Annotated in this window: 122 protein-coding genes and 1 tRNA gene (1 of these 123 only partly in view); 84 read left to right on the forward strand and 39 right to left on the reverse strand. The window is 33.3% G+C overall.

Annotation, left to right across the window (positions count from 1 at the left end):
- Positions 1-71 precede the first annotated feature (71 nt).
- The 3 genes from K7G76_RS02305 to K7G76_RS02315 are packed head-to-tail and all read left to right on the forward strand — an operon-like array spanning position 72 to position 8,074.
- Positions 72-5,207 (forward strand): T9SS type B sorting domain-containing protein, encoded by a 5,136-nt coding sequence (locus K7G76_RS02305; RefSeq protein WP_223032589.1) that lies wholly within the window; start codon positions 72-74, stop codon positions 5,205-5,207.
- Positions 5,208-5,230: 23 nt separating this feature from the next.
- The gene (locus K7G76_RS02310; protein WP_223032590.1) at positions 5,231-6,142 is read left to right on the forward strand and encodes a PorP/SprF family type IX secretion system membrane protein; all 912 of its coding nucleotides are present in this window, start codon (positions 5,231-5,233) and stop codon (positions 6,140-6,142) included.
- 18 nt (positions 6,143-6,160) lie between these two features.
- Entirely contained in the window at positions 6,161-8,074 is a 1,914-nt protein-coding gene (locus K7G76_RS02315; RefSeq protein ID WP_223032591.1) for an OmpA family protein, read from the forward strand.
- A gap of 54 nt (positions 8,075-8,128) precedes the next feature.
- Here K7G76_RS02315 and K7G76_RS02320 read toward each other — a convergent pair whose 3' ends face one another.
- The gene (locus K7G76_RS02320) at positions 8,129-9,673 is read right to left on the reverse strand and encodes an Rne/Rng family ribonuclease (protein ID WP_223032592.1); all 1,545 of its coding nucleotides are present in this window, start codon (positions 9,671-9,673) and stop codon (positions 8,129-8,131) included.
- A 299-nt stretch (positions 9,674-9,972) separates the two neighbouring features.
- On the reverse strand, positions 9,973-10,263 hold the full coding sequence (locus K7G76_RS02325; RefSeq protein WP_223032593.1) for an HU family DNA-binding protein: 291 nt from the start codon (positions 10,261-10,263) through the stop codon (positions 9,973-9,975).
- Between the two features lie 136 nt (positions 10,264-10,399).
- Between K7G76_RS02325 and mutY the strand changes: the two genes are divergently transcribed.
- From mutY to gldD, 4 genes are all read left to right on the forward strand, one after another.
- A complete protein-coding gene (gene mutY, locus K7G76_RS02330; RefSeq protein WP_223032594.1) occupies positions 10,400-11,422 on the forward strand; it encodes an A/G-specific adenine glycosylase in 1,023 nt (340 codons plus the stop codon).
- 91 nt (positions 11,423-11,513) lie between these two features.
- The gene (locus tag K7G76_RS02335) at positions 11,514-11,972 is read left to right on the forward strand and encodes a single-stranded DNA-binding protein (protein WP_223032595.1); all 459 of its coding nucleotides are present in this window, start codon (positions 11,514-11,516) and stop codon (positions 11,970-11,972) included.
- A 22-nt stretch (positions 11,973-11,994) separates the two neighbouring features.
- Positions 11,995-13,299 (forward strand): gliding motility-associated protein GldE, encoded by a 1,305-nt coding sequence (locus tag K7G76_RS02340; protein ID WP_223032596.1) that lies wholly within the window; start codon positions 11,995-11,997, stop codon positions 13,297-13,299.
- A gap of 1 nt (position 13,300) precedes the next feature.
- Complete coding sequence (gene gldD / locus K7G76_RS02345) at positions 13,301-13,882, forward strand: gliding motility lipoprotein GldD (RefSeq protein ID WP_223032597.1); 582 nt, start codon at positions 13,301-13,303, stop codon at positions 13,880-13,882.
- Between the two features lie 48 nt (positions 13,883-13,930).
- Here gldD and K7G76_RS02350 read toward each other — a convergent pair whose 3' ends face one another.
- Positions 13,931-14,449, reverse strand: coding sequence for a heavy-metal-associated domain-containing protein (locus K7G76_RS02350; protein WP_223032598.1), 519 nt, complete (start codon positions 14,447-14,449; stop codon positions 13,931-13,933).
- A gap of 91 nt (positions 14,450-14,540) precedes the next feature.
- Between K7G76_RS02350 and K7G76_RS02355 the strand changes: the two genes are divergently transcribed.
- The 4 genes from K7G76_RS02355 to rpmA all read left to right on the forward strand — a co-directional run bounded on the left by K7G76_RS02355 (position 14,541) and on the right by rpmA (position 16,884).
- A complete protein-coding gene (locus K7G76_RS02355; protein ID WP_223032599.1) occupies positions 14,541-15,419 on the forward strand; it encodes a DMT family transporter in 879 nt (292 codons plus the stop codon).
- Between the two features lie 111 nt (positions 15,420-15,530).
- Positions 15,531-15,974, forward strand: a complete 444-nt coding sequence (locus tag K7G76_RS02360; protein WP_223032600.1) for a DUF4199 family protein — start codon at positions 15,531-15,533, stop codon at positions 15,972-15,974.
- Between the two features lie 87 nt (positions 15,975-16,061).
- Positions 16,062-16,598, forward strand: a complete 537-nt coding sequence (rplU, locus tag K7G76_RS02365) for a 50S ribosomal protein L21 (protein ID WP_223032601.1) — start codon at positions 16,062-16,064, stop codon at positions 16,596-16,598.
- A 25-nt stretch (positions 16,599-16,623) separates the two neighbouring features.
- The gene (gene rpmA / locus K7G76_RS02370; protein WP_223032602.1) at positions 16,624-16,884 is read left to right on the forward strand and encodes a 50S ribosomal protein L27; all 261 of its coding nucleotides are present in this window, start codon (positions 16,624-16,626) and stop codon (positions 16,882-16,884) included.
- 55 nt (positions 16,885-16,939) lie between these two features.
- Here rpmA and K7G76_RS15355 read toward each other — a convergent pair whose 3' ends face one another.
- From K7G76_RS15355 to ahcY, 3 genes are all read right to left on the reverse strand, one after another.
- Positions 16,940-17,086 (reverse strand): DUF559 domain-containing protein, encoded by a 147-nt coding sequence (locus K7G76_RS15355; protein WP_255572901.1) that lies wholly within the window; start codon positions 17,084-17,086, stop codon positions 16,940-16,942.
- Entirely contained in the window at positions 17,053-17,412 is a 360-nt protein-coding gene (locus tag K7G76_RS02375; protein WP_255572902.1) for a very short patch repair endonuclease, read from the reverse strand. The genes K7G76_RS15355 and K7G76_RS02375 overlap by 34 nt, the downstream gene beginning before the upstream one ends.
- A gap of 201 nt (positions 17,413-17,613) precedes the next feature.
- On the reverse strand, positions 17,614-18,930 hold the full coding sequence (ahcY, locus tag K7G76_RS02380; RefSeq protein ID WP_223032603.1) for an adenosylhomocysteinase: 1,317 nt from the start codon (positions 18,928-18,930) through the stop codon (positions 17,614-17,616).
- A 68-nt stretch (positions 18,931-18,998) separates the two neighbouring features.
- On the opposite strand from ahcY, the gene K7G76_RS02385 reads away from it, so the two are divergent.
- From K7G76_RS02385 to K7G76_RS02430, 11 genes are all read left to right on the forward strand, one after another.
- Entirely contained in the window at positions 18,999-19,628 is a 630-nt protein-coding gene (locus K7G76_RS02385) for a 4'-phosphopantetheinyl transferase family protein (RefSeq protein WP_223032604.1), read from the forward strand.
- Complete coding sequence (locus K7G76_RS02390; protein ID WP_223032605.1) at positions 19,629-20,354, forward strand: phosphoglycerol geranylgeranyltransferase; 726 nt, start codon at positions 19,629-19,631, stop codon at positions 20,352-20,354.
- A gap of 69 nt (positions 20,355-20,423) precedes the next feature.
- Positions 20,424-20,684, forward strand: a complete 261-nt coding sequence (locus tag K7G76_RS02395) for a hypothetical protein (RefSeq protein WP_223032606.1) — start codon at positions 20,424-20,426, stop codon at positions 20,682-20,684.
- Entirely contained in the window at positions 20,668-21,300 is a 633-nt protein-coding gene (gene pnuC, locus K7G76_RS02400; RefSeq protein ID WP_223032607.1) for a nicotinamide riboside transporter PnuC, read from the forward strand. Before K7G76_RS02395 ends, pnuC begins: the two co-directional genes overlap by 17 nt.
- Complete coding sequence (locus tag K7G76_RS02405) at positions 21,261-21,830, forward strand: AAA family ATPase (RefSeq protein ID WP_223032608.1); 570 nt, start codon at positions 21,261-21,263, stop codon at positions 21,828-21,830. Before pnuC ends, K7G76_RS02405 begins: the two co-directional genes overlap by 40 nt.
- Complete coding sequence (locus K7G76_RS02410; protein ID WP_223032609.1) at positions 21,831-23,381, forward strand: DUF4301 family protein; 1,551 nt, start codon at positions 21,831-21,833, stop codon at positions 23,379-23,381.
- 1 nt (position 23,382) lies between these two features.
- The gene (gene arfB / locus K7G76_RS02415; RefSeq protein WP_223032610.1) at positions 23,383-23,790 is read left to right on the forward strand and encodes an alternative ribosome rescue aminoacyl-tRNA hydrolase ArfB; all 408 of its coding nucleotides are present in this window, start codon (positions 23,383-23,385) and stop codon (positions 23,788-23,790) included.
- A gap of 211 nt (positions 23,791-24,001) precedes the next feature.
- Entirely contained in the window at positions 24,002-26,215 is a 2,214-nt protein-coding gene (locus tag K7G76_RS02420; protein ID WP_223032611.1) for a TonB-dependent receptor, read from the forward strand.
- 445 nt (positions 26,216-26,660) lie between these two features.
- Positions 26,661-27,272: a hypothetical protein gene (locus K7G76_RS02425; RefSeq protein WP_223032612.1), complete on the forward strand. Its 612-nt coding sequence runs from the start codon at positions 26,661-26,663 to the stop codon at positions 27,270-27,272.
- Between the two features lie 6 nt (positions 27,273-27,278).
- Complete coding sequence (locus K7G76_RS15470; protein ID WP_369412170.1) at positions 27,279-27,563, forward strand: CPBP family glutamic-type intramembrane protease; 285 nt, start codon at positions 27,279-27,281, stop codon at positions 27,561-27,563.
- On the forward strand, positions 27,491-28,168 hold the full coding sequence (locus K7G76_RS02430) for a CPBP family intramembrane glutamic endopeptidase (RefSeq protein WP_223032613.1): 678 nt from the start codon (positions 27,491-27,493) through the stop codon (positions 28,166-28,168). The genes K7G76_RS15470 and K7G76_RS02430 overlap by 73 nt, the downstream gene beginning before the upstream one ends.
- Here K7G76_RS02430 and K7G76_RS02435 read toward each other — a convergent pair.
- On the reverse strand, positions 28,158-28,613 hold the full coding sequence (locus tag K7G76_RS02435; RefSeq protein WP_255572903.1) for a hypothetical protein: 456 nt from the start codon (positions 28,611-28,613) through the stop codon (positions 28,158-28,160). The genes K7G76_RS02430 and K7G76_RS02435 overlap by 11 nt on opposite strands.
- A 247-nt stretch (positions 28,614-28,860) precedes the next feature.
- Here K7G76_RS02435 and greA point away from each other — a divergent pair, with 247 nt between their 5' ends.
- Positions 28,861-29,334 (forward strand): transcription elongation factor GreA, encoded by a 474-nt coding sequence (greA, locus tag K7G76_RS02440; protein ID WP_223032615.1) that lies wholly within the window; start codon positions 28,861-28,863, stop codon positions 29,332-29,334.
- Positions 29,335-29,409: 75 nt separating this feature from the next.
- Positions 29,410-29,799, forward strand: a complete 390-nt coding sequence (locus K7G76_RS02445; RefSeq protein ID WP_223032616.1) for an HIT family protein — start codon at positions 29,410-29,412, stop codon at positions 29,797-29,799.
- On the opposite strand, the gene K7G76_RS02450 is transcribed toward K7G76_RS02445, so the two are convergent.
- Together K7G76_RS02450 and K7G76_RS02455 are read right to left on the reverse strand one after the other, a co-directional pair.
- Complete coding sequence (locus tag K7G76_RS02450) at positions 29,794-30,147, reverse strand: hypothetical protein (protein ID WP_223032617.1); 354 nt, start codon at positions 30,145-30,147, stop codon at positions 29,794-29,796. The two genes, K7G76_RS02445 and K7G76_RS02450, sit on opposite strands and share 6 nt — an antisense overlap.
- A 2-nt stretch (positions 30,148-30,149) precedes the next feature.
- Positions 30,150-31,364 (reverse strand): sensor histidine kinase, encoded by a 1,215-nt coding sequence (locus K7G76_RS02455; protein WP_223032618.1) that lies wholly within the window; start codon positions 31,362-31,364, stop codon positions 30,150-30,152.
- A 119-nt stretch (positions 31,365-31,483) separates the two neighbouring features.
- On the opposite strand from K7G76_RS02455, the gene K7G76_RS02460 reads away from it, so the two are divergent.
- The 5 genes from K7G76_RS02460 to ppk2 (K7G76_RS02480) all read left to right on the forward strand — a co-directional run bounded on the left by K7G76_RS02460 (position 31,484) and on the right by ppk2 (K7G76_RS02480) (position 35,435).
- Complete coding sequence (locus K7G76_RS02460; RefSeq protein WP_223032619.1) at positions 31,484-32,353, forward strand: flavin reductase family protein; 870 nt, start codon at positions 31,484-31,486, stop codon at positions 32,351-32,353.
- Positions 32,354-32,373: 20 nt separating this feature from the next.
- The gene (locus K7G76_RS02465) at positions 32,374-32,751 is read left to right on the forward strand and encodes a DUF3127 domain-containing protein (protein WP_223032620.1); all 378 of its coding nucleotides are present in this window, start codon (positions 32,374-32,376) and stop codon (positions 32,749-32,751) included.
- 321 nt (positions 32,752-33,072) lie between these two features.
- Positions 33,073-33,699 carry a leucyl/phenylalanyl-tRNA--protein transferase gene (aat, locus tag K7G76_RS02470; protein WP_223032621.1) on the forward strand — a complete coding sequence of 209 codons (627 nt, stop codon included), beginning with the start codon at positions 33,073-33,075 and terminating at the stop codon, positions 33,697-33,699.
- Positions 33,700-33,750: 51 nt separating this feature from the next.
- Complete coding sequence (ppk2, locus tag K7G76_RS02475; protein WP_407927951.1) at positions 33,751-34,605, forward strand: polyphosphate kinase 2; 855 nt, start codon at positions 33,751-33,753, stop codon at positions 34,603-34,605.
- A 5-nt stretch (positions 34,606-34,610) separates the two neighbouring features.
- Positions 34,611-35,435, forward strand: coding sequence for a polyphosphate kinase 2 (gene ppk2, locus K7G76_RS02480; protein WP_223032623.1), 825 nt, complete (start codon positions 34,611-34,613; stop codon positions 35,433-35,435).
- Here the strand turns inward: ppk2 (K7G76_RS02480) and K7G76_RS02485 are convergent.
- On the reverse strand, positions 35,432-35,995 hold the full coding sequence (locus K7G76_RS02485) for a DNA-3-methyladenine glycosylase I (RefSeq protein WP_223032624.1): 564 nt from the start codon (positions 35,993-35,995) through the stop codon (positions 35,432-35,434). The genes ppk2 (K7G76_RS02480) and K7G76_RS02485 overlap by 4 nt on opposite strands.
- 151 nt (positions 35,996-36,146) lie before the next feature.
- Between K7G76_RS02485 and K7G76_RS02490 the strand changes: the two genes are divergently transcribed.
- A complete protein-coding gene (locus K7G76_RS02490; RefSeq protein WP_223032625.1) occupies positions 36,147-36,767 on the forward strand; it encodes a thioredoxin family protein in 621 nt (206 codons plus the stop codon).
- Here the strand turns inward: K7G76_RS02490 and K7G76_RS02495 are convergent.
- The 6 genes from K7G76_RS02495 to K7G76_RS02520 are packed head-to-tail and all read right to left on the reverse strand — an operon-like array spanning position 36,764 to position 40,603.
- The gene (locus K7G76_RS02495) at positions 36,764-37,486 is read right to left on the reverse strand and encodes a hypothetical protein (protein WP_223032626.1); all 723 of its coding nucleotides are present in this window, start codon (positions 37,484-37,486) and stop codon (positions 36,764-36,766) included. The two genes, K7G76_RS02490 and K7G76_RS02495, sit on opposite strands and share 4 nt — an antisense overlap.
- Positions 37,487-37,543: 57 nt before the next feature.
- Entirely contained in the window at positions 37,544-38,239 is a 696-nt protein-coding gene (gene truB / locus K7G76_RS02500; protein ID WP_223032627.1) for a tRNA pseudouridine(55) synthase TruB, read from the reverse strand.
- Position 38,240: 1 nt separating this feature from the next.
- On the reverse strand, positions 38,241-39,035 hold the full coding sequence (locus tag K7G76_RS02505) for an undecaprenyl-diphosphate phosphatase (protein WP_223032628.1): 795 nt from the start codon (positions 39,033-39,035) through the stop codon (positions 38,241-38,243).
- A gap of 57 nt (positions 39,036-39,092) precedes the next feature.
- Complete coding sequence (locus K7G76_RS02510; RefSeq protein ID WP_223032629.1) at positions 39,093-39,347, reverse strand: DUF3098 domain-containing protein; 255 nt, start codon at positions 39,345-39,347, stop codon at positions 39,093-39,095.
- A gap of 2 nt (positions 39,348-39,349) precedes the next feature.
- On the reverse strand, positions 39,350-39,706 hold the full coding sequence (locus K7G76_RS02515; protein WP_223032630.1) for a hypothetical protein: 357 nt from the start codon (positions 39,704-39,706) through the stop codon (positions 39,350-39,352).
- Positions 39,707-39,724: 18 nt separating this feature from the next.
- Positions 39,725-40,603: a cell division protein FtsX gene (locus K7G76_RS02520; RefSeq protein WP_223032631.1), complete on the reverse strand. Its 879-nt coding sequence runs from the start codon at positions 40,601-40,603 to the stop codon at positions 39,725-39,727.
- 120 nt (positions 40,604-40,723) lie between these two features.
- On the opposite strand from K7G76_RS02520, the gene K7G76_RS02525 reads away from it, so the two are divergent.
- The 5 genes from K7G76_RS02525 to K7G76_RS02545 all read left to right on the forward strand — a co-directional run bounded on the left by K7G76_RS02525 (position 40,724) and on the right by K7G76_RS02545 (position 46,944).
- A complete protein-coding gene (locus K7G76_RS02525; RefSeq protein ID WP_223032632.1) occupies positions 40,724-41,593 on the forward strand; it encodes a UbiA family prenyltransferase in 870 nt (289 codons plus the stop codon).
- 145 nt (positions 41,594-41,738) lie between these two features.
- Complete coding sequence (locus tag K7G76_RS02530; protein ID WP_223032633.1) at positions 41,739-44,768, forward strand: leucine--tRNA ligase; 3,030 nt, start codon at positions 41,739-41,741, stop codon at positions 44,766-44,768.
- 78 nt (positions 44,769-44,846) lie between these two features.
- Positions 44,847-45,371, forward strand: coding sequence for a hypothetical protein (locus K7G76_RS02535; RefSeq protein WP_223032634.1), 525 nt, complete (start codon positions 44,847-44,849; stop codon positions 45,369-45,371).
- A gap of 79 nt (positions 45,372-45,450) precedes the next feature.
- Positions 45,451-46,146, forward strand: a complete 696-nt coding sequence (locus tag K7G76_RS02540; protein WP_223032635.1) for a zinc metallopeptidase — start codon at positions 45,451-45,453, stop codon at positions 46,144-46,146.
- Positions 46,147-46,239: 93 nt separating this feature from the next.
- Positions 46,240-46,944: a Bax inhibitor-1/YccA family protein gene (locus tag K7G76_RS02545; protein WP_223032636.1), complete on the forward strand. Its 705-nt coding sequence runs from the start codon at positions 46,240-46,242 to the stop codon at positions 46,942-46,944.
- 53 nt (positions 46,945-46,997) lie between these two features.
- Here K7G76_RS02545 and K7G76_RS02550 read toward each other — a convergent pair whose 3' ends face one another.
- Both K7G76_RS02550 and K7G76_RS02555 read right to left on the reverse strand, forming a co-directional pair.
- Positions 46,998-47,468 (reverse strand): Lrp/AsnC ligand binding domain-containing protein, encoded by a 471-nt coding sequence (locus tag K7G76_RS02550; RefSeq protein ID WP_223032637.1) that lies wholly within the window; start codon positions 47,466-47,468, stop codon positions 46,998-47,000.
- Entirely contained in the window at positions 47,469-48,833 is a 1,365-nt protein-coding gene (locus tag K7G76_RS02555; protein WP_223032638.1) for a saccharopine dehydrogenase family protein, read from the reverse strand.
- A gap of 79 nt (positions 48,834-48,912) precedes the next feature.
- Between K7G76_RS02555 and K7G76_RS02560 the strand changes: the two genes are divergently transcribed.
- The 3 genes from K7G76_RS02560 to K7G76_RS02570 all read left to right on the forward strand — a co-directional run bounded on the left by K7G76_RS02560 (position 48,913) and on the right by K7G76_RS02570 (position 52,037).
- Positions 48,913-49,314 carry a DUF423 domain-containing protein gene (locus tag K7G76_RS02560; protein WP_223032639.1) on the forward strand — a complete coding sequence of 134 codons (402 nt, stop codon included), beginning with the start codon at positions 48,913-48,915 and terminating at the stop codon, positions 49,312-49,314.
- A 53-nt stretch (positions 49,315-49,367) separates the two neighbouring features.
- On the forward strand, positions 49,368-50,981 hold the full coding sequence (pckA, locus tag K7G76_RS02565; protein WP_223032640.1) for a phosphoenolpyruvate carboxykinase (ATP): 1,614 nt from the start codon (positions 49,368-49,370) through the stop codon (positions 50,979-50,981).
- A gap of 102 nt (positions 50,982-51,083) precedes the next feature.
- Entirely contained in the window at positions 51,084-52,037 is a 954-nt protein-coding gene (locus K7G76_RS02570) for a T9SS type A sorting domain-containing protein (protein ID WP_223032641.1), read from the forward strand.
- Between the two features lie 91 nt (positions 52,038-52,128).
- Here K7G76_RS02570 and K7G76_RS02575 read toward each other — a convergent pair whose 3' ends face one another.
- Together K7G76_RS02575 and K7G76_RS02580 are read right to left on the reverse strand one after the other, a co-directional pair.
- Entirely contained in the window at positions 52,129-52,878 is a 750-nt protein-coding gene (locus tag K7G76_RS02575; RefSeq protein ID WP_223032642.1) for a uroporphyrinogen-III synthase, read from the reverse strand.
- 26 nt (positions 52,879-52,904) lie between these two features.
- A complete protein-coding gene (locus K7G76_RS02580) occupies positions 52,905-53,552 on the reverse strand; it encodes a DUF4271 domain-containing protein (RefSeq protein WP_223032643.1) in 648 nt (215 codons plus the stop codon).
- 106 nt (positions 53,553-53,658) lie between these two features.
- Here K7G76_RS02580 and K7G76_RS02585 point away from each other — a divergent pair, with 106 nt between their 5' ends.
- Genes K7G76_RS02585 through K7G76_RS02595 form a run of 3 tightly spaced genes read left to right on the forward strand, consistent with a single transcriptional unit; the run spans position 53,659 to position 56,172 of the window.
- Positions 53,659-54,384, forward strand: coding sequence for a polyprenol monophosphomannose synthase (locus tag K7G76_RS02585; protein WP_223032644.1), 726 nt, complete (start codon positions 53,659-53,661; stop codon positions 54,382-54,384).
- 1 nt (position 54,385) lies between these two features.
- Positions 54,386-55,726, forward strand: a complete 1,341-nt coding sequence (locus tag K7G76_RS02590; protein ID WP_223032645.1) for a dihydroorotase — start codon at positions 54,386-54,388, stop codon at positions 55,724-55,726.
- Positions 55,723-56,172, forward strand: coding sequence for a DUF4296 domain-containing protein (locus K7G76_RS02595; protein WP_223032646.1), 450 nt, complete (start codon positions 55,723-55,725; stop codon positions 56,170-56,172). Before K7G76_RS02590 ends, K7G76_RS02595 begins: the two co-directional genes overlap by 4 nt.
- Here K7G76_RS02595 and K7G76_RS02600 read toward each other — a convergent pair whose 3' ends face one another.
- Complete coding sequence (locus K7G76_RS02600; RefSeq protein WP_223032647.1) at positions 56,173-57,183, reverse strand: NAD-dependent epimerase/dehydratase family protein; 1,011 nt, start codon at positions 57,181-57,183, stop codon at positions 56,173-56,175.
- Positions 57,184-57,270: 87 nt separating this feature from the next.
- Between K7G76_RS02600 and tyrS the strand changes: the two genes are divergently transcribed.
- Positions 57,271-58,578 (forward strand): tyrosine--tRNA ligase, encoded by a 1,308-nt coding sequence (gene tyrS / locus K7G76_RS02605; protein ID WP_223032648.1) that lies wholly within the window; start codon positions 57,271-57,273, stop codon positions 58,576-58,578.
- A 105-nt stretch (positions 58,579-58,683) separates the two neighbouring features.
- On the opposite strand, the gene K7G76_RS02610 is transcribed toward tyrS, so the two are convergent.
- Together K7G76_RS02610 and K7G76_RS02615 are read right to left on the reverse strand one after the other, a co-directional pair.
- A complete protein-coding gene (locus tag K7G76_RS02610; protein ID WP_223032649.1) occupies positions 58,684-59,664 on the reverse strand; it encodes a LuxE/PaaK family acyltransferase in 981 nt (326 codons plus the stop codon).
- Between the two features lie 73 nt (positions 59,665-59,737).
- Positions 59,738-61,552, reverse strand: a complete 1,815-nt coding sequence (locus tag K7G76_RS02615; protein ID WP_223032650.1) for a T9SS type A sorting domain-containing protein — start codon at positions 61,550-61,552, stop codon at positions 59,738-59,740.
- 282 nt (positions 61,553-61,834) lie between these two features.
- On the opposite strand from K7G76_RS02615, the gene K7G76_RS02620 reads away from it, so the two are divergent.
- Positions 61,835-62,518 (forward strand): response regulator transcription factor, encoded by a 684-nt coding sequence (locus K7G76_RS02620; RefSeq protein WP_223032651.1) that lies wholly within the window; start codon positions 61,835-61,837, stop codon positions 62,516-62,518.
- Positions 62,518-63,555, forward strand: a complete 1,038-nt coding sequence (locus K7G76_RS02625) for a sensor histidine kinase (RefSeq protein ID WP_223032652.1) — start codon at positions 62,518-62,520, stop codon at positions 63,553-63,555. The genes K7G76_RS02620 and K7G76_RS02625 overlap by 1 nt, the downstream gene beginning before the upstream one ends.
- On the opposite strand, the gene K7G76_RS02630 is transcribed toward K7G76_RS02625, so the two are convergent.
- A complete protein-coding gene (locus tag K7G76_RS02630; protein ID WP_223032653.1) occupies positions 63,538-64,590 on the reverse strand; it encodes a glycosyltransferase in 1,053 nt (350 codons plus the stop codon). The genes K7G76_RS02625 and K7G76_RS02630 overlap by 18 nt on opposite strands.
- A 78-nt stretch (positions 64,591-64,668) precedes the next feature.
- Here K7G76_RS02630 and trmB point away from each other — a divergent pair, with 78 nt between their 5' ends.
- The 7 genes from trmB to K7G76_RS02665 all read left to right on the forward strand — a co-directional run bounded on the left by trmB (position 64,669) and on the right by K7G76_RS02665 (position 69,278).
- Positions 64,669-65,349: a tRNA (guanosine(46)-N7)-methyltransferase TrmB gene (trmB, locus tag K7G76_RS02635; protein ID WP_223032654.1), complete on the forward strand. Its 681-nt coding sequence runs from the start codon at positions 64,669-64,671 to the stop codon at positions 65,347-65,349.
- Positions 65,346-65,975, forward strand: coding sequence for a LysE family transporter (locus tag K7G76_RS02640; protein WP_223032655.1), 630 nt, complete (start codon positions 65,346-65,348; stop codon positions 65,973-65,975). Before trmB ends, K7G76_RS02640 begins: the two co-directional genes overlap by 4 nt.
- Positions 65,975-66,313, forward strand: a complete 339-nt coding sequence (locus K7G76_RS02645) for an MGMT family protein (protein ID WP_223032656.1) — start codon at positions 65,975-65,977, stop codon at positions 66,311-66,313. The genes K7G76_RS02640 and K7G76_RS02645 overlap by 1 nt, the downstream gene beginning before the upstream one ends.
- A 110-nt stretch (positions 66,314-66,423) precedes the next feature.
- Positions 66,424-67,557, forward strand: coding sequence for an Mrp/NBP35 family ATP-binding protein (locus K7G76_RS02650; protein WP_223032657.1), 1,134 nt, complete (start codon positions 66,424-66,426; stop codon positions 67,555-67,557).
- A 6-nt stretch (positions 67,558-67,563) separates the two neighbouring features.
- Complete coding sequence (locus K7G76_RS02655) at positions 67,564-67,806, forward strand: NifU family protein (protein ID WP_223032658.1); 243 nt, start codon at positions 67,564-67,566, stop codon at positions 67,804-67,806.
- A 76-nt stretch (positions 67,807-67,882) separates the two neighbouring features.
- The gene (locus K7G76_RS02660) at positions 67,883-68,944 is read left to right on the forward strand and encodes an NAD(P)/FAD-dependent oxidoreductase (RefSeq protein WP_223032659.1); all 1,062 of its coding nucleotides are present in this window, start codon (positions 67,883-67,885) and stop codon (positions 68,942-68,944) included.
- A 1-nt stretch (position 68,945) separates the two neighbouring features.
- Positions 68,946-69,278, forward strand: a complete 333-nt coding sequence (locus K7G76_RS02665; protein ID WP_223032660.1) for a 2Fe-2S iron-sulfur cluster-binding family protein — start codon at positions 68,946-68,948, stop codon at positions 69,276-69,278.
- A gap of 40 nt (positions 69,279-69,318) precedes the next feature.
- Here K7G76_RS02665 and K7G76_RS02670 read toward each other — a convergent pair whose 3' ends face one another.
- The 5 genes from K7G76_RS02670 to K7G76_RS02690 form a co-directional block, all read right to left on the reverse strand.
- Entirely contained in the window at positions 69,319-70,215 is an 897-nt protein-coding gene (locus K7G76_RS02670; protein WP_223032661.1) for a metallophosphoesterase family protein, read from the reverse strand.
- Positions 70,216-70,339: 124 nt separating this feature from the next.
- Positions 70,340-71,518: an acyl-CoA dehydrogenase family protein gene (locus tag K7G76_RS02675; protein ID WP_223032662.1), complete on the reverse strand. Its 1,179-nt coding sequence runs from the start codon at positions 71,516-71,518 to the stop codon at positions 70,340-70,342.
- Positions 71,519-71,557: 39 nt separating this feature from the next.
- Complete coding sequence (locus tag K7G76_RS02680) at positions 71,558-72,271, reverse strand: tRNA1(Val) (adenine(37)-N6)-methyltransferase (protein ID WP_223032663.1); 714 nt, start codon at positions 72,269-72,271, stop codon at positions 71,558-71,560.
- A 20-nt stretch (positions 72,272-72,291) separates the two neighbouring features.
- Positions 72,292-72,819, reverse strand: a complete 528-nt coding sequence (rimM, locus tag K7G76_RS02685) for a ribosome maturation factor RimM (protein ID WP_223032664.1) — start codon at positions 72,817-72,819, stop codon at positions 72,292-72,294.
- 62 nt (positions 72,820-72,881) lie between these two features.
- Positions 72,882-73,403 (reverse strand): 30S ribosomal protein S16, encoded by a 522-nt coding sequence (locus K7G76_RS02690; protein WP_223032665.1) that lies wholly within the window; start codon positions 73,401-73,403, stop codon positions 72,882-72,884.
- A 141-nt stretch (positions 73,404-73,544) separates the two neighbouring features.
- Between K7G76_RS02690 and K7G76_RS02695 the strand changes: the two genes are divergently transcribed.
- From K7G76_RS02695 to K7G76_RS02730, 8 genes are all read left to right on the forward strand, one after another.
- Entirely contained in the window at positions 73,545-74,231 is a 687-nt protein-coding gene (locus tag K7G76_RS02695) for a DUF6252 family protein (RefSeq protein WP_223032666.1), read from the forward strand.
- A 190-nt stretch (positions 74,232-74,421) separates the two neighbouring features.
- The gene (locus tag K7G76_RS02700) at positions 74,422-74,871 is read left to right on the forward strand and encodes a ferritin-like domain-containing protein (protein WP_223032667.1); all 450 of its coding nucleotides are present in this window, start codon (positions 74,422-74,424) and stop codon (positions 74,869-74,871) included.
- A 158-nt stretch (positions 74,872-75,029) separates the two neighbouring features.
- On the forward strand, positions 75,030-79,415 hold the full coding sequence (gene dnaE / locus K7G76_RS02705) for a DNA polymerase III subunit alpha (protein WP_223032668.1): 4,386 nt from the start codon (positions 75,030-75,032) through the stop codon (positions 79,413-79,415).
- Between the two features lie 133 nt (positions 79,416-79,548).
- Entirely contained in the window at positions 79,549-79,866 is a 318-nt protein-coding gene (gene trxA, locus K7G76_RS02710) for a thioredoxin (protein ID WP_103050957.1), read from the forward strand.
- A 66-nt stretch (positions 79,867-79,932) separates the two neighbouring features.
- Positions 79,933-80,862 carry a DUF58 domain-containing protein gene (locus tag K7G76_RS02715; protein WP_223032669.1) on the forward strand — a complete coding sequence of 310 codons (930 nt, stop codon included), beginning with the start codon at positions 79,933-79,935 and terminating at the stop codon, positions 80,860-80,862.
- A 76-nt stretch (positions 80,863-80,938) separates the two neighbouring features.
- Positions 80,939-81,012 (forward strand) — tRNA-Asp (locus K7G76_RS02720).
- A gap of 279 nt (positions 81,013-81,291) precedes the next feature.
- On the forward strand, positions 81,292-82,485 hold the full coding sequence (locus K7G76_RS02725) for a site-specific integrase (protein WP_223032670.1): 1,194 nt from the start codon (positions 81,292-81,294) through the stop codon (positions 82,483-82,485).
- A gap of 93 nt (positions 82,486-82,578) precedes the next feature.
- Positions 82,579-83,019, forward strand: coding sequence for a hypothetical protein (locus K7G76_RS02730; protein WP_223032671.1), 441 nt, complete (start codon positions 82,579-82,581; stop codon positions 83,017-83,019).
- A 3-nt stretch (positions 83,020-83,022) separates the two neighbouring features.
- On the opposite strand, the gene K7G76_RS02735 is transcribed toward K7G76_RS02730, so the two are convergent.
- Positions 83,023-83,301 carry a hypothetical protein gene (locus tag K7G76_RS02735; RefSeq protein ID WP_223032672.1) on the reverse strand — a complete coding sequence of 93 codons (279 nt, stop codon included), beginning with the start codon at positions 83,299-83,301 and terminating at the stop codon, positions 83,023-83,025.
- Positions 83,302-83,554: 253 nt separating this feature from the next.
- On the opposite strand from K7G76_RS02735, the gene K7G76_RS02740 reads away from it, so the two are divergent.
- The gene (locus tag K7G76_RS02740; protein WP_223032673.1) at positions 83,555-84,004 is read left to right on the forward strand and encodes a LexA family protein; all 450 of its coding nucleotides are present in this window, start codon (positions 83,555-83,557) and stop codon (positions 84,002-84,004) included.
- On the opposite strand, the gene K7G76_RS02745 is transcribed toward K7G76_RS02740, so the two are convergent.
- Positions 83,999-84,628 (reverse strand): hypothetical protein, encoded by a 630-nt coding sequence (locus tag K7G76_RS02745; protein WP_223032674.1) that lies wholly within the window; start codon positions 84,626-84,628, stop codon positions 83,999-84,001. The two genes, K7G76_RS02740 and K7G76_RS02745, sit on opposite strands and share 6 nt — an antisense overlap.
- 53 nt (positions 84,629-84,681) lie before the next feature.
- On the opposite strand from K7G76_RS02745, the gene K7G76_RS02750 reads away from it, so the two are divergent.
- Positions 84,682-85,941: a Y-family DNA polymerase gene (locus K7G76_RS02750; RefSeq protein WP_223032675.1), complete on the forward strand. Its 1,260-nt coding sequence runs from the start codon at positions 84,682-84,684 to the stop codon at positions 85,939-85,941.
- A gap of 31 nt (positions 85,942-85,972) precedes the next feature.
- Entirely contained in the window at positions 85,973-86,710 is a 738-nt protein-coding gene (locus K7G76_RS02755; protein ID WP_223032676.1) for an SOS response-associated peptidase, read from the forward strand.
- A 73-nt stretch (positions 86,711-86,783) separates the two neighbouring features.
- Here the strand turns inward: K7G76_RS02755 and K7G76_RS02760 are convergent, their stop codons facing one another.
- Positions 86,784-86,948 carry a hypothetical protein gene (locus K7G76_RS02760; RefSeq protein ID WP_223032677.1) on the reverse strand — a complete coding sequence of 55 codons (165 nt, stop codon included), beginning with the start codon at positions 86,946-86,948 and terminating at the stop codon, positions 86,784-86,786.
- A 185-nt stretch (positions 86,949-87,133) separates the two neighbouring features.
- Positions 87,134-87,394, reverse strand: a complete 261-nt coding sequence (locus K7G76_RS02765; RefSeq protein WP_223032678.1) for a helix-turn-helix domain-containing protein — start codon at positions 87,392-87,394, stop codon at positions 87,134-87,136.
- Positions 87,395-87,530: 136 nt separating this feature from the next.
- On the opposite strand from K7G76_RS02765, the gene K7G76_RS02770 reads away from it, so the two are divergent.
- From K7G76_RS02770 to K7G76_RS02810, 9 genes are all read left to right on the forward strand, one after another.
- The gene (locus K7G76_RS02770) at positions 87,531-88,523 is read left to right on the forward strand and encodes a hypothetical protein (RefSeq protein ID WP_223032679.1); all 993 of its coding nucleotides are present in this window, start codon (positions 87,531-87,533) and stop codon (positions 88,521-88,523) included.
- A gap of 14 nt (positions 88,524-88,537) precedes the next feature.
- Entirely contained in the window at positions 88,538-88,894 is a 357-nt protein-coding gene (locus K7G76_RS02775) for a hypothetical protein (protein WP_223032680.1), read from the forward strand.
- Positions 88,895-88,911: 17 nt separating this feature from the next.
- Positions 88,912-89,250: a hypothetical protein gene (locus K7G76_RS02780; protein ID WP_223032681.1), complete on the forward strand. Its 339-nt coding sequence runs from the start codon at positions 88,912-88,914 to the stop codon at positions 89,248-89,250.
- A 10-nt stretch (positions 89,251-89,260) separates the two neighbouring features.
- On the forward strand, positions 89,261-89,683 hold the full coding sequence (locus tag K7G76_RS02785; RefSeq protein ID WP_223032682.1) for a hypothetical protein: 423 nt from the start codon (positions 89,261-89,263) through the stop codon (positions 89,681-89,683).
- Positions 89,684-89,817: 134 nt separating this feature from the next.
- On the forward strand, positions 89,818-90,165 hold the full coding sequence (locus K7G76_RS02790) for a hypothetical protein (protein WP_223032683.1): 348 nt from the start codon (positions 89,818-89,820) through the stop codon (positions 90,163-90,165).
- 181 nt (positions 90,166-90,346) lie between these two features.
- Positions 90,347-91,159 carry an AAA family ATPase gene (locus K7G76_RS02795; RefSeq protein WP_407927957.1) on the forward strand — a complete coding sequence of 271 codons (813 nt, stop codon included), beginning with the start codon at positions 90,347-90,349 and terminating at the stop codon, positions 91,157-91,159.
- Positions 91,140-92,120, forward strand: coding sequence for a DUF3871 family protein (locus tag K7G76_RS02800; protein WP_223032685.1), 981 nt, complete (start codon positions 91,140-91,142; stop codon positions 92,118-92,120). Before K7G76_RS02795 ends, K7G76_RS02800 begins: the two co-directional genes overlap by 20 nt.
- Positions 92,092-92,382, forward strand: a complete 291-nt coding sequence (locus K7G76_RS02805; protein ID WP_255572904.1) for a hypothetical protein — start codon at positions 92,092-92,094, stop codon at positions 92,380-92,382. The genes K7G76_RS02800 and K7G76_RS02805 overlap by 29 nt, the downstream gene beginning before the upstream one ends.
- A gap of 422 nt (positions 92,383-92,804) precedes the next feature.
- Entirely contained in the window at positions 92,805-94,082 is a 1,278-nt protein-coding gene (locus tag K7G76_RS02810) for a hypothetical protein (RefSeq protein WP_223032686.1), read from the forward strand.
- A 144-nt stretch (positions 94,083-94,226) separates the two neighbouring features.
- Here K7G76_RS02810 and K7G76_RS02815 read toward each other — a convergent pair whose 3' ends face one another.
- Positions 94,227-95,270: an AAA family ATPase gene (locus K7G76_RS02815; RefSeq protein WP_223032687.1), complete on the reverse strand. Its 1,044-nt coding sequence runs from the start codon at positions 95,268-95,270 to the stop codon at positions 94,227-94,229.
- A 213-nt stretch (positions 95,271-95,483) separates the two neighbouring features.
- Entirely contained in the window at positions 95,484-96,809 is a 1,326-nt protein-coding gene (locus tag K7G76_RS02820) for a hypothetical protein (RefSeq protein ID WP_223032688.1), read from the reverse strand.
- A gap of 323 nt (positions 96,810-97,132) precedes the next feature.
- On the opposite strand from K7G76_RS02820, the gene K7G76_RS02825 reads away from it, so the two are divergent.
- From K7G76_RS02825 to K7G76_RS02840, 5 genes are all read left to right on the forward strand, one after another.
- Entirely contained in the window at positions 97,133-98,074 is a 942-nt protein-coding gene (locus K7G76_RS02825; RefSeq protein WP_223032689.1) for an ABC-three component system protein, read from the forward strand.
- A 27-nt stretch (positions 98,075-98,101) separates the two neighbouring features.
- The gene (locus K7G76_RS15475) at positions 98,102-98,323 is read left to right on the forward strand and encodes an ABC-three component system middle component 6 (protein ID WP_369412187.1); all 222 of its coding nucleotides are present in this window, start codon (positions 98,102-98,104) and stop codon (positions 98,321-98,323) included.
- Positions 98,310-100,121 (forward strand): DUF2326 domain-containing protein, encoded by a 1,812-nt coding sequence (locus tag K7G76_RS02830; protein ID WP_223032690.1) that lies wholly within the window; start codon positions 98,310-98,312, stop codon positions 100,119-100,121. Before K7G76_RS15475 ends, K7G76_RS02830 begins: the two co-directional genes overlap by 14 nt.
- 656 nt (positions 100,122-100,777) lie before the next feature.
- Positions 100,778-101,581, forward strand: a complete 804-nt coding sequence (locus K7G76_RS02835; protein WP_223032691.1) for a hypothetical protein — start codon at positions 100,778-100,780, stop codon at positions 101,579-101,581.
- A gap of 16 nt (positions 101,582-101,597) precedes the next feature.
- Complete coding sequence (locus K7G76_RS02840; RefSeq protein WP_223032692.1) at positions 101,598-105,392, forward strand: T9SS type B sorting domain-containing protein; 3,795 nt, start codon at positions 101,598-101,600, stop codon at positions 105,390-105,392.
- A 130-nt stretch (positions 105,393-105,522) separates the two neighbouring features.
- On the opposite strand, the gene K7G76_RS02845 is transcribed toward K7G76_RS02840, so the two are convergent.
- Positions 105,523-106,398: a helix-turn-helix domain-containing protein gene (locus K7G76_RS02845; RefSeq protein WP_223032693.1), complete on the reverse strand. Its 876-nt coding sequence runs from the start codon at positions 106,396-106,398 to the stop codon at positions 105,523-105,525.
- A 153-nt stretch (positions 106,399-106,551) separates the two neighbouring features.
- Between K7G76_RS02845 and K7G76_RS02850 the strand changes: the two genes are divergently transcribed.
- From K7G76_RS02850 to K7G76_RS02865, 4 genes are all read left to right on the forward strand, one after another.
- Positions 106,552-106,695, forward strand: coding sequence for a DUF5679 domain-containing protein (locus tag K7G76_RS02850; protein WP_223032694.1), 144 nt, complete (start codon positions 106,552-106,554; stop codon positions 106,693-106,695).
- Between the two features lie 424 nt (positions 106,696-107,119).
- Positions 107,120-107,305, forward strand: a complete 186-nt coding sequence (locus tag K7G76_RS02855) for a hypothetical protein (RefSeq protein WP_223032695.1) — start codon at positions 107,120-107,122, stop codon at positions 107,303-107,305.
- A gap of 120 nt (positions 107,306-107,425) precedes the next feature.
- Positions 107,426-109,450: a tetratricopeptide repeat-containing sensor histidine kinase gene (locus K7G76_RS02860; protein WP_223032696.1), complete on the forward strand. Its 2,025-nt coding sequence runs from the start codon at positions 107,426-107,428 to the stop codon at positions 109,448-109,450.
- Between the two features lie 20 nt (positions 109,451-109,470).
- Positions 109,471-110,145: a response regulator gene (locus tag K7G76_RS02865; protein ID WP_223032697.1), complete on the forward strand. Its 675-nt coding sequence runs from the start codon at positions 109,471-109,473 to the stop codon at positions 110,143-110,145.
- Between the two features lie 259 nt (positions 110,146-110,404).
- Here K7G76_RS02865 and K7G76_RS02870 read toward each other — a convergent pair whose 3' ends face one another.
- Entirely contained in the window at positions 110,405-110,914 is a 510-nt protein-coding gene (locus K7G76_RS02870; protein ID WP_223032698.1) for a DUF456 domain-containing protein, read from the reverse strand.
- A 143-nt stretch (positions 110,915-111,057) separates the two neighbouring features.
- Between K7G76_RS02870 and K7G76_RS02875 the strand changes: the two genes are divergently transcribed.
- From K7G76_RS02875 to K7G76_RS02890, 4 genes are all read left to right on the forward strand, one after another.
- Positions 111,058-111,423: a BlaI/MecI/CopY family transcriptional regulator gene (locus K7G76_RS02875; RefSeq protein ID WP_223032699.1), complete on the forward strand. Its 366-nt coding sequence runs from the start codon at positions 111,058-111,060 to the stop codon at positions 111,421-111,423.
- Complete coding sequence (locus K7G76_RS02880) at positions 111,420-112,844, forward strand: M56 family metallopeptidase (protein ID WP_223032700.1); 1,425 nt, start codon at positions 111,420-111,422, stop codon at positions 112,842-112,844. The genes K7G76_RS02875 and K7G76_RS02880 overlap by 4 nt, the downstream gene beginning before the upstream one ends.
- Positions 112,837-113,760: a tetratricopeptide repeat protein gene (locus K7G76_RS02885; RefSeq protein ID WP_255572905.1), complete on the forward strand. Its 924-nt coding sequence runs from the start codon at positions 112,837-112,839 to the stop codon at positions 113,758-113,760. The genes K7G76_RS02880 and K7G76_RS02885 overlap by 8 nt, the downstream gene beginning before the upstream one ends.
- Before the next feature lie 250 nt (positions 113,761-114,010).
- Complete coding sequence (locus K7G76_RS02890) at positions 114,011-114,487, forward strand: hypothetical protein (RefSeq protein WP_223032701.1); 477 nt, start codon at positions 114,011-114,013, stop codon at positions 114,485-114,487.
- Here the strand turns inward: K7G76_RS02890 and K7G76_RS02895 are convergent.
- Both K7G76_RS02895 and K7G76_RS02900 read right to left on the reverse strand, forming a co-directional pair.
- Positions 114,484-115,215: a Bax inhibitor-1/YccA family protein gene (locus tag K7G76_RS02895; protein WP_223032702.1), complete on the reverse strand. Its 732-nt coding sequence runs from the start codon at positions 115,213-115,215 to the stop codon at positions 114,484-114,486. The genes K7G76_RS02890 and K7G76_RS02895 overlap by 4 nt on opposite strands.
- Positions 115,216-115,343 carry the 3' portion of a hypothetical protein gene (locus tag K7G76_RS02900; protein WP_223032703.1) on the reverse strand. Its footprint extends 748 nt past the window's final position, so the window shows 128 of its 876 coding nt (coding positions 749-876); its start codon lies beyond the right edge, outside the window; it ends in the stop codon at positions 115,216-115,218.

The raw sequence follows: 115,343 nt of genomic DNA on the forward strand, positions 1-115,343 counted from the left end.
ACTCTTTCCCTTTAAGAGTGTGCTTTAAAGGACTTATTCACTTTAAACATTAACTAACTATAATATTAATAATGAAAAAAATTACACTTTCGCTTGTATTTGGGTTAATTTCACTCGTCGGATTTTCTCAAATAGGATTAGTAGAAAATTTTGATGCTAGTGTAACCTTACCAGCAGGCTGGTCTAGTGATCCTGGAGATTATGCTGTTTCATTTGTCCAGAATTGTGACGGATGGTCAGTTAGATCGAATTTTAATGATACCAACCTTACAGGTGCATTAACATCTCCAAATGTAGTTGGTCAGTCTAATGGAACTGATTTAACAATTGCATTTGACTATAAAATTGTAGATTGGTCTGCAGCAACAGACCCAACTCCTCCAGGATGGGGCGAGTTGTATGTTCAATATTCCACAAATGATGGTGGTTCATGGGACACAGTCTTAACAATTAACGATGTTAATCACGTAACATCTAATGAATGTGCTAATATTTCTGCAACTGTACCAGCTGCGAGTTTACCAGTGGGTTCAGATTTTAAACTACGTATTGATGCTGCGTGGGCAATAGGTACGTATTATGTTTATTTAGACAATATTGCTGCCACTCAAGTTGTTTCAGATCCACCCTCTTGTGTTAACTTAATTACACCTACAAATGGGAGTACTGGTGTTGGAATTAATACCAATTTAGAATGGTCTGCAGCAACTGGAATTCCTCAAGGCTATGTGTTATCTGTTGGAACAGTTCCTGGAGGTACTGATATAGTGGACAATTTAGACGTAGGTTTATCAACAACATTTAACTTCCCAACTGCTCTAGAATACAGTACAACATATTATGTTACTGTTTTGGCTTATAATGCTAACGGTCCGGCGGTTGGTTGTACTGAATTTTCGTTTACAACTGGAGCTGACCCTAATGCACCTGTAGATTGTGCTTCTGGTGTGCCAGTTAATATTGAATATTGTTATACAGATAACGATACCATGTCATGGAATTTCCAAAGTTCTGATGGCGGTCCATTAAACATCTTTTTTAATGCAGGTCAAATGGAAAGCTGTTGTGACGATATTATTATTTATGATGGGCCTGATAATACAGCTCCTGTTTTATTCAATGGAAACAATGGCGGCGATTTGACAGGTATATCTAGAAACACCACTGGTAGCACACTTTATGTTGAAATGGATACCGATGGTTCTGTAAACTGTCAAGGTCTTGGTTATGTGCCAATTAACTTTGATGTGTCTTGTATTGATTTAACAGCTATACCTAATTGTAATTCAGTGTTAACTACGCCTGCTAATGGCGATGTTGCTGTAGATATTAATACCGATATCACATGGAGTGCAGCGTCTGTAATTGTAACAGGTTATACCATATCAATAGGAACAACACCTGGAGGAACTGATATTTTGGATAATTTCGATAACGGAAATTCAACAACTTATGATCCAGGAACATTATTATACGAAACCACATACTATATAACTATAGTACCATATAACGATAATGGTTCAGCTATTAATTGTAATGAACAAAGTTTCACTACAGAAAATGATCCAAATCAAATTTTAGATTGTGATGCAGGTGATACGGTGAATACGGTTTATTGTTACAGTGCAAATGATACAATGACTTTTAATTTTGCAAGTAATAATGGAGACCCACTATTATTAGTTTTCAATGCCGGTTGGATTGAAGCAGGATGGGATGAACTTATTGTTACAGATTCTGATGGTACAATTTTATTTCAAGGTGATAATGGAGGCGATTTAACTGGTTTATCTTGGGTGTCTTCAGGAAGCACAATAGAAGTTTCAGTAGATTCAGATGGTTCTGTTAGTTGTGATTCTGGTAATCAAACACCATGGGACTTTACGGTTTCATGTTTTGACCCTACATCAGCACCAGATTGTAATGCATCCTTAACTAATCCAGTGAACGGTGCAACAGATGTTAACGAGAATGAAGATTTAATTTGGACAGCAGCATTTGGTCAAGTAGATGGTTATATTTTGAGTATTGGTACAACACCAGGTGGAACAGATGTTGTTGATAATTTAGATGTTGGTGATGTATTAACTTACGATCCTGGAACTTTAGCTTTTGAAACAACATATTATGTTACTATAGTGCCTTATAACGCTAACGGTAATGCAACAGGTTGTGTGGAAGAAAGTTTTACAACGCGACCAGACCCAAATCAAATTCTTGATTGTTCTATTAATGAGACTATAAATACCACTTATTGTTATGCAAGTAACGATACAATGGAGTTTAATTTTGCTAGTAATGACGGTTCACAATTAGTTGTGTTTTTCAATGCTGGTTGGATAGAAGCTGGATGGGATGAATTAATTATTACAGACTCTGATGGGACTATTATTTTCCAAGGTGATAATGGTGGTGATTTAGCAGGTCTATTCTTTATTTCTTCAGGTTCATCTATAACTGTTGGTGTTGATTCAGATGGATCTGTAAGTTGTGGTAGTACTGGACAAACAGAGTGGGATTTCGACGTACAATGTTTTGATGCCACAGCAGTACCGAATTGTAATGCAGTAATGACAACTCCTGCCGATGGAGGAATAGATATTGATATTAATACTGATATTACTTGGACAGCAGCCTCTATTTTGGTTGATGGATATACAATTTCCATTGGTACAACACCTGGAGGAACTGATATTGTGGATAATTTAGATGTAGGTAACGTTTTAACTTATGATCCAGGAGTACTTGATAACGCAACAAATTATTACGTAACTATCGTGCCTTATAATAGTAATGGTCCAGCGGTCAATTGTACTGAATATACATTTAAAACTATTTGTATCCCTCAAGTGGTATCATTTAACGCAGTAGGTGATTGTGAAACTGATCCTAATAATCCAGATTTTGTAATAGAAGTCAACATCACAGACTTAAGCGGATCGGCTTCCATAATTGTTTCTGATGATCAAGGCAGTCCAGATCAAACTGCAAGTACTACAGGTATCGTTACAATGGGACCATATACAGCAAATACAGTTGTAACAATTACGACTATTAAATCGGATGACGATACATGTGATGTAATAAGTAGTCCTATAACCTTTATTTGTCCACCACCACCAAACCCATGTTCTATCGTGTATGCTGGTGAAGATGCTGATGTAGATTGTTTAAACCCTGATACTGATTTAACAGCTAATTTCCATTTATTTGGTCAGGATACAAGTAATTATACTATTAACGGATTAGATACATGTCCTTTACCGCCAGTTGTTGGAGGTACTCCTACGAGTTTGGATATTGATGATAGATGGTCTGAGGTTATTGATATAGGATTTGATTTCTGCTTCTTTGGAGGTGTTTATAACCAAATTCTTGTAGGATCTAATGGCGTTTTAAGTTTTGAACTTGAAAACGCTGGAAACTTTAATGGTTGGAATATTGACCCGGGAGACACATTACCTAATAACGATAATCCTTCTTTAACCCAAGCTAATATTTTTGGTGTAGCTCATGATATTGATCCAGGGGTTTGTGGAGATATCAATTATTTGGTTATTGGTTCAGCACCTTACAGGATGTTTGTTGTGAATTATACAAGTGTTTGTCACTTTAGCTGTAACAGTATAGAGTCTAGTAGTCAAATAATTCTTTATGAATCATCAAATAACATTGACGTTAATGTTTTTGAAAAGCCAATTTGTCCAGGATGGAATGATGGTAATGCTGTTATAGGTGTCCAAAATATTGATGATACTGTTGCATTTACACCAGTAGGAAGAAATACTGGTGTTTGGGAAGTTACTCCAGATGCACCAGAATCTTACAGATTTGCACCTTCTGAAGGGACACCAAACTATACGTTTGAGTGGTTAGATGAAAATGGTGTTGTTGTTGGAAATACAGAAACAATTACAGTATCTCCTACAATGACAACAACATATACCGCATCTGTAACATATGAGTTATGTACGGGAGGTACATCTACAGTTGTAGATCAAGTAGTAGTTAATTATGACAATACGGGTGCTGAAGATCCTTCATTTACTTTAACACCAACATGTGATGGAGCAACTGCAACAATAACAGGAACAGTAGGAGGTACATTTGCCTTTAACCCAGACCCTGCAGATGGAGCCGTAATCGATCCTGATACAGGAACAATTACAAACGGAGTTCCAGAATCTACTTACTCTGTTGAATATACAACAGGAGGAGTCTGTTCAACATCAAGCATTGAAACGGTTACTGTTTTACCAGCTGATGATGCTTCATTCACAATGACACCAACATGTGATGGAGCAACCGCAACAATAACGGGAACAGTTGGAGGTACATTTGCATTAAATCCACCACCAGGCGATGGCGCATTAATAGACCCTGTTACTGGTACTATTACAGATGGTGTTTCTGGAACAACTTATACAGTTGAATACACAACATCTGGAGCTTGCCCTGAAACAAGTACACAAAATGTTACTGTATTACCTGCGGATGACGCTTCGTTTACTTTAACACCAACATGTGATGGTGCTACTGCAACAATAACAGGAACAACAGGTGGAACATTTGCCTTTAATCCATTACCAACTGATGGTGCGGTTATTGATCCAGTTACTGGTGAAATTTTTGGATCTGCAGATACGACATATACTGTGGAATATACAACATCAGGAGTATGTCCAGAAACAAGTACACAAACAGTTACTGCTTATTCAGTTGAAGACGCATCCTTTACAATTTTAACACCAATATGCGATGGTGTTGAGGTACAGATAACAGGTGATTTAGGAGGTACATTTGCTTTTAATCCAGAACCAAATGATGGCGCAATGATAGATCCTGATACAGGTGAAGTAACAGGTGGTTCTCAAGGTACAGAGTATACTATTGAATATACTACTTCAGGACCATGCCCAGAAGTATCGGTTCAAAGTTTTGAAACTTTGGCTTGTGTTATTCCGCAAGTAATTACTCCAAATGATGATGGTTACAATGATACATTCGATTTAAGTAGTTTTGATGTAGAAAGTTTAGTAATCTACAATAGAAACGGTACGGAAATATTTAAAAAGACCGATGGATATACAAATGAATTTTATGGTGTAGCAGATAACGGAGATGAACTTCCAGTAGGTACTTATTTCTATGTTATGAAATATCAAGACGGAAAAGTAAGAACCTCATGGGTATATATCAACAAGTAAACTAACACAACCAAAATTTTATAATGAAAAAACTATATATAATTTTAATATTCTTATTGTCCGCGTCATTTATGCGAGCGCAACAAGATCCGCAGTATACACAGTATATGTATAATATGAACGTTGTTAACCCAGCTTACGCAGGTTCTTTCGATGGTATAGCCATCGGAGCACTTTACAGAAGCCAATGGGTTGGACTGGATGGTGCACCAAATACGGGGACATTATCTATTAGTTCTCCAGTAGGTAAAAATGTTGGTTTAGGATTATCTTTTATTAGTGATGAAATAGGTCCTGTAAGAGAAACCAATGTATATGCAGATTTCTCATATACGCTCCAATTAGGAGGAGATCATCGTTTGGCTTTAGGTGTAAAGGCTGGAGCTACATTTTTAGATGTTGGTTTAGTTAATTTAGATGTTATAGATCCTAATGATCCATTTTTAGAAGAAAATATAGATACTGTAAATCCGAATGTTGGAGCAGGGGCTTATTTATATAAGCCGGACACCTATTATGTGTCTGTTTCTATGCCTAACATGTTAAATTCTGTTCACATTGATCAAAATGGCACAAAAATAGGTTCTGATACACAGCATTTATTTGTAGCGGCAGGTTATGTATTCCATTTATCAGACAATTTTGCCTTAAAGCCACATGGTATGATGAAAATGGCTTTTGATTCACCAGTGAGTTTTGATGTAAATGCTAACCTATTTATGTACAACATTGTTGAAATTGGAGCAGGATACAGATTGGATGATTCGTTTAGTGCAATGGTTAACTTTATGGTAGCACCTAACTTAAGAATAGGTTATGCTTATGATAGTATTACGTCAGATTTAGATGTTACAACATCAGCTTCTCACGAGATATTTATCAACTTCGACTTTGGTTTCTCGAAGAAAGTATCACGTTCACCTCGTTATTTCTAATCACTTAAGCTAAACATTATGAAAAACTTTAAAATATTTATCACAGTAATATTAATGAGTAGTTTAAGTATAACTGCTCAAAACAAAAAAACGGCGGCTGCAGACAAACATTTTGCGAAATTTGAGTTTGTTGATGCTATTGAGGATTACCAAAAGTTAGTAGAAAAGGGCGAAGCTGATGCCTATGTTTACAACCAATTAGCAGAAGCTAATTATAACATATTCAATACTGTTGAAGCTGAACGTTGGTATGCTAAAGCTTTAGAGTCCTCTCAAAGTCCAGAAATGATTTACAAGTATTCTCAAATGCTTAAGGCAAACGGTAAATATGCTGAATCCAATGAGCAAATGAGTCGCTTTGCTGAAATGAGACCTGGAGATGATAGAGCTGTTGCTTTTAAGGCAAATCCAGATTATTTACCAAAAATTTTAGAAAAAGGAAAGAAATTTAATATTCAAAATTTAGATATTAATTCCGAACAATCTGATTTTGGAGGTGTTTTAAATGGTAGTCAATTTTATTTCACATCGGCTAGAAATAAAGCAAGAAGAACATACGGTTGGAACGACCAACCTTTTTTAGATGTCTATGTGTCTAATCTCTTGACCGATGGTACATATCAAGAAGCTGATTTAGCTGAAGGCGATATCAATACAAAATATCATGAAGGCACTGTAACGTTCAGTCCAGACGGTAACACAGCTTATTTTTCAAGAGAGAGCTTTTTTGAAGGAGAATTTGAAAAAGATAGTATTTCAAATACCAAGTATAGTGTATTGCACATGTTTAGAGCCACTAAAGATGGCAATAGTTGGAGAAATGTTGAGGCATTACACGTAAATAGTCCAAACTATAACGTTAGTAACCCTGCTATAAGTTCAGATGGCAAGACCTTATATTTCCATTCTGATATGCCAGGAGGGTTTGGGTTGTTTGATATCTATAAAGCATCTGTTAACGCCGATGGAACTATTGGAGAACCTGTTAATTTAGGACAGAAAGTTAATACAGAAGGCAACGAGAAATTCCCATATGCAAGTAGTAATGGCGATATTTATTTTTCTTCTGACGGTCATTTAGGTTTAGGAATGCTAGATGTATTCTATACTAAAGAAATTGATGGCAAAATGGCACCGGTGCGTAATGCTGGAATACCGGTTAACAGTAATGCAGACGATTTTGCTTATTATATGAATGAAGAAACAGGCGAAGGCTATGTGTCTTCTAATCGTGAAGGCGGAAAAGGAAGTGATGATATTTACGCTTTAAAAAAATTGCAACCTATGTGTGATGTGTTAATTACAGCTACTGTTGTAGACGCAAACACAGGAGAGCCATTAAGCGGTGCTATGACAACACTTTATGATGATGCGGGAAACAAAGTAAATTCAAAACCAACTAATGCTGAAGGTGTTGCCGAGTATATGGTGGAATGCGAAAAAGATGTAAGAATTGAAGCTACCATGGATGAGTACGAAAGCGCACAAGCCATGGTAAGCGGAACTAGAGAAGAAGAGCAATCAGTTACAATTCAATTAGATCCTATTGAAGAATTAATTGTAGCCGATAGAGTGGAGTTGGAACCAATATATTTTGATTTTGACAAGTCTAATATTACATCTAAAGCTGCATTCGAATTAGATAAGTTAGTTCAAATTATGAATAAGTATCCAGATATGGTTATTAAAGCAACATCGCATACAGATAGCCGAGGATCAGATTCTTACAATGAAACATTGTCAGACAGACGTGCAAAAACAACTGTTCAATACGTGGTTTCAAAAGGAATAGATGCCAATAGAATATCTGGTATTGGAATGGGAGAAAAAGAACCAAAAGTAAATTGTGGTTCTAACTGTACAGAGGAAGAGCATCAATTAAACCGTCGTTCAGAGTTTATTATAACTAGCGGTGGTCCAGCTCAAGAATAAAAATTAAATAATAGCAATAAAAAAAGCCTTACTAAAAATAGTAAGGCTTTTTTGTTATTTAATTTGATTACCATCTTTATCAAAAAAGTGGTATTCTAAATATGTGTAAGCATCTCTCGGTAAAACCTTTACCCATTTCTTATGTTCAAAAAACCATTTTGAACGAATAGATGGAAAGCCTTTTGTTAAAAAGGCTGCTATAAAAGGATGTGTGTTTAATGTCAACTTTTTATAGTCTTTTTTTAATAATTGCTCAAGATCGTGAGTGATTTTGGGCACAATTCCTATTGGCGCCTCAACTTCTTGCCCATTAACAGCGTCAGGGTTTTCCTCACGTGTTTTAATGTTCATTTCTTGACGAACGCGTTGTCTAGTAATTTGTACCAAACCAAATTTACTTGGCGGTAAAATTTTGTGTTTAGCTCTATCATCCTTCATTTCATCACGAAGAAAATTATAAAGCTTTTTTCTGTTTTCAGCTTTGCCCATATCAATAAAGTCAATAACAATAATGCCACCCATATCGCGTAAACGCAATTGCCTAGCCACTTCTGCTGCTGAAATTAAATTGACTTCCAACGCGGTATCTTCTTGTGTCTTGGCCTTATTAGAACGGTTACCGCTATTGACATCTACCACATGTAGGGCTTCTGTATGCTCGATAACCAAATAAGCGCCTTTGGCCATAGAAACGGTTTTTCCAAAAGACGTTTTAATTTGTCTTTCAATACCAAATTTCTCGAAAATAGGCACGTTAGATTGATATAGCTTAACTATTGATTCTTTCTTTGGTGCAATTTCCTGCACATAATCTTTAATTTGAATATAAAGTTCTTCATCGTCAACATAAATACTTGTAAAAGTATCGTTGAATATGTCTCTTAAAATTGAAGACGCTTTATTTAATTCTCCTAGTACTTTACTAGGATGATGAGCTTTGTCTAGCTTTTTGCACATTGCTGTCCAACGACCAAGCAAGTTTTGCAAATCTTTGTCTAGTTCTGCTACTTTTTTGCCTTCTGCTACCGTACGAACAATAACACCAAATCCTTGAGGTGTAATACTCCTTACAAGGCGTTTTAAGCGATCTTTTTCTTCTTTATCTTCTATCTTTTGAGAAATAGAAATTCTATCGGAAAAAGGCACTAAAACAATATATCTACCAGCTATTGAAAGCTCGGAACTAATTCTAGGTCCTTTGGTTGATATAGGTTCTTTTACTATTTGTACTAAAGTAGACTGATTTGATTTTAAGACGTCAGTAATTTTTCCGTCTTTATCAATATCTTTTTCAAATGGGAAATTCTTTAAAGAATAATCTTTTAGTTTACCTGTGCTTACACGTTTTGTGAATTTTAAAAGGGAAGGGAGTTTAGGTCCGAGATCATGGTAATGTAAAAAACCATCTTTTTCGTAGCCTACATTAACAAATGCGGCATTTAAACCAGGAACAGCTTTTCTTATTTTGGCTATAAACACATCACCAACCGAAAAGTTATTACCACCTTCATCTTTATGTAATTCAACTAGTTTTCCATCTTTTAATAAGGCAAAATCAACATTTTCAGAACTCGAACGAATAATCAATTCTTTATCCATTTAGTTAATTTTTATCCATACAATTAAGTACAGATGGATTAATACTATATTTTCACAGGATTTTAAATCTGTGGAGCAACTCTTTCGAAAGGTAATACGATTAAGTAGCTCATTATCAAAGAACGTTTTGATTTTAAAACCAAAAAAGTAGTTAAACAACTACTTTTTTAGCTTATTTTTTCTTTTTGTGACGATTAGCGCGTCTTCTTTTTTTGCGCTTGTGTGTCGCTACCTTGTGTCTTTTTCTTTTTTTACCACTTGGCATAAATGTCTGCTTTTAAGGTTAATTATTTAATATTTTATTTAACGTCTACGTTTGTTTTTACACCTTCCACAAAAACTTTTGCTGGTTTAAACGCAGGTATATTGTGAGCAGGTATTTTAATAGTTGTATTTTTAGAAATATTTCTACCTGTTTTTTCTGCTCTTGTTTTTACAATAAAGCTTCCAAACCCTCTTAAGTAAACGTTGTCACCGCTTTCTAAAGAAGTTTTAACTTCATCCATAAATGTTTCTACAGTTGCTTGTACATCGCCTTTTTCAATTCCTAATTTTTCAGAAATTTTTGCTACTAAATCAGCCTTCGTCATTTTAAATATTTTATTACGTTACTATTAATCTTTTAAAGGGATGCAAATATAGGAATTTAAAATTCAATATTTCAAACCTAAATCATTAAAATTTAAGAATATAAACGATTAATTTTGCGATTAGTATATTCTATAAATGCATATTACAAAAACTTTAACATATTGGTATTCAATAAATAAGCGATTTTTGCCTTGGCGCAAAACTAAAAATCCATATTACATTTGGCTATCCGAAATAATTTTGCAGCAAACACAAGTTAAGCAAGGGTTACCTTATTATGAAGCTTTTGTGAGCCAATATCCAACCGTATTCGACTTAGCAAGTGCAACTGAAGAGCATGTTTTAAAGCTTTGGCAGGGATTAGGATATTATTCACGTGCCCGAAATCTTCACGCCACAGCAAAATATATTGTTAAGGAGTTAAATGGGAAATTTCCTGATAATTATAAGGATCTAATTAAATTAAAAGGGGTTGGAGACTATACCGCCAGCGCAATTGCCTCTATATGTTTTAATGAAGCAACTGCTGTTGTAGATGGAAATGTATATCGGGTTTTGGCACGCTATTATGGTATAAATACGGTTATAAACAGTACACAAGGTAAAAAGGAATTCAAGGCTGTAGCTCAAGAAATTTTGGATAAAAACAATCCAGCTGAATTTAATCAAGCCATAATGGAATTTGGGGCTATTCAATGTAAACCTAAAAGTCCAGATTGTACTATTTGTCCTTTAAATGAAACGTGCAATGCCTTTAAAAATGATAAAGTTGGCTTGTTGCCTAAAAAAAATAAGCAATCTAAACCCGTTAAGAAGTACTTTAACTATTTAGTTTATATTTCTACAAAAGGGGAAACAGTTTTGGAAAAGCGCAAAGAGAAAGGTATTTGGCAAAACCTATATCAGTTTCCGTTAATTGAGTCAAAACAACCGTTATCAATTGATGACCTCAAATCTCAACTTAATATAAATGAACGGCAAATTACCTTATATAATGATAAAAGTATTGTTCATAAGTTGTCCCATCAGCATTTGCATACCAAATTTTGGATAATAAAATCTGATATCTTGCCAGGGACAAGTATTCCTAAAGATACTATTCATGAATATGCCACTCCAATATTAATTAAAAATTTTACAGACGACTTTAATTTTTGATAGGAGATTTACCGCAGTCATATTTTTTTATTAAATTTAAGATTATGAAAAGCAAAAGCTTAATTTTGCTTTTCAAATTAAATAGAATATTATGTCAGGAACGTTAAATAAAGTTATGCTAATTGGGCATTTAGGCGACGAGGTTAAAATGCATTATTTTGAAGGTGGAGGATGTATTGGTCGTTTTCCTCTTGCAACAAATGAAACCTATACCAATAAGCAGACCAATGAACGTGTTACAAATACTGAATGGCACAATATTGTAGTTAGAAATAAAGCTGCAGAGATTTTTGAAAAATATGTTAGCAAAGGCGATAAGGTATATATAGAAGGTAGAATAAAAACTAGAAAGTGGCAAGATGATAGTGGTAATGACAGGTATTCTACAGAAATTCAATGTACAGAATTTACGTTCTTAACAACAAAGAATGAAAGTGGTATACAAAATCAGCAAAATAGTCAACAAACTAATAAACAAAATCAGGTTTCACAAGAGCCGATTACTCCTAAACCAGAGGTAGATTTGCCGGATGACGATTTGCCATTTTAAAGTATAATTTAAACCCTAATCTTTGGATCCAGAACCCATACGATTTCTTTCATTTATAACTGCAATTGATTTATCGGTTGTAATTGGTTTGGCACTCTTATTTTTACTGTTGCTCTGCTCTGCTTTAATTTCAGGGGCAGAGGTTGCATTGTTTTCCCTTACGCGAACCGACATTGACGATAGCGACGAGATGTTTAGCAATAAAATGGGCATCATCACTAAATTGCTAGAGCGTCCTAAAAAACTACTTGCAACTATATTAGTAGCTAATAATTTTATAAATATCGCTATTGTAATATTGTTTGCTTATTTGGGCGATTCTTTATTTGGAAGTATTCAATCAGAAATTTTACAATTTGTTTTAGAGGTTATTGTAATTACTTTTCTAATACTTTTATTTGGTGAAATTTTGCCTAAAATATATGCTAGTAGAAACCGTTTGAAGTTTTCTTTGTTTATGGCCTATCCTTTAAGGGTTTTAGACTTTTTATTTTCACCATTAAGTCTGCCGATGCGCAGTATTACATTAGCTATTCATAACAGGTTTGGAAAGCAAAAATCGAATATAAGTGTCGATCAGCTTTCACAAGCTCTCGAGTTAACAAGCGAAGCCGATACCACTAAAGAAGAACAAAAAATATTGCAGGGTATCGTGTCGTTTGGAAATACCGATACCAAGCAAGTTATGCGCCCTCGGATTGATATTTTTGCTTTAAATATAAGTGAGAAGTATTTAGATATAATCCCTGAAATTGTAGAAAATGGTTATTCCAGAATTCCAGTTTACGAAGAAAACATAGATTCCATAAAAGGTATTTTATATGTAAAGGATTTGTTGCCTTATATTGATAGAAAACAGTTTGACTGGACAACTTTATTGCGTGAACCATTTTTTGTTCCAGAAAACAAAAAACTTGATGATTTAATGGCGGAATTTCAGGAAAAGAAAGTGCATTTAGCGGTTGTTGTTGATGAGTACGGTGGAACCTCTGGATTAATTTCTTTAGAAGATATTATTGAAGAAATTGTAGGAGACATTAGTGATGAATTTGATGATGAAGATTTAATTTATTCTAAATTAGATAACAACAATTACGTTTTTGAAGGTAAAACAGCTTTGAAAGATTTTTATAAGATAACTAAATTAGAAGCCGAATCGCTTTTCGAAGAGCAAAAAGGCGAAGCCGAAACAATTGCTGGCTTTATTTTAGAGATTTCAAAAAGTTTTCCAAAGCAAGGCAGTAAAATAAATTTCGAAAACTACGTTTTTACAGTAGAAGCTTTAGATCAAAAACGTATAAAGCGAATAAAAGTTACACTACCTTAATATGAAGAAAATTTTAACTCTAACCCTAATTGTATTGTTGGTTTTGTCATGTGCTAATGAAACTTTGCCTAAACCGAGTGCATATTTAAGATTAGAGTATCCCGAAGCGCAATATAAAACCTTTGATACAGGATTTCCGTTTACCTTTGAAAAAAATGAATTGGCCAAAGAAATTAAGGCCAGAACCCTTTCAGTTGATTCTGGGAGTTATGGCATAGATCTCGTTTATCCTGATTTAAAAGGCACTATATATTTAACGTACAAGCCTGTAAATAATAATGAGCGATTAATTAGCCTGTTAAAAGATGCCCAAGGGTTTACACAGGAACATACTTTAAAGGCCGATGCTATTTCAGAGCAAGTTTTTGAAAGCAAAGAAAAAAAGGTTTACGGTATGTTTTATGAAGTAGGTGGCAACGCAGCTTCGCAATCACAATTTTATTTAACCGATAGTATCAATCATTTTTTAACAGGCTCTTTATACTTTTATGCCAAACCTAATTACGATTCTATTTTGCCTGCGGCGTATTATCTTCAAAAGGATATTAAGCATATCATGGAAACTGTAAAGTGGAAAGAATAAAAAAAAAGCCTAATGAATTTCATTAGGCTTTTTTAAATGTAGAATGTTTTATGCTTTGGCCTTGTCAGCACAACAAGCCATTTTGCAATCTTTTGCACAGGCTGTTTTTTCTGCTTCTGTTTTATTGGCACAACATGCTTTTTTACAGTCTTTTTCACAAGCCTTTTTTTCTCCATCAAAACTATCAACAGTTTTCATGTCTTTTACTGAATAAGCATCACCAGCTTTTTTCACTACGTCTTCTAGAGTTGTTGTATTAACTTTAGCTTCATCATACTCAACCATGGCAATTCGGGAGTCAAAATCTACCTTGGCAGATTTAACACCATCTAATTTGGCCATTTTCTTTTCAATGGTTTTTGCACAACCCATTGCACAAGTCATACCTTCAATGGTGAATTCTGCTTTAGCATATGTAGCATTTGGATCTAATTTATTAGCAGCATCAGTTGAAACTTCGGTAGTTTCATTTTCAACAGTTACAACTTCAGGAGTTGTTTCATTTTTGCATGCTAAAAAACTAACAGCTAGTAAAAAAACAACTATAATGTTTTTAAATGTCTTCATGTGTATTTCGTATTAAGTTCTTTACAAAATTACTAAATATTGATGTTTATTGCATTAAAAATCACAATTTTGTGGGCTAGATTAGTTTAGTATGAAAAGTATTAATATAAAGTGGGCATATTTATTGGCACTTTCGCTTATTTGGGGGACGTCATTTATTTTAATAAAGAAATCCCTTTTGGGCTTAACAGCTTTTCAACTAGGTGCATTACGGACCATTGTTACAGGTTTCTTTTTGTTAATTGCAGGTTATAGATCTTTAAAAACTATCAGCAAGAATCAATGGAAATGGGTAGCGCTTTCTGGTTTTTTAGGATCTTTTTTTCCTGCCTTTTTCTTTGCGATAGCCGAAACCGAAATAGATAGCGCAGTGGCTTCAATTTTAAATTCCTTGGTTCCATTAAATACTATTTTATTGGGTTTTGCTGTTTTTAAAATTGCCTCAACAAAACGACAGGTGCTTGGTGTAATAATTGGTTTTATTGGAACAGCAATTTTAATTTTAAAAGGTGCGGAGCTTAACCCGGATCAGAATTATCTTTTTGCGGGTTATGTTATAGCTTCAACAATAATGTATGCTGCAAATGTGAATATAATTAAACGTTATTTGCAAGAGGTAAAACCGCTAGCAATAGCTGCTGGAAACTATGCTGTAATAATTATTCCGGCATTTCTGGTTTTATTGTTTTCTAATTTCTTTAAGACTGAAACCTTTGAAAATCCTAACTTTAGTTCTGCCATTGTTTATGTAGTTATACTGTCCTTTTTTGGTACAGCACTCGCCAAAGTACTCTTTAATAAGTTAGTGCAAATATCAACTCCTGTTTTTGCATCTTCAGTCACCTATTTAATGCCTATTGTTGCTTTAATTTGGGGCGTTTTGGATGGTGAGGGATTTAGTTTTTTACAAGGTGTAGCTACAATTATTATACTAATAGGTGTGTTTTTATCACATAGAAGAAAGCAATAACTGAATTAAAAATTTCTTTATTAATTCATTGAAATTGAGCAATAAACGTCTGTAAATTATTATTTCTGCTAAATTTTCACGAAATTTAAAAGAAATAATAAACAAAGAATTATGAAAAAAGTTGGGCTTCCTGTCCGTTTCGGACTAATTATGAGTGGAATTTTAATAGCTTATTTTTTAGTTCTATCGCTATTTGGTAAGCATACAAATCCTGTATACAGTTTTCTTAATGCCGCTATTACTGGATTTGGTATTTATGAAACTATTCGCTACTACAAATTAGAATTGGGTAACGATTTTACCTATTCTAAAGGTATTACAGCTGGACTGGTTTCAGGATGTATTGCAACTGTAGTTTTTTCAGTTTTTTTCTTGTTTTATATTACCGAGGTTAATGATTCTTTTATTGTCAAATTATTTGAAACAGCCAATGTTGGTTATGAATTGAGTGTAGGCTTGGTAACATTTACTGTGGGTGTCATGGGTATTGCGACCACCTTAATTTCGTCTTTTACTGTTATGCAATACTTTAAAAAAAGTTGGAATGTTTCTTAATTTCAACAAAACGTTTGTAGTTTAATTATTTAGCAGTATATTTGCACTCATTTTTTGAACAAATTAATTTAATAAAAACGTTACGCTATGTACGCAATTGTAGAGATAGCAGGGCATCAATTTAAAGTTGAAAAAGACCAAAAAGTTTTTGTTAACCGTTTAGCAACAGAAGAAGGTAAGAAAGTTTCTTTCGATAATGTTCTTTTAATTGGCGATGGTGACAATGTAACTGTAGGCGCCCCAGCTATAGGCGGAGCTCAAGTAGGAGCAAAAGTCTTAAAGCACCTTAAAGGTGATAAAGTGATAGTTTTCAAAAAGAAAAGACGTAAAGGTTACCGTGTTAAAAATGGTCACAGACAAGCCTTAACTGAAATTCAAATTGAAAGTATTGTTGCTTCGGGAGCAAAACCTGTTAAAGAAGAAAAAGCAACTCCTAAAAAAGAAGCTAAAGCTGAACCAAAAGCAGCAGCTCCTAAAGCTGAAGCAAAACCAGCAAAGAAAGAAGAATCAACTCAAGATTTAAGTAGCTTAACTGTTGCTGAATTAAGAGAGATGGCTAAAGCAAAAGAAATTACAGGATATTCTTCAATGAAGAAAGCCGAGTTAATAGCTGCTTTAAGTTAATTTAACCCTATAAAATCGAAATAAAATGGCACATAAAAAAGGAGTCGGAAGTTCGAAAAACGGTAGAGAATCAGAATCGAAACGATTAGGTGTTAAGATTTTTGGTGGTCAAGCTGCCGTTGCAGGTAACATCATTGTAAGACAAAGAGGTACTGCACACAATCCAGGTGAAAATGTTTACGCTGGAAAAGATCATACATTACATGCTAAAGTTGATGGTATTGTAAAGTTTGAAAAGAAAAAAGATAACAAGTCATACGTTTCTATTGTGCCTTTTGAGGCTTAAGAAACAGTTTTGTTAAGATATTAAAGCCCTTTCTGGAAACAGAAAGGGTTTTTTATTACCAATCGTTTTTGCCAGTTTCTATATAGACCATTATATCCTTAATACAGGTATCCAAATCAGTCAGGATTTCTTTGCTCCAAAATCTAAACACTGTAAATCCTAAAGCCTCTAGTTTACGATTAACTTCCCTATCCCGCTGCATATTGCGTTCAATTTTTGGTAACCAAAACCTAGGTTACTTTTTATGACGAGTTTACGCTCTTGCCAATTGTAGCCATGCCAAAATTCACCATCTATAAATATGGCGAGTTTGTATTTTTTTATGGAAATATCTGGTTTTCCTGGAAGTTGTTTGCTATCCACACGATACCTTATGCCCTTTGCCCAAAGCGCTTTACGAAATAAGAGTTCGGGCTTGGTGTTTTTGCCACGTATCTTGCTCATCATTTTTGAGCGTTTTTTTGTGGTATAAAACCCAGCAGATTCCTCAAAACTAGGGACTTTTATTTTAGGCTCTTGGTATTCCATTTATTATAAAAACGTCAGTTCTAGTGAAATTCTTGTAAAGAATTCTTTATCGAGAACAGTTAATATAATCAATTTGACTTCTCGATACAATTTCAATGAATTGAAATCACTTGAAGTGACGGAACAATAAACAAAAAACCCTCACATTTCTGTAAGGGTCTTGTTATTGCTTATAGATTCCTGTCTTCACAGGAATGACAATTAGTATCTGTAATATTCAGGCTTGTAAGGGCCTTCAACTTTTACACCGATGTACTCTGCTTGATCTTGCTTCAATTCAGTTAACTCAACACCAATTTTTTCAAGATGTAGCTTGGCTACTTTTTCATCAAGATGCTTTGGTAACATATATACTTTGTTTTCGTAAGCATCTTTATTATTCCAAAGCTCGATTTGAGCCAAGGTTTGATTTGTAAACGAGTTACTCATTACAAAACTTGGGTGACCAGTGGCACAACCTAGATTTACCAAACGACCTTGAGCCAGGATAATCACATCTTTTCCGTTTACGTTATACTTATCAACTTGTGGTTTAATTACGTCTTTGGTATGGCCGTGGTTTTTGTTTAACCAAGCCATATCAATTTCATTATCAAAATGGCCAATGTTACAAACAATGGTTTTGTCCTTCATGGCTTCAAAATGCTCACCACGCACTATGTCTTTATTTCCAGTAGTTGTAATAACAACATCAGCATTATCAACAACAGTTTCTAATTTCTTCACTTCAAAACCATCCATTGCCGCTTGTAAAGCACAAATTGGGTCAATTTCGGTAACGGTTACAATACTTCCAGCGCCTTTAAATGAAGCTGCAGTACCTTTACCAACATCACCATAACCACAAACTACTACACGTTTTCCTGCTAGCATAACATCAGTTGCACGACGAATAGCATCAACGGCACTTTCTCGGCATCCGTATTTGTTATCAAATTTAGATTTCGTAACACTGTCGTTTACGTTAATTGCTGGCATTGGCAACGTACCTTTTTCCATACGTTCATATAAACGGTGAACACCAGTAGTTGTTTCTTCAGATAAACCATTAATACCTGACACTAATTCAGGGTATTTGTCTAAAACCATATTTGTTAAATCGCCACCATCATCTAAAATCATATTCAATGGCTTACGGTCTTCGCCAAAAAATAGGGTTTGCTCAATACACCAATCAAATTCCTCTTCAGTCATATCCTTCCATGCATAAACGGCTGTTCCAGCAGCAGCAATAGCAGCAGCAGCTTGATCTTGAGTGGAAAATATATTACAAGAACTCCAAGTTACTTCAGCCCCTAAAGCTTGTAAGGTTTCAATCAAAACGGCAGTTTGAATAGTCATGTGTAAACAGCCTGCAATACGTGCACCTTTTAATGGTTGAGAATCTTTGTACTCTTCACGTAAACTCATTAATCCTGGCATTTCAGCTTCAGCCAATTCAATCTCTTTTCGTCCCCAAGCCGCTAGTGACATATCTTTTACCTTATTAGGTACGTAGGCAACAGTTTTTGTGTTCATATTGTTATATTTGTCTTTGTAAAATTATTTGCGACTGCAAAGATAACTAATAACTTTCAGAATATTAAATGCCTCTATATAAAACCCTTACTCCAAATTCACATACAACTGTTAAAATCTGGAAGATTACAGAGTCTTATGGTGATTTGCTAAAACCAATCACGCTGAAACCGGAAAACATGAAACGTGTTTTGGGTATGAAAAGTGAATTGCATCAACGAGGGTTTTTAAGTGTCAGGCATTTGTTAGCTGAATTTGGGTATCAGGATTCGGATTTGTTTTATGATGAAAATGGCAAGCCCCATTTAATGGACGGCAAGCATATTTCCATTACACATTCATTTACGTTTTCTGGTGTTGTTGTTAGTGATTCGGAAATAGGTATAGATATTGAAAAACAACGACAAAAGATTGGACGTATTGCTCATAAATTTATGGATTACGAATCGCAATATCTAGATTCTGAAAATGAAGGATATGTTAGAAAATTAACGGTTATTTGGTGCGTAAAAGAATCCCTTTATAAGCTTTTTGCAACACCAGGATTAAGCTTTTTGCAACATACATTGGTTATTCCATTTATGATAGAAGATGAAGAAACAGTAGCATGGATTGATTATGAAAATTCCAAGCATCGTTACGATGCCACTTTTTTTGAATTTGAAGGTTTTACTTGTGCCTTTGCTTTGCCATCATAAATGAAAAACATATATAAAAACATATTCCAGGCTGTCTCGAATAATGAAAAATTATTGGCTGTATTGATAGATCCTGATAAGTTTTCGGTAAACAAAGCAGAAGATTTTATAGGTAAAGTCAATCAGTCAATTGCCACACACATTTTTGTCGGAGGTAGCGAGGTCGATGATAATGCAACTGAAGTTTTAGCAATTACCATAAAAAAGTACACACAATTGCCAATAGTATTATTTCCTGGTGATGTTACCCAAATAACCAATAAGGCAGATGGCTTGTTGTTTTTGTCTTTGATTTCAGGTAGGAATCCGGAATATTTGATTGGCAAGCATGTGGATTCTGTTTCAAAACTAAAAGAAACCAATCTTGAAATAATCCCAACGGGATACATATTGATTGAAAATGGAAAAGAAACTGCTGTTCAACGTGTAACCGAAACGGCGCCACTTTCAAGAGCAAACATTCAATTAATTGCTGATACAGCGAAAGCTGGAGAACTGTTGGGTATGAAGCTCATTTACTTGGAAGCAGGAAGTGGTGCTAGTGAACCTGTTTCACCTAAAATTATTTCTAAAGTAAGTAGACATTTACAAGTGCCACTTATTGTAGGAGGAGGAATAAGAACCAAGCACCAACTAGAAGAGGCTTACAATTCGGGAGCAGACCTAATTGTCATTGGAACAGCATTTGAGGATGATGAAACGTTTTTTGAAGAAATAAGAAAATAATTTGTTATGCTGAACATGTTTCAGCATCTCATTTAACATTAAAGATTACCGTTTTTTGCGGCAAAAACCATGAAAATATCAGTAGAATTAACCTTAACACCATTGCAGGACGATTTTGAGCCTGCCATAATCCACTTCATTAAAAAATTACGCGCTTCAAATCTAGAAGTATTGGAAAACCCTTTAAGCACCCAAGTTTATGGTGGCTATGATGAGGTTATGGCTTTATTACAGACCGAAATTAAAGAAACTTTTGAACTCATAGAGAATGGCTTATTGTATATGAAAATAGTAAAAACGGATAGACACGATTATGAACCCCATTTTTGATTTTTTCTTTTCGCAATATCAGGATTATGAAACACTTGATATTGTATTGGAAATTGTAGCTGTTGTTTTTGGCTTTTTGTCCGTTTGGTACTCTAAACAGAATAAAGTTTGGGTATTCCCAACAGGTATGATAAGCACAATGATTTTTGTGTATTTATTACTAAAATGGGAATTATTGGGAGATATGATGATTAATGGGTATTATTTTATCATGAGTATTTATGGCTGGTATGTTTGGACTCGAAAAGTAGATGCAACACATGTAACACCAATATCAAAAACCACAAAAAAAGAAAATATCATGAGTGCTGCAATATTTTTGGCAACATTAGTGTTTGTTTTTATGGTATATCAAACCTTCGATAAATGGACTAGTTGGGTGGCTTATATAGATACATTAACCACAGCTATTTTCTTTGTCGGCATGTGGCTTATGGCCAGGCGTAAAATTGAAAACTGGATTTTTTGGATTGTTGGCGATATCATTTCGGTGCCTTTGTATTTTTATAAAGGATTCACGTTTACAAGCCTACAATATTTAGGATTTACTGTAATAGCAATATTTGGATATTTAGCATGGAAGAAAAGCTTAAACAACAAAATAGCGACTGTATAAAAGTTGTTTTGTTTGGACCTGAATCAACTGGAAAAACAACACTTTCAAAACAGTTGGCAAGGCATTATAATTCGGTTTGGGTTCCAGAATACGCTCGGGAATATTTACAGAATAAATGGAATAACGAGCGAAAAACCTGTGAATCTGTAGATTTATTGCCAATTGCAATTGGACAAATGAAGCTTGAAAACGAATTGGCCCAAAAAACAGATTCGGTGCTTATCTGTGATACCGATTTGTTGGAAACCAAAGTGTATTCTGAAACGTATTATTCTGGAACTTGCGACCCAATTCTCGAAAAATACGCTTTACAAAACACTTACGATTTATATTTTTTGACCTATATTGACACACCATGGGAAGCCGATGATTTAAGGGATAAACCGAATGAACGTGAGGCTATGTTCTTGGCTTTTGAAGAAGCTCTAATCAAATATCAAAAACCATTTTTGCTATTAAAAGGTAATAAAAAGGAACGCTTAAATTTAGCAGTTTCCCATATTGACAAACTATTAAATGAAAACCATTAAATGTTTCTGGAAAAGGATACCATACAAATAGAAAATAAAGGACTCTCAGTAGATAAGGTTCAAGAACAAATTAGGTTGTTTAAACAAGGCTTACCCTTTGTGAATTTGGAATCGGCAGCAACTTGTGACAATGGCATATTAAGGCTTTCAGAATTAGAAAGGCAAGGCCTGATAGAACTATTCGATATACGTAGAAACAACAACTCTATCTTGAAATTTGTGCCAGCTTCAGGAGCAGCTACACGCATGTTCAAGTCGCTTTTCAAATTTATTGAAACCTACAATCCTGAAAAAGAAACATTAAATGCTTACATAAACAGAGAAAAAGACCCAACGCTTAATTTGTTTTTTGTTGGCTTGGAGAAGTTCCCGTTTTATGATGAAGTTAAAAAGCAGATGGAAAACCATTATAGAGATTTTAAATCCTTTTCATCAGATGAACATTCTTTTTACTTTGTAAAAACAATGTTGGATGGAGACAAACTGAATTATGGATTTTTCCCAAAAGGATTATTGCCATTCCATCAATATAAAGGGCATATTGCAACCGCTTTTGAAGAGCACTTATTTGAAGCAGCACTCTACGCATCCAGTAACCAAAAAGCCCATTTGCATTTCACCATTTCAGAGCGCTATAAACATATTTTTGACGATGAGTTTAAGCGTATTCAAGGCATAGTAGAACGAAAAACTAACACAAAGTTTCAAATATCCTTTTCCTATCAAAAAGAATCTACAGATACTATAGCCGTAACACCAGAAAACGAACCGTTTCGTTTGGAGGATGGCAGTTTACTATTCAGGCCTTCAGGGCATGGTGCTTTATTACAGAACTTAAATGAGCTAGATGCCGATATCATTTTTATTAAAAATATTGATAATGTAGTTGTCTATAAATACGAACAAGAAGTAGCCAATTATAAAAAAGCTCTTGCAGGATTACTAGTGTCCCTTCAGAACAAAACATTCGATTATTTAAGACAATTAGAGAACGAAGACATTACAGAAAGTAATTTGGTTGAGATTGCTGAATATTTAAGTAACAAGCTCAACACTAAAATATCCAGTGAATTTGAAAAGTATTCAATGAAATACCAAATTGAATATTTAAGAACAAAATTAAACCGCCCAATCCGTGTTTGCGGAATGGTTAAGAATGAAGGAGAACCTGGAGGTGGGCCATTTTGGGTAAAAGATGAAAGTGGGCAGGTTTCTTTACAAATTGTAGAATCGGCTCAAATAAATAAAAAAGACAAACGGCAAAAAACCATTCTTAAAAATGCTACACACTTTAACCCTGTTGATTTAGTTTGTGGGATTAAAGACTATAAAGGCAATACATTCAATCTAGATGCTTTTGTAGATCCTAAAACGGCTTTCATTACCATGAAAACCAAAACGGGTAAAGAGCTGAAGGCATTGGAGTTGCCTGGACTTTGGAATGGCAGCATGGCCAATTGGAATACTATTTTTGTTGAAGTTCCTTTAATTACATTTAATCCCGTAAAAACAGTTACCGATTTACTTAAACCAACCCATCAAATTAAATAATATGTTTGATGAGCAAGCTTTAATATCAGAATTACAGTTTAAGGCTGTTCGTAGTTCGGGTGCTGGTGGTCAGCACGTCAATAAGGTGTCATCAAAAGTTGTATTAAGTTTCGATTTAATGAATTCCCAAGTATTTTCAGAAGAGCAAAAAGAGTTATTGTTTAAAAATCTGGCAAACCGATTAACATTAGAAGGAGTGCTTATACTACAAAGAGATGACAGTCGTAGTCAACACAAAAACAAAGATTTAGTGATTAAGCGATTTTTAGAATTGATAAATCAAGGTTTAGTAATCCCCAAAAAGCGAAAACCAACTAAAACGCCTAAATCAGTTAAGTTAAAACGATTGGCAAAAAAGCGTCAACAATCTGAAAAGAAAGCCAATAGAAAACCACCAGAAATAACTTGATTTTTCATTGTTAATTATGAATTGATCATTAAATTTGCACTGTTCTCAAAAAGGGGTGCCAATTATCGGCTGAGATCATACCCATTGAACCTAGAACAGGTAATGCTGTTTAGGAATTTTTAATTGTCATGCTGAACTTGTTGAAGCATCTAATGTTTTTTTAACCAAAGAATAATTACCTCTTTTTATTCGTATAAATTTATTTTATCGAATGAAATCTTTATTCACAATTTTGGGCTTTTTTGGTTTCGCCATGAGTGTTTGCGCTCAAGAAAAACCTAACGAACAACAAAACGACTCTACAAAACTTGAAGTTTTAAATGAAGTTATGGTAAGTGCCGTGCGTGTTAAAGCAACCTCGCCAATTACACATTCTAACGTTTCTAAAGAAGACATTCAAGAACGTAATTTAGGTCAGGACATTCCAGTTCTGCTAAATTATTTACCGTCTGTTGTTACGACTACCGATGCAGGTGCAGGAGTCGGCTACACGGGCATTCGCGTTCGTGGTATTAATGCGCAATCTACCAATATAACCATTAACGGTATTCCATATAACGATGCCGAATCCTTAGGAACATTTTGGGTTAATTTAGGAGATTTTGCGTCATCAGTTGAGAGTTTACAATTACAACGTGGTGTTGGAACATCAACCAATGGTTCAGGAGCTTTTGGTGCTAGTATTAATGTGTTGACGGATGCTGTCTCAGAAAATGCTTATGCTGAATTTGCCAATTCCTTTGGGAGTTTTAATACACATAAACATACTTTAAAGTTTAGTACAGGTTTGCTAAACAATCATTTTGAAGTGGCAGGAAGATTGTCAACCATTCAATCTGATGGATACATTGATCGTGCCTCATCCGATTTAAAGTCGTATTTCCTTCAAGGTTCTTATGTTGATGATAGGCGTATTATCAAGGCTATAACTTTTGCTGGAAAAGAAATAACGTATCAATCTTGGAATGGTTTAGAGGATTTAGATAAACTTGAAAACGACAGAACCTACAATACAGCTGGCGAATACACAGATGAAAACGGTAATATTCAATTTTATGAAAACGAAGTTGATAATTACCAACAAGATCATTATCAATTACACTGGAATGAACGCTATAACAATTATTGGTCAACTAATTTGGCTTTAAACTATACTTACGGTCGTGGCTATTTTGAACAATATAAAGAAGATGAGCCTTTTGCGGATTACGGATTAAATGATGTTGTAATAGGAGGCGAAACGGTAACAGAAACCGATTTAGTTAGAAGGCGTTGGTTAGACAACGATTTCTACGTAGTAAATGCTAATGCCAATTACAAAAAAGACGGTTTAGACGCTATTTTTGGAGGATCATATAGTTATTACGATGGCGATCATTTTGGAGAAATTATTTGGGCACAGTTTGCAAGTAATAGCATGAATACAGATAGGTATTACGAAGGAAACGGAACTAAAACAGATTTAAGCTTTTTTGGGAAAGCCAATTATAAATTAAATGACAAGATTAGTTTGTTTGCAGATTTACAGTTGCGCTTGGTTGATTATAAAACAACGGGTTTAACATCAGATAGAGTGCCGTTACTAATTGATGAAAACTATAGTTTTTTTAACCCAAAAGCTGGTATAACGTATGCGCTTAATGCTAATAATAGTTTGTATTTTTCTTATGCTAGAGCAAATAGGGAGCCCAATCGCGATGATTTTGAAAATAACCCAGATGTCAAACCAGAGCAACTTAATGATTTTGAGTTGGGCTGGCGCTACAATACAGATGTGTTCAGGCTTTACGCCAATGCCTACTACATGCTTTACAATGAACAGTTGGTTTTAACTGGAGAACTTGATAATGTAGGAAACCCTATACGCACAAACAGTGGCGAAAGCTATCGTTTAGGTTTGGAGATAGAAGCAGCTATCCAGTTAGGGAAAAAATTTGCTGTTCAGCCCAACCTGACAGTAAGTTCCAATAAAAATAAAGAGACTATTACAGCAATAGATGGCGAATTGGTTAATTTAGGAAAAACAGATATTTCCTTTGCGCCGAATGTAATTGTAGGCAATGCATTGGTTTTTCAGCCTATATCAAGTTTGCAAATGTCATTATTAAGTAAATATGTAGGCGAGCAGTATATGAGTAACACCGAAGCTGAAGCCTCAAAACTGGATAGCTACTTTATAAACGATTTTAATATTAATTACGAGTTATCATTTAAAAGAGATGAGGAGTCTCAACCGTTTTTAAAATCCATTGTTTTTACAGGATTAGTTAATAATATTTTTAATGTGAAGTATGAATCTAATGGGTATTACTACACTTATGATGATACATGGTCAAACCCACCACAGGTTACAACCATAGAAGGCGCAGGCTTTTACCCACAGGCTACTATTAACTTTTTATTAGGCGCTACTTTAAAGTTTTAGTCAACTTCCTGCGAAGGCAGGAATCTCATTTAAGTTAAAAAAAATGGTGCTGTCATTCCGAACATAGTGAGGAATCTCATATCATAAAAACCCAAATAAATATATTTGGGTTTTAGTTTTTTACGGAAAAACCGTAACACATTTTCTCATTTTTCGATGAACTACACAAATTTGTAAGAATTTGTTGCAGATTTAGTTTTTTTTTTTTTAAAGTTTGAGTTGTCCGAGAATTTTGGCGAGTTAAATAAGAAGTCTCTCAACAAAATTTTTGGGCAATAGTTCGAACACAACTAGCGCTAGTTTTTATTTTCCCTATAATTCAATTAATGACGCAAAAGACTTCTACATAATTGACTTCTTAACAAAAGGCTTCTAGAGTTTAGGCTTCTTAAACACATTTTGTTTAATCAACCAGGGTTAATATGCTGGTTTAAATTTTAGAATTATGAAAAAATTATTAAGAACATTTTTTATATTATCAATTTTCACTTTCTTTTTATCTTGTTCAACTGAAAGTGAAAATCTAAAGGAAATTCATGAAAATTCAACTACAGCAACAAATTTGCAAAAAGGGACTTCAGTTCAAAAACTAAAAATTGGATCCAATACGTATTTATTAAACCCTACAGGTTATCACAAGAAGTATATTAATGGTAATTTTGAATATGAATTCAAATTTTCAACTCCATTAAATTATATTTATACAGAAACTCAAAATGAATTTAAAATTACAAATGGAGATAATAGTAATCAGAAAATAAAGCTTACTAATTTAATCATAATAGATAATAATAATGTGAGTTTTGATATCGAAACAAGTTCAGGATATATAGTAAAAAATGTTGTCTTTGAACACAATTCAAATAAAGTTTGCTGGTGGTGCATTATAATACCAGTTGTTGAGAGTGCAATAGAGTCAATTATCAAATCCATTGGAGATAATTATGATAGTAATTGTGCACTCGCAATTGAAGCATGCGAGTTTGGTGTTCAATCAATACAAATTATTGATCAAGGATGGTTTAGTCCTGCTTCATGCACCGTTATTTGTAAATAAGTAGTTATGAAAAAATACAAAAAAGTATGGATTCTATATACTTCAGGAATAAGTTTATTTCTTGGGATTCTATTGTTTTGCATCTCTGAAAATATACTTCTTGAAGATCAACAAACTGATAAACCTTTCTTTCAAATAGCGTTTATGGCAATAATTTTCGCGCCAATTATAGAAGAAATACTTTTCAGAGGTTATTTTAGTAATAAAAAAGTAATAAAATGGGTAAGCATAATTTTGCTACCCATTTTTGTAGTATTAACTTCACTCATTATTTATCAATTACAAGCTTGATTTTACTTTATGGATTTCTTGTATTGAATATATTTTTTAAGAATGAAAATTTTGAGAATATTCAAATTATTTTAAGTTCAGTGCTTTTCTCTTTTATACATTTTAAAGCTTCAGATTTTAATCAACTTTTTAGTATTTATCCTATTATGATTATATTTTCACTTGGTTTAATTGCTATTTGGATAACTTTAAACTTTGGACTGTTAAAAGCAATATATTTACATGCAATATGGAATCTATGTATTATGTTTTTAGTGTTTATTGCTTTGCAATATCCTGATTTAAATAAAAAGCAATTTGAAAATGAAATTGTTAAGATTGAGTTTGAAAGAAGTCCTCTAATTAATAATGGTGAAAATGGAATTTCGTATTCGAGAAGTAAAATAATTGCTAAAAGTGTCACTTTACATAATTTGTTGGATTTTTTAAACCAAGTAGAAAAAGAAAAGAATTCAAATCAAGAATATTATCAGACAGAGGTTTTTATGAAATATAATTTTCAGATTTATTTGAAAGATTCGACAAAAAATTTTTCACAACCAATATTTAAATTTTTACAGAAAGAAAAATTGTTGAAAATTAAATACAATAATTCTAATTATTAAAAACCCTTATTATATCACCGTTAACTTCAACAAAATAGCGTTTAAGGCCATAATTTCCAGTAGTACCCTGTTGTGGTTGTCCTGTAAGAATGTCATAAGACTTGGCTTCGCTACAGTTGCATGTGGCTATAACGCCTTCAACTTCTAAAGTAGAACAACTGCGTACTTCGTGGTTAGGGTCGGTTAATTCAAAAGCACTGTAATTGTTACCACCAGCATAAAATACAACCACACCATTTAATCCATAATTAGAGTTTAATGTAACATAGTTATTAGGGAACTGTAAGTCACTATATTGTGGTAAATTGGTGTTTATTAGTGTACCCGTATCAAAAACGATATTAGGTATAAATTGGTTATTCTGATTGTTATTATTGTTGTCATCATCATTACTGCAGGAAACCAGTAAACAAAAGCCAAAAACCAAGCTTAAAAAACGTTTCATTTTCATTTAATTTTAGGTGCAATTTACAATAAAAAGTAAAGCGCGATAAATATTTTGTATATTTCCTATGGCTTTATGATTTGATTAAAAAGGACATAGGGGAGCTACTTATAATTTTCTTGTGATTCATGGATAATATAGAATCAAAAAAATTATGTAGCTTTGTAACATCATCTCGTGTAAGCGGGATTTTTTCGTTAGTCCCGAACTTGTTTCGGGATATTTTTAATATATAAACGATGAAGTTATGAGTAAAGTATCTTATTACACTGCAGAAGGATTAAAAAAATTAAGAGATGAGTTAAGACAGCTTAAGGATATAGAGCGTCCACGTGCTTCGCAAGCCATTGCCGAAGCTAGAGATAAAGGCGATTTAAGCGAAAATGCCGAATACGATGCCGCCAAAGAGGCACAAGGTATGTTGGAAATGAAAATTTCTAAACTGGAAGAAACTTTAGCAGGCGCGCGATTAATTGATGAATCGCAATTAGATACATCTAAAGTATTGGTGCTATCTAAAGTAAAAATTAAAAACCAAACCAATGGTATGGAAATGACCTATACTTTAGTAGCTGATGGCGAGGCTGATTTGGCTTCAGGTAAGATATCTGTAAATTCCCCTATAGGAAAAGGGTTATTGGGTAAGTCTGTTGGCGAAGTGGCCGAAGTACAAGTTCCTAATGGTGTCATGAAATTTGACATTTTAGAGATTTCGAGATAATACAATGATTAAATAATAATTATAAAGATTCCTGTCCTACAGGAATCTTTTTATATTTACATAAATTGAACTGTTATGGCATCTATCTTCACAAAAATCATTAACGGAGACATACCGTGTTATAAAATTGCAGAAACCGATAAGTTTTTTGCCTTTTTAGATATAAATCCTAATGCTAAAGGCCATACACTTTGCATACCAAAAGCGGAAGTTGATAAGTTATTTGATTTAGATGATGATACCTATCTAGAGTTAATGGCTTTTTCTAAATTGGTAGCTCATGCCATTAAAAAAGCAGTGCCTTGTAAGCGAGTTGGGATGACTGTTATTGGATTGGAAGTGCCCCATGCACACGTGCACTTAATTCCACTAAATTCTATGGAAGATGCCCGGTTTTTAAGTAAGGAAAAACTAACTGATGAAGATTTCATAGAAATTGCATCTGCAATACGAGAGGAATTATAACTGATCTTTTAATAGAAATAAAACTATTCCAGCAATAATTAGAGCAATAGTAACACCTATCAATGTCCAAGCTTTTTTATTCAATTTAAAAGATGCTTTTTTGGGCACAAAAGCACGTTGGTGATACTTAACAACACGTTCAATATCATCAGTCCAGCTTACAGGATAAATAGTGGTTTTACAGGTGTTGCAATACAGAATATGTTTGGTTTCTGTGGTTAAAGATTTATAAAAATTAGACTCTATAAACTTTTGCTTAAAGGTTAGTTGTAAGCCTTCATTATTATAGCATTCTGGACAATTGTTTTTAAGAGTAACTTCTTTTACTGTAATAAATTTATCAGCCATAACTAAACCAGTTTTAATTCTATTTGCATAGTTGTTCCTTTATTAACTTCGGAGTGCAAAACTTTAATTTTCCCATTATGAAACTCTTCAATTATCCGTTTAGCTAACGAAAGTCCTAAACCCCAACCGCGTTTTTTTGTTGTGTAGCCAGGTTCGAAAATGGTTTTGAATTGTTTTTTGGAAAGTCCTTTACCTGTATCGGTAATTTGAATTTTCACATTGTTTTCTAATTCCGAAATTTCAATGCTTAACTTCCCTTTTCCCTTCATGGCATCTATGGCGTTTTTCACCAAATTTTCAATTGTCCAGCTAAACAATTGCTTGTTGAGTTGCACATAAATGGCTTTATCGGGAGCCTTAAGTTCAAATGCTATTAAATCTGAAGATCGCGCTTTCAAATAATCATAGGATTCAATGGTTTCCTGAACAATATCAGCTTTTTCTAAAGTAGGTAACGACCCAATTTTACTAAAACGTTCGGTAATAGTTTGCAAGCGGCTTATGTCCTTTTCAATTTCAGTTATATAATCTGGACTTACATTTTCTGTTTTTAAGATTTCGGTCCAACCAATTAAAGAAGATAAAGGTGTGCCAATTTGATGCGCGGTCTCTTTAGCCATACCTGACCAGAGCTTATTTTGGGTAGCTATTTTGGAGCTCTTGTAGAAGAAATAAACAACTGCAGCAAACAAAAATATGATTAGCAATAAAGCTAGAGGGTAATATTTTAATTTGTTTAAAAGCGGTGAATTCCCATAATAAATAGTTTGGTTTTGGTTCTCAATTTTTATTGGAGTGTTTTCACTTTCAAATTGCCGTATTAAAGATTTTAAATTATCATAAACATAAATAGAGTCTTCTACCTTACTAACATAAACAGAGTCTTTATATTTGTTTTTACCAATATTGTTGTAGGTTAAAATGTTTAGATTGTCATCTACTATGACTAATGGAGTTGTTGTATTGCTGCCTAAAATCTTCCACATTAAATCTAAATTTACATTAATGTTAGAATTAATGTTTTCATTTATTGGAGCATCATAAACTATTTTTAAATATTCAGTTTGTGCTGTTGCCCAAATTTCCATTTTAGTACGTTCTTCAGCCTTAAACTTTTGAAAAAACACATACGTGTTCCAAAGAATTAAGGATATAATTCCAAAAGAGGCAATTACTATTATCCAGCGTGTAAGGTTTCTGTGTTTAGAAAAAATCATAGCTTATTTACAACCTGTAATATAATGTAAATCTGTTAATAATATTGTGTGATATGGCAATCAAATCATTTTTAGTTCATTAACAGATTAATTACATTTGTGCAAATTAAAAAAGTTTCATGACATCTTTTGAACCTAAAGACTTATCAACTGGTAAATTGCATAGTTATTTGTTGAGTGCTGTGGCTCCTAGGCCTATTGCCTTTGCTAGTACATTGGATAAAAATGGTAACCCCAATTTATCGCCATTTAGTTTTTTTAATGTTTTTAGTGCCAATCCACCAATACTAATTTTTTCACCAGCTAGGCGTGTACGTAATAATACTACAAAACATACCTTGGAAAATGTTCTAGAAACAAAAGAAGTGGTTATAAATGTGGTAAATTTTGATATTGTTCACCAAATGTCATTAAGTAGTACCGAATATCCTGAAGATGTTAATGAGTTTGATAAGTCAGGTTTACATATGTTGGAGTCTGATTTGGTAAAACCTTTTCGAGTGGCCGAATCGCCTATTCAATTTGAATGCAAGGTAAATGAAGTTGTGGCTTTGGGTAGCGAGGGTGGAGCAGGTAATTTAGTAATTTGCGAAGTTGTAAAAATGCATATTGACGATGAGGTTTTAAATACCGATGGACATATTGTTCAGGAAAAATTAGACTTGGTTGCACGTGCAGGTGGCAGTTATTACAGTCGTGCTAAAAGCGGATTTTTTGAAATACCAAAACCCTTATCGACTTTAGGAATTGGCGTAGACAGTTTTCCAGATGATATTAAAAATAGTATGATTTTAACAGGAAACGATTTAGGTATGTTGGGTAATGTTGAAAAATTACCAGATGAAACGGCGGTTAAAGAATTTGTTGTATCGGTAAGTGAGCGCTATCCAAATATTTCAACAGCATCGCATAGAGAAAAACATAAATTGGCACATAACTATTTGAGCTTTGGCGATATAGAAAGTGCCTGGAAAATATTATTATCATAAACAGAAAATAGAATTTTAAAATGGAAGTACAAGGTAGAATTAAGGTAATTGGAGAAACGCAAACCTTTGGAGCAAACGGATTTAGAAAAAGAGAGGTGGTTATAACTACCGAAGAGCAATACCCACAACATATTATGGTGGAATTTGTTCAAGATAAAACAGACTTGTTAAACAATTTTCAAGTTGGTCAGCAAGTAAAAATTAACATTAATTTACGTGGAAGAGAGTGGGTAAACCCTCAAGGTGAGACCAAGTATTTTAACTCCATTCAAGGTTGGAGAATAGAAGCTTTACAGGCCGATAATTCAAATCCTGAAATGCCACCAGTACCACCAGCTGAAGCATTTGAACCTGCAAGTAACTTGAATGAGGACGATCACGACGATCTCCCGTTTTAGGAAGTTATCTCGTGACTTCGAGTGATTTTGTTGAACAAAATCGTATTGAGAAGTATTGTAATGTTTCTCAAAGAAGATTAAAAATAAAAACCCAACATATTAGTTGGGTTTTTTTATAAAAAAAGCCTTGTGAAAACAAGGCTTTTAGTTTTGTGGTTTTAGATTTGACCTTTATAAACAAACTCAAAAAAAAGCAATGATGAACAAAATTTATTGCACAAAGGTCTCTGTAAAGATGATGAAAAAAGTTGTATTTTCAAAGTTAAAAATAAGGAGTTGGTTAGTATTTTTTAATTTAATCAACTCATTGTCAATAAGTTTATGTATTATTTGGGAAGTAGTATAAAATTTTCAGATCCTCGTGAAGCAAGTTCAGATGGCTTAATAGGCATAGGTGGAGACCTATCACCTGAACGATTATTACTGGCTTACAGAATGGGCATTTTTCCCTGGTTTAATTCCAACGAGCCTATTTTATGGTGGTCTCCAGATCCTCGATATGTTTTGTATCCCAAAAACTTAAAAGTTTCAAAGAGTATGAAGCAAGTTCTTAAAAATTCAGATTTTGAAGTTACAGTTAATAGAAATTTTCGGCAAGTTATAACGGAATGTTCAATGGCTAAACGCAATGGACAATCAGGCACCTGGATTACCCAAAGCATGATTGACGCATATACTAAATTGCACGAATTGGGTTTTGCCAAATCGGTAGAGGTTTGGTTAGATAATACATTGGTTGGTGGTCTTTATGGGGTGGATTTAGGCAATGGTATATTTTGCGGTGAAAGCATGTTTACTAAAGTCAGTAATGCCAGTAAGGTTGGTTTTATAACCTTTGTTCAAAACACCAATTATAAGCTTATAGATTGCCAATTGCATACGAATCATTTGGAGCGTTTGGGTGCTGAAGACATTTCTAGAGATACTTTCCTTACTTATTTAAGCTGACTTTTATCATTTTTTAAAAGCCGTTATTTTCGGATATTTAATACATAATTAATGCCTATGCTTACAAAAGAAGACTTTAAAAATTTTAGCGATAAAGAAGCGTTTTTAAAAGTATTTGAATCTAAAATACCAAAAGAACGTATGGAAGCCTTACGCTATAACACACGGTATGAGAGCGAACTTGTTAAACTTCAAGCCGAGTTAGTTGATTTGCAACAATGGGTTGCCAAAAATAAAAAACGCGTTTGTATATTATTTGAAGGACGTGATGCTGCTGGTAAAGGGAGTACAATAAGGCGTTTTATCGAGCATCTAAATCCACGTTCCATGCGTGTTGTTGCCCTAACAAAACCTACCGAAGTAGAAAAAGGGCAATGGTATTTTAGGCGTTACATAAAAGAAATGCCAAACCCAGGGGAAATAGTGTTTTTTGATAGAAGTTGGTATAATCGAGCCGTTGTTGAACCTGTTATGGGGTTCTGTAGCGATAAGGAATACAATGAGTTTATGGTTCAGGTTCCTGAATTTGAACATATGCTCTATGAAGATGGTATAGACCTAATTAAATTTTGGTTTTCTATTTCAAAAGAAGAACAAGTAGCACGTTTTAATTCCAGATTACAAAACCCACTCAAACGTTGGAAGTTTAGTCCTGTAGACCAAGAAGGACAAAAGCGATGGGACGACTATACCTATTACAAAGAGCAAATGTTTAGTAAGACGCATACAACATTTAGCCCTTGGATAATTGTAAAAACCAATATTAAAAAAGAAGCACGTTTAGAGAGTATGCGTTATGTGCTTTCTAAATTTGATTATGATAACAAAGGAAACTCTAAAACAACATTGTTACCAGATCCTAATGTGGTGCAGCGTTATTATAGATTATTAAAACAAATGGATTAAGACTTATGGCAAATAAATTAAGCGTAAAAGACTTAAAAAAGTTGAATTCAAAAAAAGGGCAAAAGCAGTTACTGCGAGATGATAGTGGTTCGTTGTCAAAAGTTTTAAGGTATTTAAATTATGAGTCGCGATTAAAATCGCTTCAGGAAGAGCTTATTAAACTTCAAAAATGGGTTGAAATCAACAATGAAAAGGTGGTTATTATTTTTGAAGGTCGTGATGCGGCAGGGAAAGGTGGAGCTATTAGACGTATTACAGAACATTTAAACCCAAGAGAATTTAAAGTTGTTGCATTGCCAAAACCTACAGTTGTAGAGCAAGGTCAGTGGTATTTTCAGAGGTACATAAATCAACTGCCACATGAGGGTAAAATTGTGTTTTTTGATAGAAGTTGGTACAATAGAGCCATTGTAGAGCCTGTTAATGGGTTCTGTACTCAAGAAGAGTATGACATTTTTATGAATCAGGTAAACCAATTTGAACGCATGATAATTGAATCTGGAATACGCTTGATTAAATTCTACTTTTCAATATCTAAAGACGAACAGCAAAAGCGTTTTGAAGAAATAAAAGCTAGTCCATTAAAAAAATGGAAATATAGTCCTGTAGATCAAAAAGCATTAAAACTTTGGGATGACTATACCGAATATAAAAATAAGATGTTTGATAAAACCAATACCAAATTGGCGCCATGGGTAGTTGTTAAAGCCAATAAGAAAACTAAAGCCAGAATAGAAACAATTGAACATTTACTGGACGTTATTCCTTATGATCCAAAGGATAAAGCCATTATTGAACATTTAGTCATTGAGGATATTGATTTAGACTAGACCTCCTTATACCTATGGCAAGATGTTATATGGTCATTCACCATACCTGTAGCCTGCATGTGTGCATATATAACCGTTGAGCCAACAAACTTAAAGCCACGTTTTTTTAGGTCTTTACTTATAGTGTCAGAAACAGTTGTTGTAGCAGGAACCTCGCTCAAGGTTTTCCATGTATTTGTTATAGGTTTGCCACCAACAAAATCCCAAATGTATTTTGAGAATGAACCAAACTCATCTTGAATTTTCATAAAGGCTTGTGCATTGCTAACCGTCGCGTTAATTTTTAATTTATTGCGAATAATGCCCGCATCTTGCAATAAGCTGTCAATTTTTGGTTGTTTGTAATTGGCAATCTTTTTATAGTTGAAATTATCAAATGCTTTTTTAAAATTTTCACGCTTTCTTAAAATAGTAATCCAACTCAATCCTGCCTGGAACGTTTCAAGAATTAGAAATTCAAAAATGGTGTCGTCATCATAAACAGGAACTCCCCATTCTTGGTCGTGATAAGTTTCATAAAGTTTATCGCCAACACACCAATTACATCTATGTTTTGTCATGTTTTGTAAGATTTTGATATAAAGTTAGACATAGATATAATATAAATCATATTTGCAGTCTGAAATTCAAATTACTTTTGGTCATCCAATGTAACAAGGGTTACTAAATTAAGAGAATAGAGGTTGTAATTTTGCTCTAAATATTTAAAAAATGGAAGTTATTCAAAATAAACCAATTTTTGATAGTGTTAATTCTAGTTTGTCAAAAAGTTTAACCTATCCCAACTATAGGGAATTGGTTAAAATATTAGTGGAAAACAATTCAACAAGTGGGTTAGATAAAACAGAAGCCAATATAAACTATACCATGCTTAACAATAAGCGCATGAAACGTTGGGATAAAACCATTAAGGTTTCTGATGAAGCCAAAAGACGTTTAGCCAATTTTTCAGGTCAAGTGACATGGTTGGTCATTACCGAAAGTTGGTGTGGCGATGCAGCCCACGTAGTTCCTGCAATAAATAAAATAGCCGAGTTACACAATGGTATTGATTTAAAGTTAGTACTACGTGATGAAAATGAGGTGCTAATGAATCAGTTTTTAACCAATGGAGCTAGAGCTATTCCTAAATTAATTATGATTGATAAAGCTACTAAAGAAATCGTGAGTACGTTTGGACCAAGGCCAAGCATAGCAACTAAATTGGTGCAAGACTATAAAGTTGAACATGGTGTTTTAACACCTGAATTTAAAGAAGATTTACAACGTTGGTATAATGCTGATAAAGGTCAGGCTACTATTGAGGATTTATTACAACTATTAGGCGTTTAGTTTTTGCCTTCAAAGTAAAAGGTAATTGAACCTAATTGCGATTTTTTTGAAGCATCTTGACTAAACCGAGCTTCGTTGGCATATTCAAGTGCATGATCCTTTAAGCATTGGTTATCTACAGAAGCAGCCTGATTTACTGTAGCATTTGTAACTTTTCCGGCAGAATTTACGCTAATATTAATTACTATTTTGCCTCCAGTTTCACATAAATAAATTGGAGTTGGTAAATACCTGTGAGTCCGGTTTACCAATGAATAATGCATAGAGCTTTTTTTGTTTACCGATTGTTGGCTTAAATTGCTCTGCTGTTTTTTTAACACCGAGTTTACATTGTTAAAAGAAGATAAAACATCATCATCAATTTCAGGTTGTGATGTAGTTGCTTTATCTTGCCCGTCATTCAATTCACTCTGGCTTTCAGCAGGTATATATTCATAATCTTTAGGAGGCGCAATGGGTTGGTAAGCTTTAGCAAAACGCTTGTAGTTTTCAGTTTCGTTAAACGCTTTATTGGTTTCGGCTTTAGCTTGTTCTTCAGCTTTGACTTTTTCTAGTTCCTCTTGTTTTAACTCTTCCTCTGTTTTAGGCTCAACTTCATAATAACTTTCAGATAAATAGGGGTTTTGTTGCTTTAAATGAAAGGTAAACAAGCCCATGACCAAACTGCCAGAAAGCAGCCCTGTTATGAGTAAAGATTTATGTTTATCAGTTAAATTCAAAAGTTAAAATGTTGGGTAAAACACCACGTGTTTTAATGTAATATACGGAAAATTAGATTATTTGGTTGTTAAGCCTTTAATAAAAGCTTCTGGAGTAAGGGCGTTTTCAACATTGAAATCACCAATTTTAGTACGTCTTAAAACAGAAAGATGTGCTCCAGAGTTTAACGCTTTTCCAAAATCATGAGCCAAAGAACGAATATAAGTACCTTTGCTGCAAACCACTCTAAAATCAAGATGGTTACCATCTATTTTAGTAATTTCAAACTCTGAAATATTAATTGTTCTTGATTGTATCTCAACATCCTCGCCGGCACGTGCAAACTCATATAAGCGTTTGCCATCTTTTTTAATTGCTGAAAACACTGGTGGATATTGCTTAATATCACCAATAAACTGTAGACTGGTTTGATGAATGAGTTCTTCTGTAATATGGTTTGTTGAATATGTGTGGTCAATCTCTGTTTCTAAATCATACGAAGGCGTTGTGCTGCCAATTACAATAGTTCCCGTATATTCCTTATCCTGGCCTTGAAAGGTGTTGATTTGTTTGGTCATTTTGCCAGTACAAATTACCAATAAGCCTGTTGCCAATGGATCGAGTGTACCAGCATGTCCTACTTTAATTTTTTTAATTTTAAAGGCATGCCTAATTTCCCAACGCAATTTATTCACCGCTTGAAACGAGGTCCAATGTAAGGGCTTGTCAATCAATAAAACTTGACCTGATAAAAAGTCTTCAGCTGTTTTCATATTACTTAACAAATGTATAAACAATAGCAACTAGCCCAACTATAAAACAATAGATTGCAAAATAGGATAACTTACTTTTTTTAACCAATGCAATCATCCAAGTACAGGCAAACAAACCAGAAATAAAAGCAGCTACAAAACCGGCACTTAAAGCCGTGAAGTTAGAAGTTTCGTAGGTTAAATCGCCACTAAAAATATCTTTGGCTATTTTTCCAAAAATCAAAGGCACGACCATTAAAAATGAAAATCGAGCCGCTCTGGTTTTATCATTTCCTAATAAAACTGATGTTGAAATGGTTGCGCCAGACCTTGAGATGCCTGGCAGCATAGCAACCGCTTGAGCGATACCAATAACAAAGGCATTGCTAAACGATACTTTTTTATAGGTGTCTTTGGCCTTGTCTGCCAATAATAATAAAATGGCAGTAACCAATAACATAAATCCAACAAGCATAATATTGCCTCCAAAAAGACTCTCCAATTGTTCTTCAAAAAAAAGGCCGACAATAACAGCTGGAATCATAGATAAAGCTATTTTGGAAACAAATTGTAAGTCGTCATTCCACTCCATTTTCAAGACACCTTTAAGTATGAGCCAAATGTCTTTTCTAAAAACAACCATGGTACTTAAGGCTGTAGCAAAATGAAGCACAACGGTAAACAGTAAACTTTCTTTAGGAATAGATTCATCACCAAGAATGGCCTTGCCTATTTCTAAATGACCACTAGATGACACAGGAAGGAATTCGGTAAGCCCTTGTACGATGCCTAAAATTATTGAATCAATGATATCCATGTGGCAAAAATATCAAAATAGGACTACTAACCTATAAAAGCGAAGTGGAAATTACTTTTATTTCTTATTGGGGTTTAAAAGAATGGCATAAACCTCAATGGCAAAACCTAATAAAACCAGACCAGGAGCTAAACGTATACGTCTCCAACTAAAGATCTCTGGGTTAAAAACATTAGGGTCGTCGCTACCACCACCAGACATTAAAATAAAGCCTAATGCGATAACAGCTAAACCAATAAGCATGAATTTATAATTCTTTTTCCCGAATACAAATTCGGTTTTAGCGGCTTCTTTACGTTTTTGTTCTCCCATAATTAATCAAATTCGGTGTAAATAATATCGTCACCTACGGCTAATTGTGCAATATGTTCAGATGTACCCAACCACAGTTTAGGCAAGTGCAAAGTAACCCTTTTATTTAAAACTTTTGCGTTAAGGGAATCTAAATTTAATCCGCGCTCCAGTCCACGGTTAATATAATACAGGTCACCCCCTTGGTCTTTAAATACAATATCTTCAGAGGCAATCCCAGAAATATTCACAATGGTTTTAGTTTCAACAGCACATTTTTCAGGTTTCGGGTCTTTAATAATTAGTGACGAGATGGCTATGAGTCCAAAAAAACCCACACAAAAGGCGAGAATCATATATATAATGGTGCTTTTTTTCATAATTTTTTTTTCTTGTCTCTAATAATACAACTGATCCGTCTTTAAATTCAAGAACCGTTGCGTAGCAATAAAGGTACTAATCCAAGTAATAATAATACCCAACAAGAAAATACCAACAAACAAAAATACAATAAGCGCGTTATTGTTTAACAGGTTTAATTCTGGGAAGGTTTTGTTGACATAATAAAAAACAATGGCCATCCCAATCATGGCCAAAACAGCACCAATAACACCCAATCGTACGCTTTTCCAAACAAAGGGTCTGCGAATAAATTGTTTGGTGGCTCCAACCATTTGCATGGTTTTTATGGTGAAGCGTTTCGAATAAACCGATAGACGAATGGAACTATTAATAAGCAACACGGCAATAATGGTAAACAGGCCACTGATTACCAAAATCCAAAAACTGATTTTTTTAACGTTGTTGTTCATAAGGGTTACCAAGTCATTATCATAACGCACTTCATCAACAAAGCTTTTGGTCAACGCTTCTTCGGATATAGCCTGAAGTTGGGTTTCATTCACATAATCAGCTTTGACATGCACATCAATAGAATTTTGCAGCGGATTATACCCTAAAAATTCCATGAAATCCTCGCCGTTTTCAGCTTTCATGGACTCTGCTGCTTGCTCTTTGGACACAAAATCGGTTGATTTCACATATTCTGAAAGCGCCAAACTCTTTTCCAACTGTTTAATTTCAACATCTTTAGCCGAGTCTTTTAGGTATATGGTCACGACAACTTGTTCCTTGAAATGGTCAGAGACTTTTTTGGCATTCAAAACCAACATACCCAATAGGCCCAATAAAAACAATACGAGACCAATACTTAATACTACAGAAAAATAGGATGAAATCAATCGCCTTTTTTGATACTTATCAAAAGATGCACTCATAAACATGTGTTGTTAGTGATGTAAAAATATAAAAGAAATCTAATCTGTTAAGGATTACAACGTTTAAACTTTCAACATTGTTATAATAAGCGTAAATTTGATGTTAAAAGAAATCCAAATTTGACCTTCACACTTCACGATTTAAAAATTTCAAGACCAGGATTATGGTTTCCTACTATTTGGATTTATTTGGTTCCCTTTAATATCAAAGATCACTTTTGGTTAGAGTTCAATTTCTGGTTAGGATTGTTTTTTGTCACTTTTCCGCTTAACTATTTAGTATATGGGTTCAATGATTTTAATGATGTCTATGCAGATAAGGTTAACGACAGAAAAGGAAACTTTTTGTTTGGGGCAAAATCTTCCGAAGAACAATTAAAGTCTATTCCTACCAAAATAGCAATAATAATGAGTCCATTCATCATTTGGTTTTCAATAATAAGTGGATGGAAAATGTTTGCTTTACTCCTGTTTATGATAGTCATTAATTGGCTGTATAACTTCAAACCCTTTAGAATTAAGGAACGGCCGCCTTTTGAAATTGCTATTCAAATAGGCTATGTGTTTACAGCATTTTTCAGTATTCAACTAAACGGGCTTAACATGTTGCCATGGCAAACCATTTTGTACTTATCGTTATTTGCTTTTCAGGCGCATATTGCTGGTGAAATTATGGATATAGAACCCGATTTAAATTCGGGCAAGAAAACAACAGCCACGATAATTGGAAGAAGGAATACCAAATTATTGATGTTACTTATTCTCTTGGTTGAAGTTTGTATTTTATCATTTTGGTTTCAAGATTATATGTTGGCGGGATTTTTATTGGTGTTTTCTCTATGGTTAACTTTCGATATCTTTTTTATTTTTAAGTCAAAATCCTATACTATAAAACAAATGAAGTTGTTTGGTTTGGTCATGAATATATCTGCCATTTTATCAATGATTTGGATTCTGTATTCAGGAAAATTGTTGGATCCTGTTTTTTGATTGTACTTCCCTTTTACAATCTTATAATAAACCGTAAATTTGCGCTTTCAATTCCTGAATTATGTGCGCATTGTCATTCCGCATGTGATGCGGAATCCATAAAGCGATAGTAAATAAAAAGATACCCACTTTCGTGGGCATTATTATGAAATACAATTTCAACGAGATCGAAGCCAAATGGCAAAAGTATTGGGCAGACAACCAAACCTTTAAAGCGGACAACCATTCCGATAAACCCAAATACTACGTATTGGATATGTTCCCATACCCAAGTGGTGCTGGTCTACATGTGGGCCACCCGTTAGGATATATTGCTTCCGATATTTATGCACGTTATAAACGCCACAAAGGGTTTAACGTTTTGCATCCACAAGGCTATGATAGCTTTGGATTACCGGCTGAACAATATGCTATTCAAACTGGTCAGCATCCAGCGATTACTACTGAAGAAAACATTAAAACCTATCGCAGACAGTTAGACCAAATAGGCTTTTCATTCGATTGGTCTCGTGAAGTTCGCACTAGTGACCCGAGTTATTACAAATGGACCCAATGGGTTTTTATTCAACTGTTTAATTCATGGTATAATCAAGATAGTAATAAAGCCGAAAACATTGACACGCTAATTTCTGTTTTCGAAAAAGAAGGAAATTCTAAAGTGAATGCGGCTTGTGATGATGATGTCATTGATTTTACTGCGGAAGAATGGAATGGTTTGTCTTCTGAAAAACAACAAGAGATTTTATTGCAGTACCGATTAACCTATTTAGCTGAAACCGAAGTGAACTGGTGTCCAGCATTAGGAACGGTTTTAGCTAATGATGAAATTGTCAATGGCGTTTCTGAACGTGGTGGCCATCCGGTAGTTAGAAAGAAAATGACACAATGGTCTATGCGTATTTCAGCCTATGCCGAACGCTTGTTACAAGGATTGGAGACCATAGATTGGACCGATTCTCTAAAGGAGAGTCAGCGCAATTGGATTGGCAAATCGGTTGGAGCTTCTGTGACCTTTAAGGTTAATAATCATGATGCAGTAATTGATGTCTTCACCACACGTCCTGATACCATTTTTGGTGTGAGTTTTATGACTTTGGCACCAGAGCACGATTTGGTAGCCAAAATTACAACCGATGAACAAAAAGCAGAGGTAGATGCTTATAGAGAGGCTACTGCCAAACGTAGCGAACGCGATCGCATGGCTGATGTCAAAACCATTTCAGGTGTGTTTACTGGTGCTTATGCCGAACATCCATTCACCAAAGAACCAATCCCCATCTGGATTGGCGATTACGTTTTGGCAAGCTACGGAACGGGAGCTGTAATGGCTGTGCCATGTGGTGACCAACGCGATTACGATTTTGCCAAGCATTTCAATATTCCGATTCCCAATATTTTTGAAGGCGTTGATATTTCTGAAGAGGCCTTTGCCGATAAGGAAAACACGGTTATTGCCAATAGCGATTTCCTCAATGGGCTGAATTATAAAAAGGCTACCAAGCGTGCTATTTTTGAATTGGAACAATTGGGTCAAGGTGAAGGAAAAACCAATTACCGTTTGCGTGATGCCGTATTTTCGCGCCAACGTTATTGGGGAGAGCCTTTCCCAGTATATTATGTGAATGGCATGCCACAAATGATTGATGCCAAGCATTTACCTATTACCTTACCAGAAGTAGAAAAGTACTTACCAACCGAAACTGGCGAACCGCCTTTGGGTAACGCCACCACTTGGGCTTGGGATACAAAAAATAACAAAGTAGTTTCTAACGATCTTTGTCATGCTGAGCCTGTCGAAGCATCTCAACATAACGGTGTATATCCATTAGAGTTGAACACCATGCCAGGTTGGGCAGGCAGTAGCCAATACTTTAACCGCTATATGGATCCACATAATGACACCGAAATATTCTCACAGGAAGCGGTGAATTACTGGCAGCAAGTGGATTTGTATATTGGTGGTAGCGAGCATGCTACAGGACACCTGTTATATGCACGTTTCTGGCAAAAGTTTATGTACGATTTAGGCTTGGTACCAGTTGACGAATTTGCTAAAAAACTCATTAACCAAGGGATGATTTTGGGAACGAGTGCTTTTGTTTATAGATTGAGTTATATTTATCATAACAAATCCGTGGAAGATCAAACTGGGATTCAACTTTTGAAGAAATTAGACAAAGTTTATATTTCGCACTCAGATTTTTTGAAGAAAGGTGATTTAGAATATGATTTGGACTATTCAGGTAAATTAAAAAAAATCCTAATAAAAATTGCAGGAATTGAAGGTGATAATGACTTAAAAGATTTATCAATCATACCTCTTCCAATTCATGTAAAAGTTAAATATGTAAACTCTTCAGATGAATTGGATATTGACGGTTTGAAGAAAGATGAGGAGTTTGGAGAGGATTATAAAGATGCCATTTTCATTGGTGAAAATGGAGAAATAATTAAAGGGGATAATGATGTTTATAAAGTTGGTCGCGACGTCGAAAAAATGTCCAAATCAAAATACAATGTCGTAAACCCTGACCAGATTTGTGAAGATTATGGTGCCGACAGTTTACGCCTTTACGAAATGTTTTTAGGGCCTTTGGAGCAGTACAAACCTTGGAATACGGCTGGTATTACAGGTGTGCATGGATTCCTTAAAAAACTTTGGAAATTGTATGTAGATGACAATGGCATTAAAGTTACAGATGCTGAACCAACAAAAGAGGCTTTAAAAACATTACATAAAACCATCAAAAAGGTAGAAGAAGATATTGAGAATTTCTCCTTTAACACGTCTGTATCTACCTTTATGATTGCCGTTAATGAGTTAACGGCTCAAAAGTGCACAAGTCGTGCTATTTTGGAACCATTAAGTGTGTTGATTTCACCGTATGCACCACACATAGCCGAAGAATTATGGAGTCAGTTGGGTCATAATGAGTCTATTTCAACAGCGCCATTCCCAAAATTTGAAGAGAAGCATTTGGTAGAAAATAGCAAGAACTACCCGATTTCCTTTAATGGGAAAATGCGTTTTACGCTAGAATTACCATTAGATATGAGTAAGGAAGACATTGAAAAAACAGTTTTAGCTCACGATAAAACCCAAGAACAATTACAAGGTAGAACACCTAAAAAAGTAATTGTAGTGCCTGGTAAAATTGTAAATATTGTAGGATAAATTCCTGCGCGTCACATTGAGCCTGTTGAAATGAAGGCAGGAATCTCTTGGCTAAAAGGATTAAATTTAGAATTAAGCATGAAAAAAATACTAATAATTCTATTGACTCTAGGCTGTTTGAGTTTGTCAGCTCAAACAGAATTACTACAATTCCCCGAAGATTTTTATGGTATTTACAAAGGAGATTTGCTCATTACCAATGCTAGAGGAAAACAAGCTATCCAAATGGAATTTCATTTAAATCCAACCGACTCCATTGGGAAATACCAATATATGTTAGTATATATTATGGATGGGAACAGACAAGAACGTCACTATAATTTGTTAGAAAAAGATGTCGTAAAAGGCGAATACATCGTAGACGAAAATAATGGCATTGTGATTGACGCTAAATTGATTGATAATACCTTGTTCTCCATGTTTGAAGTACAGGGCAACATCCTGACTACCACCGAACGTTTTTACAAAGACAGCATGGATTTTGAAATTACGTTTGCCAATAAAGCCGGGCAAACCAAATCAGGAACAGAAGGTGAAGATGCTACCGAAGTGATTTCGTATCCTATTTCAGTGCTACAAAAAGCGCATTTGATCAAGCAGTAAACTGACAAAATTTCTTAACGAATATTTGGCGCATTATTTGCTGTATAACTACTAAATTTATAGTCTAAAACAAAAAACAATGTTAGGATATTATATACTTATTGGTGGAATTGCTTTAGTGAGTTGGTTAGTGAGTAATCAATTAAAGCAAAAATTTAAGAAATACTCGCAGGTTCATTTAAGAAATGGTATGAGCGGTAAAGAGATTGCCGAAAAAATGCTGTCAGATAATGGTATTTATGATGTTGAGGTGATATCAACACCAGGTCAATTAACGGACCATTACAATCCAAAAAACAAAACGGTTAATTTAAGTGAGGCTGTTTACAGTCAGCGTAACGCAGCTGCTGCTGCTGTTGCTGCTCACGAGTGTGGACATGCGGTTCAACATGCACAAGCCTATAGCGCATTACAAATGCGTTCGGCTTTGGTACCTGTAGTTTCTGTAACTTCGGGTATGTCACAATGGTTGGTAATTGGTGGTTTGGTTTTAGGAGCCGCTGCAGGAATGGGAATGGGGTTTTGGATAGCCGTTGCAGGCTTGGTCTTTATGGGTTTTGCTACACTGTTTAGCTTTATTACATTGCCAGTGGAATACGACGCTAGTAACCGTGCATTGGCTTGGTTAAAGAATAAGAACATGCTATCACAAGAAGAATATTCGGGAGCTGAAGATGCCTTAAAATGGGCAGCTAGAACGTATCTAGTCGCTGCTATTGGTGCCTTGGCATCACTATTGTACTGGGCACTTCAAATTTTTGGAGGTCGAGATTAAAAACAATAAATAATATTATTTAAGTCGGACTTCATTAATCCGACTTTTTTTTTCTTAAATTTCAACTATAAATTCTAACTAACAAATCTATTTATGGAAAATCAAATTCAAGAACCTTTATTGTTAAGTCAAGTTTCAGATGCCGAACGTGTAGCATTTTACAAGAAGACCTATGCACATGTAGCAGGTGGCGTGTTAATTTTTATACTTTTTGAATATTTATTATTACAAAGCGAAACGGTTGTCAATTTTATGTTATCGATGGTTGACGGAATAAAATGGTTGATTATGCTAGGCGGCTTCATGTTTATAACCAATTATGCAGAACGCATGACCATGAAAACCACCAATAAGAATACCCAATATTTAGCGTATTGCTTATACATTTTTGCTGAAGCCTTAATTTTTGTGCCACTTATTTATATTGCCATAGTTTACACAAATTCTGGGTTGGAATTAATCAATCAGGCAGCTATTGTAACATTGGCGTTGTTTACGGGATTATCAGCAGTGGTTTTTATAACCAAAAAAGATTTTTCGTTTATAAAAACCGGATTGACCATTGGCTTTTTTATAGCTATCGGTTTAATTATTGCTGGAACCTTATTTGGCTTTAATTTGGGACTGTGGTTTTCAGTAGGTATGTGTTTGTTGGCAGGTGGTTCAATTTTATACCAAACGTCTAATTTGGTTAATAAATACTCAACAGATGATTACATACCAGCTTCTTTAGGATTGTTTGCATCCTTAATGTTGTTGTTCTGGTATATATTGTCCATCTTTTTATCGAGAGATTAAGTTATAAGTAATGATATCAACGAAAAAGCTCCTGAAATTTCAGGAGCTTTTTTTTATATTTCTATCTGTCTATCTATCTGTTGGGCCAGCGATATAAAGGTTTCAGTACGAGATACTCCAGGAATAGACTGTATCTCTTTATTAAGCACATGCATTAAATGTTCGTTGTCCTTGCATAGAATTTTAATGAAAATACTCCAGTTTCCTGTAGTGTAATGGCATTCTAAAACTTCCGGTATTTTCTTTAGTTGCTTTACGGCTTGGGGATTGCTTATGGCTTTGTCTAAATAAATACCAATAAAGGCCATGGTCGTATAACCCAAAACTTTAGGGTTAATCACAAATTTAGAACCTGAAATAATACCAGAAGCTTCCAATTTACGCAACCGTTGGTGAATAGCTGCACCCGATACGCCCACTTCTTTAGCAATAGCTAGGATAGGTGTTCGGGCATCACGCATTAAGGCACGTAGAATGGTTTTATCTATACCATCAATTTCAATATTTTGGTTAATCACCTTCATTTATAAGTTCAATTGATTGTAACCCAAATAAGGTACTTCTGTTTCCTTAAATGTAATATTGTATGCCTCAAGTTCTTTAAGAATAGGTTCGTAAACTTCTTTAGTTATTGGCATTTGAACACCTGGTGTTGTGATTTTTTCATTAAGAATAGCCAATGTGGCTATAGCAACAGGCAAGCCAACTGTTTTTGCCATAGCAGTATAGGTTTGGTCTTCACCAAGAGTAACCATAGTGGAATCTATTTGATGCTTTTCGCCGTTAAGCTCGTAGCCAAATTTGTGATACATAACAATCATGTCTTTATCATCTTCGGCTAAAGTCCAACTGTCCATCAATATTTTTTGGAGTATTTGAGCTGGTGTAGCTTTTTTGAGTCCTACCATTTTTTTGTTACTGAAAATATCCAGCTCCAATAGTTTATCCCAAACAATATCATCTTGGTCTATTTTTAAGGCATGCCTAAATTTTAACTCAACAGAATCGGTTGGGCTATAAGGCAAGAAGGCATTCACAAAATCACGGTACGACATGTTTTCACTATCGTCAATAGTGTATTCATCGTCAGTCATGCCCAATTGCACAAATATGTTCCACGCACGACTAAACCCTACACGTCGCATGGTTCCTCTATATAGTGTTTTGGCATTATCCAATCCGTAAGCTGACTGGTATTTTAATGAATCACGATTGGCATAAGCTTCAAACCTACCATACCCTTCAACATCCAAAAATTCTGTACGTCTAAACAAGCGGTTGTAAGGGATGTATTTGTAGGTGCCTTCTTGTAAAAACTTGGCAGCACCACCTTGTCCAGCAACAACAACGTTTCTAGGATTCCAAGTAAATTTATAATGCCAAAGGTTATTATCGCTTTCAGGTGCTACTAATCCACCTGTAAACGATTCGAACAAAATGATTTTTCCGCCTTTGTCTCGAATACGGTCTATAACTTGCATAGCACTCATGTGGTCTATTCCAGGGTCAACACCAATTTCATTCATAAAAACCAATCCTTTTTGGCTGGCCGCCTTATTAAGCTTTTGCATAGCCTCACTTATATAAGAAGCAGTTACCATGTGCTTGCCAAATGAGATACAATCTTTGGCAGCTTCAATGTGAAATCTGGCCGGTAACATAGATACTACAATATCGCAGTTTTTTATAGCATTTTGCCTTGAGCTTTTGTCATGGATATCAAGCTGAATGGCTTGAGCATTATCGTGGTCTTGGGTTAGTTTTTTAGCGTGTGAAAAATTAATATCACCTACAATAACAATGAGGTCTTCGCTTTCAGATTTGTCTAATAAATATTTTATGAGGTATGATGCCGATTTTCCAGCACCAATAACTAATATCTTTCGCATAATGGAATTTGTTCAGTAATTTTGTGTACACGAATGTAACAAATACTAACTGTTATTAAAACTCAATTTTTAAAATAATATGAACAAAAAAATATTGGCAACAGCTGCGTTACTTGGTGCTGTAGGAATTATACTAGGAGCTTTCGCAGCACATGGTTTAAAGTCTAAAATAACTGCAGAATCATTACGAGTATTTGAAACTGGTGTGCGTTATCAAATGTATCATGCTTTATTCTTATTGTTTGTTGGTGCAACCCGTGTAATAGATTTTAAAACAAAAAAAGTATTGTTTTATTTAGTGGTTACAGGTGTACTTTTGTTTTCAGGTTCAATTTATGGTTTAGCTACAAATAGTATGTCGGCTTTTGATTTTAAAGTAATAGGTTTTGTGACACCAATTGGTGGTTTAATGTTGGTTTTATCTTGGATTTTGTTGTTGATAAAGTTTTTGAAAAACAAGGGTGATATTTCAAAAAATTGAGTGTGTACTTTAAAATAATGTTTAATTTTGCAGGATAAACAACACAAAATATTATGGTAGATCATACCCAAGCTTCGAAATCGATTTCGTTAGATCAATATGGAATAAAAAATGCTAAAGTAAACTATCAATTATCTCCCGATGCACTTCATCAAAAAACTATTGAATTAGGACAAGGCGTTGAGGCCTCTTCTGGGGCATTGGCTATTAATACAGGAGAATTTACTGGGCGTTCGCCAAAAGACCGTTTTATTGTAAAAGACGATATTACAAAGGACAGAGTTTGGTGGGGCAATATAAATATTCCATTTGAATCGGATAAGTTTGACCAATTATATAAAAAAGTAACAGATTATTTATCTGAAAAAGAAGTATTTGTAAGAGATTCTTATGCTTGTGCAGATCCTAACTACAGATTGAATATTCGTGTTATTAATGAGTACCCTTGGAGCAATATGTTTGCTTACAATATGTTTTTAAGACCTGAAGATTCTGAATTGGATAATTTTACTCCAGAGTGGACAGTTGTTAATGCACCAGGTTTTATGGCAGATCCTGAAGTTGATGGTACACGTCAGCATAATTTTGCTATTTTGGATTTTACCAGAAAAGTTGCCTTGATTGGGGGAACAGGTTATACTGGAGAGATCAAGAAAGGTATTTTCTCTGCTTTAAATTTTGTGCTGCCAGTATTTAAAGACACGTTGCCAATGCATTGTAGTGCCAATGTTGGTGAAAACGATGATACGGCCATTTTCTTTGGACTATCAGGAACTGGGAAAACAACATTATCTGCAGATCCAAACCGTCGTTTAATAGGTGATGACGAACATGGTTGGACTAAAGAAAATACCGTATTTAATTTTGAAGGCGGCTGCTATGCAAAAGCCATAGATTTATCAGAAGAGAGTGAGCCGGAAATTTATAGAGCCATAAAAAAAGGAGCTATATTGGAAAATGTGGTTATGGACGATAACGGAGTTGTTGATTTTTCTGATACATCAATTACTCAAAATACACGTGTAAGCTATCCTATTTATCATATTGATAATATTCAAAAGCCTTCTATTGGTAGAAATCCAAAAAACATATTCTTTTTAACTGCTGATGCTTTTGGTGTATTGCCTCCAATTTCAAAGCTAACTCCAGGTCAAGCTGCTTATCATTTTATTTCAGGATATACTGCAAAAGTAGCAGGAACCGAAGCAGGTATTGATGAGCCTTTACCAAGTTTTTCAGCTTGTTTTGGTGCGCCTTTTATGCCTTTACACCCAACAAAATATGCCGAAATGTTAAGTGCTAAAATGAAAGAAGCTGGTGTTAATGTTTGGCTAATCAATACAGGTTGGACAGGAGGTCCTTACGGAGTTGGTAGCCGAATTAAATTGAAATATACTCGAGCTATGATAACGGCAGCACTAAATGGCGATTTAGATAAGGTTACTCCTGAAACTTATAGAACACACTCGGTTTTTGGATTGTTACAACCAAGGCAGTGTCCAGGTGTACCTGACGAGGTTTTAAGTTCAAGAAAAACTTGGAATGACGATGAAGGCTACTATAAGGCAGCCTATAAATTATCGGAATCTTTCAGAGAGAATTTTAAGAAGTTTGAAGAGTTTGCCAACGATGAAATATTAGCTGGTGCTCCTAATTTGAAGAGCTAATTCGCTGATTTGCTTATATTTTAGTTGTATTACGGTGTTTTGGTTTTGAGGTTATAGTATTAAGATATAATTTTACTAGCTCAACCTTAAAACTATTATATCATGAAGAAAACTACTTACTTATTAGGAATACTTTTAGTATTTCAAGCAATTGCCTATGCCCAATATACAGCTATTCCAGATGCTGTTTTTGAACAAGCCTTAATTAATTTTGGTTATGATTCAGAAGGGGTTTTAGATGGACAGATTCTTACAGCAGATGCAGCAGCAGCAACAGGAACATTAGGTTTAGCCAATCAAGGGATTACCAACATAACAGGTATTGAAGCTTTTACAGGTATTGATGAGCTTAATATGAACTACAACCCTATTAATGTAGCCGTTGATTTGTCATCCAATACACAATTGACACACATTAAGTTTGAAGGATGTACTCCACTACCTGGCTTAAATGTATCGGGTTTAACGTCCTTACAGATCATTAATATTTTTGGTACAGCCATAACATCGTTGGATGTGTCTACAAATTCTGGATTAACACAGCTGCAAGCTAGAAATGCAGGGATAACCTCGTTAGATTTATCTTCAAACACTTTGATAAGCTCGGTTGATGTTAGAAATAATGCACTAACATCATTAGATGTTAGAAATGGAAATATGGCTTCGAGTATTACTTATTTTAATTCAGATTTGAATCCGAATCTGACGTGTATTTTTGTTGAGGATTCTTCTGATGGAGCTTTGGGAAGTTGGATAGTTGATGCTGGTAGTACGTTTGTAGAAACAGAGGGGGAGTGTGCAACGTTAAGCAGAGAGTCTAACTCGATTAGTCAGTTTAATGTTTATCCTAACCCAGCGACAACTCAAATTACTGTTGCATCAACAGCATCAAAAGGACAAATACAAATTTTTAATATTACTGGTAAGCGTGTGCTTTCTAAAGATCTATCTTTAGGCGATAACAGATTAAATGTGTCGTCATTAGTATCAGGAGTTTATTTAGCAAGAATAAATGCCAATGGTAAAACAGAAACAAAAAAGCTAATTATTAATTAGTCTTTTTAAAATAGTAATTAATAAAAAAGCACAACGTTTACGTTGTGCTTTTTTATGTTTTAATAGGTTTATAACTACTCGTGGTTACAAACTATTTTCTTTTATTGGCTTCCTGAATATATTTTTGCAAAGCCATTGTCATAGATGGGGTTTCAGGAGTTGGAGCTGCAATATCAACTCGTAGGCCACGCGCTTCAACAGCTTTTATTGTTGTATTGCCAAAAACAGCTATACGTGTGTTATTTTGCTTAAAATCTGGGAAGTTATGAAATAGCGAATCAATTCCAGAAGGACTAAAAAACACTAATATATCATAATAAACATTTGCTAGATCGGATAGGTCACTAATTACCGTTCTGTAAAAAACGGCTTCTTTCCAGTCAACATTAAGCGAATTTAAAGTTTCAGGAACTTCTGGTTTTAATTTATCGGTTGTAGGCAATAAAAATGTTTCGCCTTTATACTTCTTAATTAATGGTGATAAATCTGCAAAAGTACGTTTACCAACATAAATTTTACGTTTTCTGTAAACCACATATTTTTGAAGATAGTAGGCAACAGCTTCAGACTGACAAAAATATTTCATAGTGTCAGGAACTTTAAAGCGCATTTCCTCTGCAACTCTAAAGAAATGATCTACTGCATTTCTGCTTGTTAAAATAATGGCGGTATATTTATTTAAATCGACTTTTTGTTGTCTAATCTCCTTGGCATCAACTCCCTCAACATGAATAAATGGTCTAAAGTCAATTTTTACTTTTTGCTTTTCTTGAAGATCAAAATATGGCGAATTTTCTATTTTAGGTTCTGGTTGAGATACTAAAATTGTTTTCACTTTCATAAGTAGTTACCGTTTTTTTTGTAACCTTAACCATCTATAACAAAAGCGTATAAAATGATGTAAGGTGCGATTTCAAGTGCGCAAAGATACAAAATAAAATAAAACAAATTCTGTTTAATGAGATTTTGATGAGTCTTTACTGTAGTTAAAATGCCGATACAAAAAATTATGATAATTAAACCAAGCAAAATATAAATTAATGTATTTGAAATGGGTATGGTAAATACCAATAGGAAGTTTATTGGAATTAAAACAAGCCCAATAAAATTCTTGTATGTTATTTTTTGAAATAAATAATTGTCAGTTAAAAACTCAATCTCAAAAACGCTGCCAAGCAAACGTTCAATTAATATTTTCATAACGATTAGTATGGCAATGGCCAGAACTAATTTTGACAGAAAAAAAGGCGTCAATACAATAGGTGATAAAAGCTGATTATAAGTAATAATGCCAAAAACACTTAAACCAATACTGTAGTTGGCAAATAAAAGGGCATCAAAAAGGTCAAAGAACTTCTGATCTCGAGCATAAATTTTAAGGTACTTTGAGTTGCCTAAAACAGCCACAAAATCATTAAAACGCTTTGGGGACATAGATTTTGAAATGGTTACAAAAACCAAACCCAATATAATGGCTACTGTAAATAAATCGTTTGATATAACTTCCCGAAGCATAACGTAAAATTATTATAAAATATGGTCTAAGCACATATTTATTTAAGGAATATTTAAAAAAAAGTGTTTCCTAAATACTTACATTTGTGAAAATTATATGCTATTCATGATAGACGCCATAGTTATCATACCTACCTATAATGAAATTGAAAATATTGAAGCAATTATAAGGGCTGTTTTTTCACAGGAAAAGACATTTCATATTTTGGTAGTAGACGATAATTCCCCAGATTTAACGGGCTTAAAAGTAAAGGCTTTACAGAGTGAGTTTGGAGACCAATTACATATATTGGAAAGAAAAGACAAAACAGGGTTAGGAACGGCCTATATTGAAGGATTTAGATGGTGTTTGCAGCGCGATTACAAGTATATTTTTGAAATGGATGCCGATTTTTCCCATAACCCAAACGATTTGATTAAGTTGTATAATGCTTGTCATTTTGATCAAGCTGACCTATCCATAGGGTCGCGTTATGTAAAAGGAATTAATGTGGTAAACTGGCCTATGAGCCGTATTTTATTATCATATTTTGCATCTAAATATGTACGTTTTATAACTGGAATGAAAATATTTGATACTACAGCAGGATTTGTATGTTACAAAAGACATGTTTTAGAAACAATAAATTTAAGCGATATTAAATTTGTTGGTTACGCATTCCAAATAGAAATGAAATTTAAGGCCTATTTACAAGGCTTCAAAATTGTTGAGGTTCCTGTAATTTTTACAGATAGAACCAAAGGAAAATCCAAAATGAGCGGAAGTATTATTTCGGAAGCCATTTTTGGGGTAATTAGTATGAAGGCGAACAGTTTATTCAGAAAAAAATAATATGAGTGCTATTTTAATTAAGAATGCCAAGATTGTTAATGAAGGTCGTATTTTAGACGGGGATATTTATATTGAGAACGATATAATAAAAGAGGTAGATACATCTATAAGCTTAAAATCTTCCAATGTTGAAGTTATTGATGCTGATGGAAAGTACGTGTTGCCGGGTATTATTGATGATCAGGTGCATTTTAGAGAGCCAGGCCTTACGCATAAAGGCGATATAGAGAGTGAATCTAGAGCTGCCATTGCTGGAGGAATAACATCCTTTATTGAAATGCCAAACACCAATCCGCAAACAACAACTGTTAAGAAACTTGACGAAAAGTTTGCTATAGCAGATAATAAAGCGTTTGCGAATTACTCGTTTATGTTTGGAGGTACAAATGATAATCTTGATGAGATTTTAAAGGTTGACAAAAAAACTGTCGCAGGTCTGAAATTGTTTTTAGGGTCTTCAACGGGTAATATGCTGGTTGATAATCCTGAAGTTTTAGAGAAAATATTTTCAAGTACAGACATGGTAATATCTGTGCACTGTGAGGATGAAGCAACTATTAGAAGCAACATCAAGATTTATACTGATAAGTATGGTGATGACATTCCTATTAAATACCATCCTATAATAAGAAGTGAAGAAGCTTGCTATATCTCATCATCTAAAGCTATAGAGTTAGCTAAAAAAACTGGAGCACGTTTGCATGTTTTTCATTTGTCTACAGGAAAGGAAACACATTTATTTTCAAATAAATTACCATTAAAAGATAAGAAAATAACTTCTGAAGTTTGCATCCATCATTTATGGTTTTCTGATGTCGATTACGACAAAAAAGGTACCCGAATCAAATGGAATCCAGCTGTAAAAACCTCAAAAGATCGCGACGAGTTGTGGAAAGCCTTACTAGATGACAGGATTGATGTTATAGCTACCGATCATGCTCCTCACACTAACGAAGAAAAAAACAATCCTTACACCAAAGCGCCTTCAGGAGGTCCGTTGGTGCAACATGCTTTGGTAGCCATGTTGGAAGCGTATCATTCTGGTAAGATTTCAGTTGAGAAGATTGTTCAAAAAATGTGTCATAATCCAGCGATATTATTTCAGATTGAAAAACGTGGGTATATTAAAGCAGGTTACTTTGCCGATTTGGTTATTGTAGATTTAAATAATCCTTGGACAGTAAAAAAGGATAATATACTTTACAAATGTGGTTGGTCTCCATTTGAAGGAACAACATTTAAGTCTCGTGTAACACAAACAATACTTAATGGGCAATTGGTTTATAATCAGTCCAAAGTGTCTACAAAAAAAGCAGGTAGACGATTAACTTTTAACAGATGAAAAATATAATAGTAATAGTTATTAGTTTGTTTTTGTGTTTGGCTTGTCAAGATTCGCAAGAACCCCAAAAGCCAAAAACCTTAATTTCTAAAGATAAAATGGTAGATGTACTTATTGATCTGTCTATTTTATCATCGGCTAAAGGGGTGAATAAAAAAATTATAGAAAAAAATGGAATTACACCTGATGCCTATGTTTACAAGCGTCATGAAATAGATAGTACAATATTTGCCGAAAGTAATTCTTACTATAGTTATTATATAGACGATTATAAACAGATATTAACACGTGTTCAAGATAGTTTAGACAAATTAAGGTTTGATTATAATAGGCTTGCTGAAAAGGAAGAGGATAAAAAACAATCTAAAAAAGGAGATAGAAAGAAAGATATACGTAAATCTAAAAAGACAGATAGCTTAATTAAAATACCTAATGATAGTGAATAATCAAGGATTATCGGTTAGAAAGGCTTTTGCTACTCTAGTTATACTATCCTCAAGAGGAATAAACCTATAATCAAGTGTTTGTTTAATTTTGCTATTATCATAAATAGCCTTGTTATACAATGAAGCTACCATCTGCTTAACCAGTATGCGGCGCTTTCTTAAAATTTTGTGGGTTAACCAGTCTAAACGCCATCCAATAGCCAGCAACCAGGGTTTAGCTTCTTTTTTTGGCGGTTCTACATGAAGTTTTTTAGCAATTGTATAAAGAAAGGATTTGTATGATGTGTTTTCAGCAACTAGAATATAACGTTCATTTGTAATATTACTTTCTTGTAATTGTATCATAATGTTAACAACATCCTGAACATCAATGCAACCAATACTCCCTGACGTGTAATAAGGTAGTTTATTGTAGACTTTTTTTATAATGTTTCCACTACCATGGCTCCAAATGCCTTCTCCAATAATAACACCAGGATTTACAATTACGGCAGGCAGCCCTTCTTGTGTACCTCTCCAAACTTCTGTTTCAGCGCCATATTTAGTTATAGCATAAACACTATTATCGGCTTCAGGATTCCAATGGGTATCTTCGTTAATTTCAGCATTTTTTTGAGATTCACCAAGTGCAGCAATAGAGCTCACGTAGCACAATTTTTTAATGTTATTGCTAATACTAAGGTTTACAATATTCGCTGTGCCTTCAATATTCGTTCTGCGCAGTAAATGGTATTTGTCAGGTTCAAACGAAACAAACGCAGCGCAATGATAAACATATTGTACGTTTATAAATGCTTCTGTTAATTTTGGAATATCCAATAAGTCGCTTTCAACCCATTCAATCTTGTTGTACAACTTTAAATAATCATCAGAATAATAAGAAAAAACACGCTTTACAATGTCAAGCTTTTTTTGTCTTCTGTAAATGGCTCTAACAGTCTGATTATTTTGTGCCAATTGATACAATAAGTGCGATCCAACCAATCCTGTGCCTCCTGTAACTAAAATCATGCATCCAAATTAAAGAATTATTCATAAAGCTAACGTAATTCTACATTGATTTTTATCTTTGCCAAGATTTAATTTTCAATCAGAATTATGACAAATGCATTTGTAGAAGAGCTACGTTGGCGCGGAATGGTACACGATATTATGCCGGGAACTGAAGAGCAACTAAATAAGGAAATGACAACCGCTTACATAGGGTTTGACCCAACTTCAGACTCGTTACATATAGGTAGTTTAGTGCCTATTATTCTATTGGTGCATTTAGAAAAAGCAGGCCATAAACCCATTGCTTTAGTTGGTGGTGCTACTGGGATGATTGGAGACCCTTCAGGTAAGAGTGATGAGCGTAATTTGCTAGATGAGGCTACTTTAAATCATAACGTTAATGGAATTAAAAATGTGTTGTCGCGATTTTTAAATTTTGATTCTGATGAAAAAAATGCGCCAGTTTTAGTCAATAACTATGACTGGATGAAAGATTTTACATTTATTGACTTTGCTCGTGACGTAGGGAAACGCATTACTGTAAATTATATGATGGCAAAAGATTCTGTGAAGAAGCGTTTATCGGGTGAAGATGGCAGTGCTGGAATGTCGTTTACTGAATTTACCTATCAACTTATACAAGGATACGACTTTTACCATTTGCACAAAACACATAATTGTATGTTGCAAATGGGTGGAAGTGACCAATGGGGAAATATTACCACAGGAACAGAACTTGTTAGAAGAATGAATGTTGGTGGAGAGGCAAAGGCTTACGCAATGACATGTCCATTAATCACTAAAGCTGATGGTTCTAAATTTGGAAAAAGTGAAGGCGGAAATGTTTGGTTGGATGCTGATAAGACTTCGGTATATAAATTTTATCAATTTTGGTTAAATACTTCTGATGATGATGCTGAAAAGTATATTAAAATATTCACGTTTTTAGATAAAGAAACCATTGATAGTTTAATTTCAGAGCATAAAGAACAGCCACATCTTCGTTTATTACAAAAACGATTGGCACAAGAAGTAACAACCTTTGTGCATTCTAAAGATGATTTTGAAAACGCCGAAAAAGCCTCAAATATTCTATTTAGTAAGTCGTTTAAAGCCGATATTAAAACACTGGATGAAAAAACGTTTTTAGATGTTTTTGAGGGTGTTCCGCAAAGTGAAATTTCTAAAGCAGAATTTGAAGAAGGTATAGACATGATTGCAGCGCTTTCGGCAAGAACCAATTTTCTGGCATCTAACGGTGAAGCCAGGCGCGCACTTAAAGAAAATTCGGTTTCTATAAATAAAGAAAAAGTGAATGAAAGTTATCAATTATCAGCAGATGATTTGATAAATGATAAGTATATAATTATTAATAAAGGGAAGAAAAACACCTATATAATAACTATAAACTAAATAGAAACGCCTGATGAGAATCAGGCGTTTCGCTTCTAACCAACCAGCTAAAAAATAATTGTTCTTTTTCTAGCTTTTAAGTAAGTCGGATAATTTTTTTAAACCTTACAAAACCATTAGGTTACAACCTCTAATATCTGAATTGTCAAATCGCCCAATAATTTCAAAGCTATTATCAGTGTAACTAACTCCTAAATCTTGGGTTGCAATAAAGGAACAGGAATTAATATTAGCAAGGTCTATGATGTTGATGCCTCCTGTTTTTCCATTTTTTTGAATGCTTAATGCATCTTCAGGATCTCGGGTTAGAATTTTCATCCAATTAGGACATTTGAAAATTCCATTACCATTAGAATAAGCTTGACTTAATAGTTCGGTCATACCATATTCACTATGGATATGTTGAACCCCAAAACCTTTGGAAAGTTTATCATGAAGCTCTTCTCTAATCATTTCTTTGCGTCTACCTTTCATACCACCAGTTTCCATAACAATGGTGTTATTTAACGTGAATGAATACTTTTCAATTAAGTCCAATAAAGCAAACGAAACCCCTATTAAAAGTGTTTTTTGACCACTTGATTCTAAAGCAATTAGGGTTTGTTTTAATTCCTTTAAATTATTCAAATAAAAACCACTTTCGGGATGATGGGATGCTTTAATTAATGCATCAACCATATATATTAAAGAGGATCCTTCTCGCTCTAAATAAGAAGGTAGCAAACCTAGTATAACATAGTCTTTAACATTACCATAAAACTCTTGAAAAGCAGTATTAAAACTTTTACGATACAAGTCTAAATCTGTAACAAAATGTTTGCTAGTAGACTGACCTGTTGTTCCAGAACTTGTAAATGTTTTTTCAAAGCTATTTCGCGTACTTAATACTTCGTGTGATTTAAAAAAAGAAATGGGTAAAAATGGTACATCTTCAAGTTTTGTTACATCACTATGATGTCGATTAATTAAATCGCAAAACGACCGATATACTTTATTGTTTTCAAACTGATATCTAAAAACTTTCAACGCTAAAGTGTTGAAGTCCTCCTCGTTTTGAATGGAAAATATATCCTGATTTGATATCATGAGGCAAAAATATATAAAAATAAAAAGCGCTGCTTAATTAAGCAGCGCTTTTAAAAACTATATTAAAACTATATTATTTAATAATAAGTTTTTTAGTCGAAACATTTCCGCTTTGGTTGATATTCAAAATATAAATACCGGCCTTTAAACTTGAAACATTTAAGATGTTATTAGAAACTTCAGTAGCTAATACTTGTTTTCCTAATATATCATAAACTTTAACGCCAATAGCTTCGTTTGATGTACTTGTTATGTTAACAATACCAGAAGTTACTGGGTTAGGGTAAACTGCAAATTGAGTAGTTGTAAATGTGTCTACTGATAACGTAGCGCCTTCAACATCAGTAACATATCTAGGGAGGATTTGGTATGTTGCGTTAAATTGGCCACCTAATCCTATAACAGAAGACACTCCAGCTGGAATGTTGGCACCAATTAAATTTTCGTCACCAAAAGATACTCTTGCAACGGTAACATCACCTCCATCAGCAATATCATAATTTGTATTGTCAGTAAACATTCCTGTATCAGCAAATGTTACGTTGTTTATCTTGATTAATTCACTTTCATAGTCTTCACCGTTTGCCAAGAAAGTAGCAACTGATATTTCTTCAGGAGTAACTGTATTTCCTGTAGATGAAGCAGAAGCCAGATTTTCAATAGGGACAAATTGTAACACCCCAGAAAATTGAGATAATTCACCTTTTAATCCAGTCATTCCATCTCCAATGTTAAATGAAGTAGTTATTGTTCCAGAAGGATCATCAATTAATATACCTCCAGTATTGTCCTGAATGTACTTTTGATTTCTAGTATTTTCAGTAACAATATAAGTAATAAATGCCTCACCGGTAAGTTCATAGAACTCGCCTTGAGAACCAGCTCTTAAGGCAGCAATATCAGATACTTGAGTAATTGACGACACTGAAAAATTAACTGTAGCTTCAACAGCAGGAGCAATAGGTGCATGAGAGTTATCAACTAACTGCATGAATACAGTATATGATTGGCCATCTGTAACAGGAATTGATACTGGGTCTGTGTCATATTTCATGGGTTGAGCAACACCGTTTAATGTCCAATGGATATGTCCGTCACCACTACCACCATTTCCAGGCAAATCATCAACTACAAAATTCTGAACATCAATTGTAACATCTACATTAGTTGTGCCTGGTGAAAAAACAGTCCCATCGCCAGGGTTTATTATTGTAAGAGATGGATCAGTAGGTACTTGAAAAACTACAACATCATCAAATGTTTGGCCTACCATTAAATTATCGATACGAATAGTTTCATTTTCTGAAGAACTAGATTGTCTCAAATCAAAAGAAGTCACAGTAGCAGGAGTAGTGTCAACAGAACCTGAAATTGAAGTATCAGTCTCTAGAGTTGGGTCAATCCATAATTCAGCTACACCGCCATCTTGATCATATTCAACAATCAATCTGTAAGTCTGTCCAAATGTTAAATCAGTAGCCCAAGTCGCTTCTGCAGTTGAAGTAGTTGTAGAAATACCTACAGAGAAATCTCCACCTCCAGTACCTTCAACAATATCAATTCGAGCTGCAAAATCTAAATGAGCGAAATACTCATTATCTGTACCAGAATAAGGTGCTCCCAAATCATCAACAGAAAAATCAAACCCTGCATAAACACTGCCAGATACAGAAGAAAATGTGATTTCAACATCCTCACTGTCATTATGGTTTACCACAGCTTGACCTGATACAACTTGCATTTGATTAGCGGTACCACTTGTATTGGCCCAAGCACTATTTGCCACAAGGCTACCGTCTGGATAAGAAAAGTCTTCAGCTATTATAACTTGTCCAAAAGAAAAGCTAGAAAACACTAAACTAAATAATAAAAAGTAAATTTTTTTCATAATTGATTAATATATAAATTAGGATAGCAAATATAGGAAGAATTTAGGTTTTTTTTGATGCGGTAGCTTATTAAAATGCTTTTTTACAATAAGATAACATGAAGTTTACTTAACGATAAGCTTAATAATATTTTATGTAATAAGGTGTTGACTAGCCAAGAAATAATGTTTTAAGAATTATAGAAACAAGTGTCTAATGTTACCTTAATGTTATTTGTTTCTCAATACATGTATTATGTTTTTATTAAATTTTATCTTTACTGTTTAGAATAATAACTAATAATGAAGAAAAAGGATATTAAAATATTATTGGTAGATGATGAGCCAGATATTTTAGAGATAGTAGGGTATAATTTGTCGGCCGAAGGCTACAATGTCTTAACTGCTGAAAATGGTGTACAAGCAGTAAAAAAAGCCAAAAAGGAAAAGCCACAGTTAATAATACTAGATGTTATGATGCCTGAAATGGATGGTATTGAAGCTTGTGAGCAAATCAGAAAAATTCCAGAACTAAACGAAACTATAATTACTTTTTTAACCGCTAGAGGAGAAGATTATTCTCAAGTTGCTGGCTTTGATGCAGGTGCAGACGATTATATAACAAAACCTATTAAACCTAAAGTGCTAGTTAGTAAAGTTAAAGCCTTACTACGAAGATTAAAGGAAGAGGAATCTTCCGATTCTATATTAAAAATTGGTGCTTTGGTAATTGACAGAGATGAATATAAAATAACCCTTAAAGGCGAAGAAATTATTTTACCAAGAAAAGAGTTTGAATTATTATCTTTATTGGCATCAAAACCAGGTAAAGTTTTTAAAAGGGAAGAGATTCTTGACAATGTTTGGGGAAATGAAGTTGTAGTTGGAGGCAGAACAATTGATGTTCACATTAGAAAGCTTCGCGAAAAAATTGGTGATGAATCTTTTAAAACTGTAAAAGGCGTAGGTTATAAGTTTGTAGATTAATGCAAAAAATAAAAAAAACGTATAAGTTTGCGATTAAAACATCGCTGTACCTAACCATACTTTTAACACTCCTAACGAGTGTTTTTTTGTATGTTACAAGTGAGTTAAGTTGGTATACATTGCTATTTGTAATACCATTTGGCTTATTAACATTCATTATTATACAATATCGAGTAGAGCGTTTTATTTACAGACGGGTAAAAAAAATATATGATGATTTAACATTGTTAGAATCAACTTCGCTTACCAAACATCCTATAACTACTGATATGGCGACCTTAACAAAGGAAATTGATAAGTTTGCCAAGGATAAAAAATTAGAAATTGAAACATTAAAGGTTAGGGAAGAATACCGTAAAGAGTTTTTGGGTAATGTTTCTCACGAATTAAAAACGCCGCTTTTTACTGTACAAGGGTATTTGTTAACATTAATTGATGGTGCGATTGATGACAAAAGAATTAGAAAACGTTATTTAGAAAGAGCCAATAAAGGAGTTGAACGCCTTATTTACATTGTTAAAGATTTAGATATGATTACCAAATTAGAGGTTGGTGATTTAAGTTTAAATAAGGAGCATTTCGATATTGTAGAACTCGTGCAAAGTGTGTTTGATCTGCTTGAAATGAAAGCAGCTAAAAAGAAAATCACTTTGACTTTTGATATGCTCTACAGTAAACCTATTATGGTTAATGCAGACCGTGAGCGCATTCAACAAGTCCTAACTAACTTAATTGTAAACTCTATTAAATACGGAAGTGAGAAAGGTACTACGGAAATTAGTATTGAAAACCTTATAAAAAACAAGGTTATTGTTAGGGTTACCGATAACGGAGAGGGTATTGCTAGTGAACATTTAAAACGTATTTTTGAACGCTTTTATCGTGTCGATAAAAGTGGTTCGAGAAAAGAAGGAGGTTCTGGGTTGGGTTTGTCCATTGTAAAGCATATTATAGAAGCTCATGATGAGCGTATCTACATAGAAAGCGAAGTAGGCGTTGGTAGCGAGTTTTCATTTAGTTTAGAAAAGGCTGAATAATTTTTTGTAATTCAATTCGTATTCAAAATTACTTAAGCCTTTAAAATCACTTACTAGGTTAAGTTTTTCTAAAGTAAAATCATCTTGATTGCAGCTAGGAGCAATATTTAATTTATGGAGCCTTTCAGCGAGATACTCCTGTTCAAACTGACCAGGAGTTGGAATGAAGAACGCTTTTTTATCTAATTTTGCCAAGTCCATTAAAGTTGTGTAACCTGAACGGGAAAGAATTAAATCACTTGTATTGAAAGCCTCCTCTAATTCTTGAGTAGTTAAGTAGTTGATGATTTTCATCAAACCTTGTTTTTCTTCAGTAATAGAGGCTTCAACAACGCCTTTTACAAATAACACGGTTCCGTTATAGTCTTTAAGTAATTTTAGAAGTTTAGTTTCAAGTATTGAGCGTTGCGGCTCTGGTCCAGAAAGCAAGACCATTAAATCATATTTTTTCGGGAGTTTTTTTTTCTCAAATCGACTTAAAGGACCTATATACTTGGTTTTGATTATTGTTGAGTCTACATGGCCTAATTTGCCACTTAAGTTGAATTCCCCTTTTTGATCGGGTACCCAACACTCGTTAAATTTTTTGATTATTTTTTCATGTAATTTGGTGCTAAACCAAGTTGTATTTCCGCTCAAAACTTTAAGCTGATGGGTAATAAAAATTGAAGGTACAGATTTGTTGTAAACACCAAACCTATTATCAGATATTATACCTGAAATATTATACTCTTCAATAAGTTGCTTAACAGCTTTTTTTTCGGTTTTAATGGTTTTAATAATTCTTGGGGAATCTTTTATAAGCTTAAGCTTAAAGTCTTTCCCTTTTTTTGAGTATTCTATATTATACGATGGCAATTCCAAACTAATAAGTTCAGGAAATTCTTTATTTAGCAGCTGCAAAGCAGCACCATCACTTGCTATTATGGGTGAAAACCCGCGTCTTTTCAAGGCGTGAATAATAGGAATGCATCGCGTGGCATGACCTAGGCCCCAATTTAAAGGAGCGACCAATATCCGTTTGTTTGAGCTCATAAAACAAAGGTAAGTATATAAGTTCTTTCACATATTTACGTAATTTTACCAAAATATTTTTAAATCATTAAATATTCTGTGGGAAGTAAAAACAAATTAAGACGGTTTAAGGAAAATGAAACTTTTAAGAATGTAGTTCAACCAACTAGAGAAGAGTTGGTTGCTGAAAGTTTTGATTATAAAGGTCGTTGGAATTCAGATTTTTTCAAGAACGATAATCCGCTTGTTTTAGAATTGGGTTGCGGAAAAGGGGAATATGCTGTTGCATTGGCCAAAAAATATCCAAGCAAGAATTTTATAGGAATTGATATTAAAGGTGCTCGTTTTTGGCGAGGAGCTAAAACCGCAATTGAGAATAATATTGAAAACGTAGCTTTTTTAAGAACACAAATAGAGCTTATAGATTTTGCTTTTGAAGAAAATGAAGTTGACGAAATATGGATAACATTTCCTGATCCACAAATAAAGTACAAGCGAACTAAACATAGAATGACCAATTCTGAATTTTTAAAGAGGTACAAAAAGGTTTTAAAACCAGAAGGTGTTGTTAATTTAAAAACAGATAGCGAATTCATGCATGGGTACACACTAGGGTTGTTGCATGGTGAAGGACATGAGGTATTATATGCCAATCATAATGTGTATAAACAAGAAGGTAGCCCAGAAGAGGTTACTAGCATTCAAACCTTTTATGAAAGCCAGTATTTAGAGCAAAATAAACCAATTACGTATATTAAGTTCAAAATTAAGGTCAATTGAGTTTAACATTACTTTTTTTTATTGCCATGGCAGTATCCTTTACTTCAGCAATTCCTCCTGGATTGCTGAATATGACTGCGGCTAAAATTAGCCTAAAAGAGGGGTATAATCGTGGTATAATGTTTTCAATTGGTGCTGCTTTTATATTTGCGATTCAAACACTTATTGCTACTGTTTTTGCTAGATATTTAAGTAAGCATCCTGATGTCATTGATGCTTTGCAACGTGTTGCCTTTGTAATATTTGTATTAATATCAATTTATTATTTACTCATTGCTAAAAAACAAAATGCTCCTGAAACAGATTTAGAATCTAAAAGCAAAAGTAGCCGACTTTTTCAAGGCATGTTTCTCTCGAGTATAAACATGTTTCCCATACCATTTCAAGCGTATATGACCATTACATTTGCGTCATTTGGATGGTTGAATTTTGATCAATCTGGTATAACAACTTACGTAGCTGGAGCTGCTATGGGATCGTTTGTTAATTTATATGTTTATATATTCTTTTTTGATAAAATAAATAGTAAAAGAGAGACCTCGCAAAAAACTATGAATTATATAATTGGCACCATAACTGGTGTGATTGCCATCATTACATTAATAAGTATTATAAAAGAAATGTAATGAAACCAGAAACACTTAATTTTTTCGATAAAGTTTACGAGGTTGCCAAACAAATTCCTTACGGTCGTGTAACGAGTTATGGCGCTATTGCAAAATATCTAGGCGCAGCTAAAAGTGCCAGAATGGTGGGTTATGCTATGAATGGTTCCACAGGTAAAGATGTTCCCGCACATCGTGTTGTCAATAGAAAAGGTTTGTTAACAGGTAAACACCATTTTGATGGCACTAACCTTATGCAGCAATTATTGGAAAGTGAGGGTGTAATTGTTGTAGATAATCAAATTCAAGATTTTGATAACGTGTTTTGGGATCCAGCTAATAATCTACTAGCAAAATGAGCATTATAATTTAAGCTAATCCATTCATCAATCATTTCAATATATCTGTTTCAAAATCTAAACAATTCACTGTATATTTGCATTTTAGAATAAATCTAAATTAGAAATCAGTGAAATTAAAAAAACAAGATATATATAAAGCTTTAGAAACTATAACAGTTCCTGGCGAAGGGCAAAACATGGTGGAAAGTGGAGCTTTAAAAAACGTAGTAACTTTTGGTGATGAGGTTATTGTAGATATTACAATTTCTAATCCAAGTCTTCAAGCCAAAAAGAAAACTGAGGTTGAAATCATGAAAACTATTCATGATAGGGTTTATGAAAAAGCAAAAATAAAGGTTAATGTTAAAGTTGATGCGCCCGCAAAGCCTGCTTCAAATGTTATAAAAGGCAAGTCTATTCCAGGTATTCAAAATATTGTAGCTGTAGCTTCTGGAAAAGGTGGTGTAGGGAAGTCTACGGTTACTGCTAACTTGGCTGTAACTTTATCTAAAATGGGCTTTAAAGTGGGCATTTTAGATGCTGATATTTATGGCCCTTCTGTGCCTATTATGTTTGATGTTGAAAACGAAAGACCATTGGCCGTTAATATAGATGGAAAATCTAAAATGAAGCCTATTGAAAATTATGGTGTCAAGGTATTGTCTATTGGTTTTTTTACGCAACCAAATCAAGCCGTTGTTTGGCGTGGCCCTATGGCTGCCAAAGCTTTAAACCAGATGATTTTTGATGCTGCTTGGGGTGAATTGGATTTTTTGCTAATTGATTTGCCGCCTGGAACAGGTGATATTCATTTAAGTATTATGCAGTCGTTACCAATTACTGGTGCTGTTGTTGTTAGTACGCCTCAAAATGTAGCTTTAGCTGATGCTAAAAAAGGAGTGGCTATGTTTCAGCAAGATAGTATAAGTGTTCCAGTTTTGGGAATTGTTGAAAACATGGCTTATTTCACACCAGAAGAATTACCTGAAAACAAATATTATATTTTTGGTAAAGAAGGTGCTAAAAATTTAGCCGAAGACTTACAAGTTCCATTTTTAGGTCAGTTGCCATTGGTTCAAAGCATCCGTGAAGCCGGTGACATAGGTCGTCCGGCAGCATTACAAACAGCTACGGTACTTGAACAAGCTTTCGATACACTCACTAAAAATGTAGTTCAGGAGGTGGTTAGAAGAAATGATAGTTTGCCACCAACCGAAGCAATAAAAATAACCACTATGGCTGGATGTTCAGCAGTTAAATAATAGCCTATGACCACGGAAGAACTCAAAATAAATATTGAAAAAGCACTTGATGAAATCAGACCATTTTTGCAAAGTGATGGTGGCGATATTTCACTATTGGCAATAGAAGATGATAAACTAGTAAAAGTGCAGCTACAAGGAGCTTGTGTAGGCTGTAGTGTAAATCAAATGACGTTAAAGTCTGGCGTAGAGATGACTATCAAAAAATATGCGCCGCAAATAGAGCAAGTTATTAATATTGAAGTATAATATTTTATGTTATGTGACTTTTGTCACATTTAAAATTCTAACTTAATAATAACTTTGCTTTTTTAATTTTCGATACATGATTAAAACAGATATTCTTATAATTGGAGCAGGTCCAACGGGTCTGTTTACAGTTTTTGAAGCCGGATTACTAAAGTTGAAATGTCATTTAATTGATGCCTTACCCCAACCTGGAGGACAGTGTTCAGAAATATATCCTAAAAAGCCTATATACGATATTCCCGCATATCCAGAAATACTGGCTGGTGATTTAACCGATAAATTGCTTGAGCAATGTAAACAGTTTGAACCTGGATTTACTTTAGGTGAACGTGCTGATACTATTGAAAAACAAGAAGATGGTAGCTTTATTGTTACTACCAACAAGGGGACAAAACATCAGGCGCCAGTAGTAGCTATTGCTGGAGGCTTGGGGAGTTTTGAACCGCGTAAACCTTTAATTCATAATATTGCAGCTTTTGAGGATAAAGGGGTGGAATATATGATCAAAGAGCCTGAAATGTATCGCGATAAAAAAGTGGTTATTGCTGGTGGTGGTGATTCAGCTTTAGATTGGAGTATTTTTTTAAGTGATGTTGCTAGTGAAGTTACACTCATTCACAGACGAAATGAATTCCGTGGTCATTTGGATTCTGTTGAAAAAGTTCAAGAATTAAAAAATCAAGGGAAGATAAACTTGATGACACCAGCTGAGGTTACTGGAATAGTTGGTGATCATCATGTAAAAGCAGTTGTGGTTTCGCAGGCTGAACATATTCCTAAAGAATTTGAAATTGAATGTGACCATTTTGTGCCCTTATTTGGATTATCTCCTAAATTGGGGCCAATTGCTAATTGGGGATTGGAGATAGAAAAGAATGCTATTAAGGTTAATAATGCTTTAGATTATCAAACCAATATACCAGGTATATTTGCCATTGGAGACGTAAACACTTATCCAGGGAAACTAAAGCTCATTTTATGTGGCTTTCATGAAGCTACGTTAATGTGCCAAGCGGCCTATCAAATTATTAACCCAGGAAAGCGCTATGTTTTAAAATACACTACAGTTGCAGGTGTTGATGGTTTTGATGGAAGTAGAAAAGAAGCTCCGAAAGCTGTTGTTAAAGCCATAGAATAGTATGGAACAAGACGTTAATATTAAAATCATAGATAGAGATGGGGTTGCTCATGATGTTTTAGCACCAACTGATATGGCAATGAATCTTATGGAGGTCGTTCGCTCTTATGAACTGGCACCTGAAGGCACAATTGGTATTTGTGGTGGAATGGCTATGTGCGCATCATGTCAATGCTATGTAAATTCTGACCATGAGTTGCCTGAAATGCAAGATGATGAAGAGGCCATGTTAAGCGAAGCCTTTTATGTTAAAGATAACTCACGTTTGGGTTGTCAAATCCAAATTACTCCAGAACTTGATGGATTAGAGGTGGAGTTAGCTCCAGAGAGTTAATAAATACCTGCAGGGATAGGAATTTTAATAGGAAGCTTTTTTATTCCGTTTTATAATCTATCAGCTTTTGTGGTCCTTCTAAAAGTACTCTTACAATTTTTAGAGTACCATCATCAGTAGTGGCAATTTGCCATTTAATCAGTGATATTTTACCGTTTTCAATTTCAATTCCCGTGATGCTTCTTGGATGAACGCAACTTCCATCATTAAAAAAGGCAATATCTCCAGGCTCTGGAAATCTTGGCCGATGCGTGTGGCCTACTATAGTAATAAGATTGTTGTTATTGATTATCCATTTCTTTATTCGGCGTTCAACTTTTATTAATTCCTTATAGTTTTTTGCCGGACTGGTTGGGTCTGCAATTCCCATAACATTTAAAGGCTTCCAAAGCACACGAACCATGAATCTGCTCCATTTCCAAAAGGTATAGTTCCACCAATCCCCTTGGTGGCCATGAGTCAAAAATAATTCCTGTTTTGTGTTTTGGTGTTTTAAAACGATGCCTTCGTGATAAGTAATGTTGGAAAAGAGTTCTTCGTCTTTTCCCGAAATAGGTTCAAAATATGTTGATAGATGTTTTTTAACATAATTCTGGTCTTTATAAACCATATCATGATTGCCATAAAGCATGTGTAATCTATGACTTTTATGAAAAGCTTTAAGCAAGAGGAAGACATTTTTATGTGCTTCAAAAATAGACTTGAATGTCAGGTTTTCCCAAAGTTCGTCACCATCACCTAATTCACAATAGGTAAACCCTTCAGTATAATAATGTTTTAAAGCATGAAAGTAGATGTTTCGGTTATTGGCAAAATCGTCAGCAAAGCTATTGTCGCCTCTATGGCAATCGCTAAAAAGAATAAATTTACTCGAATCATCAAAAGCGATGATAGGGGATTCTTTATACGCTTTGTCTAATCGTTTTTTGGATGACATGGAATAAAAGTAAATAAAAAATGTCATTTTGAGTGGAGTAGAAAAATCTAAAAATCAAGATTCTTCATTTCATTCAAAATGACACTTAAATATTATGTGAAAATTGCCAAATGTGACTTAACCACTATTTAAAAGCATTCAAACCTGTTATGTCTAAACCAGTAATTAATAGGTGGATATCGTGTGTGCCTTCATATGTAATTACACTTTCTAGGTTCATGGAGTGACGCATTATGCTATATTCACCAGTTATACCCATGCCCCCTAACATTTGTCTAGCTTCACGAGCAATATTGATAGCCATATCTACATTGTTACGTTTTGCCATAGAAATTTGCGCCGATGTGGCTTTACCTTCATTACGTAACACGCCTAATCGCCATGTTAGCATTTGTGCTTTGGTAATTTCGGTTATCATTTCGGCTAATTTCTTTTGTTGTAATTGGAATTGACCAATGGGTTTTCCAAACTGAATACGCTCCTTGCTATAGCGCAGAGCTGTATCGTAACAATCCATTGCCGCACCAATGGCACCCCAAGCAATACCGTAACGCGCCGAATCTAAACATCCAAGTGGTGCACCTAATCCAGACTTGTTTGGCAACAGGTTTTCTTTAGGAACTTTTACATTGTCAAAAATCAACTCACCTGTAGCACTAGCACGTAATGACCATTTGTTATGTGTTTCCGGTGTGGAAAAACCTTCCATGCCGCGTTCCACAATTAAACCGTGAATACGACCTTCTTCATTTTTGGCCCAAACAACTGCTACTTGAGCAAAAGGAGCGTTACTAATCCACATTTTGGCACCGTTTAAAAGATAATGGTCACCCATATCTTTAAAGTTGGTTACCATACCTCCTGGATTGCTTCCATGGTCAGGTTCGGTTAATCCAAAACAACCCATCCATTCTCCAGAAGCCAATTTTGGTAAATATTTTTGACGTTGTTCTTCATTGCCATATTTCCAAATAGGATACATGACTAATGACGACTGCACTGAAGCTGTACTTCTCACTCCTGAATCACCACGCTCAATTTCTTGCATGATTAATCCATACGAAATCTGATCTAATCCAGCACCTCCATATTCTACAGGAATGTAAGGTCCAAAGGCACCAATTTCAGCAAGACCACTAATAATTTGTTCTGGGAATTCTGCTTTTTGAGCATAATCTTCTATTATTGGAGATACATCGCGTTTTACCCATTCTCTGGCAGCATCACGTACTAATTTGTGTTCTTCAGTTAAAAGTTCGTCTAGATTGTAATAATCTGGCGCTTCAAATAAATCTGGCTTCATTTCTATTAAGTTTGTTTGGATAGCAAATGTAACAAAATGCTACATTTTTAGGTAGAAATCTTTGGTCAATTTTATGTATTCCGGAGTGTACTGATGTCTACTTGTTTCTATTGTAAGGAATTCTTTTTTTAGTTCAGTTTGAAGGAAAGAAAATTCAATCAAACTTCTTTTTGTTTCTGATGTTGGCGAACCCTTAACTTGTAGTACTCTGTTAGGGAATAAATGAACCTTTTTAGCTAATTCTATAAACGTGTTTTCTTCTTTAAAGGGAATAACAACAGAAAAAACACCTTGTTCTGATAATAATTGAGACGCTGAATGTACCAAATGTTCAAAAGGCATAGCGTCTTGAAAACGTGCTATATCGCGTTGGTTGTTTTCAGATTTGTAATTTTCAGAATAAAAAGGTGGATTTGAAATAATAAGGTCGTACTTGTCATCAATTTCTTCTGTAAATTCTTGAAGCGAGGCATGGTAACAAAACAAACGATCTGCCCAAGGGGAAGTTTCAAAATTTTCTACACATTGTTCGTAAGCTGCATCATCAATTTCAATGGCATCTATGAGCTCTGATTGACTGCGTTGCGCAAGCATAAGCGACAAAACTCCTGTGCCTGCACCAATATCTAAAATAGAAAAAGGGTTGTGTTTTAAGCCAACCCATGAGCCAAGCAAAACCGAATCTGTTCCTATTTTCATGGCGCAACGGTCTTGATGGACTGTAAATTCTTTAAATTTAAAAGGTTGGTTCATAGTAAAGACAAGATGTTATTCTATTCTAAATACAAATCAATTAAGCCTTCAGGTGTGTTAACTATAATTTCCTTTTTTGTTTTATCAAGCTTTACAATAAACTCATCATTCATTGGGATTAAAATTTCTACACCATCATGGTCTATTTCAAATAAAGCTTGAGCGGTTGAGTCGTTTACAGATTTAACAATCCCAATTGGACCATGTTTTTTGTCAACAACTTGAAAACCTATTATTTCATGAAAATAAAACTTGTCGTCTTCTAACTTAGGAAGAAATTCAAGAGGGAGGTAAATGTCGCTTTTTAAAAGCGCATCGGCATCGGCTTCGGTATCAACATCTTCAAATTTAACGCGCAGTAGATCTGATTTATGTAGTTGAGAGGATTCGATAAAAAAAGGCACCAAATTATTACGTAGATCTACAAATAGTGCATCTAAATTTTCATACAAATCGGGTTCGTCTGTATCTAATTTAATAAGAAGTTCGCCTTTAAAGCTGTACTTTTTTACAATTTTACCGAGATAAAAACAATCGTCTTTTTTCATAATTTTTTAAACAAAAAACCCAGACCGAATAGTCTGGGTTCAAAGTTATAAAATAAAATATTTTATTCTTCTTCGTTAGAAGCTTCTGCTTCAACTTCAGGAGTTTCTTCGGTTGCTTCTTCAGCTTCCTCAACTACTGGAGTGTTAGCAGCAATACGTGCTTCGTTTGCAGCTTTTTCAGCTTCTAGAGCTTTAGCTTTAGCTTCGGCTTCAGCTTTTGCTAAACCTTCTGATTTTGCTTCAACCTTACCAGCTTTTTCTTCTAGCCAAGCGTTAAATTTCGCTTCAGCTTGTTCTTCTGTTAAAGCACCCTTTCTAACACCTCCTGCAAGGTGATTTTTTAATAAAGCGCCTTTGTAAGATAGAATGGCTCTAGCTGTATCGGTTGGTTGTGCACCATCCTGTAACCATTTTACAGCACCATCAACATCTAGTTCAATAGTTGCTGGATTTGTGTTTGGATTGTAAGCACCAATTTTTTCTAGGTATTTACCATCTCTCTTTGCTCGTGCATCTGCTGCAACGATCCAGTAATAAGGCTTTCCTTTTTTACCGTGTCTCTGTAATCTAATTTTAACTGACATAAAAATTAATTAGTGAGGTTCTCGACCTCGATTATTAATAAGTGCGCAAAGATACTACATTTTTTTGAATTCTAAATATTTATGGATAATTCTTATTCTTTGTTTTTTTATTCTATTTTTGAAGCACTCAATCTGTAAATTATGAAAAGATTAATTGTATTAATAATAACTGTTTGTACAGTTTTTAGTTGTGGTGAAGAAATAAGGTTTAATTCACCAGCCATTCAAGCGAAAAAAAATGGTGAATTTTGGCGCTCTGTAACCTATGCGGCAGATATTGACTATGGCGGATTTTTAATTGAAGGCAGTAACAATTTTGAAACTTTACAGTTATTTACTGATAATGATACCAGAGGAACGTTTCAATTAGGAGGCGATAACTCAAGTGTGGCAATTTTTAAAGATGTTAATGGTGTTATTTATTCTACTGCCAATACGCCAGATCCTAGTTTATCTGTATATCCTGCAGACGGAGAAATTATTATAGAAGAAATTTCAAATGATGATCCAAAGCAAATATCTGGTAAGTTTTGGTTTAATGCCTATTCTTCAGATGGTTTAAGCTATGTGAACTTTTCTCAAGGCGTTCTATTTGATGTGCCAAATGTTGGTGGTTTGCTTATAATGGACAATCAAGGCAGCTGCCTGCAAGCGACCCAGCAAGCTGCAAATGCCGAAAATGCTTTTAATCAGACTGATATTACGATGCCAGATTATACTGATTTGTGTAATGCTTATAAATTGGCATTAGAAGAGCAGTTAAGTGCTTGTGGAGATCCTGGTGGAAGCATCCAAAGCACTATTGATAGTCTAGGCGATTGCCAATAAATAGTATTTTCTTAAAATATTTAACAAACGCGGCCAATTGGTCGCGTTTGTTGTTAAAGACTATTAAAATTTCAGAATTAAACACAGTAAAACTTGACATGGGCTTTCATTTCCCTTATACTATTAAAGCAGATGTGAAACAATACGCATCTTTAAAGAATTTATTGAAATTTAAATGATAAGATAGATTATGAAGTATTCAGAAGAAATTTCAAACAAGTTAAATGAATTATTAACCAAAAATTATGATGCTGAAAAAGGCTATTTAAATGCTATGGAGAACGTAGATTCTCCAGAATTGAAAATGTTTTTTAAGCGTCGTTCAACTGAACGCAGTCAGTTTGCCAAAGAGTTAAGAACTGAAATTTTGCGTTACGGTGAAGTTCCGGAAGATTCAGGTAGTTTTAAAGGAACGATGCACAGAAATTGGATGAGTCTGAAATCGCTATTCTCATCAAATGATGAAGAAGCTATTTTGGAAGAAGCAATTAAAGGTGAAGAGGCCAGTTTAGAGGAATATAAAGAAATCCTCAACGATAGAACCTTGCCACCAAGTATTGATTCGTTGTTGATCAAACAGAAAAATGCCATTCAAGCAGCAATTAATACCGAAAAAGTTCATGAAGAATTGGTGTCATAGTTAGTAATGAAATAGATGTAAAGCGCAACTTAACAAGTTGCGCTTTTTTTGTTTAAAACTGTTCATAACTTCACTTTAAAAACCTGCTAATTCTATGTATTTTTATGAGCTCGTTTATAAATTTCAAACGAGAGTCATTCAACATATAAATTTTCTGCATGTATTTAATTTTTGATACTGAAACTACAGGTTTGCCTAAACGATGGGATGCTCCAATAACCGACACGGATAACTGGCCGCGATGTATTCAAATTGCTTGGCAGTTGCATGATGACATGGGTAACTGTATAGACCATCAAGATTATTTAGTAAAACCTGAAGGGTTTAATATTCCTTTTGATGCCGAAAAAATACATGGTATTTCAACTGAACTAGCTCAAGAGCAAGGTGTGCCGTTGTTTGAGGTTTTGGAAAAGTTCAATAAGGTTCTAGACCAAACTAAATTTGTCGTGGGTCAGAATGTTGGATTCGACTTAAATATAATGGGAGCTGAATTTGTAAGAGCTGATATTGCTAATCAGTTGCAAGAACTTCCCGTTTTAGACACCTGTACCGAACATACTGCAGAGTTATGTAGGATACCTGGAGGTAGAGGTGGTAAATTTAAGTTGCCAACCTTAACCGAACTTCATGAGTTTTTGTTCGGCGAGCCATTTGCAGAAGCCCATAATGCCACTGCCGATGTGGAAGCAACAACACGTTGCTTTTTAGAACTGGTAAGACGCGAAGAATACACCAAAGAGCAACTTGATGTTCAGCCAGATTATTTCGAGCGTTTTTCAAAAGCCAATCCTCAAGAGATTCAATTAATAGGCTTAAAGCACATCAACCTAGAAAAGGCTAGTGCTAAAATTCGAGAACGCTTACAGCAAGTTCAAACTGATGGTATTTCGCAAGATGAAATAAAAGCTAACATTTCCGAGCTCAAGGATTTAGATTTTATTCACTTACACAATCATTCCCAATTCTCCATTCTACAATCAACCATTAGTATACCGAATTTGGTGGCTGCAGCTGCTAAACATAACATGCCCGCTGTTGCTTTGACAGATCACGCTAATATGATGGGTGCTTTTCACTTTGTTAAACAAATAAATAACCATAACAAATCGGTTGAAGAAAAGAATAAAGCAGCACAAGAAAATGGTGAGCCTGCAATTGCCCAAAAAATAAAACCCATTATTGGTTGCGAATTTTTCGTTTGCGAAAATCACCAAGACAAATCCCGAAAGGATAATGGGTATCAAGTGGTCTTAATAGCCAAAACAAAACAAGGCTATCACAATTTGGCAAAATTATCGTCCATAGCCTATACTGAAGGGTTTTACTATGTTCCTAGAATTGATAAAGAGTTAATAAAGCAATATAAAGAAGATGTATTAGTACTTACCGGAAACTTATATGGTGAAGTGCCTAGTAAGGTTTTGAATGTTGGCGAAAATCAAGCTGAAGAAGCGTTGCTATGGTGGAAGCAGGAGTTTGGTGACGATTTGTATATCGAGATTATGAGGCATAATCAAGAGGATGAAAATCGTGTTAACCAAGTTTTAATCGAGTTTTCTAAAAAGCATGACGTAAAGTTGGTAGCTTCTAATAACACCTATTATGTTGATAAGGAAGATGCCAATGCACATGATATTTTATTGTGTGTAAAAGATGGTGAAAAGCAGGCTACACCAATTGGTCGTGGCAGAGGCTATCGTTATGGCTTACCTAATCAGGAGTATTATTTCAAGTCATCCCAAGACATGAAAGAGCTGTTTAGGGATATTCCAGAAGCCATAAGTAATATTCAAGACGTTGTAGATAAAATTGAAGCTTATGAGTTGGCTCGTGAAGTCTTGCTTCCAAAATTTGATATTCCTAACGAGTTTAAACATCCAGATGATGAAACAGATGGTGGTAAGCGCGGTGAAAATGCTTTCTTAAAGCACTTGACTTATGAGGGTGCCAGGAAAAGGTATGGTGAAATAACCGATTCTATAAAAGAACGCCTTGATTTTGAGTTGGATGTTATTGAAAAGACTGGTTATCCTGGTTATTTCTTAATTGTTGAAGACTTTATTCGTGAAGCTAGAAACATGGATGTTTCGGTTGGTCCAGGTCGTGGTTCAGCAGCCGGTTCAGTTGTAGCCTACTGCTTATGGATAACCAATATTGATCCCATTAAATACGATTTACTTTTTGAGCGGTTTCTGAATCCAGATCGTGTGAGTATGCCCGATATTGATATTGATTTTGATGATGAAGGTCGTGGTCGCGTTATGGATTATGTTATAGATAAGTACGGCAGTAATCAGGTTGCTCAAATTATTACTTACGGAACGATGGCTGCTAAATCCTCTATTCGTGATACAGCTCGTGTTTTGGATTTACCACTTTTTGATGCCGATAGGATTGCCAAATTAATTCCAACCATGTCCAAATTAGGGAAGATTTTTGGCATGGAAGAAAAAGAGTTGAGTAAGAAATTTAGGGCTGAAGATTTAGAAAAGGTTAATCAACTACTTAATATTTCAGATGGTGAAGATTTGGAAGCCGAAACCGTCAACCAAGCCCGAATTCTGGAAGGCTCGGTAAGAAATACGGGTATTCATGCTTGTGGTGTAATTATCACGCCAGACGATATTACCAATTTCGTGCCTGTTGCTACAGCAAAAGATTCTGATTTATATGTTACCCAGTTTGATAACTCGGTTGTGGAAGATGCTGGGTTATTGAAAATGGATTTTTTAGGGTTAAAAACTTTAACTTTAATCAAGGATACGGTTAAAATTGTAAAGGCGAAACACAATATCACACTTGACCCTGATAATTTTCCTTTGGATGATGAAGAAACCTACAAACTATTCCAACGCGGAGAAACCGTAGGGATTTTCCAATACGAATCTCCAGGTATGCAAAAACACATGAAGGACTTAAAGCCTACTGTGTTTGATGATTTAATTGCCATGAACGCTTTGTACCGTCCTGGGCCTATGGAATACATTCCTAGTTTTATTGCGCGTAAACATGGTCGGGAAGACATTGTTTACGATTTGCCTGCCATGGAAGAATATCTAAAAGAAACTTATGGTATTACCGTATATCAGGAGCAGGTTATGTTGCTGTCACAGAAATTGGCAAGTTTTACCAAAGGTGAAGCCGATGTACTGCGTAAAGCTATGGGTAAAAAGATATTCGCTTTACTGGAAAAATTAAAACCCAAATTTTTGGATGGTGGCGAAGCCAATGGGCATCCACGTGATGTGCTAGAGAAAATTTGGAAGGATTGGGAAGCTTTTGCGAGTTATGCTTTTAACAAGTCTCACTCTACATGTTATGCATGGATTGCGTACCAAACAGCATATCTAAAAGCACATTATCCAGCTGAATATATGGCAGCTGTACTGTCCAATAACATGAACGATATTAAGCAGGTTACCTTCTTTATGGAAGAATGTAAACGCATGCGATTGGATGTTCTGGGTCCAGATATTAATGAGAGTTATTATAAGTTCTCGGTAAATCAGGATAATGCTGTGCGTTTTGGAATGGGAGCCATAAAAGGTGTTGGTCATAGTGCTGTAAAAACCATTGTAGCCAATAGAAAGGAAGATGGGCGCTATAAGTCCATATTCGATTTTGCCAAGCGTATTGATTTACGGGCAGCGAATAAAAAAGCCTTTGAAAATCTGGCATTGGCTGGTGGTTTTGATTGTTTTGAAAACACGCATCGCGCACAGTACTTTCACGATGACGGAGATGGTATAACCTTTCTGGAAAAAGCCATAAAGTATGGTGCCAAGCATCAAGAAAATGAAAATTCGGCCCAAGTGAGTTTGTTTGGTGAGAGCAGTGATGTTCAAATAGCGGAACCTGAAGTGCCACCTTGTGAAGAATGGGGAACTATGGAAAAGTTGGCGCGCGAAAAAGAAGTGGTAGGCATTTATATTTCAGGTCACCCGTTGGATGATTTTAGAATTGAGATGAAAACCTTCTGCAATGCCAACATAGCCCTCTTTAATAATTTAGAGCAGTATGTAAATCGTGAATTGACTTTTGGAGGCGTAGTAACTGATGTGCAACATCGCGTGAGTAAACAAGGGAAAGGCTGGGCTTTATTTACGATTGAAGATTATACAGATAGTTTTGAATTCAGAATTTTTGGAGAGGAATATTTAAAGTTTAGACATTTTCTGCTTAAAAATTCATTTGTATATGTAAAGGTGTTTGTTCGCGAAGGTTGGACAAATAGAGAAACAGGTAAGAAAAGTGATCCACGATTGCAATTCAACAGTTTCCAGTTATTGCATGATGTTATGGATACCTATGCAAAAAAACTTTCGGTACAATTAAGTATTACTGATCTTCAAGAGCAACGCATACAAAAGCTAAAAGAATTGTTTAGTTTACACAAAGGCGACAATGCGCTCAATTTTGTTATTTATGACAATGAAGACCAAATAAAATTGAATATGCCAAGTAGAAAACAAAAGGTGAAAATTTCACAGGAATTGTTAGAGGAATTGGAGTCTAACGATGTTTTTTACAAGTTAAATTAGATGCCCAAAAACAATAAATAACCTGAAACAATGCCTGTATAAGTAAAACAAATTGACAGTGTGTAAGCTTTGGCAAAATTTTTGACTAATATTGCATATTAAATAGAAGTAAAACATATTTAAAAATAAGATTATGGCATTAGAAATAACAGATGCAACGTTTGAAGAAACAGTATTAAAAAGTGACAAACCAGTAATGGTTGATTTTTGGGCAGCTTGGTGCGGACCATGTAGAATGGTTGGACCAATCATTGATGAAATTAGTAATGAGTATGAAGGAAAAGCTGTAGTAGGTAAAGTAGATGTTGATGCCAATCAAGAATTTGCTGCTAAATATGGTGTAAGAAACATACCTACAGTTTTAGTGTTCCAAAACGGAGAAGTAGTAGGGCGTCAAGTAGGTGTAGCTCAAAAGAGTGCTTATACTGAAGCAATAGATTCACTTTTATAAAATACTTTGTAAAAGAAATGATAAAAGGTTTGCCAAAGCGGCAAACCTTTTTTAGTTTAGTCTCGTATGGATTTGCAATTAGAACTGAATAAGGCAGGCGGATTTAAAAACCTGGAACTTTTAGCCAAACAAGTGGTTGAAGGTTTTATTGCTGGTATGCACAAAAGTCCGTTTCATGGATTTTCGTCTGAATTTGCGGAGCATAAAATTTACAATCAGGGCGAAAGTACCAAACATATTGATTGGAAATTGTATGCAAAAACAGATAGATTATACACTAAACGTTATGATGAAGAAACCAATTTGCGTTGCCATTTGATAATTGACAACAGTAGTTCCATGCATTATCCAGAGTTGTCCAATTTTAATTTAAACCAATTAAATAAGATAGCTTTTTCTGCTTTGGCTTCGGCTGCATTGATGCAAATTTTAAAAAAGCAACGCGATGCTGTAGGGTTGAGCATATATAGTGATAGGTATGATTATTATTCACCTGAAAAAGGTAGCGAGAGACACCATCAAATGTTACTGCACCAATTAAGCCAGATGGTACAGTCTAAACCCCAAAACATCCTTACAGATACGTATACATATTTGCATCAGATAGCTGAAAAAATTAAACGCAGGTCATTGATTTTCTTTTTTACAGATATGTTGCAGAATACTGCAGACGATGATAAGCTGTTCCAAGCCTTAAGGCATTTAAAGTATAACAAGCATGAGGTAGTTCTTTTTCATGTATTTGATAAAAAGCACGAAATGGAGTTTGATTTTAGTAATGCGCCCAAACGTTTTGTGGATGTTGAAACAGGAGAGTATATGGATTTATATGCCGAAAACATACAAGACAACTACAAAAAGGCTGTTTCACGTTATTTTGATGCCATAAAGTTAAAATGTATACAGTATAAAATTAAATATGTTGAAGCTGATATTAACAAGGACTTTAATAATATATTGATGACGTATATGATAGAACGCCAAAAGTTTTTGTAAAAAACATTAAAATATTTTCAAAAAAGGTTTGACTTATAAAAAAAGCCGTGTATATTTGCATCCGCAATAAAGCAACGGTCTGGTAGTTCAGTTGGTTAGAATGTCGCCCTGTCACGGCGAAGGTCGCGGGTTCGAGTCCCGTCCAGACCGCTAAATTGCTAAAGCTCCACTAATCGGAGCTTTTTTTGGCAATTAAAAATAGTTGTGTTGTTCCTGGCGTAACAGTCAGGATGTAGGAGATATCCAATTTAGTTGGGTATTCCAATGGAAAGCTTTCCTTTTTTCTGTATAGAAGATTGGGATGCTTTTTTGTTTTAGGGCTTTTTCTAGAAAGTCTATTTTATAATTTTTACATCTAAAAGGTGCTCATAAGGTGCACCATAATTCTTCAAAGGTGTACCATTAATTAATCTTAAAATATTGTAAATCATGAATGTAAATATATTGTTTATGCTATATAAAGCTAAAACAAACTCAAAAGGTATATGTCCTATTAGATGTAGAATAACATTTAGAAAACAACGCAAAGAATTCTCCACAGGAATCTTTATAAATCCATCTAATTGGAACAGTAAGCAACAGTTAGTTGAACCACCTGAACCCGATGCAGAACTAACCAATACACAATTGAGCCTGATAAGAACCAAACTTAATCAGGCTTTTTTATTTCTACAGGTCAATGAAGTGGAATTTGACGTGAATGATATCTACTCTCAATATATAGGAAAACCATTAAAAAAGGACTATGGAGTAGTTGAGGTTTACAATTTATACTTGTTGAGAATCACTAAATTAATTGGAATAGATATTAAGCAGGTTACCTATGATAAATATGTAGAATCTGGTAGGCATCTTAAGAGTTTTATTAAATATAAATTCAAGTCAAAAGACATCAAATTAAAGGCTCTTAAAAGCAATTTTGTTACACATTATGAGTATTACCTTAAAACAGAGAAGAAGTTCCAGCAGAGCACCTTAAATAAGGCTATACAGCGCTTTAGAAGGGTGGTAAAATATGCTCTTTCAGAGGATTATCTAGCTAAAGACCCATTCATCATGTATAAACCTAAAACTGTTAAAAAAAAAGTCCTGTTCCTAACTACTGAAGAACTCAAAAAATTAGAGGAAACAAACTTTGAAATCACAAGAATTCAAGTGATAAAAGATATGTTTGTATTCTGTTGTTATACAGGATTAGGATTTAGTGAAATGAGTAATTTAAAGAAGTCTAATATTGTAAAGGAGTTTGATGGAGAGTTATGGATACACGTCTATAGAAACAAGACTAGAGGCTTTTATAAAGTACCATTGTTACCTAAAGCAAAGCAAGTCATGGAAATATATGTAAATGAAGATGATGACTACGTATTTCCAAGAATGTCTAACCCAAAATTCAATGCTTATCTTAAAGAAATAGCTGATGTTGTTGGTATTAAGATTAACCTGACTCATCATATAGCCAGGAAGACATTTGCCACAACTGTATTGTTGTACAATGGTATTCCAATGGATATTGTGAGCAAGTTGTTGGGTCATTCTAAAATACAGACCACACAGGATAGTTATGGTGAGATAGTTCAGAATAGGATTAGTACTGAAATCAATAAGTTAAAGGGGAAGTAGTTTACTTCCTCTTTTTTTGATTTAAACTATTGTCCTTTATTTTCTTACTTTTATGAAGCTATATAATACTTAATGTAACCAATATTAATCAAAATGAAGACAATTCTATTTAGCTTATTTGCAGTTCTAATACTTACAAACACATACTCTCAATCTAGAGAAGCTATAAGTATAAATGGTAAAAACCTTGATTTACCACCTCAATATATTGCTGAACTACAAAACAGCTATTTAGACGGTAAGCATATCAAGTATTCCTATTACATGAATCTGGCTAGAGAATCTCTCTTAAAAAAAGAGTTTCATAAAACATTATATTACCTTCAATATACAAGAGAAGTTGATTCACCTGAATATTGGTTTTATCTTGGAATTACTGTTCTACAGGAGGGCAGTATTGATGCTTGTAAAAAATATTTAAAAAAAGGTTTAATGGATTTAGGTTGTTGGGAGTGTGGTGAAGCTTATGAAAAACTATTTGAAGAAGAAATTAAGTATATGCACAATTTATTGAGAGATGTTAAAACAGATTAGTGATTAGTTTCTAGAATTTACTAGCATACCATTTAAAACCTCTTTTGGGTATTTATCGCCATACCGTCCACTAATTAATCTTGAAACTTTTTGTTCTAAACTGATAATATCAATATCAAGCTTATAACGTTCATCACTTGTAAGTACCTTTTCTTTATTTTGCTTTAGGTAATTAATAGCACCTTCAATATAGGCTATATCTAATAACCTAGTGAGTTCCTCATTGTTTAAATGTGGTGTACCTTGATTCTTAATAACACCTCTAAAATATTTGTAGTACATAATGCAAAATTAATACGGTATTGTACTAATTGATTGCTTCTAATTGTAGATAATTTAAAAATTAACATTAGAATACTTATCTAAACTTTTACCAAATTTAAAACTCTGAATATCAGTAATAGTATCCTGTTTAGGGCTGTAATACAATTCTAAAAGGTTCTGAAAAATGCCAACCTGTAAAATGACTGATATAAGATTTGTTAAAAATTAATTTTAATAAATCTAAAACCAATTTAGTTGTTAAATTTGGAACATGAAAATCATCCCAATAATTAAATCTTACAATATAGATTTTTATACACCAGATTTTACTACTAATCTGGAGCTTCCTTATGTTGTTAATGGTATAAGCGCAGGATTTCCTTCACCTGCTGATGATTTTTTGGACTTAAACATAGACTTAAACAAGCATCTTATAAAAAATAAAAGCACTACTTTCTATGGAAGAGTGCGAGGTGATTCAATGATTGATGCAGGATTTAGTGACGGGGATTTGCTTATAGTAGACAAGAGCTTGGAACCAACAAATAATAAAATAGCAGTTTGCTTTTTAGATGGTGAGTTTACTGTGAAAAGGATTAAAATAGAAAAAGATGTTGTTTGGCTAGTTGCAGAAAACAAAAACTATGAACCGATTTTAGTTACAAAAGACAATGAATTTGTTATTTGGGGAATAGTGATTAATGTCATTAAATATTTATAATTCATTAATTACCTTTGAGTACTGTTTGACTAATTCTTCTTTGGTTTTTCCAGCAGCACCTGATGAGGAATAAACTAAATACACTTCAATTTTCTTGTCTATAAGTTCCAAAATAGTTTTTTTTGGGTATGAAGAATTTTTTTTAAACTTGATATTGTAACCATTGATGTTACAGTAATTATTAAACCATTGCAATACGCTATTACTACCACTACTACTGGTTAATATAATTTTATTGATATTTGGGTACAAATCTAATAATTTGAATATATCGGTATATTCTATTGGAAAAAGATTGCTGTCTAATGAACTATTGTTTTGCCTATATATTTTCTGTCCAATATCAGTAATACCAAGTTTTAGTTTATCTAAAACCTTTTTTCTTTCATAGACAGCATTATCCATTGATAATAAAGAATTGTCTAATTCTGATAATTCAATTTTAGCAATGGCTGATAATACTCTCCAAAACTTATTATCTTTATTTGGGTAGAAAAAGTCAAAGCGTCTTTTCTCCACTTTTGTTGGAAAAGTGCCTAATATTAATTTATCTGCATGTAATGGAATGTATTCAGCCCAAGGTAAAGTTTCTATGGTGAATTTATTTTCAACTTGATATTTCATATTAAACTAAATTAAGTTAAATTTTAAAACTTATTAAATTATACTTTATTAAAATGTTTGCTTTAGTTGACTGTAATAACTTTTACGCTTCCTGTGAGCGTGTTTTTAATCCATCGTTAAACAATAAGCCAGTTGTGGTATTATCTAATAATGATGGCTGTGTTATAGCTCGTTCCAATGAAGCTAAAGCATTGGGAATTCCAATGGGAGCGCCAGCGTTTGAGTATGCTAAAACCTTTGAAGCCTATAATATCAATATTTTTTCATCTAACTATGCACTCTATGGAGATATGAGTAGTAGGGTAATTAATTTACTGTCAGAGTTTACTCCAGAGGTTGAGATATACAGTATAGACGAAGCATTCCTCAAGTTTGTTGGATTTGAGCTATTTGACTTTCAAGAAATAGGAGAGCAAATGAGAAAGAAAGTCACAAAGGGTACAGGTATACCTATAAGCATAGGTTTTGCACCTACAAAAGCTTTGTCCAAAGTAGCTAATAAGATAGCAAAGAAGTTCCCTGAAAGAACAAACAATGTTTATTTGATAGATAGTGAGGAAAAGCGTATAAAAGCATTAAAATGGCTGTCTATTGAGGATGTTTGGGGCATTGGTAGACAACATACAAAAAGACTTAAATATCTCAACATTCATAATGCCTATCAATTCACACAATTATCTGACGATTGGGTGCGGAAGAATATGTCAGTTGTAGGATTGCGTTTAAAACATGATTTGGAAGGCAAACCAACGATGAGTTTAGAGGCAACAGCCAACAAAAAAATGATTGCAACAACACGGTCATTTGAAGGCATGTTAACCTCTTATGATGATATTAGAGAGCGTTTATCAACTTTTGCTATCTCATGTGCAGAAAAACTTCGTAGGCAGGATTCACATTGTAATATGATAATGATTTTTTTACACACCAATGGTTTCCGTAAAGACCTACCACAGTACGGAAGAAATATTGTAATAAAGACAAGTTATCCAACTAATTCAAGTATAGACTTGGTAAAGAGTGCTGAAATAGGTCTAAAAGCAATTTTTAGGGATGGATATCACTATAAAAAAGCAGGAGTAATTGTAATGGGTTTGACGCCTAGTAACCAAAAGCAGATTACTTTGTTTGATGCTGAAAACCCAAAGCATCTACCATTAATGAGTATAGTTGATAGGTTGAACAAGGCTTATGGAAACAATAAGATTAAGTTTGGTAGCCAATCCCTAGGCAGACAATGGAAAATGAAGCAAGAAAGACTATCACCGAGGTACTCAACCAATATAAATGAGATAATAGACATAAAGGTATAATTAGTATCTTTAGATAGTTTATTATTAATATATGTGCTTTCATACTTCTCAAACTAAAAAAACTACGGAATTAGAAAATAGATTTGATGTTAAATTGGTAGATGATTCCATGAGGAATTATTTTGATACTCCAAGATATCATATGAATGGGTTTTCCCATCCTAACATGCTAGTTATCCCACAAGAAAGGTCTGATGTGCTTGCTCCTGGAATATGGGGTATTGTACCTAACAATAAAACCAAAGATGAAATAAAACCATATTTTAAAGAGGCAGTAAAGTATGGTGGTGGGTTAAATGGAAGGTCAGAAAAGGTGTTCCAACATTTCATCTATAGGACCTCTATTATGGAGAATCGTTGTATAATTCCTGTATCTGGATTTTATGAACCCCATGACCATAAAGGTGGTAAATTTCCATTTTACTTTAAGGATAAGGATGATATGCCAATTGCTTTAGCAGGTTTATATACTGTTATAGATACCTTCATTACATTTACAATACTAACTAAAAAGGCATCACCACTATTTGCTAAAATCCATAACAAGAAAAACCGTCAGCCAGTTTTATTAAATCAAGATAATGCACATAACTGGTTGTCAACCGACTTAAATGAATCAGACATTAAAGAAATATTAAATGTTACTTATCCTGAAGAAAAGTTGGAGGCATATTCGGTTAGTAGGGATTTGTTTAGCCCAAAAAAGGAAAGTAACATTCCCTCAATTACTGATAAGGTTACTTATGAGGAATTAGCAGGTATTTTTTAATGGAAACAATCAAGCAAATACTTAAGTTGCTCTTTAAAAAGAAGGATAAAAGGTATAATAATTATTTAGATAACTATTCAGATAGGGTAGCAGGACAATTTTGGGCTGGGTTCTTTTTAATTTTGATTGTCTTAATTATATGCTCTTTTGTAACCAAAGAATCAATATGAGTGCCTAAATCCCAAGTGGCTTGATACTTGTCATGGTCAGAAAGTAAGTTGAATTCGTAGAGGGTCATTAATAATTCAAAATCATAGAGATGAAAGAAAAGCTGATGCTAGCATTGATAATAAACCTATAATAATAATTATCTGTTCCCCTCTATCCCTGTTTTCCATAGTTACAAGATATAAAATTCACTTGTAACATTCATTTGCGTCTTACATGTAAGTGAAGTCAACTTGTCAACTTTTATTGAAATTTTTAAGAGGGAGTAATTTCAAAATCAAAGAAGTATTTTAAATCTACTTCCATCGCAATAGCCAATTCTGAAATTGTAACAACATTTGGAGTAACCTTACCCTTTTCTATTTTGTATATATATTGTCTGTCACTTCCAACTAAAGCTCCTAATTGAGATTGGGTTAAATTATTGAGTTCTCTAAAATATCTTACCCTTTCACCAACTTTTTCAGGTATAGAATTTTTAAGTTCTAATAATCTGGCATCAGACAATTGTATCATAGTGTAAAATTCCACTATGATTTAAAATTAATTGTAACCTTAAAATACTACATTTTAATTATATTTGTTAGCAAGTAGTTAAGTTTCATAAAATGTCAAGTTAGCATAATAAGTAATAGGCACAACTAATTAATAAATGATAATAGAAGAACTAAAAAAGAGGAATGACCTAGAAAGAATAGGGAAATATTACTTTAAATTAGGGATGAAAGATACTTTGAATAAATCTTTTGAAAGCGCTTGTGTTAATTTTAAAAAAGGGCTTGATTATTTAACTTGTGATTGTATCAAAGATAAGTGGATAATTGAATATGGATATTGGGATAAAGGTTTATTTAATGATTTGGATTATTCATTAGATGACCCTTCATCATATTGTTTTGTAAAGGCATTTTTATTGAGCTACTTAAAAGATAAAAAGAACCGCTATTTAGCATTAGATTCAATTGAAAAATATCTAGAAATTCATACTGATTATTATGGTCTATATGTTAAGGGTAAAATTTTAAATAAACTAGGAGATTATGTAGGGGCATATAAATATTATTTAAAATCTTTAGAAATAAAAAAGTCATCACTCATAATATATAGTTTAGGTAGGTTAGATGCGAAGACTTTTGAATTTGGTATCCAAGATGTTAATGGGTATAATTATAATATTGAAAAATTATTTAAAGCATTTTTATTAAACCCATCTAGTTTGTGCTGTGCAAGTAAATTGAAAGAAAATTGGATAATTGAAGGTTACTACCAGGGCTTAATGAAGCATGAAATTAAAAATAAAACATTTTATGATTATAGTAAGAATAAACTAGTTAAGGCATTTATATCTAAAAATAACACAAATGAGTTTATTAATTTGTATAAAAGTTTTTTGGATAAAGAAGAGATTTTGCATATTGACGATATGGAAAAGGGGGATAATCATTTAGCTTATTTTGTACGACTATTGAAACGAATAGAATTTTTAGATAGTATTGATGCTAATATTGATTCTAAAGGCAATTTCATAGAAAATGATAATGAATTATTTGGTAAAGAAGAGGATGATTATTCATTCAATGACACTTATTATAATGATAGTTTAGATTTAGACCAACAAGACCCTGAATTTTGGGATAGTTTGTAATAATTATATTTTTAGTGACACTAAAATATCTAGAAAAACAAGTAGTAAAATCCTTTTGTGAATTGGATACTGACCATCTAAAATCTATAGATGAACATGCTGACTATTCACATAATTATAAAGACGAATTCATAGAAGAAATGAACACAATTTTTAATGAATTTAAATCTCAAGGTATAAATAAATTACTTGTAAAACCATCTGAATGTAAGTATTGTCATCCAACTTTTAATGCATATAGTTTTTACCATCCCATTTCAAATGAATTTTTAATTCGTTATGTTATTAGTCAAGAGAATGGAGGTATGTATAGGGTAGATGAATGTAAAAATAATCCCTTGCCAGAACTAACAGATGGAATGCCTTTTTAATAATTAAATAATCAACTATGGGAGAACAAATTATAGCCATCTGTAATTGTGGTTTGGAGAAGAAACTATCATTTGGAGGAGGCCTGTTTACTTTTAGGGAAATAGAATATTTCCCAGCTTACTGTTCTGAATGTAACGATGTTGTACAGTATAATTTGAAATCTGAAACATTAACATGCCCTATTTGTAAATCATCAAAAATACGCACCTATAAGGATGAAAATCTTAAGGGTGGCTTGAGTAAAAAAATAATAACGAGCAGCTTTGATAATGTATTATATGATTGTTCATATAAATGTCCTAAATGTCATGAAATGTCAATGAGATTTTACCAAACAGGCTTACTATTTGATTAATAAAATTAGTATGAAAAGTATAGTTTTTATAATCTTAATGTCCTTTTCAATAAATGCATATTGTCAATTCTTTAATGGTGACTATATGAGTAATGAAACTAGTTATAAAGACAATAAGAACAATGAAAATAACTTTAGAGAGAAATCTAATTTTAATATTGCCATATTTATAGAAGACAATACTACTGACGGCACAATAATAATTCAAGACACAAGAATTCCAGAGAAGCTATTGGCATATAGAATTACTGGTCGTAAAGATTTTGTTGAAACTGGTGGTAGATGGATTGCCATATATAATTGCATAGCAGAGCATCTGGACGATAAGAAAAAGGAAACACTTACCTTTTTTATTTCTAGGGAAAATGAACTTAATCTTATGGTTTCAGATAGTACTTCAAGTCAAATGTTCTTTAACCTCCAAAAGCAGTAAAAAATTTTTTTTTGGAATTTTTTGAAGTTTTTTTCAAGAGTTGAACGCGTGATAATCTAAAGTCAACCCCCACTCCTTTTTTGATTTGCGGGATACCCCCGTGTTAATTTTATTAATCTTAAATTATTAAAACTATGGTCACAATCGTAGATTACAAAACCTATCAAAGAGATGATGATGGGACAGAATTTCATGCATTAGTAGTGCAAGGAGGAGTAGAAGCTGTTAGAAGCAAGGAAACAGACAGAATGTATTTTACAGCAAGGACTGCTACAGTTCCATGTACATTCAATAAGGTTACCTGTAAACAACTACTTGGAACTGAAATGCCAGGAATAATCAAGAGAGTGGAGACAGACCCTTATGAGTATGTTATCCCACAAACAGGCGAACTGGTAACACTTTCACATCGAAATGAATATGTTAGTGAAGAAAATGAGATTGTTCACAAGAATGTTGTTGAAAAGGATTTGGTAGCATAAAAAACTGCCAACAGAATTTTATAAAGGGTTTCAGAAATGGAGCCCTTTTTTATGTCTCAAATATTTCTAATAAATCAAATTATAAACTATAAATATTAAAATTATGAAGCTACAACAAGCGAAAAGACACCAAGTAAAATTAAGACTTGGATTAAACGGACCTAGCGGTTATGGCAAAACTATGTCAGCATTACTGCTGGCGCAAGGTATAACCAATGACTGGACAAAAATTGCTTTAATAGACAGTGAAAACAACAGCGCTAGTTTATATGCTCATTTGGGCGAATTTAATGTATTACAGCTTAATGAACCATATAGTCCAGAGCGATACATTGAGGCTATTAAAACCTGTGAAAAAGCTTCTGTAGAAGTTATAATCATTGATAGTATTACTCATGAATGGCAGGGTAAGGGAGGTTGTTTACAAATACATGAACAATTAGGTGGGCGGTTTCAAGATTGGGCACCTGTGTCAAAAAGGCATCAAGCATTTATAGACGCTATTTTAGAATCCAAATGTCATGTTATCACTACTGTTAGAAGTAAGATAGATTACTCACTAGATACAGTCGCAAATGGTAAAACTAGAGTAGTAAAACACGGTACAAAAGAAATTACACGTGAAGGTTTTGAATATGAGTTGACAGTAAACTTTGAATTGATTAATGACAAGCATTTAGCCAAGGCGAGTAAAGATAGAACAGGACTGTTTATGGATAAGCCAGAATTTATAATCAACAAATCAACTGGAAAGAAATTAATAGAATGGTGTAATTCAGGATTGTCAATTGAACAAGCAAGAAAAGAAATCAATGTATGTACATCTATAGATGGATTAAAGCACTTGTATTCAAAATATGAGGTCTTGAAAAAAGAGATTCATCCACTTATTATTAAAAGAAAAGAGGAAATAGATGCGCTAAATTCACATTTAATTGAGGAGAATAAAATAGTAGAACCTAAAAAATTTAAAAATGGAAATATTGACAAATAATGAGCCAAATAGAATGATAGTTAACTCAAATCAAGTTACATCAAATAGCACAAGCTTTATCGAGGCAAACACTAAAGAAGTTACATTGGAACACTTGAAAAGGGATTGTATAATTCCTGTCTTTGCAAAAGATAATGAATCCACAATTTCACATTACCAATTTATTAATAGAACTATGGAAGTGGTAAAGGAATTGTTTCCAGATACAGAGCCAAAACTACCTGAAATTAGGGTAAGCCATGTCATAAAGGGAAGAATTCCAAGTGCTATTGGTAAACCAGCTAAAGAACTAAAAGATTTTGAGAAGACCATCTATTATGAAAGATGTGCATTTTTGATAGAAATTCCTTCAGTAAAAGAGGTTGTAAACGGTAGCGAACTTACTTTATCCATAGGTGGTGTACGTGCCTATAATCAAGAAAACCTCTATAGTAGAAAATCACTTGAAAAATTTAAGCTCTTTATAGGTTTTAAAAATCTCGTATGCACTAATATGTGCGTGAGTACTGATGGATTTTCAAACCAGATTAGGATAAGCTCAATATCTGAACTAGATAGGAGCATTGATGCCTTAATTAATTCATATGATATTGATAGACATAAAGGGATGATGGAACGTATGAATGCCTTTAAATTATCAGAACAGCAATTTGCACATCTGGTTGGAAAGTTAAGGATGTATCAATACCAAGTAAAGCAAAACCAAAGGGATGTATTCCATATCCTATTTAAGGATTCACATATAAACCATCTAGTAAAGGATTACTACAATTGTCCAAATTTTAAAAGAGAAAGTGATGGTTCAATTAACCTATGGAACCTCTATAATATATTAACTGAAGCCAACAAGACTTCTTATATAGATAGCAATCTAGAAAGGAATGTCAATGCATACGAGTTAATCAATATGCTTGGTGATTCCTTACAGAACAATGAGTCCAATTGGTTCATTAATAAATAATACTATAGCTAAAATGGATGAAAAGGAACTTGCCGAAATACTCAAATACAGCAATCCTAAAGAGCTTTATATAATAACTTGGAATAACTTGCTCAAACGAATTTCCTGTCCATTTAAAGTGGTTGTATTAAGGCGTGTTGGAGGCTTGAAAAAGGGACAGATAGTTGATGTGGATGGCGTAAAGGTGACAATGGAACTTAAAACGGTTTACATCATCAAAGGAGAACTCTATTACTATTATTATTTTGATATTCTTGATTAAAGAATAGCTGTATGCTGTATTTTTTGATTCTATTAAAACTAGAATATTTTTTGAGTCGGTTCAGCTTTAACAAAAACCTCTGAAAAAATAATTCATGAATGATTTAAGGAAGATTTTTACATCGTTTTGAATGCTCGATAATGGCGATTCATTACTTTGTAAAAACCTTACTTAAAACACTGAAATATAATAAGATATGTTATAAAATACATGCTTAAAAATTAGGATTTCTCGTTTTTTTTTTGTATATTATATAGTTGGTTGATTTAAAATGTAGGGGGAGTATGAAGATGATAAATCAAAGGAACAATTCAAAAAAAAGTTATTTGAACATTTCTCAATCTCACTTCGCATAAATAACTGATTCATTAAAATTTAATAATATAAAACATAGTCTTAAAAGGCTAAAAAATTGATTAATTATGAGTAAAATAGTAGTTTATGATGAGATAATGGGTAGTGGAAAAACCTACAATGCTATCAAAAGAATGAAAGAATATTTAAGTGAAAATAAAAAATTCATTTATATAACGCCTTTTAAAAAGGAAATAACTCGAGTGGTTGAAGCTTTAAATAGTCCAGAAGTATTTGCACCTATAGGTAGAGATGATAACGGTGATATTCCTTTTGAACTTGAATATGATTATAAAAATGCTGATGGGGATTTTGATTTAAATGCAAAACCTAAATTCAAATATTTAAATAAAAGGGCTCAATTCTTAAAAATGGCATCTAATGGAGTTAATATAATTTCTACTCACGCTTTATTTATGGGTTTGAAAAGAGAAGATTTTAGTTTATTTTCTGATTACATATTGATATTGGATGAAGTTGCGACTCCACTAAAGCCATATAAAATAACGGAACATGATTTTAACATGTTAAAAAATCAAGACATGATAATAATTGATAAAAATACCAATCAGGTTAAATTTATAAACGATGAATATATAGGAAAGTTTAAAGAAGTGAAAGCGCTTTGTAATAATAGTACAGTATATTATTTAGATAAAATTTTTCTTGTATGGGTTTTTCCTATTGAAATATTCCGAGAATTTAAAGAAGTTCAAATTTTGACCTATTTATTCGAAGGAAGTCTATTATCCCCTTACTTCAAAATGTATAACATTGAATATACTATAAAAAGCAATAACAGTATATCCCAGCTGAATGAGGTAAAGAGATTATTAAACATATATGAAGGTGTGGCAAATAGCGATAACACCTTTAACACTTTCAGTAAATCATGGTCTGAAGCATTAAGTAGCTCAAGAGCAAAAAAAATAACTAATAATGTTTCAAATATTTTTAAAAGAAATTTCAAGACAAAATCCCATGAAAATGCTTACACAACATTTAAGAGTTGTAAATCAAAATTAGCAGGTAAAACTTATACCAAAGGATTTATTGCAATTAATGCAAGAGCATCTAATGAGAACAGACATAAAAAATCAATGGCATATCTTGGGAATAGATATTTTGACCCACAGACAATTAATTTTTTTAGAGAAAGAGGGATAAAGTTAAATGAAGATTTATGGGCATTATCTGAACTTATTCAGTGGATATGGAGAGGTTGTATACGTGATAAAAAAGCAATGAATCTTTATATACCAAATTCGAGAATGAGGAGTTTATTAAAAGAATGGTTAGAAGGTAAATACATTGTCGAAAATGCAAAATTGAAAAAGGCTGTTTAGTAAAGAATTTAAAAATGACCTCTTTTAAAGGGGTCATTCTGTTTTAAACCCCTTTATTCATAAGGGATTCAGGAGGGTTTCCCTAAAAGAAAAATCAAAAAAATGAAAAGATAATTATATTCTTTATAGATGAATTATTTTTACTTATAGGGGGTTCTTTTTAATTATACTATTCACTGTAGATTTGCCAATTTCGAATTCAGTTCCTTCTAGTTCTGATTCAATTTTACGAGTGGAGAGCCCAGCTTTATGAAGTTCTAGAACTTTTTCAATAAGTTCTGGGTTATTTGATTTCGCTTCAGAATAACGACTGTTTCTTAAATTAGTATTTTTAAAACACAAGTTTTCATTGAGTTCCAAAACGTAGCTATTTTGTTTATATTTTGGTTCTAGAAAATTAGACTTTAATATCCATAAATCTATTAAGTTGGGTTTATGGATGTTTGGTCTTAATTCCAAAACCACACGCATTTTAGCTTCAAAAGCTTGACTGCCAATTATGTTGTCTTTAGATGGGGTTTTAGTTTGTGTTCTTTTACCAATGTGATGTAAAAATAGAATTAAGCAATCGTGCTTATTTGCTAAATTACTGTAACTGTTCAGAAAAACTCTTACTTGAGTGTTTGCATTAATTTCCTTTGAAAACACATCTGTAAATGCATCAATTATAATTAAATCATAAGCGTCATTTTCTAATCTAGATTGAATAGTTTTCAATAGATTATCACTATCAAATATGAATTCAAGGTTTTTTAAATTATCAATATTAAATTCAGCATCTTGGTTTAGTTCTTTGAGTTGTTTTCTAATTGCATAACTTATAGAGTTATAATCATCTTCAGTTGTAACATATAGTACTTTATTATGCTCACAGTCTAAATCAAAGCCTAAAAAGTCTTTTCTTTTCAAAGCTATGCTTAAGCTCAATTGTCTTAAAAATGTAGACTTACCAGCTTCTGAAGTCCCAACTAACGATGCTAAACCACTTTTTAGAAGTAAAGGATTCAATAATTTTGGAACATTTCTAGTTTTTAAATTGTAGAGCTCTAGTGCATTATAACATTTTTTGAACTTAAATTTTCTTTTATTACTTACTTTTTTATTTTTAATATTTTCCTTTTCAAAAGCTTCAAACTCTTCTTTGCCCAAGATTTTTTCAAGATTGAATTTTTTATTTGATTCATTCATACTCAAATATATAAATTAATGTCCAATTAATTTATTAATATAGGACAGGACATATATGTTTCTATTTTTAGAAAAGTTTAAATGTATTATTAGTGGTTTATTTTATAAAGGGGGGTATGTATAAGGTGTCTTTTTTTTATTATATCAAGCAAAGAGCAGGTATAAGTGACATTAATGATAAATCTTGTGGTCTAGGGGAGACTAGTGTATGCATTAATGTAATTCTAATTTGGGAGCTGGTCTACTCCAATTGGTCATATGTTGTACAATGCCTTCATAATAGTTTAAAACCATTTCTTCAATAAGACTTATGAACTTACCAGTACTTGCAAAGCCGACTCCTAAACCATCTATAAGTACAACATGAAACGCTTGAATTTCACTGTCCTTGGCCTCTTCCTTAAGTTTGTCTAACTCATTTAATTTTACCTTCAAGTTATTCCTAGCGTATTTAATATCTGCTTCAATCCAAATGTAATCTGATAACTTATTGAATACAATTTCACTCTTTTTCTTGCAATTTTCTAATTGTTTTGCAATCCATGTAATTTTTGCAACTGTTCCCTTATCCATAGGTGGTAAAATCTTCACAGACATTAAAACACTTCTTCTTTCAAACTCTAACTTAATTTTGATGTCTGACACGGAATTTTTTATGCTTAAAGTTCCAAGAAGATAGTTTTCCTTTACTAATTTTTTGATATCATTCTTCAAACAATCTTTCTTTTTAGGAGTTGATTTTACCAATACTCCTAATTTTCTACTCATGAGTAAGGCTAGGTCTTTTTCTTTTTCATGCCAACTTAATACAGCATCTTCAATGTATATGTCGGAAAGCTTTAAAGGTTTTTGTGCTCTAATGTCATCTGAAAGCTGTTTCCAACCTGGTTTCATTCTGGAATAACCACTAACTCCTGAAACCTTACTTTCAAAATAGTACAAGGCTTCGCGCATAATTTCTATTTGGTCCTCATCTTCAATAATATTATCATTCTTAAACAATAATAATTGACCTAATGTCAAAAGATAGGTCCAAGAAAAGTGGTGTAAGCTAAAGTTTTTTGGAACTTTAACATTTACAGGTGAATGGGAGCTGTCAGATACGAATTGATTAGAAACAGTAATTAAACTTTTTACTCCAATATTCTTAAGGTCTTTGATATAGGATACAATTTGTATTTGGTCTATACTATTGTTCTTATTCTTCAGTTCCAGAAAAACAGCATCTTTAATAACACCAGAAACAACAATAATTATTAATCCATCATATCTACATTTACTAATTTCAGGAAAACAAACTTCAGTGTAATAATAAGCCTTACCACTTCTACTTAATTTAATTTCCTTAAAGAAATTATATCTGTATTCTTTTACAAGTCTCAATACTGATAAAAAGATGCTTGTCAAAGCCATTTCATCACCAGTTTTAAGTGTAGGTATTAATCTTGCATTTTGTTTCTTAATTTGACCAGATAACACAAATTGGTCAAAATCATCTTTTTTTAAGCCTATGAGTTTGTTGAATTTCTTCTTTAACATAATAGTGGTTGATTAATTTGAAAGTAAATTACAATTTTTTGAATAAATGAGAAGATTCATATACATCAACTGATTTTTTAATCTAGTAAAGACTAAAAGGAGTGCTATTTTTAAGTTAAATTAAATTAAAATATAATATTTCATTACTTTAATAATATATTTAAAAAATTAAGAGGGTAAAAGGTATCCTTTATTTTTCACCAAATCATAAAACACCATATTTATATTTAGATGACGGGGAATTATTATTACAGGTATTTATAGAAAAGTTAAAGATGAAATTAATGCCTTAACTGAATAATAAAATGTACTTTTGAACAATTATGGATTACAGGTTAGAAGAGCTTTCTGAAGACGATTTTGAAAATTTAGTGAATACTATTTGTCAAAATATTTTAGGCACTGGAGTTGTAGCTTTTACAAAAGGGAAAGATGGAGGTCGAGATGGTAGATTTACAGGAACAGCTAATAATTATCCATCAAATACTGCAAACTGGTCAGGAAAATTTATTATACAAGCAAAGCATTCAAGTAGTCCTGTTTCAAGTTGTTCTGATTCTGATTTTAAAGCAACAGTAACTAAAGAAATAGAATCGATTAAAAAATTAAAAGCTAAAGGAGAAGTTGATAATTACTTGTTATTCACAAATAGAAAATATACAGGAATTGTTGGTGCTGAATTAAGGCAAGAAATTATAGATAAAACTGGAGTTGAAAATGTTGAAATTATAGGCAAGGAAACTATAAACAATCAATATTTAAACAGTAATAAAAACATAGTAAGTCAATATAATTTAAATCGTTTTATTCTTCCTTTTACATTTTCAGAAGAAGAACTCAAAGATTTAATAGTTGAGTTTAAAACACAAATATCTACTATTGAAGATGATTTAATTAGTGGTGTAGAAAAAGCAAAGTATGATTATAAAAAGCTTGATATATCAGAAAAGAACAGAAAGAATATTCTCGGAAAGACATATTTTGATGATATTATTGTTGCAGAATCTTTAGAGCATTTTAATAAAATAGATTTGTTCCTTGGAAACCCAAGAAATCAAGAAATCAAAGACAATTATTATGATTGTGTTGATGAGTTGAGGCAAATTATTACTATTAGAAGAGATGATTTTGGTGCGTTTGAAGAAATATTAATATTCATAAGAAAATTAGTTTGTGATGGAAGCACTAAACTAAAAGGCAGTAAAAGGTTTGTTACAATATTTTTACATTACATGTATTTCACTTGCTCAATAGGAATAAAATAAAAGCTAATGTTGAAACCAGACAAACATATGAATTTAGGGATATCGGTGATAAATATTAGCTCGTACATATTATCTAGTTTTAAGAGAAGAGACAAAATCAATTATGATGAGTTATTAAAACAGATAAAGTCTAATTTAGATGAGGACTCGGAAGAAATTTTTCCTTATGCGTTAAATCTTTTGTTCCTTCTAAATAAAATAAAATATGAATCAAAAACTGACTCATTTATTTTAAATGAAATTAAATAAACTATATACAAATAAAGATAATTTTAAAAGCATTAAGTTCAATGATGGGTTAAATGTAGTCTATGCTGATGTCAAAACTAAAATCGATACAAACAAGAATGCACATAATTTAGGTAAAACATTATTATCTGAACTTATTGATATTTTACTATTAAAAGGGCTATCACCAAAAAGTCATTTTTTATTTACAACAAAAGATGAAAGTGGGAAAACAGTTTTTACTAGTTATATTTTTTATTTAGAACTATTATTAAATAGTGGTAAGTTTCTAACAATTAGAAGAGGTGTTTTAAATCATACTAAAATATCTTTTTCCCTAAATGAACAAGAAACTAATGGTTTTCATCCACCGAAAAAGTGGGGTGATGAAGATATTGCAATAGATAAAGCAAAGCTTTTACTTGCTGAATATTTGAACTTTGATTTCTTTAAAAATAAAGATTATGATTATAGGAAATCAATAAATTACAGTCTCAGAAGACAAGGTGATTATGCTGATATTTATAGACTCACTAAATTTAAAGGTAAAGATATTCATTGGAAACCCTTTATGTTTGACTTTTTAGGTTTTGATGGTGATTTATTAAAGACTAAATATGAAAAGGATAATGAGAAAGATGAAATTGAAAAGTATATTACTAAACTAAAAAACGAATTTTCTATTAATATTGATGACAGAGATGAAATTGTTGCTCAATTACAGATTAAAGAAACTCGTTCATCAGAGATATCTAGTCAAATTGATAAGTTTAACTTCTATGAACAAGATGAAAGTTTAATTAAAGAGGGTGTTGAAGAATTCGAAATAAAAATAAGTAATTTAAATACATTAGCTTATAATTTAGAGTATGATATAAATAAGCTTAAATCGTCCATAAAGAATGAGTTCACTTTTGATTTAAAAAAGGTTTCTAAAATATTTGAAGAAGCAAAAATTTATTTTCCTGAACAACTTTCAAAAGACTATGAACAACTTATAGAGTTTAATAAAGAAATTACTGTTGAAAGAAACAAATTATTAAGAAAAACACTTAAAGATAAATCTTCGAATCTTGAAGAAATAAAAATTGAATTAAAAGATTTAAATAACCAAAGAGAGGAACTTTTATCAGTTTTACAAAATTCAGACACTTTTATTAAGTTTAAAGATTATCAGAAGGATATAATTAAAATTGAAAGTCAATTAATACAATTAAGGGAGAAGTTAAAAACTATTGATTTATTAATTGAAAAAGAAGAGTTAATTAAAGGCATTAATAAAGACCTTGAGAGAGTTTCAAATTCTATTAGTAACGAATTTATGCATACTGATACTAATCTTTTGTATAAGGAAATCAGAGCTAAATTTTCAATGTATTATGAAACTATACTTAATGAGGATGCTTATATATCTTGGAATATTAATGGTAATGGAAATGTAGATTTTAAATCACCTAAAGTTGTCTCTAGTGGAGAGAGTAGAATTGATACTGCTCAAGGAGATGGATATACTTATACAAAACTTTTTTGTGTTTGTTTTGATTTAGCATTGCTTACTAGTTACGCCAATCAATCTTATTATAGATTTGTGTATCACGATGATGTACTTGCAAATGAAGATAATGGAGTTAAACATAGATTACTAAAATTAATAAAAAGTTTAATTGAAAAATATCAGATTCAGTATATACTCTCTATAATAAAAGATGATTTACCTACTGATGATAATGATTTACCAATAAAGTTTGACGATACAGAAGTGGTATTAAATTTAAGTGATAAGGATGAAAAAGAAACTTTATTCGGTTTTAAATTCTAAGTTGGAAGCAATATCATAAAATTTTGTTTAAAATAATAGGAGAACAGAGTTGAAATTTATTTTATTAATTGAGGTTGTGTTTAAATTTTATTTAATCAATATTGTTGACGCAAAGCACTTTAAAGGTGTGGTGAGTGTACCCGTCCAGACCGCAAAATTGCTAAAGCTCCACTAATTGGAGCTTTTTTTGGCAATTAATAATAGTTGTGTTGTTTTATCTCAACAACAATGTTGAGGTAAATGTAGGAGATATCCAATTTAGTTGGGTATTCCAATGGAAAGCTTTCCTTTTTTCTGTCTAGAAGATTGGGATGCTTTTTTGTTTTAGGGCTGTTTCTAGAAAGCCTATTTTATAATTTTCCGATATTCAAATTTATGTATTTCATCGAATTGTAGAAAATTACGTATTGGTACGTATGTTTTAATTTCAAAAATAGTTTTACGTTTGCCCTTTTTATAGTGAATCAAACAATTGTGCTTAAAAGCGGCTATTAATTGCGGCTAAAACTAGAATTATTTTGTTAAGATTGTTGAGAAAGATGAGCTTAAGACAAAATAGGCAGACAAGGTTTAGGAATTTTGATATTAGCTTCTTATGAAAAAACGAAAAGAAAGAGACATTTTAGAATTAACAAGAAAATATGAAATTTAATATTATGAGAATAGCTTTAATCTTTTTATTGGCAGTATGTATTGGCTGCAGTTCTTCAGATGAGGATAACATAATCGATTCTGACCCTTCTACATTAGCTGTTAATGTTACACAAGATAAAGAAACGGTTGAAGTAGATGAGATTGTAACACTTACAGCAAGAGCAAACGAGACTATTAAGGAGATTAGCTTTTCTAAAGATGGAGGAGTAACATTTCCTAGTAGTTATAGCACAAATTTTGGTAGTACTGCAAACTTGTATTTTAGTTTTGATGAACTTGGAGAAAAAACAATAATATTTAGGGTTAAAAATAACGATGGGGATTTTGTGGATAGAACTGTAAATATTACTGTTGAACAAGGGAATGCTGTGCGTTTACAGAGTGTACAATTAAGCTCTTTTTATGATATGGGTAATACTTGGGATGATGAATATCCAGCATCAAACCCAAACCATCTAGCAGATGTGTTTTTTGCAATATTAAAACCTCCCTTAAATGTATATCAAGGGACTAGAGGTTCTGTTCCAACAAGTTCTTGGTTGTGGTACAGGTCTGATACTAGAGATAATGAAAATAACCTTAATTGGGATATTCAGGACGAAAATCTGTTCATTAATGTTGAAGAATTATCAACTTATATTGCTTTTGCAGATGAAGATAATAATGGGGTAGTTCAAGATCTAATGCTGGGACCACCATTCGAAAGTGAAATACCTTTGGTTGATTATATGAATTCACAGCCAAATTCTATTACTATTCAAGAATCAAATATTGAATTAGAGTATACAGTAGGGGTTGAGTGGTAAGTTTTCACATATAACAATGAAAGTCGGTTACCTACTTGTAATTTTATTTAGTGTATTTTTAAATGCTGGGTTTGCACAAAATGAAGCCAATATTTGGTATTTTGGACAGAATGCTGGGTTGGATTTTAATAGCGGAACTCCTGTTGCTCTTGAAGATGGACAACTTATAACACAAGAGGGATGTGCTACAATTTCTGATGGTATAGGAAATTTGCTTTTTTATACAGATGGAACTACTGTATATAATAGAAATCATGCTTTAATGTTGAATGGTAATGATTTAAACGGTCACCCTTCTAGTACACAATCTGCAATTATTATTCCTAAACCAGGGTCATCATATATCTATTACATTTTTACTGTTGATTATCAAGGGCAACCCAATGGACTTCAATATTCTGAAGTCGATATGACAATGGATGCTGGGTTAGGTGCTGTAACCAGTAATAAAAACATTATGTTATTAACTCCTGTAATGGAGAAACTTTCAGCAGTAAAGCATTCCAACGGAGTTGATATATGGGTTTTAGCTCATAAAAATGGAAGTGCAGAGTTCTATGCTTATCTGGTAACTAATTCTGGGATTCAAACTCCAGTAATAACATCAATTGGAAATGATTATGGTGGACCAGGGTATGGTGAGAATGCAGGATATTTGAAGTTTTCAAGTGATGGTTCAAAAGTGGCAACCGTATATGGTAGATCCTTAAATGGTCTACAAGTCTTTGATTTTGATAATAGCACTGGAGTATTGAGTAACTTAAGAAATATATTTTATGGTGGATCAAGTGTAGGTGCCTCTTATGGGGTTGAGTTTTCCCCATCTGGAGAAATTATTTACGTTTCTGGTCATGGTGGTATTGTTCAATATGATCTTACATTACCAAGTGATTTTCAAATACAATTAAACATAGTTAGATTGATTCAAGAGATTGAAAATAACTCATGGGGAGCTCTACAATTAGCCACAGATGGAAAGATATATATTACGCGTAGCGGAAGAGAGGATAGCCCAGATGTTCATCATTTAAGTGTAATCAATAATCCTGATGAGGTTGGTTTAGGGTGTGATTTTCAATTGGATGTTATTGATTTGGGAACAGGGATAGCTAAATCTGGTTTACCACCATTTATGCAATCGTTTTTTAATGTTGGCTTTCAGTATGAAAACCTGTGTTTTGGTGAAGCAACTGTTTTTAATTCTAATTTACCTGATAATTATGATTCGTTAGAATGGGACTTTGGTGATGGCAATACGTCTACTGATGAGAACCCAATCCATACTTTTTTGTCTCTAGGTGATTTTAATGTAACCCTAACAGTTTCTTCTGGATCTGAAACAACTTCAGAAACAAAATTGGTTAGAATATATGATGTTCCAACTGCTTATTCTATTTCTAATCAAGTGTTTTGTGATGATGACTATGATGGTCATGAGGCCATTGACTTGTCTGACTTTAATTCTGATATCTTAAATGGTCAAAGTTTAGATGTGTTTAGTGTTGTTTATTTTGATGGTATGACAAATTACAATAATAATAATCCCATTAATTCCTCATTATTAGATTTATCTGTTTTAGAAACAAGAACTATAATTGCAAGTGTCAGAAACAGTAATAATGTGAGCTGTGAGGATATGACTATAATAGATGTTTCAGTTGAGGAGACCCCTAACCCAAATACTAATTTACCTATTTTAAGAGAATGTGATAATTCTAGTTATGGCACAAGTGAAGATGGTATTATTTTATTTGATTTAACTCAAAATGAAGCCTCTATTTTAAATGGACAATCAGCTACAGAATTCACAGTTAATTATTATACTGATTTAGCGCTGTCAAATCAAATAACTAACCCTTCTTCATATCAAAATACCAACACCTTTGAAACTATTTACGTACAAATTGTGAATAATCAAAACACCAATTGTAATGCTGTCACCCAATTCGATATTGAAGTTTTGGAGTTGCCAGTCGTTAATTCAATTGTAAGCTTAAGTCAGTGTGATGATGATTTAGATGGGTATAGTATGTTTAATCTTAATGAAGTAATAAGTGAAATTACAATTAACCCTGAAAGTGATACAGTCACTTTTTATGAGTTACCATTAGATGCAGAAGATGGAAATAGTCCAATAATAAACCCATTTACATATGTTAATGAAAGCATAAGTTCAGATGTTATCTGGGCAAGAATAGAAAATGGTAACGGTTGTCACAGGGTTTCTCAAGTAAACTTGTTTGTTTCTACTACACAAATACCATCAACTTATTCGAGAGATTTTTATAAGTGTGATGATGGTGATAATATTACAGATGGTGTAGCGACCTTTGATTTAACTTCTGTTAATTACGAGGTTGAAGCATTATTTCCAACAGGGCAACAATTGGTTATTTCTTACTATAGAAATCAAGCCGATGCGTTATCGGAAGTAAATCCAATTTTGGATATTGCCAACTACCAAAATATTGGTTATCCATTTATCCAGGATATTTTTGTGCGAGTAGATAGTGATGTGGATAACGATTGTTTGGGACTAGGGCACCATGTTACACTTCATGTAGAAACAATTCCAACCGCTTTTTCTGTTAATCTAGATGAACAATGTGACGATGATGGTGATGGAATGTATGCATTTGATACCTCAACTGTTGAATCAATATTAATTAATGGGCAAAGTAATGTAATTGTTAGGTATACAGATGAAAATGGAAGCCCTCTACCAAGCCCGTTACCCAACCCTTTTGTCACGGCTTCTCAAACTATTAGGGCAACAGTAATTAACAGCTTGTCTCTAGACCCAAATGGTGCTTGTTTTGATGAAACACAGATTGTGTTCACGGTAGATGAAGCAGCAATTGCACATACTGTACCTGATTTTATAGAATGTGATGATGATAATGACGGACAATTTGCATTTGATACCTCACCAATAGAATCTATAGTCTTAAATGGTCAAACAGGTATGATTGTTTCATATTATGACGAGATGGGAAATGAGCTGCCGAGCCCTTTACCTAACCCTTTTATTACTGATAGCCAGATAGTAACTGTTAGGGTTGAAAACGAATTAAGTTCTATTTGTTATGATGAAACGATAGTGAATTTTGTAGTTGTTGAACAACCGCAGCTATCAATGGATGATACTTGGTCTATATGTGAAGGCTCAAATGTTGAACTAATTGCTGATATGGGATATGACGAATATTTATGGTCAACAGGAGATACAAGTCAGTCAATCATTGTGGATATACCAGGAACCTATGATGTGACAGCAACAAATATTTATGGAGGGATAAGATGTGAAACCAGTCAAACAGTTACAGTTCTGGAGTCAGGTATAGCAACTATAACTGAAATAGAAATAGAGGATTGGTCTGCTAATAATAATCAAATTGTAGTGATGGTCGAAGGTGCTGGCGACTATGAGTATTCTTTGGATGGTATAAATTATCAAGATTCAAATGTGTTCAGCTATTTGGATGTAGATGATTATACAGTTTTTGTAAGGGATAAGAATGGATGTGGAATTGTAACTGAAGATGTGTATTTGTTGTATTACCCTAAAGTGTTTACACCAAATGGTGATGGGACAAATGACACTTGGCAATTGTATAATTCAAATAAAGAACAAAGCAATATAGTTTACATCTATGATAGATATGGCAAGCTTTTAAAGCAATTAAACCCTAATTCTACTGGATGGGATGGGTCATTTAAAGGTAATATAATGCCCAATTCAGATTATTGGTTTGTTCTTAAACGACAGAATGGAAAAGAATATAGAGGTCATTTTTCACTAAAGAGATAGTTTTTACGTACTGATTTTTTTCTATTTGGAATAGAATAAAACAGTTTTTAAATTTAGTGTTAAGTGCAGAAATCTTTCCTTTTTTCTGTCTAGAAGGTTGGGGAGATTTTTGTTTTGGGTAACTGATAACTTAAAGGTTTTCGAGATATTTATTAAAATCCCCCTCAAAAAATCGTGGTGGATAATCTAAATGTAAACGGTTTTGTAAATCTTTATCTTCCCAAATGACACGTAACCCTATTTGTTGGTTTATATTATAATTGTCATCGCGTTCGGTATAGCCGCACATGAGGTAATTTTTGTTTTCAATATCTCTAAAAAACCTAAAGAATTTTGACATAATATAAAAAACGGTGTCGTTGCAGTCACCAGTGATATCAAATCGATAAAAAATAGGTTGCCCTAAACTTTTATAATTAACTAAATGATGCGCACGTAAATCTCTATTTGAAATTTCCTTGTTTCTTAACTTAATGTGGGTATTTGGAGATATGGGTAAAACAATACAGTGGCCAGCATAGTAACCCGATTTACCAATAAAAACATAATTCAATTCGGGCAACAGTCTGACAGCTTCCCGTATCAATTCTTTATTGACATAGTTTTCATCTCGTTTTTGCGAATCGATAAACTGCTCAAGATGTTTAAAATCTAAATCAAGGTCAATAGTCCTTAAACGATCTGATGTAATATCTATTTGATCTAAATACCAATCTACTTTTGGAAACGAATTAGATTGTTGGGAGAGTGAATACTTTCGGGTTTTAAAGTTATAATATGTTGGAATAGGAACTGCAGCATTTAAATTGCGAATAAGCTGATAAGGCATTAACGTAGCTAAAACAATATCTTCTTCCTTTTCGGGTTTTATTAAAGTTATATCTTTTTCCCAACGTTGTATGGTTCTTAAATCTACATGTAAACTAGCAGCAAAATCTGCTTGGGATAGACCATTAAAAGTTCTATAGTCCATAAACAGTTCGCCAACACTATTGTACTTTTTCATTTTCTGATTGAGATTCTTATTGTAAATATAGTTAACCTAGATAATTGTTGCAAAATGGATTGTGAAGGCAAATAAACTTTCTTTTGGTATTAGTGTTTTTAATGACTAAATTTGAGAATATATAGTCTAACAATACTAATAACTAATTACATTATGGAAGGATATTGCGTAAAGTGTAAATCTAAACGAGAAATTAAAGACGCTGCAGAGGTTACTATGAAAAATGGCAGAAAAGCCATGAAAGGTAAGTGCCCAACTTGCGGAACAGGAATGTTTAGAATTTTGGGAAAAGCTTAATTCTTTAAAGCATGGCGAGCTAGCAATTGTTTGATTTTTAGCTTGCTATGCATTTTTTTATTCCATTGCAATACCAATACTTCGCCATTCATTTGTAAGAAAATTCAATTAAACATGTATTTCATCGATGATTTTTGTCGTTTAATCGTGTTTTTAATTTTTTCATTCACATTCTAACCTATATTTACAGTCCTTCAAATAAGTCCCTAAATCGAATTATTCAGCTTATTTAAGGTTAATTAATTCATTCAGACAATTTTTTGTCTATTCCCTCATGTTAATTTTAGTTTTTTGAAACAATAAAGTTTCATTCAAGGTTATTAATCCATCTTCCCTCGACAGTGATTTTTAATTTAAAATCATTTTAATTTTTAATTACATAAAATTTAATAGCAAACTGTTGTTTAACCCTAAATGAACTAACATGAAAACCTTAAAAATTACTTTATTAGCTGCAATTTTTTGTACGACTTTAACTGGCTTAAATATCGAAAGAGGTATTAATAACGAACCTGTTCAAGAACACGTTACAGAGCAAGAAGATTTTAACTTTGCTTTTACAACCAAAAGACACGTTAAAAGAAAAGGAGAAGTCCCTTCAAACGGATAAGGAATCCCATAACATATAGATAAACAAACCTCTTAATTGTTAAGGGGTTTTGGTGTTATTTATAATATTGGTGTTTACTTCTAATAAATTTTGATAAATTTGAAGGACATATCTATAAGTATGTCCCGAAAGAATATTCTTTATGTTGTTTTTATATTAAATTCTATATTTCTTTTTCCCCAAAAAAAAGAAACTTTAGACAACAATCCAGATTTTAAATACCATTATGATAATGCCGAAAATGAAAGTAAAGAACTTTCTTTCAGGATTGTTGAAGTTAAAAAAGCAATTGAGATTGCTAAAACTAAAAAAAGCGATTCTGTATTATTAAAAGCAAAAAGACTTCTCACCACTTTATACTTAAAGGAATTTTCAGTAGACTCACTATTTGATTTAAATCATGAAAATCTAAAACTTGCAAAAAAAATAAATGATACTTTGGCATTGGGACATATTACCAATGTTCTTGGATGGTATCATAGATATAATAATCGTTCTGATAGCGCATATTATTATTACTATAATGCTTCCAAATACTTTTACTCGCAAGGAGAAAAAGCAAGGGCTGCAGCAGCCCGTTTCGAAATGGCTGATCTACAATTTGAGGATCGAGATTATGTTGGTTGCGAAAGTAATGCATTTGAAGCAATAAGAATCTATCAGGCATTACCACAAAATGAGTCTACACTTGATAATTTATGGGCGCTTCATAATTTAGTGGCAATTGCTTCAGATGAATTAAAACAATTTGACAAGTCTATTGAATATCACAATAAGGCATTAAGCTATAGTGATAAAATAGAAGATAATTTTTTGTACACGCTTTATTCTAATAGTAACATAGCGCTTATTTATAAAGAGTTAAAGCAGTATGATAAGGCCTTTGAGATTTATGAAAATCTTTTTCAAAACGAATCTGTATTGAAACAAGAGTTAAATAACTATGCTTTAATTTTAGGGGATTATGCCCTTTTGAGACATTTAATGGGTAAATTTTCTGAAGAGAACATACTAAAAGATTTAAACAGAGCTTATAAAATCAGTGATAGTATTCAAGATGAAGCCGCTATAATGTCGGTGGCTTTAAATATGTCTGAATATTATTTAGATAAAAAGGAATTAGATTCCTCTTTAAAATATGCCAATATTTCTTATGGCTTGGGAAGAGCTACTTCAACAAATGATGTGGTATTAAATGCTCTGAAGTTAAAGTCAAATATTGAAAAAGATAATAATGCAAGTACATATTTAAATGAATATATTAAACTTAATGATAGCCTTGTAAATAAGGAGCGTTCCATTAGAAATAAATTTGCAAGAATAGAGTTTGAAACCGATGAAATTGAGCGCGAAAACGAGAGGATTTCCAGAGAGCGTTTATGGTTATTGGGCTTATCAGGTATATTAATTGTTACTTTAATTTTACTTTATATTATTATTTCGCAACGTGCCAGAAATAAACAATTAAAGCTCATTCAGCAACAACAGGAAGCCAACGAGGAAATTTACAACTTAATGCTTTCGCAGCAAGATAAAATAGATGAGGCACGTACCATCGAGAAAAAACGTATTTCAGAAGAGCTGCATGATGGTATACTTGGGCGATTGTTTGGCACACGATTAAGTTTAGACAGTTTAAATATGGTATCAACACCAGAGGCAATAAAAACTAGAGAGAATTATATTGTTGAACTAAAAAATATTGAACAGGAAATTAGAAAAGTCTCTCATGAATTAAATACCGACTTTGTTTCTGGATCTGGATTTGAAGATATTATAGCCACACTGGTTGAAACACAAACTTTGGCTTATGGATTGGACTACTCCATTAATACTGATGATGATATTATATGGGAAGACTTACCCAATAAAACAAAAATTCATATTTATAGAATTATACAAGAATCCCTTCAGAATATCTATAAACATGCCCAAGCAACACATGTAGATATTAGTTTTAAATTAAAAAATAACGTAATTTGCTTACTCATTACAGATAATGGCTCTGGATTTGATGTGGACAAAACCCGTAAAGGTATTGGTATTAAAAACATGAATTCAAGAGTTGGCGAAATTGGCGGCGAAGTCCAATTAACCTCTGAAAAAGATGTAGGCACAAGTATCTTAATAACAATCCCAATCTAACCTTAATTAACCTAATAACTATGCAAGAAACCATTCGCATATTAATGACTGATGATCACCCTATTATTATTGAAGGGTATCAAAACACGTTGTTGGCAACCAAAAAGGAATCGCAAGATTTACAAATAGATATTGCAAATAATTGTGATGAGTCTGTTAAATACCTTAAAAAAGCTGTTGAATTAGAAAGGCCTTACGATGTGCTTTTTATGGATATTAGTTTACCACCTTCAGAAGACGGTAGGTTTACTTCAGGAGAAGATTTAGCCAAATATGCCAGACATATTATGCCCGAAGCAAAAATTGTTATGCTAACGATGTTTAATGAAAACTATCGAGTGCATAATATCATTAAAAATATCGATCCAGAAGGGTTTCTTATCAAAAGCGATTTAACTTCTAGTGAATTGGCTAGTGCCTTTCAAGCGGTATTGAATAATCCGCCTTTTTACAGCGGAACTGTAAATAGTATTGTAAGAAAGTCTATAACAAACGATATCAATTTAGATGATGTCGATAGAAAGATTTTGTACCTTTTGTCTCAAGGTGTTCGTACAAAAAGTTTGAAAGACCATATTAATATGTCTATGAGTGCAATTGAAAAACGCAAAAAGCATCTAAAAGTGTTATTTGATGTACAAGATGGTAATGACGAAACCTTATTGGATGAAGCCCGTTCAAAAGGATTTATTTAATTAATAGGTAGTGAAAACTGTTAAAATTTAAGTTTTACGCACATACAAAGAAGTCTTTAAGCTATCATGTTTTCTAGGTTTTACGGTTTTTCCGTAACAAGTTTACGGTTTTTCCGCAACGAAAATTAAATGAGATGGCATATATTTGAAGTATCAACGACAGATTTGATTAATCCCTCAAAAAAATTTGTTGATAATAGCATTTACACAAACCTCGTGGTTTTCGTTTTTTATTTGAAAATCATGAGGTTTCTTCTTTTTAAAACGAAAATATTAAACTCTTGTGCTCCCAGAAAGTTGAAAGAAAAAAACCAAAATAAACACAAGCAACAATAAACTTAATAAATGTTCCGGTAAGAAACCCTAAAAACGAGCCGAAAGCAGCTTTAACAGCAGTTTTAGATTCGGTTTTGTTTAGTAATTCTCCCACTAGGGCGCCAACAAAAGGCCAAACCACTATGCCAATTGGCCCTAAAATGGGAAAAAATATCGCAACAAGCAATCCTACAGTTGTGCCAAATATTCCCGCTTTACTACCACCAAACTTTTTAGTGCCCATAGCTGGAATAATATAATCTAAAGCAAAAACTAATAAAGCAACAGCCAACGTAATACTTAAAAAAAGCCAATTGTTTTCTACAGATTTGGTTAAATAGAGTAATAGTAGGCCAATCCAACTCATTGGAGGTCCAGGCAAAATAGGTAAAAAGCTACCAATAATGCCAACAAGCATAAAAACAAAACCAATGAGTGTGAGTAAAATATCCATATTAAGTTTTTATTGTATGTCGAAGATATGGAAAGATTGTTACATTTTTAAACTAAAAAATTAGTTTGAACTAAATATTTAGTTATATTTGTATTGAACTAAAAAATTCGTTGACATAACGTGTTGAAAAATATATCCATAAAATGAAACAACTCACTAAAGCTGAAGAAGAAATCATGCATATACTTTGGCAGCTCGACAAAGCCAATGTAAAACAGGTTATTGAAAAGCTTCCTGAACCTAAACCTGCATATAATACGGTTTCTACAATTATAAGAATATTAGAAAGCAAAGGTTTTGTAGATTATGAAAAACAGGGCAAGGGACACTTGTACTTTCCTGTAATAAAAAAGCAAGATTATAGCAACCAAAGCTTAAACACATTAGTAGATAATTATTTCCAAGGGTCGTTTAAGAGTATGGTGTCGTTTTTTATGAAGAAAAATGATATTAACCTAAATGAGTTGGAATCGGTTTTAAAAGAAATTAATAAAGACAAAACATCATGATGCAATATATTATTCAGGTAGTTTCGTTTCAGCTGTTTTTTTTGGTTGTTTATGATGTGTTTTTAAAAAAGGAAACTTTTTTTAACTGGAATAGAGTGTATTTGTTGGGCACAGCAGTTTTATCAATTGTAATTCCATTTATAAAGGTTGAAAGCTTTAAAAATGTAGTACCTCAAGAGTATGTGTTGTCTTTTCCAACACTTGTTTCAGAAGCTCAAAACTCAATAGTTTTAGATGAGGTTGTTTTACAAGGTTCTAATTCCTCTCACAATTTTACATGGTATTTAAGTGTGTTGTTACTTATTGGAAGTGCTTTAGCCTTGTTTTATTTTGCATATCGAGTCAACTACATACTGAAATTAATATACAAGAGCCCCAAAGTCAGAAAAAACAATATCAACTTTGTTAAACTCTTAAACAGTTCAGCTGCATTTTCATTTTTTAATTATGTGTTTTTGGGCGAAGACATTAATGACCAAGAACGCGAATCAATTATAAAACATGAAATAGCACATATTAAGGATAAGCACACACTGGATTTGCTGTTTTTTGAAGCCTTGCGAATTGTATTTTGGTTCAACCCTTTAGTATATATGTATCAAAATAGAATGTCCGATTTGCACGAATTTATCGCCGATTCAAAAGCCGTAAAACATGACAAAAAACAATATTATGAAAATCTACTATCGCAGGTTTTCGATACTAAAGTAGTATCGTTCATAAATCCATTTTTTAAACAATCATTAATCAAAAAACGCATTATTATGTTACAAAAAACAAAATCCAAAAAACAACAATTGCTGAAATTTGCTTTATTAATCCCTATAGTTTTAGGGATGTTAGTTTATGTGTCTTGTTCGCAAGAATCAACAACAGAAATTACTGAACAAGAAATGACTGTTTCTGATAAGATAGAAGATATTAGAATGCGTATGGAGGAGAAAGGGGGGTTAACAAAAGAAGAACAGGAAGCGTTATTGAGACTGTGGATTCAAGCTAAAAAAGGTAGTGAAGCTCAACAGATTGGAGAAAGTAATTCAAATGAAGGCTTAAGTTTGAATGAAGTACCTTTTGCAGTTATAGACCAAGTCCCAGTTTTTCCGGGATGTGAAACGGAAACTTCAGAAAAAGAAAGAAAGGCTTGTATGAATAAAACCATCAACAAATTTATCATTAAGAATTTCAATACCAATTTAGCCAAGCAATCTAATCTTTCAGGCGTTCAACAAGTCCGTGTGATGTTCAAAATAGGAAAAGATGGTCATGTTAAAGATATTAGAGCTAGAGCGTTATCCCCTGAATTGGAAGCCGAAGCCGTTCGCGTAGTCAGTATGTTGCCAACCATGATTCCAGGTGAACATGACGGGAAAAAAGTAAGTGTACCGTATTACTTGCCTATAAAGTTTGAAGTGCATGAATAGATTTTTAATAGTCATTTTTATCTTATTTTGTTTTAAAACCGAAGCACAAACTTCGGTTTTAATTGTAGCAGACAGTTTGTTTGCCAATGGTAACTATTCTAAAGCTATAGAAACTTACAAAACGTATAATAATAGAGAGGAAGTGTATCATAAAATGGCTAAAGCTTACAAGGCTATTGGTAATTATGACCAAGCTTTATTGTATTATGAAAATAGTATTAAGGCTTATCCAGATAATATTTTAGTTAAGTATGAGTACGCTAAATTACTATCTAAAACTAAAAAATTTGAGAAAGCATCATCTGTTTTCAATCAGTTGATAGTTATAGATTCATTAAACCCCAATTATCATTATGAGTTAGGTTTAATTCTGGAAACACAACAGGATTCATTATCAATTGTTGAATATAAAAAGAGTTTTCAGTTAGACTCTGAACATCAAAAAGCTATTTATAAAGTGGCTAAATATATGCTTCAGAAACGTAAGCACGACTCGGTAGATTATTATTTGGATTTTGGATTAAAAACGTATGAAAATAATTTGGAGCTTATTAGTTTAAAAGCACAAAATTATTATTGGCAACACGAATATGAAGAGGCCATTTTTTATTTTGAAAAACTAATAATATTGGGTGAATCATCACAGTTCATTCATGAGAAATTAAGCTTTAGTTATTCAGAAGCCTATCAACCTGAAAAATCTATTGAACATATTTTAATAGCTCTAAAGTATGATCCTAAAAACACTACTAACTTGTTTATTTTAGGTCAGTTATATGAGGATGTGAAAAATTATACTTTGGCAGAACAATATTATAAAATAGCTATTGCCATTGATGATGTACCGTTAGATTATGAATATTCCAGGTTAGGAAGAGTACTAAACTTTCAAAAAAAAATATCCAGAAGCTATTGAAGCCTATAGAAAAGCGTTACAGGAAAAACCTAATGATCAAATAATAGCCTTTTATATTGTTTATACCAAGGACAAATATTACAAAGACATTGATACACGGATTGAATTATATAAAACTTACAAGAGTACGTATCCTAAAAGTCCTATGATACCTATGGTTGAAAGACGGATTACAGAATTAAAACAAGAAAAATTTTTGAATGAAGATTAAAATTTAAAAAAATTGTACTTTTCGGTTTCATTACTGATTATGAGACAAATTGCTTTAGCTTTATTTTTTACAATGGTAACATCATGCAACTACTTTGATGTGAAAAAAACATCTTCTGAAGAGATTTTGGAAGAAGAGCTAAAAACATTTAATTGGAGCGAGGTTGATATATATCCTACATTTTCATCTTGTGATAATGAAAAATCTGAAGAAGCCAAAAAACTGTGTTTTCAAAATATTTTAAGACAAGCTATATACAAAAACATAAAATCGGATACCATTGTTGTATCAGAATATCTGAAAGACACCATATTAATAAAGTTTCAAATTTCAGAACGAGGCGAATTATCGGTTGTAGAAATGGATGTCGATTCGCTGACTTTAAAAGAAATCCCTAATCTTAAAGCGTTATTGCAAAATAGCTTAGATTCACTTCCTGAAATTTATCCAGCCATTAAACGTAGGCAAAAGGTGAAAACAGCCTTTGTATTGCCTGTTGTAATTCAAGCCAATTAAAATTTTATTGAAAATTTGCGCATGAGTCGCAATATCTCAACGTATAACCAAACAATGGTAACCAGAAGTCCCCAAGTAGCTAGCCACTCTTTAGATTTAGGAGCCTTGTTTTTGCGCCTTTCTATATAATCAAAGTCTAAAAGCAAGGATAAAGATGCGAAAATTGCAGCCAAAATATTAAACACAATGGCTATCCATGATGTTCCCCAAAGAAAGGAACGAATTCCAAAAAAGCTCAATATCCAAGAAATTATATAAGTCAGGAAAATTGTGGAACAGGCAACAATGATGATACTGCGCAGCTTTTTAGTTACAACTATTAGGCGTGTTTGGTAAAGTGTTAACATGACAAAAAAAGCAATAACAGTAACACCTATAGCCTGATATGGTAAGTCTGGAAATTTTGCCTTGGCGAAACTTGTAATACCTCCGATAAAACAACCTTTTACAACAGCGTAAATAGGAACTAAAACAGGCGCCCAATCTTTTCTAACAGAAATTACAATACTTATAATTATGGCACCTAACATACCGCCTGTTACAAACCATTTTATAGTGTTGCCATTACTGTAATAATACCAAATAAGGACAGTGATTAATGCAATTATTGCTAAACAAGCAAAAGTTTTAATTAGTATACCATGAACAGACATTTTCTTATTAGAGGTAGTCTCCCCATCCCAAAAATAATCTGTGAAAGCAGGATTAGATGTTTTTCCTAAATTCATTTACAAATCAAGTTTAAAGCCTATTGCAAAGTCTATGGGGAAGTTACCACCATTATCTACAAAAAGAGCATAAATATCATGATAAGCAAGCATAATATAACCGTTTTTGGTAACTTTAATGTCAGCAC

The sequence above is a fragment of the Hanstruepera marina genome, assembly GCF_019880635.1.
GTDB classification, from domain to species: Bacteria; Bacteroidota; Bacteroidia; order Flavobacteriales; family Flavobacteriaceae; genus Hanstruepera; species Hanstruepera marina.

Excerpts from the sequence above, each read along its gene's own strand:
- K7G76_RS02555 (WP_223032638.1), bottom strand. The coding sequence starts at position 48,833 with ATGCGAAAGATATTAGTTATTGGTGCTGGAAAATCGGCATCATACCTC.
- gldD (WP_223032597.1), top strand. The coding sequence starts at position 13,301 with ATGAAGAAAATTTTAACTCTAACCCTAATTGTATTGTTGGTTTTGTCA.
- K7G76_RS02795 (WP_407927957.1), top strand. The coding sequence starts at position 90,347 with ATGTCAGCATTACTGCTGGCGCAAGGTATAACCAATGACTGGACAAAA.
- K7G76_RS02595 (WP_223032646.1), top strand. The coding sequence starts at position 55,723 with ATGAAAAATATAATAGTAATAGTTATTAGTTTGTTTTTGTGTTTGGCT.
- K7G76_RS02530 (WP_223032633.1), top strand. The coding sequence starts at position 41,739 with ATGAAATACAATTTCAACGAGATCGAAGCCAAATGGCAAAAGTATTGG.
- K7G76_RS02760 (WP_223032677.1), bottom strand. The coding sequence starts at position 86,948 with ATGACCCTCTACGAATTCAACTTACTTTCTGACCATGACAAGTATCAA.
- K7G76_RS02875 (WP_223032699.1), top strand. The coding sequence starts at position 111,058 with ATGAAACAACTCACTAAAGCTGAAGAAGAAATCATGCATATACTTTGG.
- K7G76_RS02535 (WP_223032634.1), top strand. The coding sequence starts at position 44,847 with ATGAAAAAAATACTAATAATTCTATTGACTCTAGGCTGTTTGAGTTTG.
- K7G76_RS02395 (WP_223032606.1), top strand. The coding sequence starts at position 20,424 with ATGAAAATATCAGTAGAATTAACCTTAACACCATTGCAGGACGATTTT.
- rimM (WP_223032664.1), bottom strand. The coding sequence starts at position 72,819 with ATGAAAAAAGACGATTGTTTTTATCTCGGTAAAATTGTAAAAAAGTAC.
- K7G76_RS02455 (WP_223032618.1), bottom strand. The coding sequence starts at position 31,364 with ATGATTTTTTCTAAACACAGAAACCTTACACGCTGGATAATAGTAATT.
- K7G76_RS02680 (WP_223032663.1), bottom strand. The coding sequence starts at position 72,271 with ATGAACCAACCTTTTAAATTTAAAGAATTTACAGTCCATCAAGACCGT.
- K7G76_RS02585 (WP_223032644.1), top strand. The coding sequence starts at position 53,659 with ATGATAGACGCCATAGTTATCATACCTACCTATAATGAAATTGAAAAT.
- K7G76_RS02810 (WP_223032686.1), top strand. The coding sequence starts at position 92,805 with ATGAGTAAAATAGTAGTTTATGATGAGATAATGGGTAGTGGAAAAACC.
- K7G76_RS02420 (WP_223032611.1), top strand. The coding sequence starts at position 24,002 with ATGAAATCTTTATTCACAATTTTGGGCTTTTTTGGTTTCGCCATGAGT.
- K7G76_RS02630 (WP_223032653.1), bottom strand. The coding sequence starts at position 64,590 with ATGAGCTCAAACAAACGGATATTGGTCGCTCCTTTAAATTGGGGCCTA.
- K7G76_RS02825 (WP_223032689.1), top strand. The coding sequence starts at position 97,133 with ATGGATTACAGGTTAGAAGAGCTTTCTGAAGACGATTTTGAAAATTTA.
- K7G76_RS02350 (WP_223032598.1), bottom strand. The coding sequence starts at position 14,449 with ATGAAGACATTTAAAAACATTATAGTTGTTTTTTTACTAGCTGTTAGT.
- K7G76_RS02390 (WP_223032605.1), top strand. The coding sequence starts at position 19,629 with ATGAAAAACATATATAAAAACATATTCCAGGCTGTCTCGAATAATGAA.
- K7G76_RS02305 (WP_223032589.1), top strand. The coding sequence starts at position 72 with ATGAAAAAAATTACACTTTCGCTTGTATTTGGGTTAATTTCACTCGTC.
- K7G76_RS02860 (WP_223032696.1), top strand. The coding sequence starts at position 107,426 with ATGTCCCGAAAGAATATTCTTTATGTTGTTTTTATATTAAATTCTATA.
- K7G76_RS15470 (WP_369412170.1), top strand. The coding sequence starts at position 27,279 with ATGAAAAAATACAAAAAAGTATGGATTCTATATACTTCAGGAATAAGT.
- K7G76_RS02620 (WP_223032651.1), top strand. The coding sequence starts at position 61,835 with ATGAAGAAAAAGGATATTAAAATATTATTGGTAGATGATGAGCCAGAT.
- K7G76_RS02735 (WP_223032672.1), bottom strand. The coding sequence starts at position 83,301 with ATGTACTACAAATATTTTAGAGGTGTTATTAAGAATCAAGGTACACCA.
- truB (WP_223032627.1), bottom strand. The coding sequence starts at position 38,239 with ATGAAAACAGCTGAAGACTTTTTATCAGGTCAAGTTTTATTGATTGAC.
- K7G76_RS02840 (WP_223032692.1), top strand. The coding sequence starts at position 101,598 with ATGAAAGTCGGTTACCTACTTGTAATTTTATTTAGTGTATTTTTAAAT.
- K7G76_RS02850 (WP_223032694.1), top strand. The coding sequence starts at position 106,552 with ATGGAAGGATATTGCGTAAAGTGTAAATCTAAACGAGAAATTAAAGAC.
- K7G76_RS15355 (WP_255572901.1), bottom strand. The coding sequence starts at position 17,086 with ATGCAGCGGGATAGGGAAGTTAATCGTAAACTAGAGGCTTTAGGATTT.
- K7G76_RS02645 (WP_223032656.1), top strand. The coding sequence starts at position 65,975 with ATGAAACCAGAAACACTTAATTTTTTCGATAAAGTTTACGAGGTTGCC.
- K7G76_RS02450 (WP_223032617.1), bottom strand. The coding sequence starts at position 30,147 with ATGGCTGATAAATTTATTACAGTAAAAGAAGTTACTCTTAAAAACAAT.
- K7G76_RS02740 (WP_223032673.1), top strand. The coding sequence starts at position 83,555 with ATGAAAATCATCCCAATAATTAAATCTTACAATATAGATTTTTATACA.
- K7G76_RS02820 (WP_223032688.1), bottom strand. The coding sequence starts at position 96,809 with ATGTTAAAGAAGAAATTCAACAAACTCATAGGCTTAAAAAAAGATGAT.
- ahcY (WP_223032603.1), bottom strand. The coding sequence starts at position 18,930 with ATGAACACAAAAACTGTTGCCTACGTACCTAATAAGGTAAAAGATATG.
- K7G76_RS02790 (WP_223032683.1), top strand. The coding sequence starts at position 89,818 with ATGGTCACAATCGTAGATTACAAAACCTATCAAAGAGATGATGATGGG.
- K7G76_RS02745 (WP_223032674.1), bottom strand. The coding sequence starts at position 84,628 with ATGAAATATCAAGTTGAAAATAAATTCACCATAGAAACTTTACCTTGG.
- K7G76_RS02315 (WP_223032591.1), top strand. The coding sequence starts at position 6,161 with ATGAAAAACTTTAAAATATTTATCACAGTAATATTAATGAGTAGTTTA.
- K7G76_RS02600 (WP_223032647.1), bottom strand. The coding sequence starts at position 57,183 with ATGATTTTAGTTACAGGAGGCACAGGATTGGTTGGATCGCACTTATTG.
- K7G76_RS02485 (WP_223032624.1), bottom strand. The coding sequence starts at position 35,995 with ATGACAAAACATAGATGTAATTGGTGTGTTGGCGATAAACTTTATGAA.
- K7G76_RS02805 (WP_255572904.1), top strand. The coding sequence starts at position 92,092 with ATGAGTCCAATTGGTTCATTAATAAATAATACTATAGCTAAAATGGAT.
- K7G76_RS02310 (WP_223032590.1), top strand. The coding sequence starts at position 5,231 with ATGAAAAAACTATATATAATTTTAATATTCTTATTGTCCGCGTCATTT.
- K7G76_RS02385 (WP_223032604.1), top strand. The coding sequence starts at position 18,999 with ATGCCTCTATATAAAACCCTTACTCCAAATTCACATACAACTGTTAAA.
- K7G76_RS02505 (WP_223032628.1), bottom strand. The coding sequence starts at position 39,035 with ATGGATATCATTGATTCAATAATTTTAGGCATCGTACAAGGGCTTACC.
- greA (WP_223032615.1), top strand. The coding sequence starts at position 28,861 with ATGAGTAAAGTATCTTATTACACTGCAGAAGGATTAAAAAAATTAAGA.
- K7G76_RS02590 (WP_223032645.1), top strand. The coding sequence starts at position 54,386 with ATGAGTGCTATTTTAATTAAGAATGCCAAGATTGTTAATGAAGGTCGT.
- K7G76_RS02865 (WP_223032697.1), top strand. The coding sequence starts at position 109,471 with ATGCAAGAAACCATTCGCATATTAATGACTGATGATCACCCTATTATT.
- K7G76_RS02465 (WP_223032620.1), top strand. The coding sequence starts at position 32,374 with ATGGAAGTACAAGGTAGAATTAAGGTAATTGGAGAAACGCAAACCTTT.
- K7G76_RS02580 (WP_223032643.1), bottom strand. The coding sequence starts at position 53,552 with ATGCTTCGGGAAGTTATATCAAACGATTTATTTACAGTAGCCATTATA.
- K7G76_RS02425 (WP_223032612.1), top strand. The coding sequence starts at position 26,661 with ATGAAAAAATTATTAAGAACATTTTTTATATTATCAATTTTCACTTTC.
- K7G76_RS02460 (WP_223032619.1), top strand. The coding sequence starts at position 31,484 with ATGACATCTTTTGAACCTAAAGACTTATCAACTGGTAAATTGCATAGT.
- trxA (WP_103050957.1), top strand. The coding sequence starts at position 79,549 with ATGGCATTAGAAATAACAGATGCAACGTTTGAAGAAACAGTATTAAAA.
- K7G76_RS02845 (WP_223032693.1), bottom strand. The coding sequence starts at position 106,398 with ATGAAAAAGTACAATAGTGTTGGCGAACTGTTTATGGACTATAGAACT.
- dnaE (WP_223032668.1), top strand. The coding sequence starts at position 75,030 with ATGTATTTAATTTTTGATACTGAAACTACAGGTTTGCCTAAACGATGG.
- K7G76_RS02625 (WP_223032652.1), top strand. The coding sequence starts at position 62,518 with ATGCAAAAAATAAAAAAAACGTATAAGTTTGCGATTAAAACATCGCTG.
- K7G76_RS02335 (WP_223032595.1), top strand. The coding sequence starts at position 11,514 with ATGTCAGGAACGTTAAATAAAGTTATGCTAATTGGGCATTTAGGCGAC.
- K7G76_RS02880 (WP_223032700.1), top strand. The coding sequence starts at position 111,420 with ATGATGCAATATATTATTCAGGTAGTTTCGTTTCAGCTGTTTTTTTTG.
- arfB (WP_223032610.1), top strand. The coding sequence starts at position 23,383 with ATGTTTGATGAGCAAGCTTTAATATCAGAATTACAGTTTAAGGCTGTT.
- mutY (WP_223032594.1), top strand. The coding sequence starts at position 10,400 with ATGCATATTACAAAAACTTTAACATATTGGTATTCAATAAATAAGCGA.
- K7G76_RS02355 (WP_223032599.1), top strand. The coding sequence starts at position 14,541 with ATGAAAAGTATTAATATAAAGTGGGCATATTTATTGGCACTTTCGCTT.
- K7G76_RS02615 (WP_223032650.1), bottom strand. The coding sequence starts at position 61,552 with ATGAAAAAAATTTACTTTTTATTATTTAGTTTAGTGTTTTCTAGCTTT.
- K7G76_RS02610 (WP_223032649.1), bottom strand. The coding sequence starts at position 59,664 with ATGATATCAAATCAGGATATATTTTCCATTCAAAACGAGGAGGACTTC.
- K7G76_RS02830 (WP_223032690.1), top strand. The coding sequence starts at position 98,310 with ATGAAATTAAATAAACTATATACAAATAAAGATAATTTTAAAAGCATT.
- K7G76_RS02895 (WP_223032702.1), bottom strand. The coding sequence starts at position 115,215 with ATGAATTTAGGAAAAACATCTAATCCTGCTTTCACAGATTATTTTTGG.
- K7G76_RS02445 (WP_223032616.1), top strand. The coding sequence starts at position 29,410 with ATGGCATCTATCTTCACAAAAATCATTAACGGAGACATACCGTGTTAT.
- K7G76_RS02560 (WP_223032639.1), top strand. The coding sequence starts at position 48,913 with ATGAACAAAAAAATATTGGCAACAGCTGCGTTACTTGGTGCTGTAGGA.
- K7G76_RS02665 (WP_223032660.1), top strand. The coding sequence starts at position 68,946 with ATGGAACAAGACGTTAATATTAAAATCATAGATAGAGATGGGGTTGCT.
- K7G76_RS02430 (WP_223032613.1), top strand. The coding sequence starts at position 27,491 with ATGGGTAAGCATAATTTTGCTACCCATTTTTGTAGTATTAACTTCACT.
- K7G76_RS02890 (WP_223032701.1), top strand. The coding sequence starts at position 114,011 with ATGAGACAAATTGCTTTAGCTTTATTTTTTACAATGGTAACATCATGC.
- K7G76_RS02855 (WP_223032695.1), top strand. The coding sequence starts at position 107,120 with ATGAAAACCTTAAAAATTACTTTATTAGCTGCAATTTTTTGTACGACT.
- K7G76_RS02730 (WP_223032671.1), top strand. The coding sequence starts at position 82,579 with ATGAAGACAATTCTATTTAGCTTATTTGCAGTTCTAATACTTACAAAC.
- K7G76_RS02700 (WP_223032667.1), top strand. The coding sequence starts at position 74,422 with ATGAAGTATTCAGAAGAAATTTCAAACAAGTTAAATGAATTATTAACC.
- K7G76_RS02520 (WP_223032631.1), bottom strand. The coding sequence starts at position 40,603 with ATGAGTGCATCTTTTGATAAGTATCAAAAAAGGCGATTGATTTCATCC.
- K7G76_RS02570 (WP_223032641.1), top strand. The coding sequence starts at position 51,084 with ATGAAGAAAACTACTTACTTATTAGGAATACTTTTAGTATTTCAAGCA.
- ppk2 (WP_223032623.1), top strand. The coding sequence starts at position 34,611 with ATGGCAAATAAATTAAGCGTAAAAGACTTAAAAAAGTTGAATTCAAAA.
- K7G76_RS02675 (WP_223032662.1), bottom strand. The coding sequence starts at position 71,518 with ATGAAGCCAGATTTATTTGAAGCGCCAGATTATTACAATCTAGACGAA.
- K7G76_RS02435 (WP_255572903.1), bottom strand. The coding sequence starts at position 28,613 with ATGAAACGTTTTTTAAGCTTGGTTTTTGGCTTTTGTTTACTGGTTTCC.
- K7G76_RS02695 (WP_223032666.1), top strand. The coding sequence starts at position 73,545 with ATGAAAAGATTAATTGTATTAATAATAACTGTTTGTACAGTTTTTAGT.
- K7G76_RS02750 (WP_223032675.1), top strand. The coding sequence starts at position 84,682 with ATGTTTGCTTTAGTTGACTGTAATAACTTTTACGCTTCCTGTGAGCGT.
- K7G76_RS02725 (WP_223032670.1), top strand. The coding sequence starts at position 81,292 with ATGAATGTAAATATATTGTTTATGCTATATAAAGCTAAAACAAACTCA.
- K7G76_RS02320 (WP_223032592.1), bottom strand. The coding sequence starts at position 9,673 with ATGGATAAAGAATTGATTATTCGTTCGAGTTCTGAAAATGTTGATTTT.
- K7G76_RS02690 (WP_223032665.1), bottom strand. The coding sequence starts at position 73,403 with ATGTCAGTTAAAATTAGATTACAGAGACACGGTAAAAAAGGAAAGCCT.
- ppk2 (WP_407927951.1), top strand. The coding sequence starts at position 33,751 with ATGCCTATGCTTACAAAAGAAGACTTTAAAAATTTTAGCGATAAAGAA.
- K7G76_RS02660 (WP_223032659.1), top strand. The coding sequence starts at position 67,883 with ATGATTAAAACAGATATTCTTATAATTGGAGCAGGTCCAACGGGTCTG.
- K7G76_RS02540 (WP_223032635.1), top strand. The coding sequence starts at position 45,451 with ATGTTAGGATATTATATACTTATTGGTGGAATTGCTTTAGTGAGTTGG.
- K7G76_RS02715 (WP_223032669.1), top strand. The coding sequence starts at position 79,933 with ATGGATTTGCAATTAGAACTGAATAAGGCAGGCGGATTTAAAAACCTG.
- K7G76_RS02550 (WP_223032637.1), bottom strand. The coding sequence starts at position 47,468 with ATGAAGGTGATTAACCAAAATATTGAAATTGATGGTATAGATAAAACC.
- K7G76_RS02670 (WP_223032661.1), bottom strand. The coding sequence starts at position 70,215 with ATGTCATCCAAAAAACGATTAGACAAAGCGTATAAAGAATCCCCTATC.
- K7G76_RS02815 (WP_223032687.1), bottom strand. The coding sequence starts at position 95,270 with ATGAATGAATCAAATAAAAAATTCAATCTTGAAAAAATCTTGGGCAAA.
- K7G76_RS02780 (WP_223032681.1), top strand. The coding sequence starts at position 88,912 with ATGGGAGAACAAATTATAGCCATCTGTAATTGTGGTTTGGAGAAGAAA.
- K7G76_RS02755 (WP_223032676.1), top strand. The coding sequence starts at position 85,973 with ATGTGCTTTCATACTTCTCAAACTAAAAAAACTACGGAATTAGAAAAT.
- K7G76_RS02510 (WP_223032629.1), bottom strand. The coding sequence starts at position 39,347 with ATGGGAGAACAAAAACGTAAAGAAGCCGCTAAAACCGAATTTGTATTC.
- K7G76_RS02410 (WP_223032609.1), top strand. The coding sequence starts at position 21,831 with ATGTTTCTGGAAAAGGATACCATACAAATAGAAAATAAAGGACTCTCA.
- K7G76_RS02490 (WP_223032625.1), top strand. The coding sequence starts at position 36,147 with ATGGAAGTTATTCAAAATAAACCAATTTTTGATAGTGTTAATTCTAGT.
- tyrS (WP_223032648.1), top strand. The coding sequence starts at position 57,271 with ATGACAAATGCATTTGTAGAAGAGCTACGTTGGCGCGGAATGGTACAC.
- K7G76_RS02765 (WP_223032678.1), bottom strand. The coding sequence starts at position 87,394 with ATGATACAATTGTCTGATGCCAGATTATTAGAACTTAAAAATTCTATA.
- K7G76_RS02870 (WP_223032698.1), bottom strand. The coding sequence starts at position 110,914 with ATGGATATTTTACTCACACTCATTGGTTTTGTTTTTATGCTTGTTGGC.
- K7G76_RS15475 (WP_369412187.1), top strand. The coding sequence starts at position 98,102 with ATGAATTTAGGGATATCGGTGATAAATATTAGCTCGTACATATTATCT.
- K7G76_RS02800 (WP_223032685.1), top strand. The coding sequence starts at position 91,140 with ATGGAAATATTGACAAATAATGAGCCAAATAGAATGATAGTTAACTCA.
- K7G76_RS02405 (WP_223032608.1), top strand. The coding sequence starts at position 21,261 with ATGGAAGAAAAGCTTAAACAACAAAATAGCGACTGTATAAAAGTTGTT.
- K7G76_RS02885 (WP_255572905.1), top strand. The coding sequence starts at position 112,837 with ATGAATAGATTTTTAATAGTCATTTTTATCTTATTTTGTTTTAAAACC.
- K7G76_RS02375 (WP_255572902.1), bottom strand. The coding sequence starts at position 17,412 with ATGGAATACCAAGAGCCTAAAATAAAAGTCCCTAGTTTTGAGGAATCT.
- pnuC (WP_223032607.1), top strand. The coding sequence starts at position 20,668 with ATGAACCCCATTTTTGATTTTTTCTTTTCGCAATATCAGGATTATGAA.
- K7G76_RS02835 (WP_223032691.1), top strand. The coding sequence starts at position 100,778 with ATGAGAATAGCTTTAATCTTTTTATTGGCAGTATGTATTGGCTGCAGT.
- K7G76_RS02360 (WP_223032600.1), top strand. The coding sequence starts at position 15,531 with ATGAAAAAAGTTGGGCTTCCTGTCCGTTTCGGACTAATTATGAGTGGA.
- K7G76_RS02325 (WP_223032593.1), bottom strand. The coding sequence starts at position 10,263 with ATGACGAAGGCTGATTTAGTAGCAAAAATTTCTGAAAAATTAGGAATT.
- K7G76_RS02785 (WP_223032682.1), top strand. The coding sequence starts at position 89,261 with ATGAAAAGTATAGTTTTTATAATCTTAATGTCCTTTTCAATAAATGCA.
- rpmA (WP_223032602.1), top strand. The coding sequence starts at position 16,624 with ATGGCACATAAAAAAGGAGTCGGAAGTTCGAAAAACGGTAGAGAATCA.
- K7G76_RS02545 (WP_223032636.1), top strand. The coding sequence starts at position 46,240 with ATGGAAAATCAAATTCAAGAACCTTTATTGTTAAGTCAAGTTTCAGAT.
- K7G76_RS02770 (WP_223032679.1), top strand. The coding sequence starts at position 87,531 with ATGATAATAGAAGAACTAAAAAAGAGGAATGACCTAGAAAGAATAGGG.
- K7G76_RS02575 (WP_223032642.1), bottom strand. The coding sequence starts at position 52,878 with ATGAAAGTGAAAACAATTTTAGTATCTCAACCAGAACCTAAAATAGAA.
- K7G76_RS02655 (WP_223032658.1), top strand. The coding sequence starts at position 67,564 with ATGACCACGGAAGAACTCAAAATAAATATTGAAAAAGCACTTGATGAA.
- aat (WP_223032621.1), top strand. The coding sequence starts at position 33,073 with ATGTATTATTTGGGAAGTAGTATAAAATTTTCAGATCCTCGTGAAGCA.
- pckA (WP_223032640.1), top strand. The coding sequence starts at position 49,368 with ATGGTAGATCATACCCAAGCTTCGAAATCGATTTCGTTAGATCAATAT.
- K7G76_RS02515 (WP_223032630.1), bottom strand. The coding sequence starts at position 39,706 with ATGAAAAAAAGCACCATTATATATATGATTCTCGCCTTTTGTGTGGGT.
- rplU (WP_223032601.1), top strand. The coding sequence starts at position 16,062 with ATGTACGCAATTGTAGAGATAGCAGGGCATCAATTTAAAGTTGAAAAA.